At 71.0% G+C, this 112,875-nt stretch carries 103 protein-coding genes, 1 tRNA gene, 2 pseudogenes and 1 riboswitch (2 of these 107 cut by a window edge); of the genes and pseudogenes, 61 read left to right on the top strand and 45 right to left on the bottom strand.

The annotated features are described in order from the left end of the window. From AC068B_RS17105 to AC068B_RS17095, 3 genes are all read left to right on the top strand, one after another. On the top strand, positions 1-197 hold the end of the coding sequence (locus AC068B_RS17105; RefSeq protein ID WP_478672328.1) for a CU044_5270 family protein. The gene continues 799 nt to the left of window position 1, outside the view; only the last 197 of its 996 coding nucleotides appear in the window; its start codon lies beyond the left edge, outside the window; it ends in the stop codon at positions 195-197. 133 nt (positions 198-330) lie between these two features. Next, positions 331-792 carry a hypothetical protein gene (locus tag AC068B_RS17100; RefSeq protein ID WP_478672326.1) on the top strand — a complete coding sequence of 154 codons (462 nt, stop codon included), beginning with the start codon at positions 331-333 and terminating at the stop codon, positions 790-792. A 17-nt stretch (positions 793-809) separates the two neighbouring features. Beyond that, positions 810-2,021, top strand: coding sequence for a HAMP domain-containing protein (locus AC068B_RS17095; RefSeq protein WP_478672325.1), 1,212 nt, complete (start codon positions 810-812; stop codon positions 2,019-2,021). 80 nt (positions 2,022-2,101) lie between these two features. Here AC068B_RS17095 and AC068B_RS17090 read toward each other — a convergent pair whose 3' ends face one another. Then, entirely contained in the window at positions 2,102-2,644 is a 543-nt protein-coding gene (locus tag AC068B_RS17090) for a GNAT family N-acetyltransferase (RefSeq protein WP_478672324.1), read from the bottom strand. Positions 2,645-2,736: 92 nt separating this feature from the next. Between AC068B_RS17090 and AC068B_RS17085 the strand changes: the two genes are divergently transcribed. Together AC068B_RS17085 and AC068B_RS17080 are read left to right on the top strand one after the other, a co-directional pair. Further along, complete coding sequence (locus AC068B_RS17085; RefSeq protein WP_478672322.1) at positions 2,737-3,528, top strand: exodeoxyribonuclease III; 792 nt, start codon at positions 2,737-2,739, stop codon at positions 3,526-3,528. Positions 3,529-3,702: 174 nt separating this feature from the next. Continuing rightward, positions 3,703-4,740 carry a DUF6528 family protein gene (locus tag AC068B_RS17080; RefSeq protein WP_478672321.1) on the top strand — a complete coding sequence of 346 codons (1,038 nt, stop codon included), beginning with the start codon at positions 3,703-3,705 and terminating at the stop codon, positions 4,738-4,740. Between the two features lie 18 nt (positions 4,741-4,758). On the opposite strand, the gene AC068B_RS17075 is transcribed toward AC068B_RS17080, so the two are convergent. Further along, positions 4,759-5,385, bottom strand: a complete 627-nt coding sequence (locus AC068B_RS17075; RefSeq protein WP_468564249.1) for a MerR family transcriptional regulator — start codon at positions 5,383-5,385, stop codon at positions 4,759-4,761. A gap of 231 nt (positions 5,386-5,616) precedes the next feature. Here AC068B_RS17075 and AC068B_RS17070 point away from each other — a divergent pair, with 231 nt between their 5' ends. From AC068B_RS17070 to AC068B_RS17060, 3 genes are read left to right on the top strand one after another with little or no spacing between them, the layout of a single operon-like run. Next, positions 5,617-7,143 (top strand): flavin-containing monooxygenase, encoded by a 1,527-nt coding sequence (locus AC068B_RS17070; RefSeq protein ID WP_478672319.1) that lies wholly within the window; start codon positions 5,617-5,619, stop codon positions 7,141-7,143. Then, on the top strand, positions 7,140-8,069 hold the full coding sequence (locus AC068B_RS17065) for an alpha/beta fold hydrolase (RefSeq protein ID WP_478672318.1): 930 nt from the start codon (positions 7,140-7,142) through the stop codon (positions 8,067-8,069). The genes AC068B_RS17070 and AC068B_RS17065 overlap by 4 nt, the downstream gene beginning before the upstream one ends. Then, entirely contained in the window at positions 8,066-8,944 is an 879-nt protein-coding gene (locus AC068B_RS17060) for an SDR family oxidoreductase (protein WP_306333234.1), read from the top strand. Before AC068B_RS17065 ends, AC068B_RS17060 begins: the two co-directional genes overlap by 4 nt. Positions 8,945-9,016: 72 nt before the next feature. Here the strand turns inward: AC068B_RS17060 and AC068B_RS17055 are convergent, their stop codons facing one another. After that, positions 9,017-9,223: a hypothetical protein gene (locus tag AC068B_RS17055; protein ID WP_478672317.1), complete on the bottom strand. Its 207-nt coding sequence runs from the start codon at positions 9,221-9,223 to the stop codon at positions 9,017-9,019. A gap of 104 nt (positions 9,224-9,327) precedes the next feature. After that, a complete protein-coding gene (locus AC068B_RS17050; RefSeq protein WP_478672315.1) occupies positions 9,328-12,615 on the bottom strand; it encodes a S41 family peptidase in 3,288 nt (1,095 codons plus the stop codon). A gap of 202 nt (positions 12,616-12,817) precedes the next feature. On the opposite strand from AC068B_RS17050, the gene AC068B_RS17045 reads away from it, so the two are divergent. Beyond that, a complete protein-coding gene (locus AC068B_RS17045) occupies positions 12,818-13,408 on the top strand; it encodes a TetR/AcrR family transcriptional regulator (protein WP_478672314.1) in 591 nt (196 codons plus the stop codon). A gap of 98 nt (positions 13,409-13,506) precedes the next feature. Next, on the top strand, positions 13,507-15,744 hold the full coding sequence (locus tag AC068B_RS17040; protein WP_478672313.1) for an MMPL family transporter: 2,238 nt from the start codon (positions 13,507-13,509) through the stop codon (positions 15,742-15,744). Positions 15,745-15,781: 37 nt separating this feature from the next. Here the strand turns inward: AC068B_RS17040 and AC068B_RS17035 are convergent, their stop codons facing one another. Continuing rightward, a complete protein-coding gene (locus AC068B_RS17035; protein ID WP_356263206.1) occupies positions 15,782-16,126 on the bottom strand; it encodes an SsgA family sporulation/cell division regulator in 345 nt (114 codons plus the stop codon). 197 nt (positions 16,127-16,323) lie between these two features. Between AC068B_RS17035 and AC068B_RS17030 the strand changes: the two genes are divergently transcribed. Genes AC068B_RS17030 through AC068B_RS17015 form a run of 4 tightly spaced genes read left to right on the top strand, consistent with a single transcriptional unit; the run spans position 16,324 to position 20,156 of the window. Further along, on the top strand, positions 16,324-17,379 hold the full coding sequence (locus AC068B_RS17030) for an energy-coupling factor ABC transporter permease (protein ID WP_478672312.1): 1,056 nt from the start codon (positions 16,324-16,326) through the stop codon (positions 17,377-17,379). Position 17,380: 1 nt separating this feature from the next. Next, positions 17,381-18,142, top strand: coding sequence for a cobalt ECF transporter T component CbiQ (gene cbiQ / locus AC068B_RS17025; protein WP_478672310.1), 762 nt, complete (start codon positions 17,381-17,383; stop codon positions 18,140-18,142). Beyond that, the gene (locus AC068B_RS17020) at positions 18,118-18,912 is read left to right on the top strand and encodes an energy-coupling factor ABC transporter ATP-binding protein (protein WP_478672309.1); all 795 of its coding nucleotides are present in this window, start codon (positions 18,118-18,120) and stop codon (positions 18,910-18,912) included. Before cbiQ ends, AC068B_RS17020 begins: the two co-directional genes overlap by 25 nt. 47 nt (positions 18,913-18,959) lie before the next feature. Next, positions 18,960-20,156, top strand: a complete 1,197-nt coding sequence (locus tag AC068B_RS17015; RefSeq protein WP_478672308.1) for a serine hydrolase domain-containing protein — start codon at positions 18,960-18,962, stop codon at positions 20,154-20,156. A gap of 450 nt (positions 20,157-20,606) precedes the next feature. On the opposite strand, the gene AC068B_RS17010 is transcribed toward AC068B_RS17015, so the two are convergent. Next, positions 20,607-20,873, bottom strand: a complete 267-nt coding sequence (locus AC068B_RS17010) for a DUF3817 domain-containing protein (protein ID WP_478672719.1) — start codon at positions 20,871-20,873, stop codon at positions 20,607-20,609. A 5-nt stretch (positions 20,874-20,878) separates the two neighbouring features. Then, the gene (locus AC068B_RS17005; RefSeq protein WP_478672307.1) at positions 20,879-21,427 is read right to left on the bottom strand and encodes a hypothetical protein; all 549 of its coding nucleotides are present in this window, start codon (positions 21,425-21,427) and stop codon (positions 20,879-20,881) included. Between the two features lie 109 nt (positions 21,428-21,536). Between AC068B_RS17005 and AC068B_RS17000 the strand changes: the two genes are divergently transcribed. Together AC068B_RS17000 and AC068B_RS16995 are read left to right on the top strand one after the other, a co-directional pair. Next, entirely contained in the window at positions 21,537-21,881 is a 345-nt protein-coding gene (locus tag AC068B_RS17000; protein WP_478672306.1) for a PadR family transcriptional regulator, read from the top strand. Beyond that, the gene (locus tag AC068B_RS16995) at positions 21,878-22,516 is read left to right on the top strand and encodes a permease prefix domain 1-containing protein (protein ID WP_478672304.1); all 639 of its coding nucleotides are present in this window, start codon (positions 21,878-21,880) and stop codon (positions 22,514-22,516) included. Before AC068B_RS17000 ends, AC068B_RS16995 begins: the two co-directional genes overlap by 4 nt. Positions 22,517-22,605: 89 nt before the next feature. Here the strand turns inward: AC068B_RS16995 and AC068B_RS16990 are convergent, their stop codons facing one another. Next, positions 22,606-23,625: a helix-turn-helix transcriptional regulator gene (locus AC068B_RS16990; RefSeq protein ID WP_478672303.1), complete on the bottom strand. Its 1,020-nt coding sequence runs from the start codon at positions 23,623-23,625 to the stop codon at positions 22,606-22,608. A 41-nt stretch (positions 23,626-23,666) separates the two neighbouring features. On the opposite strand from AC068B_RS16990, the gene AC068B_RS16985 reads away from it, so the two are divergent. Continuing rightward, entirely contained in the window at positions 23,667-24,032 is a 366-nt protein-coding gene (locus tag AC068B_RS16985) for a VOC family protein (protein ID WP_055548848.1), read from the top strand. Between the two features lie 91 nt (positions 24,033-24,123). Continuing rightward, positions 24,124-25,031, top strand: a pseudogene (locus AC068B_RS16980) (IS481 family transposase). A 114-nt stretch (positions 25,032-25,145) separates the two neighbouring features. Here the strand turns inward: AC068B_RS16980 and AC068B_RS16975 are convergent. Further along, on the bottom strand, positions 25,146-25,358 hold the full coding sequence (locus AC068B_RS16975; RefSeq protein ID WP_478672302.1) for a DUF397 domain-containing protein: 213 nt from the start codon (positions 25,356-25,358) through the stop codon (positions 25,146-25,148). A 25-nt stretch (positions 25,359-25,383) separates the two neighbouring features. Then, complete coding sequence (locus AC068B_RS16970) at positions 25,384-26,235, bottom strand: helix-turn-helix domain-containing protein (protein WP_478672301.1); 852 nt, start codon at positions 26,233-26,235, stop codon at positions 25,384-25,386. 243 nt (positions 26,236-26,478) lie between these two features. On the opposite strand from AC068B_RS16970, the gene AC068B_RS16965 reads away from it, so the two are divergent. Beyond that, positions 26,479-26,760: a hypothetical protein gene (locus AC068B_RS16965; protein WP_478672300.1), complete on the top strand. Its 282-nt coding sequence runs from the start codon at positions 26,479-26,481 to the stop codon at positions 26,758-26,760. After that, a complete protein-coding gene (locus tag AC068B_RS16960) occupies positions 26,760-27,206 on the top strand; it encodes an ATP-binding protein (RefSeq protein ID WP_478672299.1) in 447 nt (148 codons plus the stop codon). Before AC068B_RS16965 ends, AC068B_RS16960 begins: the two co-directional genes overlap by 1 nt. Before the next feature lie 101 nt (positions 27,207-27,307). Here the strand turns inward: AC068B_RS16960 and AC068B_RS16955 are convergent, their stop codons facing one another. The 7 genes from AC068B_RS16955 to AC068B_RS16925 form a co-directional block, all read right to left on the bottom strand. Beyond that, the gene (locus AC068B_RS16955; RefSeq protein ID WP_478672297.1) at positions 27,308-27,811 is read right to left on the bottom strand and encodes a hypothetical protein; all 504 of its coding nucleotides are present in this window, start codon (positions 27,809-27,811) and stop codon (positions 27,308-27,310) included. A gap of 105 nt (positions 27,812-27,916) precedes the next feature. Continuing rightward, on the bottom strand, positions 27,917-29,056 hold the full coding sequence (locus AC068B_RS16950) for an NUDIX hydrolase (RefSeq protein WP_478672296.1): 1,140 nt from the start codon (positions 29,054-29,056) through the stop codon (positions 27,917-27,919). 200 nt (positions 29,057-29,256) lie between these two features. Next, positions 29,257-30,108 (bottom strand): DMT family transporter, encoded by an 852-nt coding sequence (locus AC068B_RS16945; protein ID WP_478672295.1) that lies wholly within the window; start codon positions 30,106-30,108, stop codon positions 29,257-29,259. After that, positions 30,105-30,683 carry a YbaK/EbsC family protein gene (locus tag AC068B_RS16940; protein WP_478672294.1) on the bottom strand — a complete coding sequence of 193 codons (579 nt, stop codon included), beginning with the start codon at positions 30,681-30,683 and terminating at the stop codon, positions 30,105-30,107. Before AC068B_RS16940 ends, AC068B_RS16945 begins: the two co-directional genes overlap by 4 nt. 137 nt (positions 30,684-30,820) lie before the next feature. Then, the gene (locus AC068B_RS16935) at positions 30,821-32,572 is read right to left on the bottom strand and encodes a penicillin-binding transpeptidase domain-containing protein (RefSeq protein ID WP_478672293.1); all 1,752 of its coding nucleotides are present in this window, start codon (positions 32,570-32,572) and stop codon (positions 30,821-30,823) included. Between the two features lie 117 nt (positions 32,573-32,689). Further along, positions 32,690-34,321 carry a penicillin-binding transpeptidase domain-containing protein gene (locus AC068B_RS16930; protein WP_478672292.1) on the bottom strand — a complete coding sequence of 544 codons (1,632 nt, stop codon included), beginning with the start codon at positions 34,319-34,321 and terminating at the stop codon, positions 32,690-32,692. A 171-nt stretch (positions 34,322-34,492) separates the two neighbouring features. Continuing rightward, entirely contained in the window at positions 34,493-36,232 is a 1,740-nt protein-coding gene (locus tag AC068B_RS16925) for a dolichyl-phosphate-mannose--protein mannosyltransferase (RefSeq protein ID WP_478672291.1), read from the bottom strand. A gap of 95 nt (positions 36,233-36,327) precedes the next feature. Between AC068B_RS16925 and rsmI the strand changes: the two genes are divergently transcribed. The 10 genes from rsmI to AC068B_RS16875 all read left to right on the top strand — a co-directional run bounded on the left by rsmI (position 36,328) and on the right by AC068B_RS16875 (position 48,902). After that, positions 36,328-37,191, top strand: a complete 864-nt coding sequence (gene rsmI / locus AC068B_RS16920; RefSeq protein WP_478672290.1) for a 16S rRNA (cytidine(1402)-2'-O)-methyltransferase — start codon at positions 36,328-36,330, stop codon at positions 37,189-37,191. 209 nt (positions 37,192-37,400) lie between these two features. Beyond that, positions 37,401-37,832 carry a hypothetical protein gene (locus tag AC068B_RS16915; RefSeq protein WP_468563507.1) on the top strand — a complete coding sequence of 144 codons (432 nt, stop codon included), beginning with the start codon at positions 37,401-37,403 and terminating at the stop codon, positions 37,830-37,832. Between the two features lie 53 nt (positions 37,833-37,885). Continuing rightward, a complete protein-coding gene (locus tag AC068B_RS16910) occupies positions 37,886-38,761 on the top strand; it encodes a TatD family hydrolase (protein WP_478672289.1) in 876 nt (291 codons plus the stop codon). Positions 38,762-38,894: 133 nt separating this feature from the next. Beyond that, positions 38,895-40,274 (top strand): ubiquitin-like domain-containing protein, encoded by a 1,380-nt coding sequence (locus AC068B_RS16905; protein WP_478672288.1) that lies wholly within the window; start codon positions 38,895-38,897, stop codon positions 40,272-40,274. A gap of 68 nt (positions 40,275-40,342) precedes the next feature. Continuing rightward, a complete protein-coding gene (gene rsmA / locus AC068B_RS16900; RefSeq protein WP_478672286.1) occupies positions 40,343-41,209 on the top strand; it encodes a 16S rRNA (adenine(1518)-N(6)/adenine(1519)-N(6))-dimethyltransferase RsmA in 867 nt (288 codons plus the stop codon). Then, positions 41,206-42,093, top strand: a complete 888-nt coding sequence (locus AC068B_RS16895; RefSeq protein ID WP_478672285.1) for a 4-(cytidine 5'-diphospho)-2-C-methyl-D-erythritol kinase — start codon at positions 41,206-41,208, stop codon at positions 42,091-42,093. The genes rsmA and AC068B_RS16895 overlap by 4 nt, the downstream gene beginning before the upstream one ends. A gap of 96 nt (positions 42,094-42,189) precedes the next feature. Beyond that, positions 42,190-44,004: an ABC-F family ATP-binding cassette domain-containing protein gene (locus AC068B_RS16890; RefSeq protein WP_356263156.1), complete on the top strand. Its 1,815-nt coding sequence runs from the start codon at positions 42,190-42,192 to the stop codon at positions 44,002-44,004. A 159-nt stretch (positions 44,005-44,163) separates the two neighbouring features. After that, positions 44,164-45,969, top strand: a complete 1,806-nt coding sequence (locus tag AC068B_RS16885) for an outer membrane protein assembly factor BamB family protein (protein ID WP_478672283.1) — start codon at positions 44,164-44,166, stop codon at positions 45,967-45,969. A 57-nt stretch (positions 45,970-46,026) separates the two neighbouring features. Next, a complete protein-coding gene (locus AC068B_RS16880; RefSeq protein WP_478672282.1) occupies positions 46,027-47,928 on the top strand; it encodes an outer membrane protein assembly factor BamB family protein in 1,902 nt (633 codons plus the stop codon). A gap of 233 nt (positions 47,929-48,161) precedes the next feature. Then, a complete protein-coding gene (locus AC068B_RS16875; protein ID WP_478672280.1) occupies positions 48,162-48,902 on the top strand; it encodes a helix-turn-helix transcriptional regulator in 741 nt (246 codons plus the stop codon). A gap of 30 nt (positions 48,903-48,932) precedes the next feature. Here AC068B_RS16875 and AC068B_RS16870 read toward each other — a convergent pair whose 3' ends face one another. Both AC068B_RS16870 and AC068B_RS16865 read right to left on the bottom strand, forming a co-directional pair. Continuing rightward, the gene (locus tag AC068B_RS16870; protein ID WP_478672279.1) at positions 48,933-49,229 is read right to left on the bottom strand and encodes a hypothetical protein; all 297 of its coding nucleotides are present in this window, start codon (positions 49,227-49,229) and stop codon (positions 48,933-48,935) included. A 21-nt stretch (positions 49,230-49,250) separates the two neighbouring features. After that, on the bottom strand, positions 49,251-50,936 hold the full coding sequence (locus AC068B_RS16865; protein WP_468563491.1) for a sodium:solute symporter family protein: 1,686 nt from the start codon (positions 50,934-50,936) through the stop codon (positions 49,251-49,253). Between the two features lie 223 nt (positions 50,937-51,159). On the opposite strand from AC068B_RS16865, the gene galT reads away from it, so the two are divergent. The 4 genes from galT to AC068B_RS16845 all read left to right on the top strand — a co-directional run bounded on the left by galT (position 51,160) and on the right by AC068B_RS16845 (position 54,822). After that, on the top strand, positions 51,160-52,233 hold the full coding sequence (galT, locus tag AC068B_RS16860; protein ID WP_478672278.1) for a galactose-1-phosphate uridylyltransferase: 1,074 nt from the start codon (positions 51,160-51,162) through the stop codon (positions 52,231-52,233). Then, on the top strand, positions 52,230-53,183 hold the full coding sequence (gene galE, locus AC068B_RS16855) for a UDP-glucose 4-epimerase GalE (protein WP_478672276.1): 954 nt from the start codon (positions 52,230-52,232) through the stop codon (positions 53,181-53,183). Before galT ends, galE begins: the two co-directional genes overlap by 4 nt. Positions 53,184-53,203: 20 nt before the next feature. Continuing rightward, complete coding sequence (galK, locus tag AC068B_RS16850; RefSeq protein ID WP_478672275.1) at positions 53,204-54,358, top strand: galactokinase; 1,155 nt, start codon at positions 53,204-53,206, stop codon at positions 54,356-54,358. Positions 54,359-54,474: 116 nt separating this feature from the next. Then, entirely contained in the window at positions 54,475-54,822 is a 348-nt protein-coding gene (locus AC068B_RS16845) for a DoxX family protein (protein WP_478672274.1), read from the top strand. A 22-nt stretch (positions 54,823-54,844) separates the two neighbouring features. Here AC068B_RS16845 and AC068B_RS16840 read toward each other — a convergent pair whose 3' ends face one another. After that, the gene (locus tag AC068B_RS16840) at positions 54,845-55,300 is read right to left on the bottom strand and encodes a GNAT family N-acetyltransferase (RefSeq protein WP_478672273.1); all 456 of its coding nucleotides are present in this window, start codon (positions 55,298-55,300) and stop codon (positions 54,845-54,847) included. Between the two features lie 262 nt (positions 55,301-55,562). On the opposite strand from AC068B_RS16840, the gene AC068B_RS16835 reads away from it, so the two are divergent. After that, positions 55,563-56,378, top strand: a complete 816-nt coding sequence (locus AC068B_RS16835) for a LuxR C-terminal-related transcriptional regulator (RefSeq protein WP_478672271.1) — start codon at positions 55,563-55,565, stop codon at positions 56,376-56,378. On the opposite strand, the gene tamR is transcribed toward AC068B_RS16835, so the two are convergent. Continuing rightward, entirely contained in the window at positions 56,337-56,834 is a 498-nt protein-coding gene (gene tamR, locus AC068B_RS16830; RefSeq protein WP_356263126.1) for a MarR family transcriptional regulator TamR, read from the bottom strand. The genes AC068B_RS16835 and tamR overlap by 42 nt on opposite strands. Before the next feature lie 99 nt (positions 56,835-56,933). On the opposite strand from tamR, the gene AC068B_RS16825 reads away from it, so the two are divergent. Further along, on the top strand, positions 56,934-57,767 hold the full coding sequence (locus tag AC068B_RS16825) for a trans-aconitate 2-methyltransferase (protein ID WP_478672270.1): 834 nt from the start codon (positions 56,934-56,936) through the stop codon (positions 57,765-57,767). Then, the gene (locus AC068B_RS16820) at positions 57,761-58,150 is read left to right on the top strand and encodes a VOC family protein (protein WP_478672269.1); all 390 of its coding nucleotides are present in this window, start codon (positions 57,761-57,763) and stop codon (positions 58,148-58,150) included. The genes AC068B_RS16825 and AC068B_RS16820 overlap by 7 nt, the downstream gene beginning before the upstream one ends. Here the strand turns inward: AC068B_RS16820 and AC068B_RS16815 are convergent. The 4 genes from AC068B_RS16815 to AC068B_RS16800 all read right to left on the bottom strand — a co-directional run bounded on the left by AC068B_RS16815 (position 58,125) and on the right by AC068B_RS16800 (position 60,404). Beyond that, complete coding sequence (locus tag AC068B_RS16815; protein ID WP_478672267.1) at positions 58,125-58,373, bottom strand: type II toxin-antitoxin system RelE family toxin; 249 nt, start codon at positions 58,371-58,373, stop codon at positions 58,125-58,127. The two genes, AC068B_RS16820 and AC068B_RS16815, sit on opposite strands and share 26 nt — an antisense overlap. Next, positions 58,370-58,621 (bottom strand): type II toxin-antitoxin system Phd/YefM family antitoxin, encoded by a 252-nt coding sequence (locus tag AC068B_RS16810; protein ID WP_478672266.1) that lies wholly within the window; start codon positions 58,619-58,621, stop codon positions 58,370-58,372. The genes AC068B_RS16815 and AC068B_RS16810 overlap by 4 nt, the downstream gene beginning before the upstream one ends. Positions 58,622-58,683: 62 nt before the next feature. Further along, a complete protein-coding gene (locus tag AC068B_RS16805; RefSeq protein ID WP_356263119.1) occupies positions 58,684-59,370 on the bottom strand; it encodes a TetR/AcrR family transcriptional regulator in 687 nt (228 codons plus the stop codon). Further along, a complete protein-coding gene (locus AC068B_RS16800; protein WP_478672265.1) occupies positions 59,367-60,404 on the bottom strand; it encodes an acyl-CoA desaturase in 1,038 nt (345 codons plus the stop codon). Before AC068B_RS16800 ends, AC068B_RS16805 begins: the two co-directional genes overlap by 4 nt. Positions 60,405-60,694: 290 nt before the next feature. On the opposite strand from AC068B_RS16800, the gene ppc reads away from it, so the two are divergent. Together ppc and AC068B_RS16790 are read left to right on the top strand one after the other, a co-directional pair. Then, entirely contained in the window at positions 60,695-63,439 is a 2,745-nt protein-coding gene (ppc, locus tag AC068B_RS16795; RefSeq protein WP_478672264.1) for a phosphoenolpyruvate carboxylase, read from the top strand. A 192-nt stretch (positions 63,440-63,631) separates the two neighbouring features. Next, positions 63,632-66,547 carry a hypothetical protein gene (locus AC068B_RS16790; protein WP_478672263.1) on the top strand — a complete coding sequence of 972 codons (2,916 nt, stop codon included), beginning with the start codon at positions 63,632-63,634 and terminating at the stop codon, positions 66,545-66,547. 87 nt (positions 66,548-66,634) lie between these two features. On the opposite strand, the gene AC068B_RS16785 is transcribed toward AC068B_RS16790, so the two are convergent. The 6 genes from AC068B_RS16785 to AC068B_RS16760 all read right to left on the bottom strand — a co-directional run bounded on the left by AC068B_RS16785 (position 66,635) and on the right by AC068B_RS16760 (position 71,411). Continuing rightward, positions 66,635-67,096: a hypothetical protein gene (locus AC068B_RS16785; RefSeq protein ID WP_478672262.1), complete on the bottom strand. Its 462-nt coding sequence runs from the start codon at positions 67,094-67,096 to the stop codon at positions 66,635-66,637. A gap of 79 nt (positions 67,097-67,175) precedes the next feature. Further along, a complete protein-coding gene (pth, locus tag AC068B_RS16780) occupies positions 67,176-67,778 on the bottom strand; it encodes an aminoacyl-tRNA hydrolase (RefSeq protein ID WP_478672260.1) in 603 nt (200 codons plus the stop codon). A gap of 100 nt (positions 67,779-67,878) precedes the next feature. Then, the gene (locus AC068B_RS16775; protein ID WP_478672258.1) at positions 67,879-68,472 is read right to left on the bottom strand and encodes a 50S ribosomal protein L25/general stress protein Ctc; all 594 of its coding nucleotides are present in this window, start codon (positions 68,470-68,472) and stop codon (positions 67,879-67,881) included. A 193-nt stretch (positions 68,473-68,665) separates the two neighbouring features. Beyond that, a complete protein-coding gene (locus AC068B_RS16770) occupies positions 68,666-69,640 on the bottom strand; it encodes a ribose-phosphate diphosphokinase (RefSeq protein ID WP_356263099.1) in 975 nt (324 codons plus the stop codon). Between the two features lie 116 nt (positions 69,641-69,756). Next, positions 69,757-71,205 (bottom strand): bifunctional UDP-N-acetylglucosamine diphosphorylase/glucosamine-1-phosphate N-acetyltransferase GlmU, encoded by a 1,449-nt coding sequence (glmU, locus tag AC068B_RS16765; protein WP_478672256.1) that lies wholly within the window; start codon positions 71,203-71,205, stop codon positions 69,757-69,759. Between the two features lie 133 nt (positions 71,206-71,338). Next, positions 71,339-71,411: transfer RNA gene (locus AC068B_RS16760), tRNA-Gln, on the bottom strand. A 257-nt stretch (positions 71,412-71,668) separates the two neighbouring features. Between AC068B_RS16760 and AC068B_RS16755 the strand changes: the two genes are divergently transcribed. Then, positions 71,669-72,997, top strand: a complete 1,329-nt coding sequence (locus AC068B_RS16755) for a sensor histidine kinase (RefSeq protein WP_478672255.1) — start codon at positions 71,669-71,671, stop codon at positions 72,995-72,997. Positions 72,998-73,029: 32 nt separating this feature from the next. Here the strand turns inward: AC068B_RS16755 and AC068B_RS16750 are convergent, their stop codons facing one another. Beyond that, positions 73,030-73,560, bottom strand: coding sequence for an SUKH-3 domain-containing protein (locus AC068B_RS16750; protein ID WP_478672254.1), 531 nt, complete (start codon positions 73,558-73,560; stop codon positions 73,030-73,032). Between the two features lie 62 nt (positions 73,561-73,622). Further along, positions 73,623-74,210, bottom strand: coding sequence for a YwqJ-related putative deaminase (locus AC068B_RS16745; RefSeq protein WP_478672253.1), 588 nt, complete (start codon positions 74,208-74,210; stop codon positions 73,623-73,625). 287 nt (positions 74,211-74,497) lie between these two features. Between AC068B_RS16745 and AC068B_RS16740 the strand changes: the two genes are divergently transcribed. The 3 genes from AC068B_RS16740 (at position 74,498) to AC068B_RS16730 (ending at position 79,453) form a co-directional block, all read left to right on the top strand. Beyond that, positions 74,498-75,493: an SMI1/KNR4 family protein gene (locus tag AC068B_RS16740; protein WP_356263085.1), complete on the top strand. Its 996-nt coding sequence runs from the start codon at positions 74,498-74,500 to the stop codon at positions 75,491-75,493. A 7-nt stretch (positions 75,494-75,500) separates the two neighbouring features. Beyond that, complete coding sequence (locus tag AC068B_RS16735) at positions 75,501-78,314, top strand: SUKH-4 family immunity protein (RefSeq protein WP_478672251.1); 2,814 nt, start codon at positions 75,501-75,503, stop codon at positions 78,312-78,314. Positions 78,315-78,550: 236 nt separating this feature from the next. Beyond that, the gene (locus tag AC068B_RS16730) at positions 78,551-79,453 is read left to right on the top strand and encodes a cellulose-binding protein (RefSeq protein WP_478672250.1); all 903 of its coding nucleotides are present in this window, start codon (positions 78,551-78,553) and stop codon (positions 79,451-79,453) included. Between the two features lie 65 nt (positions 79,454-79,518). Here the strand turns inward: AC068B_RS16730 and AC068B_RS16725 are convergent, their stop codons facing one another. From AC068B_RS16725 to AC068B_RS16705, 5 genes are all read right to left on the bottom strand, one after another. Beyond that, the gene (locus AC068B_RS16725; RefSeq protein WP_478672249.1) at positions 79,519-79,872 is read right to left on the bottom strand and encodes a hypothetical protein; all 354 of its coding nucleotides are present in this window, start codon (positions 79,870-79,872) and stop codon (positions 79,519-79,521) included. Continuing rightward, positions 79,862-81,793 carry a pre-toxin TG domain-containing protein gene (locus AC068B_RS16720; protein WP_478672248.1) on the bottom strand — a complete coding sequence of 644 codons (1,932 nt, stop codon included), beginning with the start codon at positions 81,791-81,793 and terminating at the stop codon, positions 79,862-79,864. The genes AC068B_RS16725 and AC068B_RS16720 overlap by 11 nt, the downstream gene beginning before the upstream one ends. A gap of 146 nt (positions 81,794-81,939) precedes the next feature. After that, entirely contained in the window at positions 81,940-83,541 is a 1,602-nt protein-coding gene (locus AC068B_RS16715) for a sodium/solute symporter (protein WP_478672247.1), read from the bottom strand. Further along, on the bottom strand, positions 83,538-84,032 hold the full coding sequence (locus AC068B_RS16710) for a DUF485 domain-containing protein (RefSeq protein WP_478672245.1): 495 nt from the start codon (positions 84,030-84,032) through the stop codon (positions 83,538-83,540). Before AC068B_RS16710 ends, AC068B_RS16715 begins: the two co-directional genes overlap by 4 nt. A 110-nt stretch (positions 84,033-84,142) precedes the next feature. Continuing rightward, positions 84,143-85,687: an MFS transporter gene (locus AC068B_RS16705; protein ID WP_478672244.1), complete on the bottom strand. Its 1,545-nt coding sequence runs from the start codon at positions 85,685-85,687 to the stop codon at positions 84,143-84,145. A gap of 387 nt (positions 85,688-86,074) precedes the next feature. Here AC068B_RS16705 and AC068B_RS16700 point away from each other — a divergent pair, with 387 nt between their 5' ends. Together AC068B_RS16700 and AC068B_RS16695 are read left to right on the top strand one after the other, a co-directional pair. Beyond that, a complete protein-coding gene (locus tag AC068B_RS16700; RefSeq protein WP_468563438.1) occupies positions 86,075-86,863 on the top strand; it encodes an ABC transporter ATP-binding protein in 789 nt (262 codons plus the stop codon). Next, positions 86,860-89,448 carry an ABC transporter permease gene (locus tag AC068B_RS16695; protein ID WP_478672242.1) on the top strand — a complete coding sequence of 863 codons (2,589 nt, stop codon included), beginning with the start codon at positions 86,860-86,862 and terminating at the stop codon, positions 89,446-89,448. Before AC068B_RS16700 ends, AC068B_RS16695 begins: the two co-directional genes overlap by 4 nt. Positions 89,449-89,544: 96 nt before the next feature. Here AC068B_RS16695 and AC068B_RS16690 read toward each other — a convergent pair whose 3' ends face one another. The 3 genes from AC068B_RS16690 to AC068B_RS16680 all read right to left on the bottom strand — a co-directional run bounded on the left by AC068B_RS16690 (position 89,545) and on the right by AC068B_RS16680 (position 91,967). Then, positions 89,545-90,999: a DUF2079 domain-containing protein gene (locus AC068B_RS16690; RefSeq protein WP_478672241.1), complete on the bottom strand. Its 1,455-nt coding sequence runs from the start codon at positions 90,997-90,999 to the stop codon at positions 89,545-89,547. A 106-nt stretch (positions 91,000-91,105) separates the two neighbouring features. Beyond that, positions 91,106-91,471 carry a hypothetical protein gene (locus AC068B_RS16685; protein WP_478672240.1) on the bottom strand — a complete coding sequence of 122 codons (366 nt, stop codon included), beginning with the start codon at positions 91,469-91,471 and terminating at the stop codon, positions 91,106-91,108. Next, a complete protein-coding gene (locus AC068B_RS16680; RefSeq protein ID WP_478672238.1) occupies positions 91,464-91,967 on the bottom strand; it encodes a SigE family RNA polymerase sigma factor in 504 nt (167 codons plus the stop codon). Before AC068B_RS16680 ends, AC068B_RS16685 begins: the two co-directional genes overlap by 8 nt. A 328-nt stretch (positions 91,968-92,295) precedes the next feature. Between AC068B_RS16680 and mfd the strand changes: the two genes are divergently transcribed. Beyond that, the gene (mfd, locus tag AC068B_RS16675) at positions 92,296-95,826 is read left to right on the top strand and encodes a transcription-repair coupling factor (RefSeq protein WP_478672237.1); all 3,531 of its coding nucleotides are present in this window, start codon (positions 92,296-92,298) and stop codon (positions 95,824-95,826) included. A gap of 14 nt (positions 95,827-95,840) precedes the next feature. Here mfd and AC068B_RS16670 read toward each other — a convergent pair whose 3' ends face one another. Together AC068B_RS16670 and AC068B_RS16665 are read right to left on the bottom strand one after the other, a co-directional pair. After that, positions 95,841-96,260: a nuclear transport factor 2 family protein gene (locus AC068B_RS16670; RefSeq protein WP_478672236.1), complete on the bottom strand. Its 420-nt coding sequence runs from the start codon at positions 96,258-96,260 to the stop codon at positions 95,841-95,843. Positions 96,261-96,345: 85 nt separating this feature from the next. Continuing rightward, complete coding sequence (locus tag AC068B_RS16665; RefSeq protein WP_478672235.1) at positions 96,346-96,768, bottom strand: hypothetical protein; 423 nt, start codon at positions 96,766-96,768, stop codon at positions 96,346-96,348. 130 nt (positions 96,769-96,898) lie between these two features. On the opposite strand from AC068B_RS16665, the gene AC068B_RS16660 reads away from it, so the two are divergent. The 13 genes and pseudogenes from AC068B_RS16660 (at position 96,899) to AC068B_RS16600 (ending at position 108,959) form a co-directional block, all read left to right on the top strand. Further along, on the top strand, positions 96,899-97,603 hold the full coding sequence (locus tag AC068B_RS16660; RefSeq protein WP_478672233.1) for an MOSC domain-containing protein: 705 nt from the start codon (positions 96,899-96,901) through the stop codon (positions 97,601-97,603). Positions 97,604-97,635: 32 nt separating this feature from the next. Further along, positions 97,636-98,361 carry an HNH endonuclease family protein gene (locus AC068B_RS16655; protein ID WP_478672231.1) on the top strand — a complete coding sequence of 242 codons (726 nt, stop codon included), beginning with the start codon at positions 97,636-97,638 and terminating at the stop codon, positions 98,359-98,361. A 162-nt stretch (positions 98,362-98,523) separates the two neighbouring features. After that, complete coding sequence (locus AC068B_RS16650) at positions 98,524-99,273, top strand: N-acetyltransferase (RefSeq protein ID WP_478672229.1); 750 nt, start codon at positions 98,524-98,526, stop codon at positions 99,271-99,273. A 136-nt stretch (positions 99,274-99,409) separates the two neighbouring features. Then, a pseudogene (locus tag AC068B_RS16645) lies at positions 99,410-99,580 on the top strand (serine/threonine protein kinase); the annotation flags it as partial. Between the two features lie 203 nt (positions 99,581-99,783). Then, positions 99,784-100,458 (top strand): SurA N-terminal domain-containing protein, encoded by a 675-nt coding sequence (locus AC068B_RS16640; protein ID WP_478672228.1) that lies wholly within the window; start codon positions 99,784-99,786, stop codon positions 100,456-100,458. Between the two features lie 70 nt (positions 100,459-100,528). Continuing rightward, on the top strand, positions 100,529-101,557 hold the full coding sequence (locus AC068B_RS16635; protein ID WP_478672227.1) for a nucleoside triphosphate pyrophosphohydrolase: 1,029 nt from the start codon (positions 100,529-100,531) through the stop codon (positions 101,555-101,557). 122 nt (positions 101,558-101,679) lie between these two features. Then, the gene (locus AC068B_RS16630; protein ID WP_478672225.1) at positions 101,680-102,972 is read left to right on the top strand and encodes a cytochrome P450 family protein; all 1,293 of its coding nucleotides are present in this window, start codon (positions 101,680-101,682) and stop codon (positions 102,970-102,972) included. A 138-nt stretch (positions 102,973-103,110) separates the two neighbouring features. After that, the gene (locus AC068B_RS16625) at positions 103,111-104,193 is read left to right on the top strand and encodes a LysM peptidoglycan-binding domain-containing protein (protein WP_478672224.1); all 1,083 of its coding nucleotides are present in this window, start codon (positions 103,111-103,113) and stop codon (positions 104,191-104,193) included. A 194-nt stretch (positions 104,194-104,387) separates the two neighbouring features. Further along, positions 104,388-104,534, top strand: a riboswitch (cyclic di-AMP (ydaO/yuaA leader). A 4-nt stretch (positions 104,535-104,538) separates the two neighbouring features. After that, the gene (locus tag AC068B_RS16620; protein ID WP_478672223.1) at positions 104,539-105,246 is read left to right on the top strand and encodes a transglycosylase family protein; all 708 of its coding nucleotides are present in this window, start codon (positions 104,539-104,541) and stop codon (positions 105,244-105,246) included. A gap of 317 nt (positions 105,247-105,563) precedes the next feature. Beyond that, complete coding sequence (eno, locus tag AC068B_RS16615; protein ID WP_478672221.1) at positions 105,564-106,850, top strand: phosphopyruvate hydratase; 1,287 nt, start codon at positions 105,564-105,566, stop codon at positions 106,848-106,850. 124 nt (positions 106,851-106,974) lie between these two features. Continuing rightward, a complete protein-coding gene (locus AC068B_RS16610; protein ID WP_356263016.1) occupies positions 106,975-107,454 on the top strand; it encodes an FtsB family cell division protein in 480 nt (159 codons plus the stop codon). A 21-nt stretch (positions 107,455-107,475) separates the two neighbouring features. Then, the gene (locus AC068B_RS16605; RefSeq protein WP_468563397.1) at positions 107,476-108,009 is read left to right on the top strand and encodes a DUF501 domain-containing protein; all 534 of its coding nucleotides are present in this window, start codon (positions 107,476-107,478) and stop codon (positions 108,007-108,009) included. After that, the gene (locus AC068B_RS16600; protein WP_478672220.1) at positions 108,006-108,959 is read left to right on the top strand and encodes a Ppx/GppA phosphatase family protein; all 954 of its coding nucleotides are present in this window, start codon (positions 108,006-108,008) and stop codon (positions 108,957-108,959) included. Before AC068B_RS16605 ends, AC068B_RS16600 begins: the two co-directional genes overlap by 4 nt. Positions 108,960-108,971: 12 nt before the next feature. Here AC068B_RS16600 and AC068B_RS16595 read toward each other — a convergent pair whose 3' ends face one another. Continuing rightward, a complete protein-coding gene (locus tag AC068B_RS16595; RefSeq protein ID WP_169138979.1) occupies positions 108,972-109,241 on the bottom strand; it encodes a type II toxin-antitoxin system RelE/ParE family toxin in 270 nt (89 codons plus the stop codon). After that, a complete protein-coding gene (locus tag AC068B_RS16590; RefSeq protein WP_478672219.1) occupies positions 109,238-109,510 on the bottom strand; it encodes a type II toxin-antitoxin system Phd/YefM family antitoxin in 273 nt (90 codons plus the stop codon). Before AC068B_RS16590 ends, AC068B_RS16595 begins: the two co-directional genes overlap by 4 nt. A 490-nt stretch (positions 109,511-110,000) precedes the next feature. Here AC068B_RS16590 and AC068B_RS16585 point away from each other — a divergent pair, with 490 nt between their 5' ends. Together AC068B_RS16585 and AC068B_RS16580 are read left to right on the top strand one after the other, a co-directional pair. Then, positions 110,001-111,401 carry an NAD(P)/FAD-dependent oxidoreductase gene (locus AC068B_RS16585; RefSeq protein WP_359346320.1) on the top strand — a complete coding sequence of 467 codons (1,401 nt, stop codon included), beginning with the start codon at positions 110,001-110,003 and terminating at the stop codon, positions 111,399-111,401. A 224-nt stretch (positions 111,402-111,625) separates the two neighbouring features. After that, a protein-coding gene (locus AC068B_RS16580; protein WP_478672218.1) for a class I SAM-dependent methyltransferase crosses the window boundary here: on the top strand, positions 111,626-112,875 show its 5' portion. The gene runs 58 nt beyond the window's last position; only the first 1,250 of its 1,308 coding nucleotides appear in the window; its start codon is at positions 111,626-111,628; its stop codon lies beyond the right edge, outside the window.

The raw sequence follows: 112,875 nt of genomic DNA, 5'->3' as shown, positions 1-112,875 counted from the left end.
TGGACGCCGATACCTGGCGTCGGCGACTGGTCATCGACACCGGGACGTTCCATGTGCTGGAGTCCGTGGACACGGCGCGGAACGACGGCCTGTCCTGGGGAACGCAGAAGCTCCGGGCCGGGGACCTCATCCAGCGCACCACCTATCTCTCCGTCGGGCCCGCCTGGGAGGCACCGAAGCCGTCCAAGCGGACCTAGCCCCCACCGCCCTGTGGGTCCAGTTCACTGAACCCACAGGGCGGGATCTTTGCTGTGCCCGCGCCCGCACGGCGTTCGCCCCGCGTGGTTGCTCTCCACGCGTGATGTGCGCCGCTCTGTATACATTTGATCCATGCCATCCCCTTTGAGGGCTGCCGTGTGCTGCGGCGTCGCGCTGGCCACCGTGCTGGCGGGCGGGTGCGCCGCCGGGCCACGGGGGCTGCGGGTGGAGGGGCCCGCGCTGCGGCCTTCGCGGGCGGCCGGGCCCGTCTACCTCGCGGACGCGGCCGGGCTTCCGCTGCAGCAGCCGACGTCGGCGCAGCTCACCGAGGACGTCGTGCTCTCGGAGTTGAGCTGGCGGGACTGGGGCGGGCCGACCGCGCGGGCCACCGGGAAGCTCGGCGGCCCGTGGTGCCGCCCCAAGTGCTCCGGCAAGCCCTACGACGCCACGCTGACGCTCAGCGGCCTGGAGCAGCAGGAGCGCATGGCGTACTACCGGCGGGCCACCGTCGAGCCGAAGAAGGCGGAGGAGCTCCCCGCGGCGGCGGTGAACGTGCAGTTCCAGGGGATCCGGCTGTCGATCCCGGATCTCTGAGGGCGCGGGGGAGCGGCATGGGACTGCGTACCAAGATCGGTATCGCCATCGCGGGCACCGCGGCCCTGGTGTCCGTGGTGATGGGGCTGCTCGTCCACCACCGCACCGTCGAAGCGCAGTACGCGGGTGCGCGCAGCCAGATCGGGGACCGGCTGCGGACCGCCGTGCAGGACCACGCGGCCGGGCTCGACGGCGACCGCACCCTCATCGACCCCGTCGACCTGCCGGGGCCGCTCGCCGGGGCCGTGGCGAACGGGCGGTGGGGCGTCTATCTGGACCGGGGCGGGCGCGTTCCGCAGCTGTGGGCGGCCAGCAAGTACGGCGAGGAGGTCGTCGCGCTGAAGCGGCCGTACGACAGGGAGGCGGAGACCGTACGGGATCTGGACCGGGTGCTGTGGATCTCGGGCGGCTTCGGGACGGCGCTCGCCTGTGTGGCGGGGCTGCTCGTCGCCACCCGGCTCGGGCGGCGGCTCAAGAGGAAGGCCGGGGCGGCGCAGCGGATCGCGGACGGGGACCTGACAGCGCGGCTGCCGCTGCACGGCAAGGACGAGATCACCCAGCTCGCGGCCGCCGTGAACACTATGGCCGACGCGCTCGCCGCCCGGCTGCAGGCCGAGCGCGAGGTGACGGCGAACATCGCGCACGAGCTGCGCACCCCGGTGGCCGGGATGGTGACGGCGGCCGGGCTGCTGCCGCCGGGGCGCCCCTCCGAACTGGTGCAGGAGTCCGCGGGACGGCTGCGGGAGCTCGTCGACGACGTCATCGAGGTGGCGCGGCTCGACGGGGCCGGGGAGCAGGCCGTGGCCGAGGCGTGCGAGCTGGGGGCGCTGGTGCGCAGGTCGGCCGCCGCGGGGGCCGCGGGCGCGGGCGGTGTGACGGTCGACGTGGTGCGGGACGTGGCGGTGGTGACGGATCCGCGGCGGGTGGAGCGGGTGGTCGCCAACCTCGTCAGCAACGCGCTGCGGCACGGGGCGGCGCCGGTGACGGTCGTGGTCGACGGCGGGGTGGTGCGGGTGCGGGACTCCGGGGACGGTTTTCCGGAGTCCCTGGTGTCCGGCGGGCCGCAGCGGTTCCGGAGCGGGGCCGGGGAGAAGGGGGTGGGTCTCGGGCTCGGGCTGACGATCGCGCAGGGGCAGGCGCAGGTCCTGGGGGCCGGGCTGCGGTTCGGCAATCCGGCCGGGGGCGGGGCGGAGGCCGAGTTCGACCTGCGGTCGGCGGTGCGGGGGTAGGCCCCTTTGCCGGGGGCCGGGGGCCGGGGGCCGGGGGCCGGGGGCCGGGGGCCGGGGCGCCGCGGAGTCGGGGCGTAGGCCTACAGGAACTTCTCGTAGCAGCGGCTCAGGTCGTCGAAGCGGTAGTGGCCGAACTTCTCCTCGGCGAGGGTGTAGCCGCTGGAGATGTAGAGGGCTATCGCCTCCGGCTGCTTCGTGCCCGTCTCCAGGACCATGCGGACCCGGCCCGCCGCCTTCGCGTCGTCCTCCAGGGCCGCGAGTATCCGGCGGGCGAGGCCCAGGCCGCGGGCCTCCGGGGTGACGTACATCCGCTTCAGCTCGGCGTCGCCGTCCCGGTAGTTCTCGTCGTTCCCGGTGTTCCCGGTGTTCCCGGTGTTCCTGTCCATGCTGCGCCAGCCGCCCGTCGCCAGTGCGGTGCCGTGTTCGTCGTACGCGATGAAGTAGCGGCCGCGTGGCGGCTCGAACATGGTGGCGTCGAGATACGTGACGTCACCCTCGTCGCCGTAGCGCTCCGCGTATTCGAGCTGGACGCGGTCGCTGAGCCGGACCGCGTCGGGGTGCGCGAAGGTGACGGTGCGCAGGTGTATCCCGGCGGCGGTGGTGGCGGCATTTTGGATAGTCATGCGCTCCATCGTACTTCTATGCGTGACCAGTGGTGGGTGTGAGGACCGTGGTGCCGGACCAGTGTGCCGGTAAGGGCCGGTATCGTGCCGGGATGCTCACTGTGACCAGCGTGAATGTGAACGGGCTGCGCGCCGCCGCCAAGAAGGGCTTCGTGGAGTGGCTCGGCGAGACCTCGGCCGATGTGGTGTGCCTCCAGGAGGTGCGCGCCGAGGAGCACCAGCTGCCGGACGAGGTGCGGGCCCCCGAGGGCTGGCACGTCGTGCACGCGCCCGCCGCCGCCAAGGGGCGCGCCGGTGTCTCGCTGTACACGCGCCGTGAGCCGGACCGGGTGCGGGTCGGCTTCGGGTCGCAGGAGTTCGACGGCAGCGGCAGGTACGTCGAGGCGGATCTGCCCGGCGTGACCGTGGCCAGCCTGTATCTGCCCTCCGGCGAGGTCGGCACCGAGCGTCAGGACGAGAAGATCCGCTTCATGGGGGAGTTCCTCGCCTACCTGAAGGAGCTCAAGGTGCGGGCCGCCGCCGAGGGGCGCAACGTCGTCGTCTGCGGCGACTGGAACATCGCCCACCAGGAGGCCGACCTCAAGAACTGGAAGGGCAACAAGAAGAACTCCGGGTTCCTGCCCGAGGAGCGCGCCTGGCTGGACGAGGTCTTCGCGGAGTACGAGGACGTCGTGCGGGCGCAGCACCCGAACGTCGAGGGCCCCTACTCGTGGTGGTCCTACCGCGGGCGCGCCTTCGACAACGACACGGGCTGGCGCATCGACTACCACGTCGCGACGGCGGGGCTCGCCGAGCGCGCGCTGAAGGCGTACGTGGAGCGGGCCGCGAGCCACGCGGAGCGGTGGAGCGACCACGCGCCCGTCACGGTGGTCTACGACCTGTAGGCCCCCTCGCCCCCTCGCCTTGAGTCCCCCGTCGGGGTGGTCCCCGGCGGGACACGGGCGCAAAGTCCGGTAGAAGGCTGTCCCGGGGCCGGGCGGCATGGCAGATTTCGGTCGCGTACATGACCACGCGTACATGACCAACTGCCGAGCTGCCAGGGGGATTTCATGTCGGCCATGCCTTCGAGACGCGCCGTCGTGCTGGGCGCGGCGGGCGCCGGGATCGCGGCGACACTGCCCACCGCGCAGGCGTACGGAACCGAGGCGGCCCGCGGAACGGGCGGCGGTGGCGGGACTCCCGCCGGTACGCCGCCCGTGCTGCTGACCGAGCAGGCGAGCAGGCGCATCCTCGTGCTCGACCCGGGGTGCCGCGTCTGGGACCCGGCCGCCGACCCGTCCGTCGTGCGCTGGGAGTTCTCGCCGGTCGGCGACCCCCGCTACCGGGACCTGCTGCCGGACGTGAGCTGGGTGTACCCGTGCGAGGCGAAGGTACGGTTGCACCGGCGGCGCACGTACGTCCTGACGACGGCGTCGTTCGGCTTCGTGGCCGTCGTCGAGCACCCCACCGGCAGGCGGTACTGGGGCACGGCGATCGGCCCCGGCGACGATCTGTTCAACCCCCACAGCGCCGAGATCCTGCCCGACGGCAACGTGGCCGTCGCGTGCAGCACGGGCGCGCGGGTGCGGCTGTACGCGGCGTCGCAGGGGCCGCGCGCCACGCGGTACACCGAGGCGGAGCTCAAGGGTGCGCACGCGCTGCACTGGGACGAGGCGCGCGAGGTGCTCTGGGCCCTCGGGGACGACGAGTTGGTGACGTACGAGGTGGGCGGGACGGCCGCGCGGCCGACGCTGGAGCGGACGTACGGGATCGGGCTGCCGGTCGGCACGCCGGGGAAGACGCCCGGTGGGCACGACCTCTTCCCGGTCTGCGGGCGGCCGGGTCGGCTGTGGGTGACGACCAACGCGGCCGTCTTCCAGTACGAGAAGAAGGGCCGCGTCTTCGTGCAGGACTTCGCGGGGGCCACGGAGATCTCCCGCAAGTCGGTTAAGGCCGTCGGCAACGATCCGCGCACCGGGCAGGTCGTGACCACCGTCCCGGAGGCCGGTCTCGGGGAGACCTGGTGGACCACGACGGTGAGCGTGCACCGGCCCGAGTCGAGCTACAAGATGGTCAACGGCGGCATCTACAAGGCCCGTTGGTGGCTACCGGTCTGAGCGTGCGAACCCTGGACGTCAGGATTCCTTGAGGCGGCGGTCCAGGGCCATGGAGAGCTCCGCCTCCACCACGCTCTTGGCGACCGGGCGCAGCTGGTCGATGTCGACGTCGGCGGTGTCCGGCGTGTGGGTGCGCATGACGGTGATGAACAACTCCGCGAGTGCGTCGGCGTGTTCACGCACGCGCTGGCCCGCCTCCAGGACCGCGGCCAGCGGAACTCCCTTGCGCACCAGGGTGGATGAGGCGTCGAGCAGGCGGCGGCTGATGTGGACGAGTTCGTCGCCGTCCGTGCCGAGGTAGCCGAGGTCCAGGGCGGCGACGAGGTTCTCTGGGGTGACCTCGCCCGCGAAGTGGTCGGCGAGCTCCTCGGGGGTGAGGCGGACCGGCTGCTCCTCGGTCGGCTCGCCGAGGCCGAGGAGTTCGCCGACGTCACGGCCCTTGTCGAAGGCGTCGGAGAGCTCGGCGATGCCGTTCAGGGTGTGGCCGCGCTCCAGGAGGGCGGCGATCGTGCGGAGTCTGGCCAGGTGGTGCTCGTCGTACCAGGCGATGCGGCCCTCGCGGCGGGGCGGCGGGATCAGCCCGCGCTCGCGGTAGAAGCGCACGGTGCGCACGGTGATGCCCGCCTCCGCGGCCAGCGCCTCCATGCGGAATTCGCGTACGCCGCCGTCCGGTGCGCTCCCGCGTCCGCGTTCTCGTTCGTCTGCCACGTGGGAAGCCTATCCGGGCGGCGGTCGGCGGCAGCCTGATCGGTGGCGGGTGGTACCGCCGGTAACTTTCCCCCGCCCAACCCCTACCCATGAGTACGTGACTGGCTTACTCTCCCAATTGCGCCAGTAGTCACTGGCAGGGTTCAGGTACTTCCGGGAGGCGGCGGAATGACAGAGCACGAGCACGTACGGGTGGCGGTGATCGGATCCGGCTTCGGCGGCCTCGGTGCCGCCGTGCGGCTGCGCCGCGAGGGCATCACCGACTTCGTCGTCCTGGAGCGGGCCTCAGCCGTGGGCGGCACCTGGCGGGACAACAGCTACCCGGGCTGCGCCTGCGACGTGCCCTCGCACCTGTACTCGTTCTCCTTCGCGCCCAACCCGGACTGGCCGCGCACCTTCTCGGGACAGGAGCACATCCGGGAGTACCTGGAGCACGTCGCCGACACCTTCCGGCTGCGCCCGCACCTGCGCCTCGACACCGAGGTCAAGCTGATGACCTGGGACGCCGACCGGCTCCGCTGGGTGATCGAGACCAGCAACGGCACCTACAGCGCCGACGTCGTCGTCTCCGCGACCGGGCCGCTCTCCGACCCCAAGACCCCGGACATCCCCGGCATCGACACCTTCCCCGGCAAGGTCTTCCACTCGGCCCGCTGGGACCACGACTACGACCTGAGCGGCAAGCGCGTCGCGATGATCGGCACCGGCGCCTCCGCCATCCAGATCGTGCCCGAGATCCAGAAGAAGGTCGGCAAGCTCACCCTCTTCCAGCGCACGCCCCCCTGGGTGATGCCGCGCGCCGACCGCGCCATCACCGGCGCCGAGCGCTGGCTGCACAAGCAGCTCCCGTTCACCACCCAGGCCCGCCGCGGCCTCCTGTGGGGCATCAGGGAGCTGCAGGTCCAGGCGTTCACCAAGCGGCCCAACGAGCTCGGCATGGTCGAGCAGATCGCCAAGCGGAACATGTACCGGGCCATCAAGGACCCGGCGCTGCGGGCCAAGCTCACCCCGACGTACCGCATCGGCTGCAAGCGCATCCTGCTCTCCAACGCGTACTACCCGGCGCTCGCCAAGCCCAATGTCGACGTCGTCGCCAGCGGTCTGACCGAGGTGCGCGGCAACACCGTCGTCGCCGCGGACGGCACCGAGACCGAGGTCGACGCGATCATCTTCGGCACCGGGTTCCACGTGACGGACATGCCGATCGCCGACCGCGTCGTGGGTGACGAGGGGCTCACGCTCATGGAGACCTGGAAGGACGGCATGAACGCGCTGCGCGGCGCGACCGCGGCCGGGTTCCCCAACTGGATGACGATCATCGGCCCGAACACCGGGCTCGGGAACTCCTCCATGATCCTGATGATCGAGTCGCAGCTGAACTACATGGCCGACTACCTGCGGCAGCTGGACGTCCTCGGCGGCAGCGCCGCCCTCGCCGTCCGGCCCGACTCCGTCAGCGCCTGGAACCGCCGGGTGCAGGAGCGGATGAAGCGCACCGTGTGGAACACCGGCGGCTGCAACAGCTGGTACCTCGACGAGAACGGCGTCAACACGACGGTCTGGCCCGGCACGACCACCGAGTTCAGGGCGGCGACACGGCGGGTCGACCTCTCCGAGTACGAGGTGCTGCGGCCCCCGAAGGCGCAGGCCGCGGCTCCCACCTCCCGCAAGAAGAAGGTCGAGGCCGGGGCATGAGCCGACTGACCCATGTGACGAGCGGCCCCTACGCGCCACCGGTCGCCGCACGCGAAGTGACCGCGGTCTCCGCCGACGGGGCGCGCCTCCACGTCGAGGCGCACGGCCCCGAGGGAGCGCCCGCCGTGGTGCTCGCACACGGCTGGACCTGCTCGACGGCCTTCTGGGCCGCGCAGATACGCGACCTCTGTACCGACCACCGCGTCATCGCGTACGACCAGCGGGGGCACGGGCGCAGCGAAGCGCCCGCGGCCGCCGACGGGTACAGCACGCGGGCGCTCGCCGACGACCTCGAAGCGGTGCTCGCGGCGACGCTCGCGCCGGGCGAGAAGGCCGTGCTCGTGGGGCACTCCATGGGCGGCATGACGATCATGGCCGCGGGTGGCCGGGCCGGGGTGCGGGAGCGTGCCGGTGCCGTCCTGCTGTGCAGCACGGGGAGTTCGGACCTGGTCGCCGAGTCACTGGTCGTGCCGCTGCTGCGGGCCGGGCGGGCGCGGACCAGGATCACGCGGTCGGTGCTCGGCTCGCGCGCCCCGCTCGGTCCCGTCACGCCGCTGGCCAGACGCGTCCTCAAGTACGCCACGATGGGCCCCGGTTCGGCGCCCGAGCGGGTCGAGGCCTGCGCGCGGATCGTGCACGCCTGCCCCAGGGGCGTCCGCCACGGCTGGTCGCACGTCCTCGACGGCCTCCAACTGGACGCGGAACTGGGCGGGTTGAAGGTGCCCACGGCCATCATCGCCGGGACGGCCGACCGGCTCACGCCCGTCGTGCACGCACGGCGGATCGCGGCCGCCCTGCCTGAGTGCCTGGGGCTCACCGAGCTCGCCGGGATCGGACACATGACACCCATCGAGGCGCCGGAGGCCGTCACCGGACGGATCAGGGCGCTCGCCGGAACGTACGTACAGGTCAAGGAGGGCGCATGAGCAGGGTCAGCCTGGAGGGGCAGGTCGCCGTCGTCACGGGCGCGGCGCGCGGAGTCGGTGAGCTGCTCGCGCGCAAGCTGTCGGCGCGCGGCGCGAAGATCGCGCTCGTCGGCCTGGAGCCGGACGAGCTGAAGAAGGTCTCGGAGCGGCTGCACACGGAGTCCGCGCACTGGCACGCGGACGTCACCGACCACGTGGCGCTCGCGCAGGTCGCGCAGGAGGTCAAGCAGCACTTCGGCAAGGTCGACATCGTCGTCGCCAACGCGGGTGTGGCCAGCGGCGGACCGTTCCTGGAGTCCGACCCGGACGCGTGGCGCCGCGTCATCGAGGTCAACCTCATAGGCAGCGCGGTGACGGGCCGGGCCTTCCTGCCCGTGCTCATGGAGAGCCGCGGCTATCTGCTGCAGATAGCGTCGCTCGCCGCGATCACACCGGCGCCGATGATGACGGCGTACTGCGCGTCGAAGTCGGGCGTCGAGGCGTACGCGCACGCGCTGCGCGCCGAGGTCGGCTACAAGGGCGTCAAGGTCGGCGTCGGCTATCTGTCGTGGACCGACACGGACATGGTGCGGGGCGCCGACCAGGACGACGTGATGCGGGAGCTGCGCCAGCGGCTGCCCTGGCCGTCCAACAAGACGTACCCGCTGGGTCCCGCGGTGGACCGGATCGTGGCGGGCATCGAGCGCCGATCGAGCCATGTGTACGCGCAGTGGTGGCTGCGGGGCATGCAGGGCATCCGCGGCTATCTGCCCTCGGTCATCGGGGCGGTCGGCCAGCGGGAGATGAAGCGCTTCGAGCCGCGGCTCGGCACCGTCTCGACGGGTCTGGTCGGGGCGGGCGGCTCCGCGGACGAGCAGGCGCGCGCGGTGAGTTGACCGGCCGCGGGACCAGCTTGGGCATGACAGAGGCCCCCGGCGTCCCGGGGGCCTCTTCGCACGAGCTACACGTCAGGCGTCGTAGTCCCGGTCGAACTTGTCCTGCTGCTCCTGCGCGGCCTCCCGGGCCTGGTCCGGAGCCTGCGAGGACCGCTCACTCGCCTCGTCCCGGGCCTGCGAGGCGCGTTCGCTCGCCTCGTCCTTGGCGCTGCCCATGGAGTCCTTGGCCTTGTTGGCGAGGTCCTGAGCCTTGTCCTGGAACTGGTCCTTGATGCCCATGCGATTCACTCCCGGTTTTGGGTGAGGGGATTGGGCCTCGACCAGATTTACATGCTCGGACATTCCGCGCATTTCGATCATGCGGGGGTCCTGCCACAGGGGTTTCACGGGCGGGGTGGCAGCGGCGGCCTGCTGCGGTCCGGCACGTCCGAGTGGTCCGGCGGCTCGGACGCCGGTTTCCGGGCCAGCAGGTCGAGCGCGAGCCGCACCGCGTCGTCGAGCTGGGCGTGCCTGCCCTCCGCCCAGTCCAGCGGGGTGCGCAGGATGTCGAGGTCGGGGCTGACGCCGTGGTTCTCCACGCCCCAGCCGTACGCGTCGAACCAGGCCGCGTTCATCGGCACCGTGATCACCGTGCCGTCGCCCAGCGCGTGCCGCCCGGTCATGCCGACCACGCCGCCCCAGGTGCGCTGCCCCACGACGGGACCGAGCCCGAGCAGCTTGAAGGCCGCCGTGATCATGTCGCCGTCGGAGGAGGTCGCCTCGTCGGCGAGCGCCACCACGGGGCCCCGGGGCGCGTTCGACGCGTACGACACCGGCTGGGCGTTCCGCGTCAGGTCCCAGCCGAGGATCGTGCGCGTCAGCTTCTCGATGACCAGCTCGCTGATGTGCCCGCCCGCGTTGCCGCGCACGTCCACGATCAGGGCGGGCCGCGACACCTCCAGGCGCAGGTCCCGGTTGAACTGGGCCCACCCCGAACCGCCCATGTCCGGGATGTGCAGGTAGCCGCACTTGCCGCCGCTCAACTCCCGTACGACGCCCCGGCGTTTGGCCACCCAGTCCTGGTAGCGCAGGGGGCGTTCGTTGACGAGGGGGACGATCGCGACCCGGCGGGCCCGGCCCTCGCCCTCGGGCTCGAAGGTCAGCTCGACCGTCGTGCCGCCTGCCGCCGAGAGCAGCGGATAGGGGCCGGTCACCGGGTCGACCGGGCGGCCGTCGATGTGTGTGAGGACGGCGCCCTCCCGGATGCCCGCACCGGCCAGCGGTGAGCGCGCCTTCGAGTCGGAGGAGTCGCCGGGCAGGATCCGCTTGACCATCCAGCCGTCGTCCCTGCGCACGAGGTTGGCGCCGAGCAGGCCCATGGCGCGCTGGTAGTGCGGGGGGCCTTCGTTGCGGCGGGCGGGGGAGACGTACGCGTGGGAGGTGCCCAGTTCGCCGAGGACCTCGCGGAGCAGGTCCGCGAACTCATCTGGGGAGGCGACCCGTTCGACCAGCGGCCGGTACTGCGCGAGCACCCCGTCCCAGTCGATGCCGGACATCCCCGGGTCCCAGAAGTAGGCGCGGATGATCCGGCCCGCCTCTTCGTAGGCCTGGCGCCACTCGGCGGCCGGTTCGACCTCGTGCAGGATGCGGCGCAGGTCGATCCAGACGGTCGTGTCGCCGTCGCCCTGCTCGGTGGAGGGCACGGCGCTCAGGTCGCCCTCGTCGACGACCACGAGCCGTGAGCCGTCGCCGCTGAGCGCGAACCAGTCGAGGTGGTCGACGAGCTGGGACTTCTTGGCCTTGGTGATGTTGAAGTATTCGAGGGTGGGGCGGCCCGACATGTCGGCGGGGTTCACGAAGGTCTCGCCGAGCGCGCCCGAGATGGGCCAGCGCAGCCAGACCAGGCCGCCGCCGCTGACGGGGTGCAGCGCCGAGTACTTCGACGCGGCGACGGGGAAGGGCGTGACCCGTGCCTCCAGGCCCTCGATCTCCACGATGGTGGTGCCGTCGCCCCCGCCGCCGTCGGCCGGGTCGAGGCCGCCCGCCGCGGGCCGCCCGTCGGGCAGCAGGGCGAACGGGGACGGGGTCGCCGACGACAGCGGTACGAGGTAGGGGCGGCAGCCGAGGGGGAAGGACAGGTCGCCGGTGTGCACGTCGTAGACCGGGTCGAAGCCGCGCCAGGAGAGGAAGGCGAGATAGCGGCCGTCGCGGGTGAAGACGGGGTTCTCGTCCTCGAAGCGGCCGTTGGTGACGTCGGCGATCGCGCGCATGCCGGGTCCCGCGATGCGGGCCAGCTTGATCTGGCGCAGGGAGCGGCCGATGCCCGGGTGCGACCAGGTCAGCCAGCAGCCGTCGGGCGAGAAGGCCAGGTCGCGGACGGGCCCGTTGAGGGAGCGGATCAGCTCGGTGACCTCGCCGTCGGAGTCCTCCGTGACGTCGATGAGCAGGAGGCGGCCGTCGTTGGAGGCGATGGCGAGGCGCTCGCCGTCGCGGTCGGCCACCAGTTCCTGGACGCGGCCGAGCTGCCCGCTCGCCAGTCTGCGGGGCGTGCGGGCGCCGCTGGCCCGCGGCAGATAGGCGATCTCGACGGCGTCTTCGCCGTCGGCGTCGGTGACGTAGGCGACCTGCCCGCCGGTGCCGAGCATCTCGGGCAGCCGGACGCGCACGCCGGGGGTGTCGGTGATGGTGCGGGCGGGGCCGTCCCGGTGGGTGAGCCAGTAGAGGGAGCCGCGGACGACGACGGCGCTGGCCCGGCCCGTCGTGTCCACGGAGAGCGAGTCGATGTGCTGGGCGGCGGGCACCTGGTAGATCCGCCGCCCGGCGCGCGGCCCGCCGAGCCGCACGTCGAGCCTGCGGGGCACGGAGTCCGGCGCGAGACTGTCGACCAGCCAGACGTCGCCCGCGCACTGGTAGACGACACGGGTGCCGTCGCTGGACGCGTGGCGGGCGTAGAAGGTGTCGTGGTCGGTGTGGCGCCGCAGGTCGGAGCCGTCGGGCAGGCAGGAGTAGAGGTTGCCGACGCCCTCGTGGTCGGAGAGGAACGCGATGCGTCCCGCGACGAACATGGGGGAGTCGAGGTGCCCGTCGAGGTCGGCGAGGATCTGCTCGCCGTGCACCCACAGGCGGCCCGTCGCGCCGCCCCGGTACCGCTTCCAGGCGGCGGGCTCGTGCGGCGGCTTGCCCGTCAGGAGGAGGGTCTTGCGGTCGCTTTCGCCGTCGGCGATGGAGTCGGTGATCGCGATGTCCCAGACCGGGCCCCAGGGCAGCTTGCCGCCGGGGGAGCCGTCGGTGGGCACGCTGTACGCCCAGCAGAAGTAGGAGAACGGCTGGCCGTGCGAGGACACGGCGAGGATGTCGCCGTCGGGGGACCAGCCGCAGACCCGGGTGTCGGTGGAGCCCCAGTAGGTCAGGCGGCGTCCGGGTCCGCCGTCCACCGGTGCCAGGTGGATCTCCGGGTCGAGGCTGCGCCAGGTCGTGTACGCGATGTGGCGGCCGTCGGGCGAGAAGCGGGGGTGGCTCACCTTGGTCCGGTCGACGGTGAGCCGCCACGCCCGGTCGGCGGGGGAGCCCTCCGGGGTGAGGGGGGCCACCCAGAGATCGTCCTCGGCGGCGAAGCAGAGGCGGTCGCCGCTGAGGTGCGGGAACCGCAGGTAGGCGTGGTCGTCCGGGAGGTCTTCGCGCTCGTCGGTCACCTCACCATGCTTTTCCGCTCAGCAGGCGGCGGCAACTCGTGCCGGGGGTGAATGGCGGGGCGAATGGCGGGGGTGACACGCGGGGTGACGCGCGGGGTGACGCAGCACACGTACGAAACGGTTTCGTTTCGCTCGCCGAGGGGCGTACAGTCTCGGTGTACGAAACCGTTTCGTTCCGAGTGGCGAGCAGGAGGTGGCGATCGTGGCGGAGAGCGTGACAACGCGGCGCACCAGGATTACCCCCGAGCGCGAGGCCGAGCTGTACGAGGCCGTGCTCGACCTGCTCCGCGAGGTCGGTTACGACGCCCTCACCATGGACGCCGTCGCCGCCCGCACCCGGTCCAGCAAGGCCACCCTCTACCGCCAGTGGGGGAGCAAGCCGGAGCTGATCGCCAAGGCACTGCGGCACAACAAGCCCGTGTCCCTCGCGGACATCGACACCGGCTCCCTGCGCGGCGACCTGAACGAGATGGTGGCCCGCTCGGACGACTGTCAGATGGAGAAGGACGCCGCGCTGATGCGGGGCCTCTTCCATGCCATCCACGACAACCCCGAACTCCACCAGGCGCTGCGCAACCTGCTCATCGAGCCGGAGCTCACCGGCCTGAACGACCTGTTGCGCCGGGCGGTGGAGCGCGGCGAAGTCGCCGCGGACAATCCGGCGCTCGAGTACGTCGTCCACATGATGGTCGGCGGTTTCGTCGCCCGGGACCTCATCGAGGACCGTCCGGTCGACCGCGCGTTCCTCGCCTCGTACATCGATGCCGTGATCCTCCCCGCACTCGGCATCTGACCCGCCCGCCCCCTGTTCCTGACGCGCACCGCTCACGTCGTCGGGCTGATCTCCCCTGCCCATTCCGGACCACACGACCTGACCGGGAGTACGCCCCCGTGGCCACTTTCCTCTACAAACTCGGCAAACTCGCCTTCAGGCGACGCCATTTCGTCGCCCTCATATGGGTGGCGCTCCTGACGCTCGCCGGGGTCGGCGCCGCGTCCGCGCCCACCGCCGCCTCCAGCAGCTTCTCCATTCCCGGCACGGAGGCGCAGAAGGCCTTCGATCTCCTGGAGAAGCGGGCCCCCGAAGCCAGCGCCGACGGGGCGAGCGCCCGCGTCGTCTTCAAGGCACCGGACGGCGAGAAGGTCACCGACAAGGCCAACAAGGCCGAGATCGAGAAGACCGTCGCCGCCGTCAAGTCGGGCTCGGACCAGGTGGCCCGCGCGGACAGCCCGTTCGCGACCAAGACGGTCAGCAAGGACGGCTCCACGGCGTACGCCTCCGTCTCGTACAAGGTCACCTCGATGGAGCTGACCGACGACGACCGCGACGCGCTGGAGAAGACCACCGACAAGGCGCGCGATTCGGGGCTCACGGTCGAGGTCGGCGGCGACGCGCTGCAGGCCATGCCGGAGACCGGCTCCACCGAGATCATCGGCATCGCGATCGCGGCGGTCGTCCTCGTCATCACCTTCGGCTCGCTGATCGCGGCCGGACTGCCGCTGATCACCGCGCTGATCGGCGTGGGCATCGGCGTCTCGTCGATCACCGCGCTCGCCAACGCGCTGGACCTCGGCACCACCACGTCGACGCTGGCCATGATGATCGGCCTCGCGGTCGGCATCGACTACGCGCTCTTCATCGTCTCGCGCTACCGCGGCGAACTCGCCGAGGGCCGCGACCGCGAGGAGGCGGCCGGACGGGCCGTCGGCACCGCGGGCTCCGCGGTCGTCTTCGCCGGACTCACCGTGGTCATCGCGCTGGTCGGCCTCGCCGTGGTCAACATCCCGATGCTCACCAAGATGGGCTTCGCCGCGGCAGGCACGGTCGTCATCGCCGTCCTCATCGCGCTCACCCTCATCCCGGCGCTGCTCGGGTACGCGGGCAAGCGGGTGCTGCCCGCGGGCGAGAAGAGCAGGCTGTTCGGAGGCGGCAAGAAGAAGGCCGCCGACGCTGCTGTCGGGTCGGCCGGTGAGCCGAAGCAGAACATGGGCACCCGCTGGGCCCGCTTCGTGGTCCGCCGCCCCATCGCCGTGCTGCTCGTCGGCATCGTGGGCCTCGGCGCCGCGGCCATCCCGGTCTCGCAGCTGGAGCTCGGCCTGCCGGACGACGGCGCGCAGCCGACGTCCACGACCCAGCGCAAGGCGTACGACCTGGTCTCGGAGGGCTTCGGCCCCGGCTTCAACGGTCCGCTGATGGTGGTCGGCGACCTCAAGGGCGCCGACGACCCGAAGGCCGCGGCCGGTGAGATCACCAAGACGATCTCCAAGCTCGACGACGTCCTGACCGTCGCCCCGCCGATGCTCAACAAGGACAAGGACACCGCGATCATCAGCGTCGTCCCGTCCTCCAAGCCCAGCGGCATCGAGACCGAGGACCTGGTCCACTCGATCCGCGACACCGGGGCGCAGATCAAGTCCGACTCGGGCGCCGACATCATGGTCACCGGCACCACGGCCATGAACATCGACGTCTCGCAGAAGCTCAACGACGCCCTGCTGCCCTATCTGGCACTGGTCGTGGGCCTCGCGTTCCTGCTCCTGATCATCGTCTTCCGCTCGATCCTGGTCCCGCTCAAGGCGGCCCTCGGCTTCCTGCTCTCGGTCCTCGCGGCCCTCGGCGCGGTCGTCGCGGTCTTCCAGTGGGGCTGGCTCGGCTCGCTCTTCGGCGTCGAGCAGACCGGCCCGATCATGTCGATGATGCCGATCTTCATGGTGGGCGTCGTCTTCGGCCTCGCGATGGACTACGAGGTCTTCCTCGTGACCCGGATGCGGGAGGCGTACGTCCACGGGGAGCGGCCAGGGCAGGCGATCGTGACCGGCTTCCGGCACGGGGCCCGGGTGGTGTCGGCGGCGGCCGTCATCATGATCGCGGTCTTCGCGGGCTTCATCGGCTCGTCCGAGCAGATGGTGAAGATGATCGGCTTCGGCCTGGCCATCGCGGTCTTCTTCGACGCGTTCGTGGTCCGCATGGCGCTGGTGCCCGCGGTCCTCGCGCTGCTCGGCAAGAAGGCGTGGTGGCTGCCGAAGTGGCTGGACCGCGCGCTGCCGAACGTGGACGTCGAGGGAGAGGGCCTGCGCACGGCGGAGGAGAAGAAGGCAGGCCCCGACCGGGAGCTGGCGGGCGTCTGATACCCACTAGGGCCCGATTCCGTACCGGACTCGGGCCCTAGTGGGTGATCGGGGTGGCGGTCGTATGGGTGCGGCGCAGGAAGCGGATCAGGGCCGACGCGTCGAACTGCACGACCGTCACCCCGTCCGGTTCGTGGAACTCCACGACGGTCTGGACCCGTCCGCACGGCCATACGTGCACGTTGCCCGAGGTGACGGGCGCCCGCAGCCCCCGCTCCAGGAGCTGCCGGTCGAAGACCCGATGAGGAGCTCCGGGGAGGCCGATCCGCACCGCGTGCGGGTCGGCCTCCGCGTCGTAGTGGAGGATGACGGGGACGGCGCGGTGGCCCTCGGAGGAGTCCGTGACGAGGTGGGCGCGGGCGTACTGCTCGACTGCGGACATCGCTGGGCTCCTCATCCTTACGGGCACTTCCTCACTAATGTCCCATATGTACGGTGCTTCGCCGCGGCCGGTCGTGGCGGTCGGCGTAGTTGAATCGGGACCGACGCGCTCTTGCAAGCCGTTTGCAACAGAGCACTATCATTGAACGGTTCACGAGCCGTCCGCCCTGCCCAGGGCCCCTGCCCAGGAGCGCGCGCATGCATGTCCCCGACGGGTTCATCAACGTCCCGGTCTCCGCCGCCGCCGGGGTCGTCGCCGTCGGCGCCGTCGCCGTCAGCCTCAAGGGCGCCCGGCGCGAACTGGACGAGCGGACCGCCCCGCTCGCCGGTCTCGTCGCCGCCTTCATCTTCGCCGTGCAGATGCTGAACTTCCCCGTCGCGGCGGGCACCAGCGGGCACCTCCTCGGCGGCGCACTCGCGGCGATCCTCGTCGGGCCCTACACCGGGATCCTCTGCGTCTCCGTCGTCCTGCTCATGCAGGGCGTGCTCTTCGCGGACGGCGGCCTGACCGCGCTCGGCGTGAACATATCGGACATGGCGCTCGTCACGACCGTCGTCGCCTACCTCGTCTTCCGCGGCCTGGTGAAGGTGCTGCCCCGCGGCCGCCGCTCGATCACGGTGGCCTCCTTCGCCGCCGCCCTCCTCTCCGTGCCCGCCGCCGCGGTCGCCTTCACCTTCATCTACGCCCTCGGCGGCACCACCGACGTCTCCATCGGCAAGGTCGCCACCGCGATGGTCGGCGTCCACGTCCTCATCGGCGTCGGCGAGGCCGCCATCACCGCGCTCACCGTCGGCGCGGTCGTCGCCGTACGACCGGACCTGGTGTACGGGGCCCGGGGCCTGACCCAGCCGCTCAAGCTGCGCGTCGCCGGGGAACTGGTGGACGCGCCCGCCGCCGAACCCGTGCCCGTCGCCGCCCGGTCCACCCGCAAGGTGTGGATCGCGGGCATCGTCGCCTCCCTCGTCCTCGCGGGCTTCGTCAGCTTCTACGCCTCGGCCGACCCCGACGGCCTGGAGAAGGTCGCCCACGACAAGGGCATCGACAAGAAGGCCGAGGAGCACGCCTCCGCGGACTCCCCGCTCGCGGACTACGGCGTCAAGGACATCACCGACGCCCGCATCTCCGGCGGCCTCGCGGGCGTGATCGGCGTCGGCGTCACGGTCGTCGCGGGGTCCGCGGTCTTCTGGGGGCTGCGCCGCCGCCGTACGAGCGACTCCTCCCCGACCGCCGTGCCTGAATCGGAACAGGTCTGACATGGGCGCGGGTCACGCCCACCGGCTCTACCGGCACGGCCACTCGCCGGTGCACACCCTGCCCCCGCACACCAAGCTCGCCGCGGTCCTCTGCTTCGTCATCGTCGTGGTCTCCACGCCGCGCGAGGCGATGTGGGCCTTCGGGCTGTACGCGCTGCTGCTCGGCGTGGTCGCGTGCGCCGCCCGCGTCCCGGCCGGATTCGTGCTGAAGCGGCTGCTGATCGAGATCCCGTTCGTGACGTTCGCCGTGCTGCTGCCGTTCGTCGCCCAGGGCGAGCGCGTCGACGTGCTCGGGCTCTCCCTCAGCGTCAACGGACTCTGGGGCGCCTGGAACGTCCTGGCCAAGGGGACGCTGGGCGTCGCCGCTTCGGTGCTGCTCGCCGCCACGACGGAGCTGCGCGAGCTCCTGCTCGGACTCCAGCGGCTCAAGCTGCCGCCGCTGCTCGTCCAGATCGCCTCCTTCATGATCCGGTACGGCGACGTGATCACCGACGAGATGCGCCGCATGAAGATCGCCAGGGAGTCGCGCGGCTTCCGGGCGCGGGGCGTGCGGCAGTGGGGCGTCCTCGCCAAGTCCGCGGGGGCGCTCTTCATCCGCTCGTACGAGAGGGGGGAGCGGGTGCACCTGGCGATGGTCAGCCGGGGGTACGCGGGGTCGATGCCGGTCATCGACGACATCACGGCTTCCCGCGCCCAGTGGACGTACGCGCTGACTCTCCCCTTGACCGCTCTCGTCGTATGCCTGTTGGGATGGACCCTGTGACTGATGTGCCTGCTGTGACCGCCGCCGCGTCTCTTGAGGTCTCGGGGCTCGCCTTCGCCTACCCGGACGGTCACCAGGCCCTCTTCGGCGTCGACTTCACCGTCGGGCGCGGCGAACGCGTCGCCCTGCTCGGGCCGAACGGCGCGGGCAAGACGACGCTCGTCCTGCACCTGAACGGCATCCTGACCGGCGGCGCGGGCAGCGTGCGGGTCGCCGGTCTGCCCGTCGGCAAGACGCACATGGCGGAGATCAGGCGCCGGGTCGGCATCGTCTTCCAGGACCCGGACGACCAGCTGTTCATGCCGACCGTGCGCGAGGACGTGGCCTTCGGGCCCGCGGCGGCCGGGATGCGCGGGCCCGAGCTTGAGGCGCGGGTGCACAAGGCGCTGGGGCAGGTGGGCATGGCGGAGTTCGCGGGCCGCCCGCCGCACCACCTCTCCTTCGGGCAGCGGCGCAGGGTGGCGGTCGCGACGGTGCTCGCGATGGAGCCGGAGATCCTCGTCCTGGACGAGCCGTCCTCCAACCTCGACCCGGCCTCGCGCCGCGAACTCGCGGACATCCTGCGGTCGCTGGACGTGACGGTCCTGATGGTCACGCACGACCTGCCGTACGCGCTGGAGCTGTGTCCCCGCGCGCTGATCCTCAGCGAGGGAGTCATCGCGGCGGACGGTGCCACGGGGGAGCTGCTCTCCGACGAGGAGCTGATGGGGGCACACCGCTTGGAACTCCCCTTTGGCTTCGATCCGAAGTCGGTGAGGGTCGGGGGGTAGGGAATCGACGGCGAGAAGTCGCTGTTGGCCTTGTCATGGACGACGTTATGGGTGTCACGGGTGTCATAGGTGGGGTGCACGGCACGGTGGCCGCCGGGTACGAGCCGGTGCGGGACGCCTTCGTGCGCAACTTCGGCGAGCGCGGGGAGCGGGGCGCGGCGGTGACCGTGTACCGCGACGGGCGTCGGGTCGTGGATCTGTGGGGCGGTACGAAGGACGTCGACGGGGACCTCGCTTCCGCCGGGGACGCCCCTTGGGAGCGGGGCACCGCGCAGATCGTCCGCTCGGCGACCAAGGGCGTCGCGGCGGCCGCGCTGCTCCTGCTGCACCAGCGGGGCGAACTGGACCTGGACGCGCCGGTCGGCTCCTACTGGCCGGAGTTCAAGGCGCGCGGCAAGGAGCGTGTTCTCGTACGTCATGTCCTCGCGCACCGCGCCGGTGTCCCCGCCCTGGACCGTCCGCTGACGCCCGCCGAGGCGCTCGACCCGGACCTCGCGGCCGCGGTGGTCGCGGCGCAGGCCCCCTTCTGGGAGCCCGGCGAGGACCACGGCTACCACGCACAGACGTACAGCTGGCTCACCGGCGAACTGGTGCGGCGCGTGACGGGCAGGCCCGTCGGGGAGTGGATCGCGGCCGAGATCGCGCGGCCGCTCGGGCTCGACCTGTGGCTGGGGCTGCCGGAAGCGGAGGCGGGCCGGGCGGGTCGGCTGGGCCGCATCGAGGCTCCGGTGGGGCCGGGCGGGCTCCGGATGCGGCCCAAGCGGAACGTGGCGGAGGCGTACGCGGACGAGGCGTCGCTGACGAGTCGGGCGTTCGGGGCGATCGATCCCTCGCCGGACGAGAACGACCCGGCGTACCGGGCGGCGGCGCTGCCCGCGTCCAACGGTGTCGCTACGGCGGACGGGCTGGCCCGCTTCTACGCGGGGCTGATCGGTGACGTGGAGGGCGGTCCGGGCCTGTTCACCCCCGCCACGGTCGAGCTCGCGCGGGCGGAGGCGTCCGCGGGGCCGGACCGCGTCCTGGTCGTCGGCACGCGCTTCGGCCTCGGCTACATGCTCCACGGGGCGGCGTCCCCGCTCCTCGGCCCCGGCTCCTTCGGCCACCCCGGCCGTGGCGGCGCCCTCGGCTTCGCCGACCCGGAGTCGGGCCTGGCCTTCGGCTACGTCACGAACGGCATGAACAAGGGCGTGACGGCGGACCCCCGGGCCCAGTCCCTGGTCCGGGCCCTACGGGAGTCCCTGTAACGGGGGAGGGCTACCGCCCTCTGCCCGCCGACCTTCGCGAAGCCGTGCGCGGGGCCCCAGTCACCCCACTGCCCCCGTCGTCCCCTGGGCTCCACCTGCCCCTGAGGCCCCGCCTCCCTCGCGCGTTCCCGCCAGCCCCCCACCCACCCGCCCCACCGCGCCGGGCCCCCGTCCCGTCGGCCCGGCGCCCCGCACCGGACCGCACCCCATCCCTCGGCACCGCCGCCCAGCCGCCTCCTCCCGCCCACCACCCCCGCCACCGGCTGCCGACCGGAGCCACAGCGCCTGGCCCCCCGGTCCCGTCGCCCGGCGATCCCGTATCGGGCCGCACCCCATCCCTCGGCACCGCCGCCCAGCCGCCTCCTCCCGCCCACCACGGGCTGCCGGCCGGAGCCACCAGGCAAGCCCTCTCCTCCCCCCCCGGCCCGGCCGGAGCCCGGCCCGCCCCGCTCAGCCAGTCCTCTCCGCCCTCTCGACCCTCTCGACCCCGCGCAGGACCAACAGCCCCCCGACGCCCGGGACGACAGCGCGCCAACGCGTGCCCGGTGACGCCGTGGACGGCAGCATCCACGTGGCCGCGATGACCACCAAGTACGCCGTGCCGTGCAGCGGGCCGAGCAGTCCCGAGAGCGGTCGCGCGTGGACGGTGAGCAGGTTGGCGAAGAGGAGGACCAGGGACACGGCCTCGACGACCGCCGCGATGCGGAGCGTGCGCATGGCGCTCACGCCCCCGTCGTGGAGCCGGGGCGGACGATCATCAGGACGGTGACCGTCGCCCAGAGGACGTTGAAGATGCCGGTGAGCATGGTGAGTCGGGCCGCCGTCGGGCGCGCGGTGTCCGGCGCGGGCTGCCCGCCGTCGGCCAGGTCGGCCAGGGCGGCCAGGTCGGCAGGGTCGCCCGGCTCCGCCGGATCCGGCACGTCCGCCATGTCCAGCAGGCTTCGCTGGCCCGGCAGGATGGCCAGCGCGAGCAGCGCCGCGGCGATCGTCGTCAGGAGCAGCGACGCGATCAGCCAGGCATCGGTGAGGACGCCGAGCTGGGCGGCGGTGGCGATGCCGAACACGGGTACGGCGAGGCCTGCGACGGCGTAGGCGCGGCAGACGCGGTGCAGGAGCGCGGCGATTCCGGGTGCCCGGTCGCCGTCGCCCGGCTCCCCGTCGACCCCCAGCGCCCGCAGGGCATAGCGCGGAAACATCGACGCGGCGACGGTGATCGACCCGACGGCGAGGATCGCGGCGAGGACGTGCACGGACAGCAGGAACTTGGTCATGGCGGGACCCCAAGGCTCGGAGCGGAGCATATGTATTGGCAGCCAACGCAATTACGTTGGCTGCCAATACATACACTGCCAACGCACCCTTTGTGTAGGCTGCCTACTCATGAAGGCGGATGCGGTGCGAGGGCACCTCGACGGACTGCTGCTGGCCGTGCTGGAGCCGGGCCCGCTGCACGGGTACGCGATCATCACCGCGGTGCAGCGGCGCAGCGGCGGCGCGCTGGAGTTGCGTACGGGCACGATCTACCCGGCCCTGAACCGCCTGGAGCGGCTCGGCCTGCTGAGCAGCAGCTGGGAGTCGGCGGCGGGCGAGCGCCGCCGCAGGGCGTACGAGTTGACCGACGCGGGACGGGCCACCCTGGCCGGTGAGCGGGCGGCCTGGACGGAGTTCACCGCGGCGATCGGCGCCGTCCTGAACCCCGGCGCACAGCCCGGACTCGCCACATGAGCCCCATCGACGACCACGTCGCCGCACTGACAGCGGCCCTGCGCGGCCCGGAGCGCGCCAAGTCCCGCCTCATCGAGGAGATGCACGACGGTCTCATGGACACGGCGGCCGCCCACGCCGACGCGGGGGCGGACGAGGAGGAGGCGGCGCGCCTGGCGGTAAGGGAGTTCGGGACAGTGGAGGACCTCGCCCCCGCCTGCCAAAGCGAACTGACGATCACCCAGGCGAGGCACACGGCACGGACCATCGCGCTCACCGCCCCGTTCCTGATGGCCTGCTGGTACCTGGCGCGGGGCGACCTGCTCTGGCAGCAACTGGCGGCGCACCTGGCCCTGATCGCCACGCTGGCGGCCCTGTTGGCGGCGGCAACGCTGGCGGCAACGGGCGCCCTGGCCCGCCGCCTGCCCACCCCACATCGCCTGCCGCTGACGGTCGCCTGGGTCGGCACGACGGCCAGCGCGGCCATGGCGGTGGCGGCCCTCTCCCTGACCGTCGCGGCGGTCCTCGCCACGAACTGGCTTCTGCTGACAGCGGCGGGCGTCCTGGCGGCGGCGTCCCACGCGGTGGTGGCGACATCGGTGAGGGCGTGCCGCCGCTGTGTGGGTCTGAGCCCGGCACAACCGGCGGCGGGCTGACCCGGGGGTTACCCGCCGCGTATGGCGCGACCCCCGCTAGCTGTACTGACCGGAGACGTTGGTTGAGAGCAGGGCGTTCCGCTCGGCAGTCACGAGGCCGGGGTTGAGTGTCTTTCAACCAGGTCTCTGGCGAGCTGACTGATGCGTTCGCGGGCTGTCTCTGGGGTGAGTATCTCGATGTGGTCGCCGAACTGGAGGAGCTGACGCACTGACTCGATGTCGGGGTAGCGGACGACGACGGTGCACCAGCCGTTTTCCGCGTCGGAGACGTCGTGGATGCGGTTGCCGAGGATGCGCCGTGCCAGGTCGAGTCCGTTTTCCGGCAGGCGGACGGTCACGCTCACGCGACCTTGCCCCTCGGTGCGTTCCTTCAACGCGGCCCATCTGGTGCGGAGGGTTTCGCCTGGTCGGAGAGCAGCTGGCGCGTCGAGTTGTTCGTAGGACGAGAGTCGTTCCAGAGCGAACAGCCGACCGTTCCCCTGGTCATCGGCGATGAGATACCAGCGACCGGATTTCGCGACGATCCCGTACGGGTCGACCACCCGCGTTGAGGCCTGACCCTCGGCGCTGCGCCGGTATTGGATTCGCAGCCGGCGGCGGTGTCGCAGTGCCGAGGCCAGATCCGATACGTCGACCGCTGCCTCTGAGTCAGCAAACCACGCGGTGCTGTCTACCAGCACCAGGTCCGCCAGTTGCAGCAGGCTCGGCGCCCCAGGTGCTGCAGCCTGCCGAGCGGCGATCTTGCGCGCGGCCGACTCCCACACCGCAGACAGGCCCATACGCTCAAGTTGCGCGCTGTCCAAACCGGCTACGGAGAGTGCCTCCAGCTCTGATGGTTCCAGATGCGATGCGTTGAGCCGTGCACTGGGGAGCAAGACGATCCCGCCGTTCCGCCCGCGTTCGGCATAGACAGGCACACCTGCTGTCGAGAGCGCCTCGACATCCCGCAGCACGGTCCGCCGAGACACTTCCAGACGCCCGGCGAGCTCGGTGGTGGTGATGCGCTGACGGGTCTGCAGGAGCAGCAAGAGATGCAACAGCCTCGAAGCCTTCATACTGACCAGCCTTTGCGGAAAAGGTGACAGGTTCTGTCGCGATGCGGCGGTCAACTGGAGCAGTACCGAGAATTCAACGATGTGAGGAGCGCACTGTGCCCGCACCCAACCTGTTCCTGATCGGCGTCCGCGACGCCGAGACCGCTACTGCCTTCTACAGCGACCTGTTCGAGATCGAACCGACCTTCATCAGTCCCCACTACGTAGCTTTCGAGGTTGCCCCCGGCGTTCTGTTCGCGCTGTGGACGGGCTACAGCGAGCATGCGGTCCCGAGCACCCCTCGAACGAGCGAAGTCGGACTGATGGTCCCAGGAGGAGCGACCGCGATTGACGAGATCTTCACGAGCTGGGTCTCGAAGGGAGTCCATGTCGCGGAGGAGCCACACGACGCTGTCTTCGGTCGCACGTTCGTCATCACGGACCCCGACGGCAACCTCATCCGGGTCTCCCCGGTGGACTGATCTTCACGCCCCCTGCCCACACTTCTAGTAGTTGTCGAAGGGCCGGCCCGCACACGATGGTCGGCCCTTCAGGCTGTCCAGGAGCTCAAACATGCCACATCCGAACGCCGTCCTCACCTCGCGCCACCGTCTGAAAGTCGCTCGACTCGTCGTTGACGACGGCTGGCCGATCAGCGAAGTCGCGGCCCGATTCCAGGTGTCCTGGCCAACCGTAAAGCGCTGGGTCGATCGCTACCTTGTAGACGAGTCCATGCAGGACCGATCCTCATGAACCCGGAGATCACCCACCAAAACACCTAAGAACATGACGAAGAGCACCGGATCCTGCGATCGATCCGACTGAACCGACTCGCCTACGTCGATCGAGCGACAGGTGAACCCGTCCGCCGGTACGAGCATGACCACCCGGGATTGCTCGTGCACGTGGACGTGAAGAAGCTCGGGAACATCCCCGATGGAGGCGGTTGGCGGTACGTCGGTCGCCGCCAAGGTGAGAAGCACCGCGTCGCGACACCGGGCAAGTCACGCAACGCCTACGGCGGCCCGAAGCTCGGATACGCGTTCGTGCACACCGTCATCGACGACCACTCCCGCGTCGCCTACACCGAGGTCCACGATGGCGAGACGGCCGTGACCGCAGTCGGCGTGCTGCATCGCGTGGTGGAGTGGTTCGCCGAGCGCGGCGTCACCATCGAGAGGATTCTCTCCGACAACGGCGGCGCCTACCGGTCCTACCTGTGGCGCGACACGTGCGACACCCTCTCGATCACACCGAAGTACAGGCGACCTTACCGTCCGCAGACCAACGGCAAGGTCGAACGCTTCCACCGCACCATGGCCGACGGCTGGGCCTACGCCCGCTGCTACACCAGCGAGCAACAACGCCGAGACGCTCTGGCACCGTGGCTGCACCAGTACAACCAGCACCGTCCGCACAGCGCTTGCGGCAACCAGCCCCCGTTCTCACGGTTGATCAACCTCCCCGACCAGTACAGCTAGCGGTGTGCGCCATCTCCAGACAGTCGCCCTGCTGGTCCGAGTGAGATGACTTGAGGAACTCGGTGACGACGATGTCGGAGTTCACAGGTTCCGCCTTCTCGCGGTGGTCTCGGGCTACCTGCCCTGAGACGACGACTTGACCCGTGAGACGAATCCGCTCCACGCGGTGGACGAGAAGGAGAGCGCGGGTCCGCACGGATTCTTACTGTCACGGACGGCTGTGCGGTGCGGGAGGTCGGCGACCTCTATGCAATCGCCGCCGGAGGATCCGCCACCGCTGTAGCTGCTCTTGCGCCATATGGCGTTGCCGAGTTCGGGGGCAAGCATGTTACGCACCTCGTCTTCCCGATAGTTACAGCTCGTGCCGGACTTGCTGGATCAGATCGAGGCTGGCCGCAGGGCTCAACGCCGCCGAACGCAACGAATCGAAGGCGAGCGTATAACGCTTGGTCTCCTCCTCGGTCTCCATGTGCAGACTGCCCGTGACGTGCTCGACGCAGACCACGTCGGAGAAGGCCGGTGTCGGGAATCCGAAGACGACAAAGGCGCTCACCAGGCCCGCGTGAGCGCCCGAGTTGAGCGGAAGTACCTGTACCTCGATGTTGTGGCGGCCTGCCAGCGTGCACAGTTGGTCCAACTGCGGCTTCATGATGGCTGCGCCCCCGACTTGGGTGCGCAGTGCCGCCTCACCTTGGATGACGGCAAGTCTGGGGGCGTCGCTCTTCTCCAGGATCTCCTGGCGCTGCATGCGCGTGTTGACGAGGTCATTCACCTGGGAGCTGCTCATCATCTCGGGGTTGTTCCGGTACAGCTCGCGGGCGTAGTCCGCTGTTTGAGCGAGTCCGGCGATCAAGAGGGGCTGGTACGAGCGGATGTAGTCGGATGTCTGCTCGTAGTCGATGTGGTCGACGTACGAGGAGAAGGTCGCTCCCAGGTGGCGTGTCCACCCTCGCTCTCCGCTCCGCCGAGCCAGACCCACCAGCTCCTCGACGTACGCGGCGTCATCGATCCCGTAGAACGTGAGCAGATCTCGCAACTCGCCCAGTGAGATGCCGAGTCGGGCGTTCTCTATGCGGCTGATCTTCGTCTTGTGGCAACCGATCCGCTCTGCGGCCTCGTCCATTGACTTCCCTGCTGCCTCACGCAGTTCGATGAGGAGCGAGGCGAGTCGGCGACGACGGACAGTGGGTCGCGGCTGCGACATGTGAGCCCCCTTGCGCGGTGTGTTGCCGGGTCAAGGTTAAGGTCCCGCCCGAAGCTTGGAAATGTTTCCAAGAGGTTCGGTTGCGGTTCGAATTCATTCCGATGCAAGCTGATGCCAGTCGCTTGCTGTGACACTCCCGTCACGCGGCGGTGCTCAGGCGACCCTGTGTCGCAGCGAATCAGGTAACCCCCGCGACCGTTGCAGCGGTCCGGGGGCGTGGCCAACGCTTGGAGGAGCGCTGACATGACTGACTTTATCGCCCGGCTCTTCGAACTGCTGTTGCGGTTCCTGCTGCCGGCGACGGGGCGCCATCGAGGAAGGCTGCCCCATCTGCCCGCCGACCTCGTTCAACTACCGCTTTACGTCGAACTGGGCGTACTCCGCGGTGAGGACAACGCGCTCGTACGTCCCTATCTCGTGGCCGACGAACTGCGGTTGCAACGTCAGCGGAGGCGAGCACTGTGGTTGGCCGTGCACGGCGTCGACGCCGTGCCCCGGACCATCCATGGGCTGAAGGTGGCCTGATGGAGGACGAGGTATGTGACGGAGAGGCGGGAGGCGGCCCCGGCATCATCGTGCTGAGATGGCCCCGACACCCCCGGTCGGTGGGGCGGGCCAGGCAGGACCTGCGAAAGGCCCTGGCCGCTTGGGACTTGAGCTGCGCCGAGGACGCCGCGCTGATCGTCCTCTCGGAGCTGTTCACCAACGCCGTCGTCCATGGAACGGTGCCCAGAGGCCGAGAGGTCGAGACCCGCTACTCGCGCATGGCCGGGGGCGTGCGCATCGAAGTGCACGACACCGCCAGGGAGCTTCCAGTGCCGCAGCCCTTGCCGGACGGCGAGGCGAGTGGTGGGCGCGGCCTGTTCCTCGTCGCGGCCTTCGCCGACCGGTGGGACGTCGCCGAGCGGGCCGGGTCCGGGAAGGCGGTGTGGGCGGAGGTCTCGGCACCGAAGACTGTCGACGGGACCTAGGAGCGAGCGGTGGCAGCGCGTCACGGGCGGCGGCCTGGGGCGTTCTGTCTGCCTCGTATGCGAAGCAACATGCCTCTCATCGGGAGAGGCGACGGCGCACTCTAGTTACGTGTCCGCTTCTCGATCTTCCGCTGTACGCGGATGATCGCGATGCGTGCGGCTTCGAGCTGGATGCCCTGTCTGCGGGCGAGAGCGAGGTGGTCGTTCAGCAGGCTCTCGTCAGTGGTGAGCCTGTCCGCGTGGTCCTGCGGCAGTAGGTTCGCCCGGTAGCCCTCCAACTGCGCGACGATCACGCCGAACGGAAGGTCCGGGGAGCGACGTTCGGCGATCCTGAGCTTGCTGACCACGTCGACCAACTCGCGCAACTCGGTTGTGACGCCGTTGACGGCCGTCGTGAGTGCCAGGCGGTTCAGCACGAGGAGCGCATCTCTGGCCGTGTCGTAGTCGGGTTGGTGCCACTGGATGGTCCGGTCGCGGCGGCGGTGGTTGACGACGAGCCACGTACTGACGAGCAGGGTGACGAGGGCGATCAATGCCCCCCAGGTCCAGGAGGTGGAGAAAACACCGGCGCCGGAGGGAGAGTGGGAAGAAGCAAGAGGCAGCATGGTGTCTTCCTCAGGGTCTGATGAACGTCGTTGTTCGCCACACCGGTGCTTGGTGTGGCCCTGCTGCGGCCTCGGGCTCTCGCACTTCCCCGGAGCTGCGGTGTCCTAAGGGGCCCTTCGGCCGCGCACCATCGGCGGGTGCAGCAGATCCGCCGTGCCCCGGCGGAACAGGGCGGGCGGTTTCCCGGGCCCTGACCGGCGCACCTTGCCTGTCCTGACGACGAAGCCCGCGGTTTCCTCCACGACCTTGCGGTGGAAGTTCCCCGCGTTTAGTTCGTAGCCCCACACGGCCTCGTAGACCTTGCGCAGGTCAGTGATGGTGAAAAGGTCCTCGCAGAAGGCGGTGGCGGCGGTGGTGTGCTCCAGGTGGGTCCGGGTGCGTTCGAGTCCGTGCCGCAGGATCTCGCCGTGGTCGAAGGCGAGGCTGCTGTTGCGGCCCCACAGTGAGTCCTCGACCTCGACCCAGTCGGCCGCGCGGGCGTCACTTGCGCCGGTCACCTCCGGCGGATTCGGCATGACCGCCAAAAAGGCGGTCGAGATGATGCGACCCCGGGGATCGCGCTTGGGGCGCGAGTACGTGTGCAGTTGTTCCAGTCGAATCAGGGAGCCGCTCAGCCCGGTCTCCTCCCGGAGCTCTCGTTTCGCCGTGTCCTCCAGGGACTCTCCCGGCCGGACGAATCCGCCGGGCAGAGCGAGCATTCCGCGATACGGCTTCTTGCCGCGCCGGACGAGTAGGACGCGAAGTTGTTCCGAGCGGATCGTGAAGACCACGATGTCAGCCGTTGGCTGTGCCGCGACCCGTGGTCGCCTGACCGGACCGGGTCCCGGGTCACTCCCGGAGATGATTTCCACCAAGCGGCTAGGACTGACAATTGTTCCCTCCGGGATGGCGATGGGCAGATCCTCCGGCGGCTCCGCGTAGTAGACGGCCATGCCGCGCTCGTGTATGCGCCCCAGTTCGTAGGCGGTGGTGCGGCCGATGTAGCCGTTGGGATTTACGACGTACACCAGGTCTGAGGCGAAGATCTTCTCCAGGGTTGCCGCCTGGAGGTCCTGATCCGAAGCTTCCGGAGGATCAGATTCGAAGCGTACGAAGTCGCGCTCGCGGTCGACGATCCGGCAGATCGGCGGGCTTCCCACGGTCAGCCCGGCCTCCGTAAAAATCCGGGCGGCCGCCAGGACCTCGGGGTAGTGCTGCCGGAAGCTCCCGATGAGAGCGACGGAGCCCTTGGTGGGGGTACGCATAACGGGACTGTGCCAGTCGGACGCCGCCGAGCTGAACTCTCGATAGTGCCTTTCTGACAAGAACTAGGGCGTCGTTCGAGGTGGGAGCCGTTTTGTCGACAACGTGTCAGAACGAAAAGAACGGGGGTCGGTTGACGCGGCCTGAAACGACACTGAGCCGCTTCTGTCGGCTCTTGGAGAGTGGTTCGGTCAGAAACGATCTACCCCGCATGCAACATCAACCCGATCCCCGCCACCATCAACCCCGCCGCCACCAACCGAGGCGCCCCGAACCGTTCCTTGAAGAAGATCGCGCCGATCGCCGCGCCGACGATGATCGAGGACTCCCGCAGCGCGGAGATCGGGGCCAGGTCCGCTCTCGTCTGGGCCCACAGGACCAGGCCGTACGCGGAGACCGAGAGGGCCGCGCCGGAGAGGCCGACCAGGGCGAACGGGCGGAGGCGGGGGATCAGTTCGCCGCGCCAGCGGTACGCCGCGTATACCGGGACCGCGATGCCCTCCATGATCATCAGCCACGCGATGTAGCCCATGGAGGAGCCGGAGGCCCGTACTCCGAGGCCGTCCACCACCGTGTACGCCGCGATGGACACGCCCGTCGCGAGCGCCGCGCCGATCGCCGCCCAGTCGGGGCGGCGGCCTGAGCCCCGGATGCCCCACAGGGCGAGGCCCGTCAGGCCCGCGCACGAGACGGCGACGCCCGCCGCCTGCCAGCCGTCCGGGACCTCGCCCGCGAAGAGCGCCGCGAGGACGGTGACGACCAGGGGCGCCGTGCCGCGCGCGATGGGGTAGGCCTGGCCGAAGTCGCCGAGCTTGAACGACCGCATGAGCAGGGCGTAGTAGCCGACGTGGAGGATCGCCGAGAGGATCAGGTAGGGCCAGGCCGCCGCGTCCGGGATCGGGACGAAGGGGGCCAGGAGCAGGCCGATCAGCGTGCCGCCGCCGGATATGAGGGTGAAGCCGACCAGCTTGTCGGTGATGTGGTGGGCTATCGCGTTCCAGCACGCGTGCGTGACCGCGGCGAGCAGGACCGCCGCCGCTACCAGGGGGGTCACTTCGCGGTCTCGCGCACGTCCACCAGCGTGCCGCCCGCGTGGGCGATCAGCGTCTTGGGGGCCATCGGGAAGACCGCGTAGGGCGTGCCCGCCGCCGCCCACACCACGTCGTGGTCCAGGAGCGAGCGGTCGGCGAGGACGCGGGTCCTCGTGGCGTGGCCGAAGGGCGGCACGCCGCCGATCGCGTACCCGGTGGTCTCGCGGACGAGGTCCGCCCTGGCCCGGGTCACCTTCTCCGCACCCAGTTCCTCTCGTACGAGGTCCAGGTCCACCCGCGACGAACCGTCCATCAGCACCAGGACCGGGACTCCGTCCGCCGCGAAGATCAGCGACTTGCAGATCTCGCTGAGCTCGCAGCCGATCGCCGCTGCCGCCTCCGCCGCGGTGCGCGTCTGTTCCGGGAAGCGGCGGACCCGGGGAAGCAGATCGCCGAGGCCCAGTTCCAGCAGGGCCTCGGCGAATCGGGGGTGGGCGTCGGAGGGGGACGGGGACGCGGATGGGGACGGTGACGATGACGGTTCGGGTGCGGCGGGTACGGCGGGTGCGTCGGGCGCACCAGGTGCTTCAGCGCTCATGCCCGGCACGCTAGCGGTCCGTGTACGGGACACGCGACCATGTATCCGCATAGCGGACAGCGGCGTCCACCGAGTGACCGTCCACCGAGTGATCGTCCGCCGAGTGAGCTCAGCCCCCGGCCCCGCGACGGGACGACTCAGCCCCCCGCCCGCAACATCGCCCGCACCACAGGCCCCGCCGAGTCCCCGCCGTGGCCGCCCTCCTGGACGACCGCCGCCGACGCCAGGTCGCCCCGGTACGCCGTGAACCAGCCGTTGGGCTTCTTCTGGCCGTCGACCTCCGCCGAGCCGGTCTTCGCGCCCATGTCGGAGCCGAGGCCCGACATCGGCTCGACCGCCGTGCCCGCGACCGCCGTGTAGTGCATCAGGTCCCGCAGCGCCGACGCCGTCGAGCCCGACATCTTGCGCGACGCGGTCGCCAGCTTGCGGTCGTCGACGTCCGGCGAGACCAGATAGGGCTGCCTGAACGTGCCCGACTTCACCGTCGCCGCGACCGACGCCATGTTGAGGGGGTTCATGCGCACCCCGCCCTGCCCGATGAGCGAGGCCGCCATCTGGGCGTCGCTCTGCACCGGCACCGCGCCGTCGAAGGACGAGACGCCGATCGACCAGTTGTCGCGGCCGAGGCCGAAGACCTCCTGGGCCTGCTTGGTGAGGGAGTCGTTCTCCAGCTTCTTGGCCTGGCTGATGAAAGCCGTGTTGCAAGACCGCGCGAAGCTCGCCCGGAACGTGCCGTTCTTGATCTGGAACTTGTCGTCGTTCTGGAACTTCCAGCCGCCGTACGTCTCGTACTTGGGGCACGGGTGCTTCTTGTCGACCCCGGCGAGCTTCTTCTCCAGGAGCATCGACGAGCTGATGACCTTCATCGTGGAGCCGGGCGCGATGGACCCCTGGAACGCCGTGTTGAAGCCGCCGGGTCTGGAGTTGGCGGCGGCCAGGATCTCGCCCGTGCTGGGCTTCACGACGACCACGGACGCCCGCTGCCGCTTGGTGGTCTCACGCTCGGCGGCCGACTGGAGCGAACCGCTGAACGTCGTCTTCAGCGTTCCCGGCGTGCCGGGCGAGAGCGTGAGTAGCGTCTTGTCGGGCGTCGACTTCGCGTCGTCCTTGCCGCCCTTGCCGCCCTTGTCGTCCTTCTTCTTCGCCTCGGCGGTACCGGACTTCTCCTCGCTGTCCGCGCGGACCACCCGCAGCTCGACGCCTGCCTTGCCGCCCGCCTTCTTGCCGTACTTCTCGCGCAGCCCGTCGAGGACCGTGCCCAGCGACGGGTACTTCGCCGCCGTCAGCTCCGCCCCGTCCCGGTCCACCGCCTTGATCGGCGGGTCGCCCGCCTCGCCGGTGACCAGTCGGTCGCCCTGCTTCAGCTCCGGGTGCAGCACCGAGGGCTGCCAGCCCACCAGTGTCTTGCCGTCGCTCTTCCTGCGTACGACGGTGAGTTCGGACTCGTACGAGAGGGGCTTGCTCTTTCCCTCGTACGAGACCGTGGCCGCCGCCTTGAAGGGCATGTCGGCGCCCGCGCGCTTGCCCGGCGTCAGGACGGGCTTCGTGAGGTGGGCGTCCTTGCGGTAGGACGTCAGGGCCTGCTTCGCCGCCGTGGGGTCGTCCGTGAGCGCGGCCGCCCGCGCCACGTCGCCCTCGGCCCACGCGGTCAGGAACGCCCGCGCGGTGGAGCGGACTTCGGCGGGCTTCGGCGGGCCCGAGGCCACCGGCTTCTCGTCGACGCTCGAACCGTCCCCGGAACCCGAGCCGCCGGACAGCGCGAACGCGGCGGCCCCCACGCCGCACACGACCACGGCAGCCGCCCCGCCGAGCACACCGGGGTGCACCTTCATGTTCCCGACGCCGACGCCGACACTCTTGCGCTCCGTGGCGCGCCTTCGCTTGCCCACAAACCCTCCGCAGTTCCCCAAGAACCCCCGGCTCCTCACCGGAAGGCCACCTTAGAGGCGTACGGAGAAGCCCTTGACCACTTCGTCGCCCGGCCGGGCGACGCACACTCGGACCGATTACCCTGCGCCCAGCACCGCCGCCACGATCGGCCCTGCCGAGTCGCCGCCGTGCCCGCCCCGCTGCGCCATCGCGGCCGCGGCGACGTCGCCCCGGTATCCCGTGAACCAGCTGTCCGACTTCTCCTGGCCGTCGACCTCGGCCGACCCGGTCTTCGCGCCGACGTCGCTGCCGAGCCCGGCCATGACGCGTGCGCCGGTGCCGCTGACCGCCGTGCGGTTCATCATCTGGCGCAGCTGCTGGACGGTGGAGGCGCGCAGGCCCTGCGCGGTGGCCAGGTCGCGGTCGTCGAGGGACGCGGGCACGATCACCGGCTGCCGGAAGGTGCCCGTCATCGCCGTCGCCGTGACCGACGCCATGTTCAGCGGGCTCATCTGGACCTGGCCCTGGCCGATGGCGTTCGCCGCGCGGTCGGGGCCAGCGGACTCCGGGACGGAGCCGTCGAAGGAGGGCACGCCGACCTGCCAGTCGTCCTGGCCCAGGCCGAAGTTGTCCCGTGCCTCCTCGGTGAGGGACGCGTCCGAGATGCCGTCCTCGTCGATGAGCTTCACGAACGCGGTGTTGCAGGAGCGCGCGAAGTCCTCCGAGAACGTCGCGGACTCGTTCGGCGTCATGCCCTTGAGGTTGTTGAAGGTCTGGCTCTGCCAGGTCGCGGAGGCGGGGCAGGGGGCGGGGCCGCTCGCCTTGGTCACGCCCTTGTCGATGAGCATCGCCGCCGAGAGGATCTTCATCGTCGAGCCGGGCGCCACCTTGCCGAGGAACGCCGCGTTGAAGGCGTCCTTGCGGTTGTTGGCGACCGCGAGGATCTCGCCGGTGCTCGGCTTCACCGCGACCACGGAGGACTCGTCGCTCCGCAGGACCGCCTGCTCCGCGGCCTTCTGCGTGCCCGCGCTGAGCGTCGTGCGCAGCTTGCCGGGCCTGCCCTTCGCGAGGGTGAGCAGCGTGCGGGTGCCCGCGTCCTCGTTCGCGCGCTCGACGTACAGCTCCACGCCCGGCCTGCCGCCCGCGCTGTCGCCGTACTTCTCGCGCAGTGCGTCCAGGAGAGGCGCGAGCGAGGGGTAGTCCTTCTTGCGCAGGACGGTGTCCGCGCGGTCCACGGCCTGGATGGGCGGGGTGGCCGCCTCGCCCGTGACGAGGGTGTCGCCCTTCTCCAGGGTGGGATGGACGACGGCCGGTGACCAGTCGACGAGCGCGCGCCCGGTGGTCTTGCCGCGGACGACGGTGAGCTGGGAGTCGTACGCGAAGGGCTTGCTCTTCCCCTTGTACGACACCGTCGCCGACACGGAGAACGGCACGCGGGCGCCCGACGCCTTCTTCGGCGCGAGCTTCGCCTTCGTCAGGTGTGCGTCCTCGCGGAACCCGGTCAGCGCGGCCGCGGCCGCCGTGGAGTTGTTCGTGTACGCCGCGGCCTGCCGGGCGTCGCCGTCGGCCCAGGCCGCGAGGAACTTCGCGGCCGTCTCCTTGACCTCGTCGTCCGTGGGCGGCCCCGTCTTCACCTCGGCGGACTCGGACCCCGGCGAACCGCTGTCCTCGGTCACGTCGCTCACCAGGCTGTACGCGCCGTACCCGGCGCCCCCCACCATGACGGTGAAGACCCCGCCGACCAGCGCTGCCTTTACTCCTTTGCGCACGATGCGCCCCCTCCCCAGGAGCCCTCCCGAACGTATTCGGGAAGGTCGTTCGCCCTGAACCCTAAAGGGCCCGGGGGGACGAGGGTGATGTACGGGGCTGTCGTTATCCGAAGGTGTCCAAGATGTGTATTACACCGGGTGCATTGCGCCGGGTGTTTTGCGCTACGTGGATTACACCCACGTATCCAGCCACATGCGGGAGCGCCAGGAATCGATGGGGATCGCGGTGCCCGTGTAGATCGGCCAGAAATAGATAAAATTCCACATGATCAGGAGCACCAGCACGCCCGACGCGGCCGCGCCCACGACCCGGCGCCGCTCGCTCGATCCCGGCGGCCCGAGCATCGCACCGATCGTCATCGCGACCGCGAGACACAGGAACGGCACGAAGACGACCGCGTAGAAGTAGAAGATCGTCCGCTCCTGGTAGAAGAACCAGGGCAGATAGCCCGCCAGGACGCCGCACAGGATCGCGCCCGCCCGCCAGTCGCGGCGGAACACCCACCGCCACAGGACGTACAGCAGCGCGAAGCCCGCCGCCCACCACAGCATCGGCGTGCCGAGCGCGAGGACCTCGCGGGCGCACTTCTCCGTGGTGTCCGAGGGGCAGCCGTCCCTGCCGGGCAGCGGCGACTCGTAGAAGTACGAGACGGGCCGGCCGTCGACGATCCAGCTCCACGGGTTGGACTGGTAGGTGTGCGGCGAGGAGAGGCCCACGTGGAACTCGTACACCGCGTGCTCGTAGTGCCACAGGCTGCGCACCCAGTCCGGCAGCCAGGTCCAGCCGCCGCCCTTGCCCGCCGTCGCCGCCCAGTCGCGGTAGTAGCCGCCGCTGCCGTCCGCGGGCGAGAGGATCCAGCCGAGCCAGGACACCACGTACGTGGCCAGGGCCACCGGCACCGTCGACACGAACGCCGGGAGCACGTCCCGCCGCAGCACCGCGCGGTAGGGCCGCACCGCTCCGGCCACCCGGCGCGCGCCCACGTCCCAGAAGACGGTCATCAGACAGAGGAAGACCATGACGTACAGGCCGTTCCACTTCGTGCCGAAGGCGAGCCCCAGGCAGAGCCCGGCCGCCCACCGCCACGGCCGCCACCCCAGGCGCAGCGTCTGTGCGATGTCCGCGTCGGGGCGCACGCGCCCGTTCTCGTCGACGGGCAGGGCGGCCGCGAGCCGCGCCCGCGCCTTGTCCCTGTCGATCAGGAAGCACCCGAACGCGGCGAGCACGAAGAACATCAGGACCTGGTCGAGCAGCGCCGTGCGGCTCATCACGAAGTGCAGGCCGTCCACCGCGAGCAGCGCGCCCGCCAGACACCCGAGGAACGTGGAGCGGAAGAGCCGCCGCCCGATCCGGCAGAGCATCAGCACCGACAGCGTGCCGAGCACCGCCGTCATGAACCGCCAGCCGAACGGGTCGAAGCCGAACATCCATTCGCCGACGCCGATCACGTACTTGCCGACCGGCGGATGCACCACGTACGACGCGTCGTGCGGGATCGCGATGTCGCCGCCCTGCTTCAGGACGTCGCCGTTGATCTTCTCCGGCCAGTTGACCTCGTAGCCGCGGTGGATGAGCGCCCAGGCGTCCTTCGCGTAGTACGTCTCGTCGAATATCACGGCCTTCGGATTGCCGAGGTTCCAGAAGCGGGTCACCCCGGCGACGAGCGTGATCAGCAGCGGACCGACCCAGCCGGACAGCCGGACCACCTGGTCCGCGGCCCGCTTCGACAGACCGAGCGTCATCCACAGGCGGGGGCTGGGCCGTGTGTAGGCGGGCACGAGGCGCGCCCCGACGTCTTCTCTCGGCCGCTCCACATGGCCGAATCGGCGCAGCCGCCGCTGCCACGGGGGCTGCTGCTCCTCGGCTGCCTGGCCCTCACGGGTGTCCGGGGAAGACGCGGTACTGGTCACCGCGCCATCGTAGGGAACCTGACTGTGCGAGTCCCGCCCGTGGGCCCTGCGAGGATGGATCCGTGACAGGAAGCGCTGATTCCCCCGGAACCCTTGTGTTGGCAGGCACCCCCATCGGCGATGTCGCCGACGCGCCGCCGCGGCTCGCCGCCGAGCTGGCGTCGGCCGACGTCGTCGCCGCCGAGGACACGCGGCGGCTGCGCAGGCTCACCCAGGCGCTCGGCGTGCAGGTGGGCGGGCGCGTCGTCTCGTACTTCGAGGGCAACGAGACCGCCCGCACGCCCGAACTGGTCGAGGCGCTGGTGGGTGGCGCGCGCGTGCTGCTGGTGACGGACGCGGGGATGCCGTCCGTCTCCGACCCCGGCTACCGCCTGGTCGCGGCCGCCGTGGAGCGGGACGTGCGGGTGACGGCCGTGCCCGGCCCGTCCGCCGTGCTGACCGCCCTCGCCCTGTCGGGGCTGCCCGTGGACCGCTTCTGCTTCGAGGGCTTCCTGCCGCGCAAGGCGGGCGAGCGGCTGTCGCGCTTGAAGGAGGTCGCGGAGGACCGCAGGACGCTCGTCTACTTCGAGGCGCCGCACCGCATCGACGACACGCTCGTCGCCATGGCCGAGGCGTTCGGCGAGGAGCGCAGGGCCGCGGTCTGCCGCGAGCTGACCAAGACGTACGAGGAGGTCAAGCGCGGTTCGCTGAAGGAGCTCGCCGAGTGGGCGGCCGACGGCGTACGTGGCGAGATCACCGTCGTCGTGGAGGGCGCGCCCGAGAAGAGCGCCGGGGATCTCGGCCCCGAGGAGCTGGTGCGCAGGGTGCGGGTGCGCGAGGAGGCGGGCGAGCGACGCAAGGAGGCGATCGCCGCGGTGGCCGCTGAAGCGGGCCTTCCCAAACGCGACGTCTTCGATGCCGTCGTGGCGGCAAAGAATGCGGATCGAGGCGCCCCATCGGCAGGCAAAGGACTATCGTGAAAAGCAAAGCGCGGGCCGCGCACCAGGCTCTTTTCAGGCCTCTTTCCTAAGGAAAGGCCAAAACGGCTCCAATGCTCGACAGGTCTGATGCGCTCGCTCCGGGAAAGGCGTCCACTGGTTGAAGGGACGCACCCGTCCCCACGCTTCCGGTCCGGGATCCTTCCCGGACTCCGGCAGTGCTTGTCCCTCGGGCAAGAGGAGCAGCTGGCATGAGTGAGATCGCAGACACCGGCCACCCCACCACGGCGACAAACGTCGTTCACGAGTCGTACGCCTTCGCCTGTATGCGGTGTGGGCACGGCTGGGAACAGTCCTACGAGATAGAGCACCACGTGGACGTCAAGGGCCAGGAATTCGTGATGTATCTGGCGGACGGCGCGCACGTGCCGTCGCCGCTGACCCGGCCCACGTGTCTGAACTGCGGTGGCCACGTCGTGCGGATCATGCGGGCCGGGCAGGTGTCGTCGGTGCTGGACATGATGCGGCGGCAGCACGCGGGCAGTGGCGTGGGCAAGGGCGTGGGGAAGCAGGGCGGACCCGTGGACGCGGTCGAGCCGGGCGGTGACGGCGACGGCCCGGAGCGTCACCACTGGCACCTGTCCGACCTGCTGCACCCCTTCCAGCACCGCAGGGAGCACTGAGGGCGGCAGGGGGTTTCGGGGGCGGTCCGCGGGCTCCTTCGTAGGATCGGGGTATGCCTTCGAAGAACGCCGACGCGCCGCCGCCCCTGCCCGCACCGCTCCGGGTGGCGGTCGCCGACTCCCACACCCACCTCGACATGCAGTCGGGCACGGTGGAGGAGGGCCTCGCCAAGGCCGCGTCGGTCGGCGTGACGACGGTCGTCCAGGTGGGGTGCGACGTCCGCGGATCACGGTGGGCGGCCGAGACCGCCGCCGCGCACGACAGCGTGCACGCCACCGTCGCCCTCCACCCCAACGAGGCGCCCCGCATCGTCCTGGGCGACCCCGACGGCTGGTCCCGGCAGGGCGAGCGTGCGCCCGGCGGCGACGCCGCCCTCGACGAGGCGCTCGCCGAGATCGACCGGCTCGCCGCCCTGCCGCACGTCCTCGGCGTCGGCGAGACCGGCCTCGACTACTTCCGCACCGGGCCCGAGGGCATGGCGGCCCAGGAGCGGTCGTTCCGCGCGCACATCGAGATCGCCAAGCGGCACGGCAAGGCCCTCGTCATCCACGATCGCGAGGCCCACGACGATGTGCTGCGCGTCCTGAAGGAGGAGGGCGCCCCCGAGCGCACCGTCTTCCACTGCTACTCCGGCGACGCCGCCATGGCCCAGATCTGCGCCGAGCACGGCTATTTCATGTCGTTCGCGGGCAACGTCACCTTCAAGAACGCGCAGGGACTGCGCGACGCGCTGGCCGTCGCCCCCCTCGAACTGGTCCTCGTGGAGACCGACGCGCCGTTCCTCACGCCCGCCCCGTACCGCGGACGGCCCAACGCCCCGTATCTCATTCCGGTCACGGTGCGCGCCATGGCCGAAATTCGCGGCATCGACGAGGACGCCATGGCCACGGCCGTCTCCGCGAACACCGCGCGCGCCTTTGCTTACTGACCGATAACGCCACGAGCCCCGCACGGGGGCAGCTCAGGTCAACGCGGCGACACAGCGTAGCCGTTCCGCTTTGGAGAGTGACGAGAGCTCCGCTAGGTTCTGTCCGCCCGGTACGGACCCCTGGAGCGTCATCGTGAGCAACTCGCAGTACGAGACGTACGAGACGGCGTACGAAACGACGTACGCCCCGGCGTACGAGCCGCGGTACAGTCCCCCGTCGTACGAGCCCCCGTACGAGCCCTCGTACGACGCGTGGCAGGACGTGCCGTACACCTACGAGGCACCGGATCCGGGGCCGGACCCGGCTCCAGAACTTGAACCCGAACCCGAACCGGACCGCGTGCAGATTCCCGCCCCCGGGCGGGCCGGGGCGCGGCGCGGCGGGCGCGGCAGGAAGTCCTCGCGCGGGGCCGCGGCCCCCGAACGGCACGACGCGATGCGGCGCCTGGTGCCGCAGGCCCTCGTCGTGGCGTTCCTCGCCGGTGGCACGTCCGCGTTCGTCGCCAACGACAAGGCCGTGCAGCTCATCGTCGACGGCAAGCCGCGCACCCTGCACACCTTCGCGGACGACGTCGGCGAACTCCTCGCCGACGAGGGCGTGGCCGTCGGCGACCACGACATCGTCGCGCCCACCTCCAGTACCGCCCTGGCCAGCGGCGACGAGATCGCCGTCCGCTACGGCAGGCCCGTCCACCTCACCCTCGACGGGGAGCGCCGCCGGGTGTGGACCACGGCGCGCACGGTGGACGGGGCGCTGCAGCAGCTCGGGGTGCGCGCGGAGGGCGCACACCTGTCGGCGTCGCGCAGCAGCCGCATCGGGCGGGACGGGCTCGCGCTCGACGTCCGCACGGAACGCACCGTCACGATCATGGCAGACGGCCGGGAGCGGACCATCCGCACGAACGCGGCGACCGTGCAGGAGGCGGTCGCCGAGTCCGGGGTGACGCTGCGCGGGCAGGACACGACGTCGGTCGCCCCCGAGAGCTTCCCGCGCGACGGCCAGACGGTGACCGTCATGCGGGTCACCGGCACCAAAGAGGTGCGGGAGGAGCAGATCCCGTTCGAGGTGGAGAAGACCGAGGACCCGTCGCTCTTCCGCGGCACGGAGGTGGTGGCGCAGGCCGGGCAGGCGGGCGTCAGACGGGTCACGTACACGGTGCGGACGGTGAACGGCGTCAAGCAGAAGCCGAGACGCGTCGGGGCCGAGGTGGTGCGGGAGCCGCAGAAGCGGGTGGTGAAGGTCGGCACGAAGCAGATGCCCATGTCGGTGGCCGGGGCGGACGACCTCAACTGGGGTTCGCTCGCGCACTGCGAGTCGGGCGGGCGGGCCGGGGCGGTGGATCCGTCGGGGACGTACGGCGGCCTCTACCAGTTCGACACGAGGACGTGGCAGGCGCTCGGCGGCTCGGGCAGCCCGCAGAACGCACCGGCGGCGGAACAGACGTTCCGGGCGAAGAAGCTGTACGTGCAACGCGGCGCGAGCCCGTGGCCGCACTGCGGCGGCCGCCTGTAGTCCCTGCCCCCGCCCCGCGGGAGCCGCACCCGGCAGGGCCAGCAGGCCGGGCCCCGTAACCTGGTGCGGTGAGCACTGAGCACGGCGCCCTCCTCGGCCCCGCCGACATCCGCGAGCTGGCCGCTGCCCTGGGCGTACGCCCGACCAAGCAGCGCGGCCAGAACTTCGTCATCGACGCCAACACCGTACGGCGCATCGTCCGCACCGCGGAGGTCCGCCCGGACGACGTCGTCGTCGAGGTCGGCCCGGGCCTCGGGTCCCTCACCCTGGCCCTGCTGGAGACCGCGGCCCACGTCACCGCCGTCGAGATCGACGACGTGCTCGCCGGGGCGCTGCCCGCGACCGTGCAGGCCCGCCTCCCGCAGAAGACGGGATCCTTCGGGCTCGTGCACAGCGACGCCATGCTCGTGGGCGAGCTGCCAGGCCCCGCGCCCACCGCGCTGGTCGCGAACCTCCCGTACAACGTGGCCGTGCCCGTGCTGCTGCACATGCTCGACACCTTCCCGACCATCGAGCGCACCCTGGTGATGGTGCAGGCCGAGGTCGCCGACCGGCTCGCCGCGGGACCGGGCTCGCGGGTGTACGGGGTGCCGTCCGTGAAGGCCAACTGGTACGCGGACGTGAAGCGCGCCGGGTCCATCGGGCGCAACGTCTTCTGGCCCGCGCCCAACGTCGACTCCGGGCTCGTCTCCCTGGTGCGGCGCGCCGAGCCGGTCAGGACCAGCGCCTCCAAGCGCGAGGTCTTCGCCGTCGTCGACGCCGCCTTCGCGCAGCGCAGGAAGACGCTGCGGGCCGCCCTCGCCGGATGGGCCGGGTCCGCCGCCGCCGCGGAGGCCGCGCTGGTCGCCGCGGGGGTCTCGCCGCAGGCGCGCGGCGAGGCGCTCACCGTGGAGGAGTTCGCGCGGATCGCGGAGCACAAGGAGGCCGGGGCGTGAGCGTGACGGTACGGGTCCCCGCGAAGGTCAACGTCCAGCTCGCGGTGGGCGCCGCGCGCCCCGACGGCTTCCACGACCTCGCCAACGTCTTCCTCGCCGTCGGGCTCTACGACGAGGTCACCGTCACGGCCGCCGACGAGCTGCGGGTGACCTGCGAGGGGCCCGGCGCCGACCAAGTGCCCCTGGACCGGACGAACCTGGCCGCCAGGGCCGCGGAGCTGCTGGCCGCCCGGCACGGGATCGCCCCCGACGTGCACCTGCACATCGCCAAGGACATTCCCGTCGCCGGTGGCATGGCGGGCGGCAGCGCGGACGCCGCGGGCGCGCTCGTGGCGTGCGACGCGCTGTGGGGGACCGGGGCCAGTTACGGGGAACTGAACGACATCTGCGCCGAGCTGGGCAGTGACGTGCCGTTCAGCCTGCTGGGAGGCGCCGCGCTCGGCACCGGGCGCGGAGAGAAGCTGGAGGTGCTGGAGGTCGGAGGCGCCTTCTTCTGGGTGTTCGCCGTCGCCGACGGCGGCCTCTCCACGCCCGCCGTGTACCGCGAGTTCGACCGGCTCACCCCGGCCGCGCCCACCCCCGAGGCCTCGCCCGCCCTGATCGCCGCCCTGCGCGACGGCGACGTCGACGCCCTCGCCGCCACGGTCGGCAACGACCTGCAGCCCGCGGCCCTCTCCCTCTTCCCCTCCCTGCGCGACACCCTCGCGGCGGGCACGGCGGCGGGCGCCCTCGCCGCGCTGGTCTCCGGATCGGGCCCGACCACGGCGTTCCTCGCCCGGGACCTCGACTCCGCGGAGCGGGTGGCGGACGCGCTGCGGACGTCCGGCACCTGCCGCACGGCACGCGTCGCCCAGTCGCCCGCGCCTGGCGCGATGCTGCTCTAGGCCCTGTCCGCCGGACAGGCCCTGGACACCGGCACCGGTACCTGCGGCGGTCGCGGCTACGCTGGAAAGTCGATCGTCCCCCCTGTCAGGAGTGAAATGGCCGTCAATCTGGTCAATGTCGAGGCAGTCAGCAAGGTGTACGGGACCCGTGCCCTGCTCGACGGTGTCTCGCTCGGTGTGTCCGAGGGGGACCGGATCGGCGTCGTGGGGCGCAACGGCGACGGGAAGACGACCCTGATCCGGATGCTCGCCAAGCTGGAGGACGCGGACACCGGCCGCGTCACGCACAACGGCGGGCTGCGGCTCGGCGTGCTGACGCAGCACGACTCCCTCGACCCGGCCGCCACCGTCCGGCACGAGGTCATCGGCGACATGGCCGACCACGAGTGGGCGGGCAGCGCCAAGATCAGGGACGTGCTGACCGGGCTCTTCGGCGGGCTCGACATGCCGGGCTTCCCGCAGGGGCTCGACACCGTCATCGGCCCGCTCTCCGGCGGCGAGCGGCGGCGCATCGCGCTCGCGAAGCTGCTCATCGCAGAGCCGGACCTGATCGTGCTCGACGAGCCGACCAACCACCTCGACGTCGAGGGCATCTCGTGGCTGGCCGAGCACCTGCGGACGCGGCGCTCGGCGCTCGTCTGCGTGACGCACGACCGCTGGTTCCTCGACCAGGTCTGCACCCGCATGTGGGACGTGCAGCGGGGTTCCGTCTTCGAGTACGAGGGCGGGTACTCCGACTACGTCTTCGCGCGCGCGGAGCGTGAGCGCATCGCCGCCACCGAGGAGACCAAGCGGCAGAACCTGATGCGCAAGGAGCTGGCCTGGCTGCGCCGCGGCGCCCCGGCCCGCACCAGCAAGCCGAAGTTCCGCATCGAGGCGGCGAACGAACTGATCGCGGACGTGCCGCCGCCGCGGGACACCAGCGAGCTGATGAAGTTCGCGACGACGCGGCTCGGCAAGACCGTGTTCGACCTGGAGGACGTCACCGTCCAGGCCGGGCCCAAGCTGCTCCTGAAGCACCTGACCTGGCAGCTCGGCCCCGGCGACCGCATCGGCCTGGTCGGCGTGAACGGCGCGGGCAAGACCTCGCTCCTGCGCGCCATGGCGGAGGCCGCCCGCAGCGAGGGCGACGTGCAGCCCGCGGACGGCAAGGTCGTCGTCGGCAAGACGGTGAAGCTGGCCTACCTCTCGCAGGAGGTCGCCGAGCTGCGGCCGACGCTGCGGGTCCTCGAAGCCGTGCAGCAGATCCGCGAGCGCGTCGACCTGGGCAAGGGCAGGGAGATGACGGCGGGGCAGCTCTGCGAGACGTTCGGGTTCAACAAGGAGAAGCAGTGGACGCCGGTCGGCGACCTCTCCGGCGGCGAGCGGCGCAGGCTGCAGCTGCTTCGCCTCCTGATGGACGAGCCGAACGTCCTCTTCCTCGACGAGCCCACCAACGACCTCGACATCGAGACCCTGACGCAGCTGGAGGACGTGCTCGACGGGTGGCCGGGCTCCATGGTCGTGATCTCCCACGACCGGTTCTTCGTCGAGCGGACGACGGACAAGGTGTTCGCGCTTCTGGGTGACGCCACGATGCGGATGCTGCCGCGCGGCATCGACGAGTACCTGGAGCGCAGGAAGCGGATGGCGGCGGCCGCGGCCCCGTCGGCTCCCGCGGCCGCCCCCGCGCAGTCCGCGGCGGCGAAGACGGTCTCCTCCGCGGACGCCCGCGCGGCCAAAAAGGAACTGCAGAAGATCGAGCGGCAGCTGGACAAGGTCTCTGAAAAGGAGACCAAGCTCCACGCACAAATCGCCGACAACGCCACGGACTTCGCGAAGGTCGCCAAACTGGACGCCGAGCTCCGTGAACTGATCGGCGAGCGCGACGAGTTGGAAATGCGCTGGTTGGAGCTGGCGGAGGACGCGTAGAGCTCCCGTGGAGCTCGCGTAACGGACGCATCACGGGCCGGTCCTCCCTTGGGCACAGGGGCAGGACCGGCCCCGTGTGGTACGGGTGCAAGGTGATAGAAAGGCTGACCTGAAAGCACCCTTTGGCGTGCCGAAAAATCAGTGAAGGGGGGAGCGCTGATGACTCAGCCGCCCAACCAGCCGTCGTCCGGCGGTTTCGGAGCACCGCAGGATCCAGGCCAGGCAGGTGCGCAGCAGCCACCCGGTCAGCCACCACAGCCACCGGGCCAGCCGCCGCAGCAGCCCCAGCCGGGATACGGCTACCCGCAGCAGCCCCAGCCGGGTTACGGCTATCCCCAGCAGCCGGGCCCGTACGGCCAGCCGACGCAGCAGGGCCCCTACGGCCAGCCGCAGCAGCCGGGCCCCTACGGCCAGCCCCAGCAGCCCGGCCCCTACGACCAGCCGACGCAGCCCGGTCCGTACGGCAACCAGCCGCAGTACGGATATCCGCAGGCGCCGACGCAGCCGCAGTTCCCCGGCCCCGGCACCCCGCCCGGCGGCGGCAACGGCAAGCGCAACAAGCTCGTGGTGATCGTCGCCGCGGCCGTGGCCGCGCTGCTCGTCGCGGGCGGTGTCACGTATGCCGTCGTCAGCGGTGACGACGGCGGCGAGAAGAAGCCCGAGGCGAAGAACAAGGACCCGAAGCCCACCGCCTCCGCCCCGGTCAACCCGGGCAACGGCAGCGGCGACGGCCACGAGGGCAAGGAGAACCTCAACGCGGGCCGCAAGGCCGGTGAGGCGAAGGTCCTCTGGTACAAGGAAGCGCCCAAGGTGCCCGGCTCCGGCGGCGACGCCCCGGGCATGTGGATCCAGGGCGACATCGTGGTCAAGGCCGCGTACAAGCAGCTCCTCGCCTACAACGTGCAGACCGGCAGGACCGCTTGGAAGGCCATCGAGTTCCCGGAGAAGATCTGCGCCGCGACCGAGACGGCCACCGATGACGGCAAGATCGTCGTCGCGTACAAGAGCGGCTCGCAGAGCGGCGCCGAGTGCAACCAGATGCAGGTCGTCGACCTGAAGACCGGTGACAAGGGCTGGGGCAAGCCGGTCAAGAACGAGGGGCTGTTCGACTCCTCCCTCTCCTCCAACCTGGAGCTCGTCGGCGACGTGCTGATGGTCGGCCGCGACCAGTCCGGCACGGCGCTGCGGATGAGCGACGGCAAGAAGCTCTACGTCGCGAAGAAGAAGGAAGAGGGCACCTGCTTCCCCAACGGCTTCGCCGGTGGCAAGAAGCTGATCATGGCCCTGTCCTGCGGCGCGAGCACGCCCACCGAGCACGACGAGCTCCAGCAGCTCGACCCGAAGACCGGGCGCGCCCTGTGGACCAAGAAGTTCCCCAAGGGCTGGCGGGTCGAGAAGGTCTACTCGGTCAGTCCCACGGTCGTCTACCTCACCAATGAGAGCAAGAAGAAGTGGAACGTCTCGGTGCTGAAGGAGAACAGCGACGAGACCCGTTCCGAGGTCATCACCGACGAGAACTACGCGCCGGAGTGCGACTCCGCGATCCTCGGCCGTGAGCTGGCGGGCTGCCTGGGCGTGACGACGGACGCCCAGTACCTCTACCTGCCGACCGACAAGAAGAGCGGCGCCAACGAGATCGTCGCGTTCAGTCTGGCCACCGGCAAGGAGGCCTGGCGGGTCAAGTCGCCGATGGACGAAACGATGCTTCCGCTGAAGCTTGAGGACGGCTCGCTGATCGCGTACGTCAAGCCGTCGTACGACTCCGGCGGCCGCGTGGTCTCCATCGCGACGTCCGGTTCGCACCAGCCCAAGACCCTTCTGCAGCACCCCAAGGGCACGTCGCGGATCGAGAGCGGCTTCTACTCGAAGGACGTCGACTACGTGGACGGTCGCTTCTACATCTCGACCACCAACATCATGCGCACGACCACGCAGGCGAAGCTGATGCTCGCCTACGGCAAGTGACGCGCCCCCACCCAGTCATTCGCTCGACCGCTCTCGTCCCAAGGAATTGACGACGTCATGACCCAGCCTCCCCAGCCACCCCAGCAGCCACCGAACGAGCCCCCGCAGGGCGGATTCGGCGCCCCGCAGGACCCTCCGCCCGTCGGCTTTGGCAAGGCCCCCGACCCGTCGTACGGCTACCCGCAGACGCCGCCGCCCGCGGCGCCCCCCGCGGCCCCGCCGACGCCCCCCGGCCAGCCCCCGCAGACCCCGCCCCCCGCGGCACCTCCGGCGCCCCCGGCCGGTCAGCCCAACTACGGCTACCCGCAGACGCCCCCGGCACCCCAGGCGCCGCAGGCCCCGCAGAGCTACGGCTACCCGACCCAGCCCGCCCAGCCGCAGTACCAGCAGGGCTACCAGCAGCAGGGGTACCCGCAGCAGTACCAGCAGCAGGGCTACCAGCAGCCGCCCACCATGCCGATGCAGCCGCAGCCCGGTGACTCCGGCTCCGGCGGTGGCGGCAAGAAGATCAGCAGCCAGACGACGATCATCATCGCGGCGGTCGCCGCGATCGCGCTGATCGTCGGCGGCGGTGTCTTCTACGCCTCGACGAAGGACGACGACTCCAAGAACACCGCGCAGGAGTCCGGCGGCAAGAACGGCAAGGGCGGCAAGGGCGAGAAGGGCAAGGAGGGCGGCAACGCCCTGCCCGAGCAGGGCCCGGCCAAGGAGAAGGCCCCCGCCGACGCCTCGGCCAAGGTGCTCATGCAGCTCCCGCAGCCCAAGGTCCCCAAGGACCAGATCTGGAACGCCACCGGATCCGCGCTCACCGATGACGTCTACGCCAAGGCGGGCGTCAACGAGCTGAACGGCTACGACCCGGACACCGGCAAGAAGAAGTGGACGATCCCGCTCTCCGGCATGGCCTGCGCGATGTCGCCCGAGGTCACCGATGACGGCATCGTCGCGATCGTCACCGAAGAGGCCAAGCGGAACAAGAAGGGCGACTACGAGGACTGCAGCAACGTCTCCGCGGTCGACCTGAAGTCCGGCAAGAAGCTGTGGACCGAGAGTGCCGAGACCAACGGCATGAAGGCGACGTTCAAGGAAGTCACCATCTCGGGCACCACGATCGCCGCGGGCGCGGGCACCTCCAGCGGCGGCGCCGCCTGGGACGTCACGGGCAAGTCCCTATGGGCGCCGAAGGTCGGCAAGTGCAAGGACGTCGGCTACGCCGGTGGCGACCAGCTGGTCGCGGTCCGCAAGTGCGGCACGTACGGCGACGAGACGCTGAAGGTCCAGCTCCTCGACCCGAAGACCGGCGACGACAAGTGGACGTACCCGATCGCCCCCGGCATCGACAACGCGAAGATCATCTCGACGAACCCGGTCGTCTTCGGCCAGGACACCACGAAGATCACGGCCTCCGGCGTAACGGACGTCTTCTCGCTGGGCAGCAACGGCAAGCTGCGCGCGAAGATCTCCCTGGAGGACGGGAAGTACGACCATGACTGCGGCGTGAACATGGTCAACGCCTGCAAGGCGATCGCGGTCGGCAACGACCGGCTCTACGTCCCGACGCGTCCGCACGACGGCAGCGGCGACAGCTACAACCGCACCAACGAGATCGTGTCCTTCTCGCTGGCCACCGGCAAGCCCACCAGCGACCGCGCGGACGCCGGTGAGAACGGCGAGATCTTCCCGATCCGCATGGACGGCGGCAACGTCCTCGCGTACAAGGCGCACAGCTACAAGCAGGGCGCCCAGGTCGTCTCGCTCGACGGCAAGACGATGAAGGAGACCAAGCTCCTGGAGACCCCGGGGACCGAGTCGGTCACCGAGGCGATCAGCGGCATGGTCCCCAAGTCGAACGAACTCCTCTACGGCAACGGGCACTTGTTCCTGGGCAAGAAGCTGCTCAGCAAGCCCTTCACGGAGGACGACAAGGAGTACGTGGCGATCGGCTTCCTGGCGAAGTAGCGCCGGAACCGTGTGCTCCGCGGCGCCATGAACGGCGGCGGGCGCCCCCTCGCGCAACGGGGGGCGGCCGCCGCCGTTCGCGTACCACCCGACCGTTCCCAACGCCCCCTGAATGGCTCGGATTTCGGCATTCCGTGCCGCTTCTGACCGGGAGGGGGCGCGTAACCTCGAACAAGCGTGTAGCTTCCGGGGGATGAAGGGTCGGGGGGCCCGCGGGGAACTGGGGGGTTGCTATGGGTGTGCGGCTCATGGTGGTCGACGATCACCGACTGCTCGCCGAGGCACTCGCCTCGGCACTGAAACTGCGCGGGCACCGGGTGCTCGCCGCCGCCGCGCCCGCCGCGGGCGCGGCGGAACTGGTCATCAGCAGGGCTCCGGAGGTCTGCCTCCTGGGGACGGCCACACCGGCCGAACCTGGCATGTTCGACCCGGTGGTGAAGATCAAGCGGGAGCGTCCGCAGGTGGCGGTCGTGGTGCTCGGCCCGGTGCCGAGCCCGCGCGGGATCGCCGCGGCCTTCGCCTCCGGCGCCTCCGGTTACGTACGCCATGACGAGCGCATAGAAGGAGTGGAGCGCGCCATCATGAAGGCGCGGGCCGGGGAGGCCGCCGTCGCGCCCCAGCTGCTGCAGGGTGCCTTCAGTGAACTGCTCAATCCGGCCGCGCAGCCCGACGACGAGGGCCAGCGGCTGCTGCAGATGCTCACGCCGCGCGAGGTCGAGGTGCTCGTGCGGGTCGCCGACGGCGAGGACACCCGGCTGATCGCCGCGGGGATGGGGATAGCCCCGAGCACCGCGCGCACGCATGTGCAGCGGGTGCTGATGAAGCTGGGCGTCGGGTCACGTCTTGAGGCGGCCGCCCTCGCCGCGCGCACGGGTCTCCTGGAGCGTGCCGAGCGGCCCGCGTCGGCCTATGCGCACCATGCGAACGCCGCAGGGGGCGCGGACATGACGACGGGGCCCGAGCCACCGCAGTGAGCCCGGACCCCGTCGCCGTTCGTCCGCGGGTCAGTCGTCCGCCGGTTCCTCGGCGGGCGTCACCGCCGGGCGCAGCCAGAGCCAGCCCAGGAAGAAGAGCCCGAGGGCGAGCATCGCGAGGCCCGTCCACAGGTTGATGTTGATGTCCTCGGCCTTCTTCAGGTCGGCGTCGGACGCGGTGATCCCGGCGATCGTCACGATGATTCCGTAGACGACGAACAGGCCGCCGATGATGCGCCGGATGTCGAAGAGGCGCGCGGCCGTCGCGGACTTGCGCTCCAGCTCGGAGACTTCGTTGTGCAGGTCGGAGTTGTGCTGGTCGGACATGTCTTCGGTCCTCCGATCGGTCTAGAGCGAGTACGGCAGGTAGCAGGCCGCGGCGAGCACGATGGCACCCCAGCCGAGCAGGGCGGGCTTGCGGTACCAGGCGTCGTCGCCCTCTTCCGCCCCGTCGTCCTCCAGGCCCGGCGAGGCCGTCCCGTAGACCAGTCCGGCCAGTTCGGCCTCGGGCTTGGGCGCGGTGAAGAGCGTGACGACGACCATCACGACGGCACCGGCGACGAAGCCGACGATCGCCGAGACGAAGTTGGCGCCCTGGTCGGTCGGGATGTCGATGACGCCCTGCTTGTAGATCCAGAAGTAGTTGACCATCGCGGCGGAGGTGCCCGCGAGCAGGCCCCACACGCCGGACTTCATCGAGGCCCGCTTCCAGAACATGCCGATGATGAAGACCACGAACATCGGGACGTTGAAGAAGGAGAAGAGGGTCTGCAGGTACCCCATGATGTTCGAGAACGAGGAGGCGATGAACGCCGTGCCGACCGAGGCGAGCACGCCGATCGCGGTGATCAGCCGTCCGAAGTTCAGGTAGTAGCCGTCCTCGCGGTCCTTGACCACGTACCGCGCCCAGATGTCGTACGTGAACACGGTGTTGAAGGACGAGACGTTCGCCGCCATGCCCGCCATGAAGGCGGCGAGCAGACCGGTGACCGCGATGCCGAGCACACCGTTGGGCAGCAACTCCTGCATCAGATACGGGATCGCGTCGTTGTACGTCAGATCGGAGCCCGCCGTGCCGATCTTCGGGACGAGGACGGCGGCGACCAGACCCGGGATCATCACCAGGAAGACGATGAAGATCTTCGGGAAGGCGGCGATCAGCGGGGTGCGCTGGGCGGCCGAGAGGTTCTTCGCGGAGAGCGCGCGCTGGACCTCGGCGAAGTTCGTCGTCCAGTAGCCGAAGGAGAGCACGAAGCCCAGGCCGAGGATGATCGTCAGCCAGTTGGCGCCGAGCGGGTTGGCGTCACCGATGCCGGTGCCGCCCCAGGCGGTCATGAAGTTCTCGCCGTGCTGCTTCTCGATCGAGCCGGTGAGCCCGTCCCAGCCGCCGACCTTCTTCAGGCCGATGACGCAGATCGGGATCAGCGCCGCGAGGATCACGAAGAACTGCAGGACCTCGTTGTAGATCGCCGAGGACAGGCCGCCGATCGTGATGTACGCGAGCACGAAGAGTCCGGCGACGACGATCGCCACCCACTGCGGCCAGCCGAGCAGCGCCTCGACGACGATCGAGAGGGCGTAGAGGTTCACGCCCGCGATGAGGATCGCCGCGAAGGCGAAGAGCGCCGAGCTGAGCACGTGCGCCGACTTGTCGAAGCGCTGGAGCAGGAACTCGGGGACGGAACGGACCTTGCTGCGGTAGTAGAACGGCATCATGACCAGGCCGAGGAAGACCATGGCCGGGATGGCGCCGATCCAGTACCAGTGGACGACCGCGACGCCGTACTGCGCGCCGGTCGCGGCCATGCCCAGGATCTCGGTGGCGCCCAGGTTCGCGGCGACGAAGGCGAGACCGGTGACCCAGGCGGGCAGCGAGCGGCCCGAGAGGAAGAAGTCGAGGCTCGTCTTCACGGAGCGCCGGGCGGCGAAGCCGATGCCGAGGACCACGGCGAAGTAGATCGCCAGGATCGCGTAGTCGAGGCCGTTGGTGGGCAGCCGAAGCCCCTCGGCCAGGGTTGTAGTGGGGGACTGCATGTGAACTCGCTTCGTTGCGCGAACGGATCAGACGGGAACCTACGCCCCTCGCTTCAATAACTGAACAGTTCTGTTGGTGTTCTTTGTTTGATTGTGATCGAGCTCTCCGGTGGAGACCGGGTGGAGACCAGAGCTCGCGGCACGCTCGCGGGCATTGACGGAGCTGTTGGCTTGTGGTTTGTTATGTTTGGTTCTGTTGGATGGGTGGTGAGGAGCCCCGGACGTGAAGAAGACCTCGACCCGTCTCGCCGACGGTCGTGAGCTCATCTACTACGACGTGCGCGACGACACCGTGCGCGACGCCGTCGACCGGCGCCCGCTCGGGCCCGTCTCGACGACGTCGGAAGTCCGCAAGGACCCCCTCCTGGGTGACTCCGTGGCCATCGCCTCGCACCGCCAGGGACGCACCTACCACCCGCCGGCCGACGAGTGCCCCCTGTGCCCCTCGGCCGGTGACCGGCTCAGCGAGATCCCCGACTCCTCGTACGACGTCGTGGTCTTCGAGAACCGCTTCCCCTCGCTCGCGGGCGACGCGGGCCGCTGCGAGGTCGTCTGCTTCACCTCCGACCACGCCGCGTCCTTCGCGGACCTCACCCCCGAGCGGGCCGCGCTCGTCCTGGAGGCCTGGACCGACCGGACCGCCGAGCTCTCCCACCTGCCCTCCGTGGCGCAGGTGTTCTGCTTCGAGAACCGCGGCGCCGAGATCGGCGTGACCCTCGGCCACCCGCACGGGCAGATCTACGCGTACCCCTTCGTCACCCCGCGCACGAACCTGATGCTCCGCTCGCTCGCCGAGTTCAAGGAGGCGTCGGGCGGCCAGAACCTGTTCGACGACGTCGTCGCCCGGGAGAGCGAGGGGGAGCGGGTCGTCCTTGAGGGCGAGCACTGGATCGCCTTCGTGCCGTACGCCGCGCACTGGCCCTACGAGGTGCACCTCTACCCCAAGCGCCGGGTGCCCGACCTGCTCGCGCTCGACGAGGCGGCACGCACGGAGTTTCCGCGGATCTATCTGGAACTCTTGAGGCGCTTCGACCGGATCTTCGGCGAATCGGCGGAGTCCGCATCGCAGGGCACCCCCTACATCGCCGCATGGCACCAGGCGCCCTTCGGGCCGCTGGAGGGACATGACGGGATCAACCGCGACGAATTCGCCCTCCATCTCGAACTTTTCACGATTCGCCGCACTTCGGGCAAGCTGAAGTTCCTCGCGGGTTCCGAATCCGGTATGAGCGTGTTCATCAACGACGTGCCGCCGGAAGCCGCGGCCCAGCGACTGCGAGAGGTAGCGAGTTCATGAGCGGTAAGTACCTGGTCACCGGTGGTGCGGGCTACGTCGGAAGTGTGGTGGCCCAGCATCTGCTCGAGGCCGGACACGAGGTGACGGTCCTCGACAACCTCTCGACCGGCTTCCGCGAAGGCGTCCCCGCGGGCGCCTCGTTCATCGAGGGCGACATCCGCGATGCCGCCAAGTGGCTGGACTCCTCCTTCGACGCCGTGCTGCACTTCGCCGCGTTCTCGCAGGTCGGCGAGTCCGTCGTGAAGCCCGAGAAGTACTGGGACAACAACGTCGGCGGCACCATGGCGCTGCTCGCCGCCATGCGCGACGCCGAGGTGCGCAGGCTCGTCTTCTCCTCGACGGCCGCGACGTACGGCGAGCCCGTGAACACCCCCATCACGGAGACCGACCCCACCGCGCCCACCTCGCCCTACGGCGCCTCCAAGCTCGCCGTCGACCACATGATCACCGGCGAGGCGGCCGCGCACGGCCTGGCCGCCGTCTCGCTGCGCTACTTCAACGTCGCGGGCGCGTACGGCGACTGCGGCGAGCGCCACGACCCCGAGTCGCACCTCATCCCGCTCGTCCTCCAGGTCGCGCAGGGCAGGCGCGAGGCGATCAGCGTCTTCGGCGACGACTACCCGACCCCCGACGGGACCTGCGTCCGCGACTACATCCACGTCGCCGACCTCGCGGAGGCGCACCTCCTCGCCGTCGCGGCCGCCACCCCCGGTGAGCACCTCATCTGCAACCTCGGCAACGGCAACGGCTTCTCCGTGCGCGAGGTCATCGAGACCGTCCGCCAGGTCACCGGGCACCCGATCCCCGAGGTCATGGCCCCGCGACGCGGCGGCGACCCGGCGGTCCTCGTCGCGTCCGCGGCCACCGCACGGGACCGGCTCGGCTGGAATCCGTCCCGCGCGGACCTCGCGGGCATCGTCGCCGACGCATGGGCGTTCGCCCAGCGCTGACCGGGATCAAGGGGTAACTGATGGACGTAGCGGGGAAGTTCGCCGAGCTGTACGGGTACGCGGCGGACGGGGTCTGGTCGGCCCCGGGCCGGGTCAACCTGATCGGCGAGTACACGGACTTCAACGAGGGCTTCGTGCTGCCGCTCGCGCTGCCGCACACCGCGGTGGCGGCGGTGGCGCGCCGCACCGACGGCGTCCTGCGGCTCCACTCGGCGGACATCGACGCGCCCGTCGCCGAACTGCGCGTCGACGAGCTGACGCCCCTTTCGAAGTACGGGCAGGGCGGCTGGGCCGCCTACCCCGCCGGTGTGGTGTGGGCGCTCAGGGACGCGGGCCACGACGTCTCCGGGGGCGCCGACATCCATCTCGCCTCCACCGTGCCGACCGGGGCGGGCCTGTCCTCGTCGGCGGCCCTTGAGGTCGTCACGGCACTCGCCATGAACGACCTGTACGGACTCGGCCTCGACCTGCCGCGCCTCGCGGTCCTGGCCCAGCGCGCCGAGAACGCCTTCGTCGGCGTGCCGTGCGGCGTGATGGACCAGATGGCCTCCGCGTGCGCCACGGAGGGCCACGCCCTGCACCTGGACTGCCGGGACCTGGCGATACGGCAGGTCCCCTTCGACCTCGCCGCCCACGGCCTGCGGCTGCTCGTCGTCGACACCCGGGTCAAGCACGAGCTGGGCGACGGGGCGTACGCGGAGCGGCGGGCCGGGTGCGAGGAGGGCGCGCGCATCCTGGGCGTCTCCCATCTGCGGGACGTGGCGTACGACCAACTCCCCGCGGCGCTCGACCGGCTGACGGACGAGAAGATCCGCCGGTACGTGCGCCACATCGTGTCGGACGACCACCGCGTCGAGCAGGTCATCGCCCTCCTGGACGCGGGTGACGTCCGCGCGACGGGACCCGTCCTCACCGAGGGCCACGCCTCGCTCCGCGACGACCTGCGCATCTCCTGCCCGGAGCTGGACCTGGTGGTGGGCTCAGCCAACGCGGCGGGCGCGCTCGGCGCCCGGATGACCGGCGGCGGCTTCGGCGGCTCGGCGGTCGTCCTGGTGGAGTCGGCGGACGAGGACACGGTGACGAAGTCGGTGCTCGAAGCCTTCGCCGCGGCGGGCTTCACGACGCCGCGGGTGTTTCCTGCGGAGGCGTCGGCGGGGGCGCGCCGGGAGGCCTGAGCGAGGCCTGTGGGCCGGGGAAAGTTTCTCGGAAAAGGTGCCGTGGACCGGTCACACTCCCGTGGCCGGTTCCGTCAGGGCAGTGAAAAGCCGCCGCCCGATGAGGAGCACCCGCCATGTCCACAACCTGTGCAGTCGTCACGCTGATCGCCGCCGCGATGGTGGGCTTCTCCGCCGTCTCCGTCTTCCTGCGCGCCGAGTGGGTGGTGCGGCCCATCGCCGACTACGGCATCCCGATGGCGTGGCTGCCCTGGCTCGGCGCCGCCAAGGCCGCGGGCGCCGCGGGTCTGGTCGCGGGCCTGTTCGTGCCGGTCGTCGGGGGCGTGGCGGGCGTCGCCCTGGTGGTGTACTTCGCCGGGGCCGTCGTCACCGTGGTGCGGGCGCGCTGGTACGCGCACATCCCGTTCCCGCTGATGTACGCGGCGCCGGTGGTCGGCGCGCTGGCCCTGGGGCTCGCCGCCTGAGACCCCGAAGGTCCTGGCAGCCTCAGCCCAGCCGCTTGGTGAGCGTGAACTCCTTGACGCCCTCGGGATAGTCGGGGATCACGCTCACCAGCTCGTACCCCTGGTTCCGGTAGAAGCCGGGAGCCTGGAAGTCCCACGTCTCCACACGGGAGTTGAGGCACCCCCGGTCCTCGCGGGCCACCCGCTCCGCCTCGGCCAGGAGGCGGGAGCCGAGGCCCGCGCCGCGGTGCCGGTCATCGACCCAGAGATGGTTCACGTGGAGCCAGCGGGCCCAGGTGTGCGCGGCGAGGCCCGCCGCGAGGCCGCCTCGCCCGTCCAACGCCCAGAGCGCCAGCGGTACTTCCTGGTCCTCGCGCGTCCCGCGCAGGGCGCTGAGCTCAGGTGACGCCGCCGTGTTCGTCTCGCTCAGCCGCGAGCGAAGCAGAGCGAGCCGCTCTTTGTCGACTCCCGTCTCAATGCGAAACATATGGCTCACCATAAACGCGCTGGCCAACCAGTTCTGCAAATCAGCTTCCGCTCCTGGCGTCCGGCCCTACTCTGAAGGGCAGTGCCGGTGGGGGCCGGTACTGATCAGGGGGCGAGACAGTCGGGTACGGCGCCCGGCATGGGGGTGGCGGCACAGCACGGCGGCGGCCGTGCGACCGCGTCGGCTCCCGCTCCGTGCGCCGTACCCGCACCAGCCGTTCTCCGATGATGGGGTATCCCCCGCTCCTTGAGGGAGCGTGGGGAAGGGGGTTTCTGTGGTTCGCATTCGAGTCCTGGTCGTCGACGACCATCGCATCTTCGCCGAGTCGCTGGCCGCCGCGCTCGCGGCCGAGCCGGACGTCGACGTGTCCGCGGCCGGCAGCGGTCCCGCCGCGCTGCGCTGCCTGGAGCGGGCGGTCAACGAAGGCCGCAGATACGACGTGCTGCTGGTCGACGCCGACCTCGGCAGTACCGCCAGCGCGATGCAGGGCACCCGCCCCCAAGCTCTCGGCTTCGCTCGACCAGGGGGGACCCCCATCGCAGCCCCCGTCCAGGAGGGGAACGCCGACGGGCTCGTCGACGGCATCTCCCTGGTGGCGGGCGTGCGTTCGGGGCAGCCCGCCGTGCGCACCGTCGTGCTCGCCGAGAAGGACGACCCGCGCCGCGCGGCCCTCGCGCTGCAGGCGGGCGCCTCCGGCTGGGTCGCCAAGGACTGCTCGCTCTCCCGTCTCCTGACGGTCATACGCGGCGTGCTCCGGGACGAGACCCACCTGCCGCCCGCCCTGCTCACCGGCGTCCTGCGCGAGCTGACCGCGGCCCGCAAGCACCGCACCGAGTCCGAGCGGCTCGTGGAGTCGCTGACCCCGCGCGAGCGGGAGGTGCTGCGCTGCATGGTGGCGGGCCTGGGCCGCAAGGCGGTCGCCGAGCGCCTCTTCCTCTCCCCGCACACGGTGCGTACGCACATGCAGAACGTGCTGGGAAAGCTGGGCGTCCACTCCACCCTCGCCGCCGTGGCGCTCGCCCGGCGCGCGGGCGTCGGCCCGGCCGACCTAGCCGGGGATGTTGTCGAACGGGGCGGTCAACTGGCGTAGCAGCCCGGCCAGTTCGCCGCGCTGCGCCCGGGAGAGCTCCGCGAGGATCGCCCGCTCCTGTTCGAGCAGTCCGGCGAGGGCCTGGTCCGCGCGGTCCCGGCCCTCGGGGGTGAGGCGCACGAGGACGCCGCGGCGGTCGCTCGGGTCCGGCAGGCGCTCGACGAGGCCCTTCTTCGCGAGGCGGTCGATGCGGTTCGTCATCGTGCCGGACGTCACGAGGGTCTGGGTCAGGAGCTGGCCGGGGGAGAGCTGGTAGGGCGCGCCCGCGCGGCGCAGCGACGTCAGGACGTCGAACTCCCACGGCTCCAGGTTGTGCTCGGAGAAGGCGAGCCTGCGGGCCCGGTCCAGATGCCGCGCGAGCCTGCTCACGCGGCTGAGCACCTCGAGTGGTTCCACGTCGAGGTCAGGGCGCTCCCGGCGCCACGCTGCGACCAGCCGATCGACCTCGTCCTCCATGGCGATCAGTGTAGGGGGTCTGTCGACATGAAGTCTCTTGACGTCAAGATACCTCGGGTTCAGGATGAGGTCAGATGCCCGTCACCCGAGGAGCTCCACATGCCGCAGGCCGCTGCCACCTGGGATCCCCACCAGTACCTTCGCCACGCCGACCACCGCTCCCGCCCCTTCGTCGACCTGCTCGCCCGCGTCCCCGAACTCCCCGCCGAGGGCCGCCCGCCCCGCATCGCCGACCTCGGCTGCGGGCCCGGAAACGTCACGCGGCTGCTCGCGGACCGCTGGCCCACCGCGCACGTCACCGGCTTCGACAACTCCCCGGCGATGCTGGCCAGGGCGGACGAGCTGGCGGGCCCCACGGCAGGTGGCGGCCGCCTGGACTTCGCCCCTGCGGACGCCACGGACTGGACACCGCCCCCGGGTACGTACGACCTGATCCTCTCCAACGCCACCCTCCAATGGGTGCCGGGCCACCCCGACTCGTTCCCGGCGTGGATCGAGGCACTGGCCCCCGGCGGCACGTTCGCCTTCCAGGTACCGGGCAACTTCGACGCCCCCAGCCACGTCCTCATGCGGGAGCTGGCCGCGACCGAACGCTGGCGCGCCCGCCTCGGCGACGTCCTGCGCCACGCGGACGCGGTGCTCTCGCCCGGGGCGTACCTGGACCGGCTCGCGGACCTCGGCTGCGAGGTCGACGCCTGGGAAACGACGTACCAACACCTGCTCGTGGGCGAGGACCCGGTCCTGGACTGGGTGAAGGGCACGGGCCTGCGCCCGGTCCTGACGGCCCTGGCGGACGACTCCGCGGCGACGGAGGCCTTCCTCGCCGAGTACCGGCACCTGCTGCGCGAGGCGTATCCGGCGACGGGGCACGGCACGGTGTTCCCGTTCCGCAGGGTGTTCGCGGTGGCCCGCAGGACGGACGCGCCATGCTGACGTCCCTCGACCACGTCCAGCTGGCGGCCCCGCCGGGCAGCGAGCCTGCGCTGCGCGCGTACTACGTCGACGTGCTCGGCATGACGGAGGTCCCGAAGCCGTCGGCGCTCGCGGCACGCGGCGGCTGCTGGTTCGAGGCGGGGGCCGTCCGGCTGCACCTGGGCGTCGATGCGGACTTCAGGCCTGCGGGGAAGGCTCACCCCGGGCTCCTCGTACGGGACATCGGGGCGTACGCGGGCCGTCTCGTCGCGCACGACGCCGAGGTCGTCTGGGACGAGGGCATGCCGGGACACCGCCGCTTCTACTCGCGGGACCCGGTGGGGAACCGGCTCGAATTCCTCGAACCAGTGGCGGTGGCTACGGCGTGCGGCCCAGGTGCGTGACGAGAATGCGGATGACGTCGTCGTCGATCAGGTAGAGGGCGCGGTGATCGCCGACTCGTAGGCGCCGCACTGTGGGGCCGTACGCCGTGGAGTTGGTCGGGCGGGGGCGCTCGGAGAGCGAGTCGACGGCTTCGTAGAGGGCGGCAAGGCCTACGGGGTCGTCCTTGAGGTACCGGACGGCCGCGTTCGTGGCGCCCGGTTCCCAGATGATCTGGTGGGTCACGGGCGCAGCCCCAGCAGCCGCCCGACTTCCTCGTGCGGGATGCCCTCTTCGAGGGTGCCCTCCGCCTTGCGGCGCTGGAAGTCGGCGAGTGCCAGGGCGTCTTCGAGATCCTCTATGACTTGCGGCGAAACGAGGAGAGCGGCCACGTGCCCGTGGTCGGTGAGGGCGATGGTCTCGCGGCCGTGGGCGGCTCGGCGCACCAGGTCGCCCAGCTGGGCGCGAGCGGCGCTGATCGCAATCTCGGTCATATGACGAGAGTGCACAACATTAATCTTGTGGTCAATGTGTGGCCAGGGCTTGCCTGGCCCCCTCAGCTCTTGCGGTGGCCTATCAGGCGGGGCTTCGGTTCCAGGCCGTCCAGGCCGTGCCAGGCCAGGTTGACCAGGTGTGCGGCCACCTCCGCCTTCTTCGGCTTGCGGGCGTCCAGCCACCACTGGCCCGTCAGCGCGACCATGCCGACCAGCGCCTGCGCGTACAGGGGGGCCAGCTTCTGGTCGAAGCCGCGGCCCTTGAACTCCTGGCCGAGGATGTCCTCGACCTGCGTCGCGATGTCGGAGATCAGGGATGCGAAGGTGCCGGTGGACTGGGCCACCGGGGAGTCGCGGACCAGGATGCGGAAGCCGTCCGTGTACGTCTCGATGTAGTCGAGCAGGGCGAACGCCGCCTGTTCGAGGAGCTCCCGGGGATGCCCGGCGGTGAGCGCGCTCGTCACCATGTCCAGGAGCTGCCGCATCTCGCGGTCCACCACGACCGCGTACAGCCCCTCCTTCCCGCCGAAGTGCTCGTACACCACCGGCTTGGAGACCCCCGCCTTCGCGGCGATCTCCTCCACCGACGTGCCCTCGAAGCCCTTCGCGGCGAACAGGGTGCGGCCGATGTCCAGCAGCTGTTCCCGGCGCTCGGCACCCGTCATCCGGGTCCGCCGGGCACGCCGGGGCTGCTTCTCTTTGCTGGAGGGGCTTGAATTGCTGGAGTCGGTCGCCACGTCGTCAATCATGCCGCCTCGGAGGCGGTAACCCCGCGGCGGGACTCCGCCTCGCCCTCCGGCTTGCGGCGCGCGTCGATGCGCGACTGCGACGGCCACCGCACGTCGTACGCCAGACCCAGCTGCTCGCACCAGCGGATGATCCGCGCCGACGAGTCGACCTGGCCCTTCATCACCCCGTGCCGCGCCGACGTCGGGTCGGCGTGGTGCAGGTTGTGCCAGGACTCGCCGCAGGACAGCACCGCGAGCCACCACACGTTGCCCGAGCGGTCACGGGACTTGAAGGGGCGCTTGCCCACCGCGTGGCAGATCGAGTTGATCGACCACGTGACGTGGTGCAGCAGCGCGACGCGGACCAGCGACCCCCAGAAGAAGGCCGTGCACGCACCCCACCACGACATCGTCACCAGACCGCCGACCACCGGCGGGATCGCCAGCGACACGATCGTCCAGAGCAGGAACTGCCGCGAGATCCGGCGGATCGCCGGGTCCTTGACCAGGTCCGGCGCGTACTTCTCCTGTGACGTCTGCTCCTCGTCGAACATCCATCCGATGTGCGCCCACCACAGGCCCTTCATCAGGGCGGGGACCGTCTCACCGAAGCGCCAGGGGGAGTGCGGGTCGCCCTCCGCGTCCGAGAACTTGTGGTGCTTGCGGTGGTCGGCCACCCAGCGGACCAGAGGCCCCTCGACCGCCATGCTGCCCGCGACCGCCAGCGCGATCCGCAGCGGCCGCTTCGCCTTGAAGGAGCCGTGCGTGAAATAGCGGTGGAAGCCGATGGTGATGCCGTGGCACCCCAGGTAGTACATGAAGACGAGCAGGCCCAGGTCCAGCCAGCTCACGCCCCAGCCCCAGGCCAGCGGCACCGCGGCGACCAGGGCGAGGAAGGGGACGGTGATGAACAGCAGCAGGGCGACCTGTTCGAGCGAGCGTTTCTGCTCGCCGCCCAGCGTCGCCATGGGCGCCTGGGCGGCGGAGCTCGCGCCCGCCGGTGAAGCGTCTTCGATCACATCGGAGTCGGAGTACGCATCGGAGGTTGTCGTCATGGGCACGTCCCCTGTGGGGTCGAGGGTTGAGGTGGGAGCAGTGCACGGGCACGGTTCCCGCAATGGCTGCAACGGCTGTTGTGCCGCGTTTCCTACGGTTCCGTAACCTACGGCGACGTAAGTATGGCAGTGCGGAGCCCCGCGGCAAGAGGCCGCGAGCTCCGTGCCCGATGTGACACCTATCCTTGGAGACGGTCGGACAGCGCGGTCCGCTCTGTATCTCCCCCGGTATCCCCACCGGGGACCCCTCCCAGTCTTGAAGCGCTTCAACACTGCAAGGAGCCGCACCTGTGAGCAGTGCCGACGACCAGAGCCAGCAGGCCACCAGCACCGCCAGCACCGAGCTGCGCGCCGACATCCGCCGCCTCGGCGACCTGCTCGGCGAGACCCTCGTACGCCAGGAGGGCCCCGAGCTCCTCGAACTGGTCGAAAAGGTCCGCCGCCTGACGCGCGAGGACGGCGAGGCAGCAGCCAACCTCCTCGGCGGTACGGAACTGGAGACCGCGGCCAAGCTGGTCCGCGCCTTCTCCACCTACTTCCACCTGGCCAACGTGACCGAGCAGGTCCACCGCGGCCGCGAGCTGCGCGCCCGGCGCGCCGCCGAGGGCGGCCTGCTCTCGCGCACCGCCGACCGGCTCAAGGACGCCGACCCGGAGCACCTGCGCCAGACCGTGCAGCACCTCAACGTGCGCCCCGTCTTCACCGCGCACCCCACCGAGGCGGCCCGCCGCTCCGTGCTCAACAAGCTCCGCCGCGTCGCCGAGCTCCTGGAGACGCCGGTCATCGAGTCGGACCGGCGCCGCCACGACATCCGCCTGGCCGAGAACATCGACCTGGTGTGGCAGACCGACGAGCTCCGCGTGGTGCGCCCCGAGCCCGCCGACGAGGCCCGCAACGCCATCTACTACCTCGACGAGCTGCACGCGGGCGCCGTCGGCGACGTCCTGGAGGACCTCACCGCGGAGCTGGAGCGCGTCGGCGTCGAGCTGCCCGAGGGCACCCGCCCGCTCAGCTTCGGCACCTGGATCGGCGGCGACCGCGACGGCAACCCCAACGTGACCCCGCAGGTCACCTGGGACGTCCTGATCCTCCAGCACGAGCACGGCATCAACGACGCGCTCGACATGATCGACGAGCTGCGCGGCTTCCTCTCGAACTCGATCCGCTACACCGGAGCCACCGAGGAGCTGAAGGCCTCCCTCCAGTGCGACCTGGAGCGGCTGCCCGAGATCAGCCCCCGCTACAAGCGCCTCAACTCCGAGGAGCCCTACCGCCTCAAGGCCACCTGCATCCGGCAGAAGCTGGAGAACACCAAGGAGCGCCTGGCCAAGGGCGTCCCGCACGAGGAAGGCCGTGACTACCTCGGCACCGCCGAGCTCCTGCACGACCTCACGCTCATCCAGACCTCGCTGCGCGAGCACAAGGGCGCCCTCTTCGCCGACGGCCGGATGAACCGCACCATCCGCACCCTCGCCGCGTTCGGCCTCCAGCTGGCCACCATGGACGTACGCGAGCACGCGGACGCCCACCACCACGCGCTCGGCCAGCTCTTCGACCGTCTCGGCGAGGAGTCCTGGCGGTACACGGACATGCCCCGCGACTACCGCCAGAAGCTCCTCGCCAAGGAGCTCAGGTCCCGGCGCCCGCTCGCGCCGTCCCCGGCGCCGCTGGACGCCGCGGGCGAGAAGACCCTCGGCGTCTTCCTCACCGTGAAGAAGGCCCTTCAGGTCTTCGGGCCCGAGGTCATCGAGTCGTACATCATCTCGATGTGCCAGGGCGCGGACGACGTGTTCGCCGCGGCGGTCCTCGCGCGCGAGGCGGGCCTCATCGACCTGCACGCGGGCTGGGCGAAGATCGGCATCGTGCCGCTCCTGGAGACCACCGACGAGCTGCGCGCCGCCGACGTCATCCTCGACGAGATGCTCGCCGACCCGTCGTACCGCCGTCTCGTGGCCCTGCGCGGCGACGTGCAGGAGGTCATGCTCGGCTACTCGGACTCCTCCAAGTTCGGCGGCATCACCACCTCCCAGTGGGAGATCCACCGCGCCCAGCGCAGGCTCCGTGACGTCGCGCACCGCTACGGCGTGCGCCTGCGCCTCTTCCACGGCCGCGGCGGCACCGTCGGCCGCGGCGGCGGCCCCTCGCACGACGCGATCCTCGCGCAGCCGTGGGGCACGCTGGAGGGCGAGATCAAGGTGACCGAGCAGGGCGAGGTCATCTCCGACAAGTACCTCGTGCCTTCGCTGGCCCGCGAGAACCTGGAACTGACCGTCGCGGCGACGCTGCAGGCCTCCGCCCTGCACACCGCCCCGCGCCAGTCCGACGAGGCCCTCGCCCGCTGGGACGCCGCGATGGACGTCGTCTCGGACGCCGCGCACTCCGCGTACCGCAAGCTGGTCGAGGACCCGGACCTGCCGACGTACTTCCTCGCGTCGACCCCGGTCGACCAGCTCGCCGACCTGCACCTCGGCTCCCGGCCCTCCCGCCGCCCCGGCTCGGGCGTGTCGCTGGACGGCCTGCGCGCCATCCCGTGGGTGTTCGGCTGGACCCAGTCGCGGCAGATCGTGCCGGGCTGGTTCGGCGTCGGCTCGGGCCTGAAGGCGCTGCGCGAGGCGGGCCTGGACACCGTCCTCGACGAGATGCACGAGCACTGGCACTTCTTCCAGAACTTCGTCTCCAACGTCGAGATGACGCTCGCGAAGACGGACCTGCGGATCGCCAGGCACTACGTGGACACCCTCGTGCCCGACGAGCTCAAGCACGTCTTCACCATGATCGAGGAAGAGCACGAGCTGACCGTCCGCGAGGTCCTGCGCATCACCGGCGGGGAAGAGCTCCTCGGCTCTTCTCCGGCCCTGCAGCAGACCTTCGCGATCCGCGACGCCTACCTGGACCCGATCTCGTACCTCCAGGTCGCCCTCCTCAAGCGCCAGCGCGACGAGGCGGCCGCGGGCACCGAGCCCGACCCGCTGCTCGGACGGGCCCTGCTGCTCACCGTCAACGGTGTCGCGGCGGGACTGCGCAACACCGGCTGACCCGGCAGGCACTCCGCGAAGGGCCCCGCACCGCTCCGGCGGCGCGGGGCCCTTCGCCGTCCGGTCCCGCCCCGGGTTCAGCCTCTGATCAGGTGAAACGGCGGTCGTACGGAGTGGTCATACGGCATTTCGCGGCACATCGGGGAGCACAGTGAACGGGTCCTGAAGTTCCCCACGCCGCTCGGGAGCACCGTGACCCCCGTCAGCCCCGTTCATGAACGGCACCGCCGCCACCTCGCTCCGGCGCTCGCCGTCCTGTTCGCGCTCCTCGCGGCGCTCACCCTCGTCCCGTACGGAACCGCCCACGCCGACGCCCGCATGGCCGTCCGCCTGGACCCGGCGACCTCGCCCGTCCCCTCCGGCGACCACGTCACGTACAACGCGAACATCCAGTGCTCGATCCCCGGCGACTGCCAATCGGTGACCGTCACCTTCACACCGCCGCCGGGTGCCTCCGGGCCCGGCCAGGTCTCCCGGCCCTACCCGCCGGGCGTCACGGCCGTCACGCCGAACGCCGACGGCACCGTGACCGTCACCTACGACGAGATCCCCAGCGGCCAGAGCTCCCAGCTCACCGTCAGCTGGCCCACCACGGACTACTGGACGGCCCCCGGCGGACAGACCGCCTCGATGTCCGCCACCGCGGCCAACGGCGACGGCACGCCGAGCACCGACACGGCCTCGGTCGACGTCACCGCCGAACCCAACCCGGCGATCACCAAGGAGGGCCCGAAGGCGGCCCGCCCCGGCGACACCGTCACCTACAAGGTCACGGCCACCAACGACCCGCGCAACGCCAACCGGCCGCGCGGCAACCTCGCCCTGGAGAACACGGTCCTGACCGACGTGCTGCCCAAGGGCGTGGACCTCGTCGACGCCACCCCCGCCGGGTACACCTACGACCCCGCGACCCGCACCATCAGCTGGCCCGTGGACACCGAACCCGGCCGCCCCGGCGACCAGCTGGCGCAGGTCAAGGAGTATCCGTACGGCGTCGTCCACGAGATCAGGGTCAAGGTGCGCGACGACGTCGCCGACGACACCGTGCTCACCGACACCGCCACCATCATGGGCGATCCGTACGGCCCCGGCACCGGCAAGATCTCCAAGGACGCCACCGCCGACACCACCGTCGGCACCGGTTCGGGCACGGTCTCCGGCACCCTCGACAAATCCGTCGACGCCCCCCTCGCGGGCAACGGCCAGCGCCTTTCGTACGTGCTTCGTTTCAGCAACACCGGCACCGCCCCCGCCGACGTCCGCCTCACCGACGCCCTGCCCAAGGGCTTCGACGCCACCACCCTGCGCGTGTCCACCCCCGCGGGCGGCACCTACAGCGGTGCCTGGACCGCCGTGGTGACCCGGCGCGACGGCAGCACCGACACGCTGACGCCCAGCGGGCAGCAGGTCGACCTCGGCGACGACCCCGTCTCCGTGCGCATCGACGTGCCGGGCCTCGCCGCGGGAGCCGGACTCGTCGCCCAGTTCGTGGGCCGCGCCGACGCCACCGAGGTCCCCGGCGGCAGCGGCGACGTACGCAACTGCGCGCAGCTCGAACTCACCGGCCGCGGCGGCGGCACCGCAGAGGAGGAGGACTGTGCCACCTTCCGCATCGAGCCCGAGGTCGCCCAGCCCGAACTCAGCAAGTCCACCGACCCGGCGCCCGTCGGCCCCGGCGGCACCCACACCTGGCGCGTGACGATGCGCAACGACCGCTACCGCACGGACTCCTCGCCGCTGCGCCCCCGCTTCGTCGACCTGGTGCCACGCCAGCTCACCTACGAGCCCGGGTCCTGGGCCCTCGCGGACGGCCAGCCCGCGTACTGCCCCGCCGCGGACCGCTACACCGAGAAGGTCAGCGCGGGACCCGACGGCCGCACCCGCGTCGAGCTCACCGCCGACCGCGGCGCGGAGATCCCGGCGAACGACTCCACGTGCGTGTACGAGTTCCGCACCACGGTCAGGCCCGGCGTGGCCAGCGGCACCTACAGCGGAACGCCGGGCGACGCCGACTACCGCGGCAACCGCGGCGGGCTCTACGACGCGCAGCGCCCCATCAACACCCGCGAGACCGACACCCACGACATCAACGGCAACGGCGACTCCACCGAGAAGGTCGCCGAGGCCACCGACGACTTCGCCATCGCCCAGTCCGCGTCGCTCTTCGTCACCAAGGAGGTCAAGGGCGACAAGGACAGCACGTTCCAGGGCTCGGCCGAAGTGCCGGGCAAGGAGGACGAGGTCGGCCGGGCCACCGCGGGCGGCACCGTCGAGTACCGCACGGTTCTCGGCAACATGGGCAACACCGACCTCACCAATGTCGTCGCGTACGACCTGCTGCCCGCGCCCGGCACGACCGGCACGACCAGTGGGCGCTACGGCGACGACGTGACCAGCGAGTGGCGTCCCGTCCTCACCGGCCCCATCGACGCGGGTTCCGCGCCGGTGACGATCACGTACTCGGTGAAGGCCGACCCGTGTCGGCCCGAGATGGACAACACCCCCGACAACAGCGCGCCGTTCCAGTGTGGCGGCAAGCCCGACCCGACGTTCGTGTCCGCCTCGGCCGTGACCGACTGGAGCAAGGTCCGGTCCGTCCGCTTCGACTTCGACGGGCATGTGTTCGGTGCGGGGGAGCGCTACACCCTGCGGTGGCGCATGAAGGTGCCCGAGCGGGCCGCGGGCGGCACGCCGTTCGGTGGCGGGGAGCGCACCTGGAACAAGATCGCCATTGCGGGTGACCGGCGGGAGCCGGACGGCACGATTCGGTCGTTGCTTGCGACGGAGGCGCCGTGGGTGGTGGCGGAGGTCGGGGTGTCTCCGACGGTTCCTCCGACGGAGCCGCCCACCGATCCGCCTACGGAGCCGCCGACGGAGCCGCCGACCGAGCCGCCCACGGAGCCCCCTACGACTCCTCCCACGGAGCCGCCCACCGTGCCGCCGACGGTTCCTCCGACCGTGCCGCCCACCGTGCCTCCCACGGAGCCGCCGACGCTTCCGGAGACCGGGTCCTCGCTCATTCCGCTTGCGGCGGGGCTCGCTACGGCGCTGACCGCCGCGGGCGGGGTGTTCTTCGCCGCTACGCGGCGGAGGGGGCGGCACTCCTAGTCGCCCGGGTGCGGGCGGGCTGTGGCTGATCGCGCAGTTCCCCGCGCCCCTAAAAACATCTCCGCACCCCGTCAGCCCCGCCCGTGCTCAGAACGCCAGCGTCGCGAAGGATGCCGTCAGTAGGGCCGTGCCCGAGAGGGCCAGGCCCCAGGCCGTGCGGCGTAGGCGGAGGCCGCCTGCTACCACCACTGAGGAGAGGAGGAGCGCGCCCCCGAAGGGGAGCCAGGCGTGGAGGAAGCCCGGGCCGCCCGTGCGGACCGCGTCGTGCGTGCCCGGCTTGAGGGCGACCGGGATCCGTTCGCCCTTCTTCTCCGCGATGGAGCGCTCGATCACGACCCGTCGGCGGGGGCCCGTGCCGTGGGACGAGGAGGCGTACCAGCCGACGCACGCGTCGGAGTCGCAGCGGGTCACCGTCATCACGCCGCGCTCACGGCCCTCCGTCAGCATCACGTGCCGCGCGGTGCCCCAGGACGCCCACACGCCCGCGACGAGCAGCAGCACGGCGAGCGCGCCCATGGCCGTGCGGCGGCCGAGGAGCAGCAGATTCATGGCCGGGATCCTTGGCCACTTGACTCCGCTCAGTCAACAGTGGGCAGAACGGACCCCGGGCGGGATCCCGGGGCGAACCTCAGGAGTTGTACATGCTCTGCGCGCGCTCCAGACCCTCCGTGACCAGCGCCTCGACCGCGTCGGCCGCCCGGTCCACGAAATAGTCGAGCTCCTTGCGCTCCGTCGAGGAGAAGTCCTTCAGGACGAAGTCCGCGACCTGCATGCGGCCCGGCGGACGGCCGATCCCGAAGCGCACCCGGTGGTAGTCCGGGCCCATCGCCTTCGTCATCGACTTCAGACCGTTGTGGCCGTTGTCGCCGCCGCCCAGCTTCAGCCGCAGCGTGCCGTGGTCGATGTCCAGCTCGTCGTGGACCGCGACGATGTTCGCCGTCGGGACCTTGTAGAAGTCGCGGAGCGCCGTGACCGGACCGCCCGAGACGTTCATGTACGACATGGGCTTGACCAGGATGACGCGGCGGCTCGCCGGGCCGGGCGCCCCGATGCGGCCCTCGACCACCTGTGCCTGCGCCTTGCCCGCCCGCTTGAACTTGCCGCCCATGCGCTGCGCGAGCAGGTCGGCCACCATGAAGCCCACGTTGTGCCGGTTCATGGCGTAGTCGGGGCCCGGATTGCCGAGGCCCGCGATCAGCCAGGGGGCGCTGGCGTCGGTCGTCACGTGCATGTCTCCTTCATACGCGCATTACTGGCTCATGGGCTCATACGCGGCAGCCGCCGCCCCCAGCGGGAGCGGCGGCTGCCGTGCTGTACGTGCGTCGCGAGGCTCAGGCCTCGGCGGCGGCGTCGCCCGCGGCGTCGTCGGCCGGGGCCTCCTCGGCCTGCGCGGACAGGACCTGGAGGACGACGGTGTCTTCCTCGACGGCCAGCGTGCTGCCGGCGGGGAGCGGGATGTCCTTGGCGAGGACGGAGGAACCGGCGTCCAGGCCCGCGACGGAGACGGTGACCGACTCCGGGATGTGGGTGGCCTCGGCCTCGACCGGGAGGGTGTTCAGGACGTGCTCGAGCAGGTTGTTGCCCGGCGCCAGGTCGCCCTCGGTGTGGACGGGGATCTCGACGGTGACCTTCTCGCCGCGCTTCACGATGAGCAGGTCGACGTGCTCGAGGATGCCGATGCGGAGGGCGTCGCGCTGGACGGCCTTCGGGATGACGAGCTCGCTCTTGCCTTCGATGTCCAGGTTGATCAGGACGTTCGAGGACTTCAGCGCCATGAGGGTGTCGTGGTGCGGAAGGGCGATGTGGATCGGGTCCGCACCGTGGCCGTAGACAACGGCGGGCAGCTTGTCGGCGCGACGCAGACGGCGGGCGGCGCCCTTGCCGAACTCGGTACGGGTCTCGGCGGTGATCTTCACCTCGGACATGTGCACTCCTCGTACATGCAGTGACGGAAAAGAAATCGGTCACCCGGCCACGAAACGGCCTGCTACGAAGAGCGCGTCGATAACGGACAGCCGCACAAAAAGTGCGGCCTCCCTCGCCGAGCAACTTCAGCAGTCTACTCGGCGCGGGAGGCCGCACCAAAAGGATCTTCAGAGACCCCGGACGAGCCAGTTCCTACTGCTCGTCGAAGAGGCTCGTCACCGAGCCGTCCTCGAAGACCTCACGGACCGCGTTCGCGATCGTCGGCGCGATCGAGAGCACCGTGATCTTGTCGAGCTCCAGCTCGTGCGGCGTCGGCAGCGTGTCCGTGAAGACGAACTCGCTCACCTTGGAGTTCTTCAGACGGTCCGCGGCCGGGCCGGAGAGCACACCGTGCGTCGCCGTCACGATGACGTCCTCCGCGCCGTGCGCGAACAGGGCGTCGGCGGCGGCGCAGATCGTGCCACCCGTGTCGATCATGTCGTCGACCAGGACGCAGACGCGGCCCTTCACCTCACCGACGACCTCGTGCACGGTGACCTGGTTGGCGACGTCCTTGTCGCGGCGCTTGTGGACGATCGCCAGCGGGGCGCCGAGGCGGTCGCACCAGCGGTCGGCGACGCGCACGCGCCCGGCGTCGGGGGAGACCACGGTCAGCTTCGAGCGGTCGACCTTCGCGCCCACGTAGTCCGCGAGGATCGGCAGCGCGAACAGGTGGTCGACGGGGCCGTCGAAGAAGCCCTGGATCTGGTCGGTGTGCAGGTCGACGGTGAGGATGCGGTCGGCACCCGCGGTCTTCATCAGGTCGGCGATCAGGCGCGCCGAGATCGGTTCACGTCCGCGGTGCTTCTTGTCCTGCCGCGCGTAACCGTAGAACGGCACGATGACGGTGATGGAGCGGGCCGACGCGCGCTTCAGCGCGTCGATCATGATCAGCTGCTCCATGATCCACTTGTTGATCGGAGCGGTGTGGCTCTGGATCAGGAAGCAGTCGGCGCCGCGCGCCGACTCCTGGTAGCGGACGTAGATCTCGCCGTTGGCGAAATCGAAGGCCTTCGTCGGCACGATGCCGACACCCAGCTTGTGTGCGACCTCCTCGGCCAACTCGGGGTGGGCGCGGCCGGAGAAGAGCATCAACTTCTTCTCGCCGGTCGTCTTGATCCCGGTCACAGCACTGTCTCCTCAGAGAGTTCGTCCCGCTGCCGTACTCACGCGTCCCGGTGCGTCGAGTCGGCCGATTGTGTGCACCTATCACGGTACGCCGTGTCAGACGCACCTGTTTCCGGTCAGCTTGCGCTGTCCGGCTCCCGGGACGCCGCCTCCGCCGCCTTCGCGGCCGCGCTCCCCGGACGCTTACGGGCCACCCAGCCCTCGATATTCCTTTGCTGGCCCCGCGCGACGGCCAGCGAACCCGCCGGCACGTCCTTCGTGATCACGGACCCGGCGGCGGTATAGGCACCGTCCCCGACCGTGACAGGAGCCACAAACATGTTGTCCGAACCCGTGCGGCAGTGGGACCCCACCGTCGTGTGGTGCTTGGACTGGCCGTCGTAGTTCACGAAGACGCTCGCGGCACCGATGTTGGAGTGCTCACCGATCGTCGCGTCGCCCACGTACGACAGGTGCGGCACCTTCGAGCCGTCGCCGATCGTCGCGTTCTTCATCTCCACATACGTACCCGCCTTGGACTTCACTCCAAGCCGGGTGCCGGGCCGCAGATACGCGAACGGGCCGACGATGGCCTGGTCCCCGATCTCCGCGCTGTCCGCGACGCTGTTGTCCACGCGCGCACCGGCGCCCACCGAGGTGTCCTTCAGCCGCGTGTTCGGGCCGACCTCCGCGCCCTTACCCAGGTGCGTGGCGCCGTGCAGCTGGGTGCCCGGGTGGACGATCGCGTCGCGCTCGAACGTCACCGTCGAGTCCACCCACGTGGATGCGGGGTCCACGACCGTCACACCGGCGAGCATCGCGCCGGTCAGCAGCCGGTCGTTCAACGTGCGGCGGGCCTGTGCCAGTTGGACGCGGTTGTTGATGCCCGCGATCTCCTCGTGGTCGTCCGCCACGGCGGCGCCGACGCGGTGCCCGGCCTCGCGCAGGATCCCCAGGACATCGGTCAGGTACTCCTCGCCCTGGCTGTTGTCCGTGCGGACCTTGCCGAGCGCCTCCGAGAGGAGTCGGCCGTCGAAGGCGAAGACCCCGGAGTTGATCTCGCGGATCTCGTGCTGCGACTCGGTCGCGTCCTTGTGCTCGACGATCGCCGTGACGGAGCCGTCGGTGATGTCGCGCACGATGCGGCCGTAGCCGGTCGCGTCCGGCACCTCGGCGGTCAGCACGGTCACGGCGTTGCCGTCGCCGCTGTGCACGGCGGCGAGCTTCTGCAGCGTCGCGCCGGTCAGCAGGGGGGTGTCACCGCAGACCACCACGACGGTGCCCTCCACCGAGCCGCCGAGCTCATCGAGCCCGATGCGGACGGCGTGCCCCGTGCCGTTCTGCTCGGCCTGGTAGGCGGTGCGGACCTGCGGGGCGATGGCCCCCAGGTGCTCGCGGACCTGGTCGCTCTGGAAACCGACGACGGTGACGAGCTGCTCGGGCGAGAGCGCGGAGGCGGCGTGGAGCACGTGCCCGATGAGGGAACGTCCACAGATGTCGTGCAGGACCTTGGGCCGGTCCGACTTCATACGGGTGCCCTCACCCGCTGCGAGGACGACGACGGCTGCCGGGCAGGTTGCGCTCACGGGGGATGCCCTTCGGCTTCGGATGGGTTGGGGTTCCTCTGTGGGAGGACATCCGCAGGATACCGGGGCGTAGTGGCGTGGAAATGAGGGCGGGTCCCGACCTCGGCGGTCAGGACCCGGAGAAAAAGCGCAGCTCCCCCATCAGGATTCGAACCTGAACAGACGGTACCAAAAACCGCAGTGCTGCCTGATTACACCATGGGGGATCAATCTCGAACGAACCGGACATTCCGTCAGGTTGCCGAGTCGGCACGCAACACTATGCCGTACCGAGCCCCTCCGACGCGACGGTGGAGATCGGCATCCGGTCGCGGAATGCGGACGTCCGCTCCTAAACCATGAGGGGTTCAGCAGTTCGAGGGATAACGGCAGGTTTCGCTTCCGGTCGAACAGGGCGTGTGCTGGATCACCGAGCCGGAAACTCACCGGAAAACCGGGGCGGAACGCCCGTACGCTGGAAGACATGACCACGACGGGGGACGACCGCACCACGGCCATGACCGGGCCGTGGTGGTGGGAGCGGTGGCGCGGTGCCGCGCTGGATGTGGGGCTCGCCCTGCTCTCCGCGGCGGAGTGCGGGGCGGAGGGAGTGGCCTTCGCGCGGGACGCGGGGCTGCCCGTGCCGGTGGGGATCGGCTTCGGTGTGCTCGCGGGTGCCTCGCTGCTGATCCGGCGGCGCTGGCCGATCGCCGTCGTCCTGATATCGATCGCGATCACGCCCGCCCAGATGGGCGTCCTGCTGACCGTCGTGGGCCTGTACACCCTGGCCGCGTCGGAGCTGCCGCGCCGCATCACCGGCGCCCTGGCCGGAATGTCGATGGCGGGCACCCTGGTCGTCGCGCTGGTGCGGGCCAACCAGGACATGGCGGAGGGCAGCCCCTCGATCGGCAGTGAGTTCATCCCGTTCTTCGCGGTGACCGCCGCGGTCGGGGTGACCGCGCCGCCGGTGCTCCTCGGGTTGTACGTGGGAGCGCGCCGTCGCCTCGTGGAGGGCATGCGCGAGCGCGCGGACAGCCTGGAGCGCGAGCTGCAGCTCCTCGCGGAGCGCGCCGAGGAGCGCGCGGAGTGGGCGCGGAACGAGGAGCGGACGCGGATCGCCCGCGAGATGCACGACGTGGTGGCGCACCGGGTGAGCCTGATGGTGGTGCACGCGGCGGCGCTGCAGGCGGTGGCGCGGAAGGACCCGGAGAAGGCGGTCAGGAACGCCGCGCTGGTCGGCGACATGGGCCGCCAGGCGCTGACCGAGCTGCGCGAGATGCTCGGGGTGCTGCGGACCGTCGACGGCACGAAGGCGAAGACCGAGAAGTCCGCCGAGCCGCTGCCGCTGGCCGCGGTGGGCTTCGCGGCCGCCGCGGCGGCGTCGCGCGCGGTGGACGAGGACGGCCCGAGCCTCGCGGAGCTCGACGAGCTGGTGGGCCAGTCGCGGGCGGCGGGGATGGCGGTGGACCTGTCGGTGGAGGGCGACCCGCGCGACTATGCGGCCGATGTGGAACAGACGGCGTACCGGGTGGTGCAGGAGGCGCTGACCAACGTCCACAAGCACGCGGCGGGCGCCAAGACGTATGTGCGGCTCGCGCACCGCCATGCGGAGATCGCGATGCAGGTGGAGAACGAACCCCCGCCGGAGGCCGACGCCTCGGCCGACGCCCGCCTGCCGAGCGGCGGCAACGGCCTGGTGGGCATGAAGGAACGTGTCACCGGCCTCGGCGGGGTGTTCGTGTCGGGCCCGACGGACGGCGGCGGCTTCCGGGTGTCGGCGGTCCTGCCCGCGGGGGCCGTGGTGGCGGGGTAGTCGGCCCGGTGTCCCCGGGCCGTCTCCCTCAGCTATATGCCCGAGCTCGCCGACAGGCGGGTGGGCTGGGCGCCGGTGATGAGGGTGGCCAGGGCCTGGTCGATGTGGGCGCCGAGGAACCAGTCGCCGCTGTGGTCGAGGCTGTAGACACGGCCCTCGGTGTCGATGGCGAGCAGCGCCTGGGTGTCCGGCTCCTCGCCGATGGGGCAGACCTCGGTGTCCAGGGCGCGGCCCAGGTCGCCGAGCGTGCGGGCGAGGTGGAGGCCGTACATCGGGTCGAGGTGCACGGTCGCGGGCGCTATCTGGCGGCCGGGGCCCTGCGGGGTGATGTGCAGGCCGCCGAATTCGGCCCAGGCCTCGACGGCCGCGGGGAAGACGGTGTGCCGGTGCCCGGCCGGTGAGGTGTGGCGGCGCAGTGCGTCGGCCCAGATCTCGGCCTGCTTTATGTCCCAGTGGCCGGGACGCCAGCCCGCGGCGCGGAGCGCGGCGTCTACGGGGACGGGGAAGCGGGTGCTGCCGCCGGTGCCGGGTGCGGCGGCCGTGGCGGGGTGGTCCGGGTGCATGGGGTGGTGGCCCTCGTTCGGTGGTGGGGGCGGGCGGCAGGCGGGGGTCCGAGGACAGGCGCTCAGGCCTCGGTGGCCGTGGGGTCGACGACGCGGACGCCGAAGTGGGCCGTGAGGGCGGTACAGGAGCGGCAGGGCTGCGCGAAGTGGCCGTGCAGGGGGTCGCCGTCCTCGCGGATGCGGCGGGTGGTGAGTTTGGCGTGTTTGAGTGCCTTGCGGGCCTCGCCGTTGGTCATGGGTTTGCGCGAGGCGCGTTTGGAGCGGCTCGCGTCGGCCGCCGTGAGGTGGCGGGAGACGAGGATGGCCTCGGCGCAGCGGCCGGTGAAGCGCTCGCGCTGCCCGCTGGTGAGGGCGTCAAGGAAGTCCTGGACGAGCGGGTGGAGCGTGGGGGGCTCCTCGCCGCGGCCCGCGGTGCACGTGAGGGTGGTCTGTCCGCGCACGGAGAGGGCGGCGGCGACGGTGGGCAGGATGCCGTCGCGGCGTTGGCGCAGGACGGGTGCGTGGGCGGCGGTGGCGCTCCAGCCGACGCGTGGGTCCCCGGCGGCCTGTGCGGCGGTCGGGACCGTGCCCCGGGCCGCGCCGTCGTCGGTCGTGGCGCCTGCCGTCGTGGACAGCGTGTGGCCGGACATGCCGCTCTGTGCCGTCTGCATCGTTCTCTTCCCTCCCCCTGCTCGCGGTCGTCACCGCGCGTACAACGCCCCCGCGTCGCGGGGACAGCCTGCCAAATGGGGCGGGTGGTGCGGAAGCTGGGGCACTGCGACACGCCTGGCTTTCCGTCGGGTTTCGTCACACGGTGACCGTCCGGTGGCTGGTGGTCATGGAACCGGAGGCCCGGTGACCGGTGTCGTCCTTGCGCATAGGCTGTGTCGACATCGCAGGACCAGAAACCGCAGAAACCGAATCAGAATCTTCCACAGTGCCGCAGGGGGCAACCGCCATGACGACAGGTCGGCTGGGGCAGCAGTCCGCGCCGCCGAACGCGGCCTACGCCGGGCAGGTAGTGCACTTCCCGGATCCGGTCCGTGCCGCCCGCCATCCCAGAGGTGTGCGGGTGGACGAGCACGGTTACCCGGATTTCTCGGCGTACGCCCGCGCGGCCGCAGAGATCGCCGAGCCCCCGGAGGGCTTCGGTGTCGACGAACTGCGCCTGACGGACTACGTGTCGGCGAACGCGGCGCTCGCGGCGGCGGGCCACGACCTGTGGGACACGATTCCCGCGGTGGCGACCCCGCACGGCTGGACCTGGCACCACGTGCCGAACAGCCGCCGTCTCGAACTGGTCCCCGTCGAGGTGAAGGCGCTGCTGCGGCACCACGGCGGCATCGCGACGACGACGGTGGACCAGAACAAGAGGGGGACGCGTCCGCTGCAGGAGACGCGTCCGGCCCACTTCGACCTGCCGAAGGCCTCGGTCGCGGTGACGGAGCAGCAGGTGCAGGGCGTCGAGGAGGACCTCGGCTACCGGCTGCCGGGCGCCTACCGCTCGTTCCTGAAGGCCGCGGGCGGCTGTGCGCCGGTCGGCGCCGCGCTCGACGCCGAGCTGGGGCTCCTCGTGGACCAGCCGTTCTTCACGGTGCGGGACGAGGCCGCGGTCAACGACCTGGTGTACGTGAACAAGTGCCTGCGCGACCATCTCACCAAGGACTATCTGTGCGTCGGTTTCGTGCAGGGCGGTCTGCTCGCGGTGAAGGTCAAGGGCGACCGCATCGGCTCGGTGTGGTTCTGTGCGTACGACGACGCGCGTGACGTCTCGGAAGCGGCCGGGTGGCCCCCGGCCGAGCGGGTGCGGCAGCTGCTGCTGCCGTGCGGCGACGACTTCGACGCGTTCCTGTCCCGGCTCGCGGGCAATCCGCCGGAGCTGGAGACCGTGGCGAACCTGATGGTGGACGGCGGCTTCGCGCAGGCCGTCCCCGTGTCCTCGGGTGGGGAGTGACGTAACGATGGTGACCTTCGCGCAGGCGCAGGAGCGCGCCGAGGAATGGATCAACGGCGATGTGCCCGGCTACCAGCACCGTGAGGTGCGGGTCCGGGAGTTCGAACTCGGATTCGTGGTGTGGGCCGAGGACCGGGAGAACGGTCCGGTGTCCGACGGCGGCGGGCAGCGGCTCGTGATCGCCCGGGACAGCGGCGAGGCCACGCTCTGGCCGAGCCTCGCGGTGGGCGAGGTGATCCGGCGGTACGAGGAGGAGTACGGGCTGCCGGACGCGGTGCCGGAGGATGCGCCGCCGACTCCGCCTGAGCGGGTCGACCTCAATCAGACGTCGTTCCTGCTGACTCCTCCGGAGTGGCTCCAGGAGGCGGCGGACAAGCTCGGCATCCCGGACCGGCGTGCGAACGCGGGGAGTTCGGAGCCGGAGGCTCCGGCGGCGCCTGCCGCTCCTGCCGCGCCCGTGGCCCCTGCCGCGGCCGCCGCTCCTGAAGCCCCCGCCGCGCCTGCCGCTCCCGGTGGCGGTACGCCGTGGCCCGCGGCCGGTGGTTCCGTCGGGGACGACGTCCCCGCGCCCGACGACAGCCTGCCCGCGACGTCCGCGGGCGTGCCCGCAGGGGCGACCCCGTGGGCCGGTACGGACACCAACGCCGACGCGGGCGAGGACCATTCGGTGCCGCTGCCCGCGACGGTGTTCGCGCCCCAGCTGACCGATCTGGGCGACGAGACCCCGCCCCCGGCCACCGCGCCCGAGGCCAAGACGGCCCTGATGCACGGGGGCAGCCAGCTGCCTGCGACGTCGATCGCGCCCGCGCTGGGCAACAACCAGGCGCCCGCGCCGTCCGCCCCCGCGCCGTCCGCCCCCGCCGGGCCGCCGCCGAACGCGCCGCAGCCGCCCGCCGGTTCGCCGACGCCTCCGCCGCCGAGCGTCCCCGACGCCTCCGCGTACGGATATCCGCAGCCGCCCGCCGCTCCGGGGGCCGGGGACATCGCGGACGCCGCCACCAGCAAGGCGGGTGCGCCGCCGCCCTCCGGGCCCGGCGCTCCCGGCACGCCCGCCGGTGGTTACGTTCCGACGCAGCTCGTCTCCTCACTGGGCCCGGACGGCCCGCAGCCGCCCGGAGCCCCCGCCGCGCCTGCCGCCCCGGCACCGCCGACGCCGCCTGGTGCGCCCGGTGCGCCCCAGCCTCCTGGCCCGCCCGGTGCTCCCGGTGCCCCTGGTGCCCCGCAGCCTCCCGGCCTGCCCGGCGCTCCCGGTACGCCTCCGGGTGCTGTGCACCACGCGGCGACGATGCTGGCCGACCCGAGCCTGGGCGGCGGGCTGAAGCCGCCCGGTGCGCCTGGTGCTCCTGGCGCGCCTGGTGCGCCCCAGCCTCCTGGCCCGCCCGGCGCTCCGGGTGCGCCTGGTGCCCCGCAGCCTCCCGGTCCGCCCGGTGCCCCGGGTGCCCCTGGCGCGCCCCAGCCCCCCGGCCCGCCCGGCGCTCCCGGTACGCCTCCCGGTGGTGTGCACCACGCGGCGACGATGCTGGCCGACCCGAGCCTGGGCGGTGGCCTGAAGCCGCCCGGTGCGGCTGGTGCTCCCGGTGCGCCCCAGCCTCCTGGCCCGCCCGGAGCCCCCGGTGCGCCCGGCGCCCCCCAGCCCCCCGCCCCGCCCGGCGCCCCCCAGCCCCCCGGCGGCGGCGTCCACCACGCCGCGACGATGCTGGCCGGACCCGCGGTCGGCGGCCCCGGCGCCCCCGGCATGCCTCCGCCGCCCGCACCGGGCCAGCAGGTCCCCGGCGCTCCCGGCGCTCCCGGAATGCCCGGCCCCCCCGGCGGGCAGCCCTACGGCTACCCCCAGCAGCCCACCGGTCAGCCGACCGTCGGCCCCGGCTACCAGGCCGTGCTGCGCTACCGCGCGGCCGACGGTTCCGAGCAGCAGCTCATCCGCCGTTCGGCGCCCGGCACTCCGCACCCGGAGTGGCAGATCCTGCACGAGCTGCGCGGCATGAACGTGCCGCCGCAGCAGGTGCTCGAACTCCACACCGAGCTGGAGTCCTGCGAGCTGCCCGGCGCGTACTGCGCGCGCATGATCAGGGAGACCTGGCCGCAGGCGCGGATCACGTCGATCGCCCCGTACGGCAGGGACCACGCGTCCCGTCGGCAGGGCATGCAGCAGCTCCTCGCGCACCAGGGCGAGCTGCACCAGGTCGCGGACGGCCCCGCGAGGCCCGCGCCGGTGCGAGCCCCGCTGCAGCAGATGCCGCCCGCGCCCGCGATCCCGCCGGAAGGCGTCGCGCAGGAGCTGGCCGGGGCCTTCGGGCCCGGCGTCTTCCGGTTCGACCAGCGGGCCGTGTCGCGCCAGGGCGTGCCGGACATCGTGGCGCACACCCTCGTCGTGGCGGGGCTGCCCGTCGACTTCGGGCCGTTCTTCTGGGCGCAGGCGCAGCCGGGACGTCCGGTGCCGACGCTGGCGGAGCTGGCGCAGGAGCGCGGGGTGCAGCCTGCGTCCGACGCGGGGTCGTACCTGGTCATGGGCAGCGACTTCGGGCGTGCGCTGTGCGTGCAGTACGGCACGGCGAACATAGTGGCGGTGCCGGTCGAGGCCGGTCCCGGCGGTGCGCCTGTGCCGCCGCAGTTCGTGAACACGGGGCTGCCCGAGTTCGCGCGCTGCATGGCGCTGCTCGGCCGCATGTGGCGGCTGCGCTTCGGGCTCAACCAGGAGCAGGCGGGCCGCTGGACCGTCGACTTCCAGAACCAGCTGGCCGCGCTGGACCCGGCGGCGCTCGCGTCGCCGGAGAGCTGGTGGTCGGTGCTCCTCGAGCAGATGTGGGACGGGCTGCTGTAGCCCGCTGCGGTACGTGAGTGAGGAGGCGCCCGACCCGGGTACGGGGCGGGCGCCTCCCCCATTTGGGGCGTGCACGGCAGGAATGACGCCCCGATTCCGACTTCTAACCCCAATTGACGCATCCTTGACCGGGTGGGGTGGGCGGAGTGTCGCGTTATGAGCGCTTCCGCTTGATCCATCAAGATGTGCGCCAATCGCGCTGTACGCGTGCGGTACGTCGGAGAGGGGATCCAAGGATGAGCAGCAGCGGTGCATCGTCGTCGCCGTACGGCTTCGTCACCGTGCGGGGGCGCGGCTACCGCCCCGAGCAGGTCGAGGCGTACGCCGCCGGTCTTTCCGGGGCGCGGGACGGGGCGTGGGAGCGCGCGGCCCGGCTGACCGTCCTCGCCAAGGACATGGAGGCGGAGGCGGAGCACCTGCGGGACGCGGTGTCGCGGCTCGCCCCCCAGACGTACGAGACGCTCGGCGAGCGGGCCCGGCAGATCCTGACCCTCGCCGAGGCGGAGGCCGCCGCCCTGCGGGAGACCGCGGCGGCCGAGGCGCAGGCCCTGACGGAAGAGGCCGAGGCCGGGGCGCGGGAGGTGCGGGAGGCCGCGCGCGACCATGCCGAGCGGGTCGGGGCCGCGGCGGAGGAGCGGGCCGGGCAGCGCCTCCACGCGGACCGGGCGACGGCCGACGAGACCAGGATCTCGGCCCGGCAGGACGTGAAGGCGTGGCGCGGCGAGGCGCTGGCGGCGCTGCGCGAGATGCGGCAGCGGTGCGAGGGGCTGCTCGCCGAGCAGGAGAAGGAGCAGGGCGAGCGGTGGGAGGCCGCCGAGCGCGAGGCGGCCGAGCGCGAGGCGGCGTCGGACGCGCGGGACGCGGAGCGGGTGGCCGCGGCGGAGGCGAGGCTCGCCGAGGCGACGCGGGCGTTCGCGGAGGCGGAGGAGTCCGCCCGGCACCGGCAGGAGGACGCGGAGGCGCGGGGCGCGGAGATCGTCGCGGAGGCGGTCCTCAGCGAGGAACGGGTGACCCGCGAGACGGAACGGATCCTGCGCGAACACGGCGAGCAGTGGGACGAGGTGCGGGCACACATGGACCACGTACGCAGCAGCCTGGCGGCGCTGACGGGACGGGCTCCGGCGGAGGAGACGCCGTAGGGGATCTCCCCCGCTCGCCGGTGGGCGGGCGGGGGGAGTGTGGGCAGGGGCCCGCCGGACAGGCCCTAGTCGTCCAGGTCGTCCAGGTCGTCCAGTTCGGGCAGGACGCCCTCGGGGCCGCCCTCGTCCACGATCGCGCGGAACGCCGTCATCATCGCGGCGACCCCGCCCGTCGGGACCACGACCAGGTCCTGGCACTGGAAGAACGCGCCGCCCGCGGCTTCGCCCGTCTGCCGCCAACGGTCCATGACGGCGGCGATCTCGCGGAGCGTCATGAAGGTGGCGCTCCACCTCGTGCCGTCGGGCAGCCGGAGTTCGGCGTCGACGTTCTCGACGTCCTCGGCGCGGTCGTCCGCGCCCAGCATGAACAGAGCCGTGAACCGGTCGTCCTCGACCAGCAGCTGCGGGTCACTTTCCATAGAGCTGCTTCAGCCTCGCAATCACCTTGGACTCGTTGCCCTTGTCGGACTTGCCGACGATCTCGATGCCGCCTTCCACGTTCCGGAAGAACAGGCGTCCGCCGTTCCGGCCGCGGGCGTACGTGATGTCGGTGCCCGTCAGCGCCTTGCTGCCGAGACCCGGATTCATGTTTCCACGGGACAGCTGCTCGAAGAGACCGTCGAGGTCGCGCTGGACCGTCTGGTTCTTGCCCGCCTGCTGCGCGGCCTTCGACAGCTGGGAGTCCTTGCCGATGGCCGACGTCATCAGCTTGCACGGGGTCGCGTTGTGCACCAGGACGGGGGTGTCGCCCGCCAGCACGTAGTACGTGTGCGTGCCCGCCACGGTGAGGTTGCGGACCTCGGGCGTCGGAGCGGTCCACGAGGTGACCGCGTCGACCTTGGCGGGCGCGCCCGCGTCGGTCCGGAGCGTCATCCCGGGCGCGAGGTCGGCCGCGTTGGTCCACTGGTCCGTGTCGCTGGTCCAGAAGGGGTGCAGGTCGGTCGCGGTGATCGAGGCGGTGCGGTCGCCGCGGTCGTCGTCGATGTGCACGCCGACCTTGACGAGGTTCTTCTCGCCGCTGCCGACGATGAGGTCGGTGACGGGCTGCCCCTCGGTGCGTCCGGTGCCCGGGTCGGTGGCGAGGACCTGGTCGCCCTCGACCACCTGCTCGATGGGGCGGGTGGAACCGTCGGCCATGAGCACCGGCGTGCCGGGCAGGAAGCTGTTGCTCGCGCAGGTGGCGGCGGCGCCCCCGCCCTTGCGGGCCTTGCGGACGTCGTCGGCGGTCAGGGCCTTCGCTCCCACCTTCGCCCCGACCTTGAGCCAGCGCAGGACGGCGAGCGAACCGGCCGCCCGCTCCGCCCCGCTGAGCTCCTTGCCGGTGGCCAGGTCCTTGCCGGTCAGCGCCTCGACGATGCCCTTGCCGTCGCCGATGCCCGGCATCAGGTCGAGGAAGAGGGACATGCGGCGCTGCTGGGTGGCCTCGTCCAGGCCGGAGGAGCCGGAGCCCCACGAGTCGCCGACGTGGGAGAAGTCGAAGTCGATGTCGGGGAGCTCGCTGAGCCGCTCGGCGCCCTTCTTGATGCCCGGGACGTGCTTGTTCGCGGTGTTCATGCCGCGGTTGGCCTGGGCGATGCCGTCGTTCATCTCCTTCATGCCCTTGTTGGCCTTGGCGATCCCCTTGTTGGCCTTGGCCAGGCCCGTGTTGACCTCGTCGACGCCGTCGTTCATCGTCTTGAGGCCGCGGTTCATCTGGGCGAAGCCCTTGTTCATCTGGTCGAACGCCGCGTTGAGCTCCCTGAGCTCCTTGCCCCAGTCCGTGGTGTCCTTGACGGGCTTGACGTCCCTCGACGGCGGGAAGCCGTAGTCACCGACGACGACGGTGAGAATGCTGAGGGCGTAGAGCGAATCGCTCGTCGTGCCCATCATCTCGTCGGCCTTGGCGACGTTCGTCGCGAGGTTCTTCAGGTGGGGCCCCGCGGCCTTGGCGGTCTTGACCGCCTGGGTCAGGATCTTCTCCTGCTCCTTCGGGTCGGACGTCGACGAGGGGTCCTTGAGCTCGGCGAGCTTCAGCTTGCCCAGTGCGTTCAGCTCCGTGTCGAGCGTCTTGAACCGGGCGCCGTGGTCCTTCATGATCGACTGTGTCCCGTAGAGGAACAGGGCGGTGCCGACGCCCGCGATGAGCGCCTTGCGGCTGAACTCCTTCAGGCAGCCCGCCTTTTCGACGAGGCCGAGATCGTCGCAGTGCGCGTAGTGCGAGACCCGCTCGGCGATCTCCAGGAGGCTCGCGGGCTTCTTCTCGGCGGCGGCCGCCGGGCTGCCCGCCGCGACGGCCGCGGTGAACGAGAGGGAGAGGGCGGTCACCGTCGTGACCAGCCGGGTGGTGGTTCTGTGGTGCATGCGTTCCTAAGTCATGGGGGCACTACGCCCATGACGATGTGACCCCCCGGAGCTGCCTTTCTGACGGGTACCCGCCAGAAATGGTTACCAGCGAGTACGGTAACACCGCGACATCCTGGAATGTCTGACTTTCAATCATCAAATCCTCACTTCCCCCGCCGTGCCGCCCCCGCCAGGATCCAGCCCTCCACGGCCTCGTACTGCCTGCGGTGCTCCGCCGCCTCCGCGCGGCCGGTGAAGCGGGTGCCGAGCCAGCCGAGGAGGAAGCCGAGCGGGATCGAGGCGATGCCCGTCGTCGTGAACGGGAACCAGTTGAAGTCGTGGTTCGGGAAGGCGGCGCCGGGACCGCCGGAGACCAGGTTCGTGCCCGTCATCAGGATCAGCGAGCCGAGCGTGCCGCCGAGCAGCGTGCAGAGCAGGCCCGTCCGCGTGTAGCGCCGCCAGAAGAGGCTGTAGACCAGGGCGGGGGCCAGGGCCGACGCGCCCAGGCAGAAGGAGAGGGTGGCCAGGGGCTGGAGGTTGTGGTCCTTGACCAGGACGGCGAGGAGGATCGCGGGAACCCCTATGGCCAGCGCGGAGGCGCGGGCCAGCGTCATCTCGCGGCGCGGCGACGGGGTGCGGCGGCCCTGTGCGAAGACGTCGTGGGCCAGCGAGTTGGCGCAGGCTAGGATCATGCCCGCGACGGAGGCGAGCAGCGTCAGGAACAGCGCCGTGGTGACCGTCGTGAGGATCAGGGTCTCGGCGGTCGAGGTGTCGGCGCCGAACGCCGCGCGGGAGCCGAGGAGGTAGGCGGTGTTGCCCTGCGGGTCGTCCTTGGCGATCGTCACGCGGCCGAGCAGCGCGGTCGCGCCGAAGCCCACGACGGTGATGACGAGGACGAACAGGGCGACCGACGAGACCGCCCAGGACATGGAGCGCCGTATGTCGCGGGCGCTGCGGGCCGTGTACATCCGCATGGTGACGTGCGGGAGCGCGGCGCCGCCGAGGACCACCGTCAGCTCCGAACTGATCATGTCCAGGCGGGGGTTGGGGCTGTTCGCGAACTGCAGCCCGGAGCGGAGGAAGGCCGGTCCCGCGCCGCTGCGGTTCTCGGCGGCGGCCAGCAGGGCGCCCGGGTTCCAGTCGAAGCGCCGCAGTATCAGGACGGCGACCACCGCGCCGGAGCCGAGCAGCATCACGATCTTCAGGATCTGGATGAGGGCGGTGCCCTTCATCCCGCCGATCGCCGCGTAGCTGATCATCAGGAAGCCGAGCGCGACGATGCAGGCGGTCTTCAGGCCGTCGCTGGAGAAGCCGAGGATGAAGGCCAACAGGTCGCCCGCGCCCGCCAGTTGGACCAGCATCAGCGGGAGCAGGGCGGCGATGGTGGCCGTGCACGCGGCGATGCGGACGGCGCGGCCCGGCATGCGGCGCGCCATGACGTCGCCCATGGTGAACCGGCCCGCGTTGCGCAGGGGTTCGGCCAGCAGGAACATCAGGAGCGTCAGGGAGAGCGCCGTGCTCAGGGCGAGGACCACGCCGTCGTACCCGAGCAGGGCGATCACGCCCCCGGTGCCGAGGACGGTGGCCGCCGAGATGTAGTCGCCCGCGATGGCCAGGCCGTTGCGCATCGGGGAGAGCCCGCCGAAGCCGGTGTAGAACTCGTCGAGGTCGTCCCTGTCGGGCCCGGTCATGACGCACAGCAGCAGGGTGAGGGTGACCACGACGGTGAAGGCCACCAGGGACATGGTCTGCGCTTCCTCGCTCATGGGCGGCCCCCGCCGTCCCGCGCGGCGGCCGCCCCGGTCTGCCTGCGCAGCAGTTCGGAGAGCGGGTCGAGGCGGCGCCGGGCCGTGCGCTCGAACAGGACGAGGGCGAGGCAGGTGACGGGGAGCTGGCACAGGCCGAGGAGCAGCCCCGTGGTCAGGCCGCCGGAGACGGTGCCGGTCATGAAGGACGGCGCGAGGGCGGACAGGACGAGGAAGAGCGTGAAGTAGCCGAGCGCGGTGAAGGTGGCGACGCGGCGCTGGATCCGGTAGGCGCCGCGCAGTCTGCGCAGGTCGCTGTGGCGGCCCGGTGCGGGGTGGCGGGGGAGGCGGGGCGCGGGTGGCGGGGGCGCGGGGGGCGGCGGCTGCCAGGGGTAGGTGAGGTGGGGCTGCGGTTGCCAGGAGGGGTGTTGTCGTGGCGGTGGGGTCTGCGGCTGCTGCTGTGGGGGGTACGGCTCGTGCGGGACGGGGGCGTCGTACGGAGGGTGGGTCATCCCGGTTCTCCTTGCGCGGCTTCCGGCCCGGTGTGCGGGCCGCAGGGAGCGAGGGGAGCCGAGACGTTACTCGCAAGTAGTGGTGGCGTGCGGGGTTTTCGGTGAACAAGTCAGTCGGTCTGTTGTGTGGGTGACAACTGGTCCTGTTGTGCGCCCAGTTGTTTCTCCTGGAGGACCGGGAAGCGCCGGGGTGCCAGGAAGAGCAGGACGGCGAGGGCGAGGAGGGCGGCGCAGCCCGCGCCTATGTACACCGTGTCGACGGCGGAGTCGACGGCCCGCCGCAGCGGCTCGGGGTCGGCCACGGACTCCGGGTCGTCCAGGATGCGCGCCACCGAGTCGAGGGACCCGGCCCCGTCGAGCCGCGCGCTCAGCACTCCGTTGGCGACCGCGCCGAACAGGGCGGCGCCGAGCGTCTGGCCGATCTGGCGGCAGAACAGGACGGAGCCGGTGGCCGTGCCGCGCTCGGCCCAGCCGACGCTGGACTGGACGCCGACGATCAGCGGCAGCTGGAAGAGGCCGAGGGCCGCGCCGAGCAGCAGCATGAGCAGCGCGGGCTGCCAGGCGGTGCCGGGGTAGGGCAGGAACGGGAAGGCGAAGAGGATCAGCGCGGCCGCGGAGATGCCGGTGATCGCGGTGTTGCGGAAGCCGATCCTGCGGTACACGTGCTGGCTCAGGGCCGCGGAGACCGGCCAGCTGAGCGTCATCACGGAGAGCACGAACCCGGCGGCGACCGGGGCGAGTCCGAGCACGGACTGGGCGTAGGTGGGCAGGAAGACGGTGGGCGCCACCATCAGGAGGCCGAGCGCGCCCAGGGCGAGGTTCACGGCGGCGATGGTGCGCCTGCGCCAGACCCAGCCGGGGATGATCGGCTCCGCGGCCCTGCGCTCGACGATGACGACGACGGCGATGAGCGCGAGCCCGGCGCCGAACAGCGCGAACGAAGGGGCCGACACCCAGTCCCAGGCGACCCCGCCCTGCACGAGCGCGGTCAGGAGGGTGCCGCCGCAGGCGAAGACGGCGAGCGCGCCGGGCCAGTCGATGCGGCCGCGCGGGACGGCCTCGCGCCGCGGTTCGTGGAGGTGGCGCACGATCAGCCAGAGGGCGAGCGCCCCGATGGGCAGGTTGATCAGGAAGATCCAGCGCCAGTCCGCGTACGAGGTGATGGCACCGCCGAGCGCGGGTCCGGCGACGGCCGAAGTGGCCCATACGGTCGACAGCTTGGCCTGGATCTTGGGGCGTTCCTTGAGCGGGTAGAGGTCCGCGGCGAGGGTCTGCACGGTGCCCTGGACGGCGCCGCCGCCGAGGCCCTGGACGACGCGGAAGGCGATCAGCGACTCCATGTTCCAGGCGAGAGCGCAGAGCCCGGACCCGAGGAGGAACAGCACGCAGCCCGCGATCAGGACGGGCTTGCGGCCGAAGGTGTCGGAGAGCTTGCCGTAGACGGGCAGGGTGACGGTGGCCGCGAGGAGATAGCCGGAGAAGAGCCAGGAGAAGATCGAGAAGCCGCCGAGCGCGCCCACGATCTGCGGGACGGCGGTCGACACGATGGTGGAGTCGACGGCGGCCAGCGCCATGGCGAGCATGAGCGCGGCGACGACCGCGCCCCTGCCGCGTATCGCGTCCTGGGTGCCCACGGAACTTCCTTCCCCCTGCATCCGGTTGCTGCCGGGTCACCTTCTCACCCGGTGGAGGCCGTGGGCAGGGTGGACGGCGGGGTGGAGGCAACCCTGAGTCGGACTCCACCGGCGGGTGGAGATCCCCTAGGGGTACCTCCGTACAACGGACTGGGGAGCGTTCGTCCCACTGGAGGATGAGCCGGGCCGCGGCGGTCCTTAGATTTGCTTTACGAGCCGGGCACGGGGCCGGTTCGTGAAACCCACCCCGCCGGACGGGAGAACCACACCGGCGAGGGTGGGGTTTTCCCCCGGAAAAGACTGCGCTGAGCACCAGCGCGCGGGGGCCAGTCCCGACCCCAGACTGAAGCGCGAGAGCGCGCAGCGTATCCACCCGGCTCGCAGCAGGACCGACATAGGAGATTTACCGTGACAACGGCTGTAACCACACCCAGGCACGGGGGCACTGGAGGGCGTACGGCCGTGGCGGCACGAGCGCGCCAGGTCGTGAAGGCGTACGGCTCCGGGGAGACCCGCGTCGTCGCGCTCGACCACATCGACGTGGACATCGCCCGCGGGCAGTTCACCGCGATCATGGGACCCTCCGGCTCCGGCAAGTCCACCCTGATGCACTGCCTCGCGGGCCTCGACACGGTCAGCAGCGGCCAGATCTACCTGGACGAGACCGAGATCACCGGCCTCAAGGACAAGAAGCTCACACGGCTGCGCCGGGACCGGATCGGCTTCATCTTCCAGGCGTTCAACCTGCTCCCGACCCTGAACGCGATAGAGAACATCACGCTCCCGATGGACATCGCGGGCCGCAAGCCCGACCGGGCCTGGCTCGACCAGGTGGTGGAGACCGTGGGCCTCGCCGGGCGCCTCAAGCACCGCCCGACCGAGCTCTCCGGCGGCCAGCAGCAGCGCGTCGCCGTGGCCCGCGCGCTCGCGTCCCGCCCCGAGATCATCTTCGGCGACGAGCCGACCGGAAACCTCGACTCCCGTGCCGGAGCAGAGGTGTTGGGCTTCCTGCGCCGCTCGGTGACCGACCTCGGCCAGACCATCGTGATGGTCACCCACGACCCGGTCGCCGCCTCCTACGCGGACCGCGTCCTGTACCTCGCCGACGGCCGGATCGTCGACGAGATGCACCACCCGACCGCCGACCAGGTCCTCGACCGCATGAAGTCGTTCGACGCGCGGGGGCGCACGTCATGACCGTCCTCAAGACCTCGATGCGCAACTTCTTCGCGCACAAGGGCCGCATGGCCCTCTCGGCCGTGGCCGTGATCCTGTCGGTGGCGTTCGTCTGCGGCACGCTCGTCTTCTCCGACACCATGAGCACCACCTTCGACAAGCTCTTCGCGGCGACCTCCGCCGACGTCACCGTCGCCCCCAAGTCCGCCGAGGACGCGGGAGACACCCCGCGCAGCGGCAAGCCCGAGTCGATGCCCGCCTCCGTCGTGCAGCAGGCGAAGAAGGCCGAGGGCGTCAAGGCCGCCGAGGGCTCGGTCAGCAGCCAGAGCGTGACCGTCGTCAACGCGAAGAACAAGAACATGGGCCCCACCAGCGGCGGCCCGACCATCGCGGGCAACTGGACGCACAACGACCTGCGTTCGATGGACATCACCTCCGGCCACGCCCCGCGCGGCCCCACCGAGGTGATGATCGACGCCGACACCGCGGACAAGCACGACCTCAAGCTCGGTGACGAGCTGCGCACCATCGCCGCCACCGGCGACCTCACCGCGAAGATCTCCGGCATCGCCACCTTCAAGGTGACCAACCCCGGCGCCGCGATCTTCTACTTCGACACCGCGACCGCCCAGCGCCAACTGCTCGGCACCACAGGACGGTTCACGCACGTCAACCTCACCGCCGACGCGGGCGTCAGCGACACCCAGCTGAAGAAGAACGTCGCCGGGGTCTTCGACGCCAAGGCGGCCACGTACGACATCAAGACCCAGAAGGAGGCCGCGGACGACAACCGCGACTCCGTCGGCAGCTTCCTCGACGTCATGAAGTACGCGATGCTCGGCTTCGCCGGGATCGCCTTCCTCGTCGGCATCTTCCTGATCATCAACACCTTCTCGATGCTGGTCGCCCAGCGCACCCGCGAGATCGGCCTGATGCGCGCCATCGGCTCCAGCCGCAAGCAGGTCAACCGCTCCGTCCTCGTCGAGGCGCTGCTGCTCGGCGTGTTCGGCTCGGTCCTCGGCGTCGGCGCGGGCATCGGACTCGCCGTCGGCCTGATGAAGCTCATGTCCGGCATGGGCATGGAACTCTCCACCGGCGACCTCACCGTCAGCTGGACGACGCCCGTGATCGGCATGGTCCTCGGCATCGTCGTCACCGTCCTCGCCGCCTACCTCCCCGCACGACGGGCCGGCAAGGTCTCGCCGATGGCCGCGCTGCGCGACGCGGGCACCCCCGCCGACGGCAGGGCGAGCGCGCTGCGCGCCGTCATCGGACTCGTCCTCACCGGCGCGGGCGGCGCCGCCCTGTGGGCCGCCTCGCAGGCCGACAAGGCCAAGGACGGCTCGCTCCTCCTGGGCGGCGGCGTCGTCCTCTCCCTCATCGGCTTCGTCGTCATCGGCCCCGTGCTCGCCTCCGGCGTGGTCCGCGTCATCAGCGCGGTGCTGCTGCGGATGTTCGGCCCGGTCGGGCGGATGGCCGAGCGCAACGCGCTGCGCAACCCGCGCCGCACCGGCGCCACAGGGGCGGCCCTGATGATCGGCCTCGCGCTGGTCGCCTGCCTCTCCGTCGTCGGCTCCTCGATGGTCGCCTCGGCCACCGACGAGCTCGACAAGTCGGTCGGCGCGGACTTCATCGTCCAGCCCACGCAGCCCGGCATCTCCATCACGGAGAAGGCCGCGCAGGCCCTCGGCAAGGCCGACCACATCGCCCACATCACGCGCTACAAGCAGATCAACGCGGACATGACCACGCCCGACGGCAAGACCGTGGACGGCGTCGGCCTGAGCGCCGCCGACCCCACCTACGCCACGGACCTGCGCCGCGAGACCATCGCGGGCAAGCTGTCCGCCGCGTACGGCAAGAACGCCATGTCGGTCGGCGACGAGTTCGCCAAGAAGCACGGCCTGAAGGTCGGCGACGAGCTGAAGGTCGCCTTCGAGCACGGCAGGACCGCCAAGCTGAAGCTCGCCGCGATCACCTCCGACGACACCACCGTCGACCAGGAGGCGATGTACCTCAACATCACGACGATGGAGAAGTACGTCCCCGCGGACCGCATCCCGCAGAACGACATGATGTTCGCCTCGGCCGACAAGGGCCAGGAGGAGGCCGCGTACGCCTCCCTGAAGCACTCCATGGACAAGTACCCGCAGTACAAGGTGATGGACCAGACGGACTTCAAGCAGACCCTGAAGGACCAGGTCGGCCAGCTCCTGAACATGGTCTACGGCCTGCTCGGCCTCGCGATCATCGTCGCGATCCTGGGCGTCGTGAACACCCTGGCCCTCTCGGTGGTGGAGCGCACCCGCGAGATCGGCCTGATGCGGGCGATCGGCCTCTCGCGCCGTCAGCTGCGCCGCATGATCCGCATGGAGTCGGTGGTCATCGCCCTCTTCGGCGCCCTGCTCGGCCTCGGCCTGGGCATGGGCTGGGGAGCGACCGCCCAGAAGCTCCTGGCGCTCGAGGGCCTGAAGGTCCTCGAGATCCCGTGGCCGACGATCATCGCGGTCTTCGTCGGGTCGGCGTTCGTGGGCCTCTTCGCGGCCCTGGTCCCGGCCTTCCGGGCGGGCCGGATGAACGTCCTCAACGCCATCGCCACCGAATAGCCACACCGACGGGGGAACGGGGGAACGGGGGAACGGGGGAGCAGGCCCCGGCAGGCGCGCGCCACGCGCCTGCCGGGGCCTGCCGCTGTCCCGGCGTCAGTCCTTGCGCAGCAGCACGTATCCGAAGGCGGTGTCCTCGGCGACGTAACGGGCGCCGGGGTGCAGGCCGTTGGCGTACGCGACCGGGTCCTTCGTCCAGCCCGACCGGACGTCGAGCGCGAAGTAGTCGGGTACGACCGGGCGGGCCGAGCCCGTCCAGAAGACGCGGGCGCGGGAGGTCAGCCTGGTGATGGGCCCGATGTTCGCCTCGACGGTGGCGTCGTCCGGGATCCGGTCGAGCATCTTCTCCACGGCGACGACCTGCTCGCTCTTGCGGTACGTCGCCGCCTCGGTGAGGGTCCCCAGCGGCAGGGACGTCGTGAGGGCGAGCGCGGCGACGGCGGCGCAGGCGGGCACCCGGTCCGCGTACGTGCGCAGCCACGGCTTCTCGCTGCGGCGGGCCGTGTCGACGGCGTCGACGAGGGTGAGCAGGACGACCGGCATCAGGACGGCGCTGTAGTGCCAGTCCGTGCCCCAGTAGTGGTCGTCGGCGGAGAGGAAGCGCCAGCCGAGGGTGGGCAGCGCGATCAGGAGCAGCGGCGAGCGCAGGGCGAGGAGCCCGGTGGTGGGGACGAGCAGCCAGAGGAGGGTGCGCAGCTTGGTGCCGGTCCCGTCCAGGGCCCCGGCGGTGGGGCCCGCCTCGCCGACCTTGTCCCAGTAGTCGTACGACCCGACCGAGTTGAAGGCGGGTATGACCATCGTGAGCGTGACGAGGGTGGCGATCGCGCCGAACGCGGCGACGCCGAGGGCGTAGGGCAGCACCTTCGGGTCCGAGCGGCGGCACCGGATCGCCACGACCACGGCGAGGGCCGCGAGGGTCACCCCCAGGTCCTCCTTGACGAGGACGAGCGGCAGCGCCCAGAGCAGCGAGGCCCGCCATCGCTGCCGCAGCAGCGCCTCCAGGGAGAAGGCGATCAGCGGCAGGGCGAAGCAGATCTCGTGGAAGTCGAAGTCGACGGCGCGCTGGATCCCCCACGACAGCCCGTACGCGACACCGACGGCGAGCCCCGACACACGCCCCAGGAGCCGGGTCGCGGCCCGGGTGACGGGCACCACGGACACGGCGACGAGCAGCGCCTGCGCGATGAGCAGCGTGAGCGGCGACGGGAAGACCCGGTAGGCGGGCGCGAGGAGCGCGGTGACCGGGCTGAAGTGGTCACCGAGGATGTTGGCGCCGGGCCCCTTGAGGTCGGCCACCGGCGCCTGGAGGTGCGCGTAGGAGCGCACGGCCTGCTCGAAGATCCCGAGGTCCCAGGAGAGGTTCTCCAGCCGCCGGTACCGCAGGACGGACACGGTGGCGTACGCGACGAAGAGCGAGGCGGCGAGCAGGTACGGGGCGCGGTCCCAGAGCCGTCTCCACCCGCCGGTGGCGGGTGCGACGGTCCGGTCCCGCGCCGGTATGAGCTCGTCGGCACGCTCCTGGACGGGGAGGTCGGTGTTGGCTCCGGGCATGGGGTGGCTTTCTGATGGGGACGGGGTGGGGCTCGGTCGCTGAGACGTGCGGGAGGCGGGTGGCCGTTCCGGTCGGTGAGGTGTGCGGGGGAGGCCGAGGTGGATCTCAGCCCCCCGACGGGGTCGCCGTGGGTGTGGTCGGTGTCGCCGACCCGGTGGGCGGCGGTGAGGTCGAGGGCGTCGCCGCCGGGGGCGACTCCGAGAGGGAGGCGGACCTCGTCGGGCTCGGCGGCGCCGCGGGGCCCACCGGTTCACCCCCTCGGCCCAGCTGCAGCGCGGCGAACGCCGCGCCGCCGGAGACCAGGCACACGGCGAGCGCCGCGCCCACCGCGTGCGTCCGGCGTCTGCGGCGGGCCCCGCGGGCGGACACCTGGTGGGCCGGGACCGGCGAGGCGAGCCCGCCGCCCGACGCGGCGGCCCGCTTCAGCGCGACGGCGAGGCCGTCGTCGGCCGGGGCCTTGGGCTCAGTCACGGTGCTCCTCCGGGGTGGGCGCGTCGTCGAGATGCGGCGCGAGCGCCGCCCTGGCACGGGAGAGGTGGGACTTCACGGTCCCGGTCGCGATCCCGGTCTCCGCGGCGACCTGCCGCACGGACAGGTCGCACACGTAGTGCAGAACGGCCACCCGGCGCTGCCGCTCGGACAGCTGCCGCAGCGCGGCGACCAGCGCCACGGTCCCCGGCTCCGGCTCGGGCGCGGTGCCCGCCCGCTCCCCGTGGTGGCGCCGCCAGGCGTCCGCGGCCCGCCCGCGCCGCCGCCACCGGCTGACGGCGAGTCGCCAGGCGACGGTCCTGACCCACGCCTCGGGCCCGGCGTCCCGCTCCAGGCGGGCGCGGCGCGCCCAGGCGCGGACGAAGGCCTCCTGGACCACGTCCTGCGCCTCGTGGAGGTCCCCCGTCATCAGATACACCTGTCCGACCAGCGCTCTTACGGAGTGCGCGTAGAACGCCTCGAACTCCTCGTCGGTCAAGTGCTCTCCTGGTGCGTGCGCGCGTGTGCGGCAGCTGCGGTGTGTGAGGTGCGTGCGGTGTGTCTGGTGTTCTCGAAGGCACTACGCCTGGGACGCGCGTCCGGTTTACGCGACGGGGAAAGAATTTTCGGACGGGGGTTTCCGGACATTGTGCGGGAGGGCGTACGGGGCCCACGCGGCCGGGCTCGCCCCGACCGGGCCGCGCCGATCAGCACGGAGTCGTACGCTGGAGACCCCCGGCCCGTGCGACGTGCCGGGCGGTTCGCGTTGCCCACTCACTTCCGGTTAGTTGTCCACTCACTCCGGTTATCTGGACGGAAAGCCTTCAATGAGCCTGCACGGTCTGCTCGACGTCGTCGTCAAGGACTCGGCGCTCGCCGAAGCGGTCAAGGCCGCGACCGACGGCCACCGCATGCACGTCGACCTGGTCGGCCCGCCCGCGGCCCGGCCCTTCGCGGTGGCGGCACTGGCCCGCGAGTCCGGCCGCACCGTCCTGGCCGTGACGGCCACCGGCCGGGAGGCCGAGGACCTGGCCGCGGCGCTGCGGACGATCCTGCCGCCGGACGGCGTCGCGGAGTACCCGTCGTGGGAGACGCTGCCGCACGAGCGCCTCTCGCCCCGCTCCGACACGGTCGGCCGCCGCCTCGCGGTGCTGCGCCGCCTCGCCCACCCCCGCACGGACGACCCGGAGACCGGCCCGGTCTCGGTGGTCGTCGCGCCGGTCCGCTCCGTCCTCCAGCCGCAGGTCAAGGGCCTCGGCGACCTGGAGCCCGTGGCGCTGCGCACCGGACAGACCACGGACCTCAACGCGATCGTGGAGGCCCTCGCGGCAGCCGCGTACTCCCGGGTGGAGCTGGTCGAGAAGCGCGGCGAGTTCGCCGTGCGCGGCGGCATCCTCGACGTCTTCCCGCCCACCGAGGAGCACCCGCTGCGCGTGGAGTTCTGGGGCGACGACGTCGAGGAGATCCGGTACTTCAAGGTCGCCGACCAGCGCTCCCTGGAGGTCGCCGAGCACGGTCTGTGGGCGCCGCCCTGCCGTGAGCTGCTGCTCACCGACGAGGTGCGCGAGAAGGCAGCGGCCCTCGCGGAGCAGCACCCCGAGCTGGGCGAACTGCTCGGGAAGATCGCCGAGGGCATCGCGGTCGAGGGCATGGAGTCGCTCGCCCCCGTCCTCGTGGACGACATGGAACTGCTCGTCGACGTCCTGCCCAAGGGCTCCATGGCGGTGGTCTGCGACCCGGAGCGGGTGCGGACGCGCGCCGCCGACCTGGTGGCGACCTCGCAGGAGTTCCTCCAGGCCAGCTGGGCGGCGACGGCGGGCGGCGGCGAGGCGCCGATCGACGTGGGCGCGGCCTCCCTGTGGGGCATCGCGGACGTCCGGGACCACGCCCGCGAGCTCGACATGATGTGGTGGTCGGTGAGCCCCTTCGCCGCCGACGAGGAGCTCGACGAAGACACGCTCAAGCTCGGCATGCACGCCCCGGAGACGTACCGCGGCGACACCGCGAAGGCCCTCGCGGACACCAAGGGCTGGCTGGCCGACGGCTGGCGCACCGTCTACGTCACCGAGGCCCACGGCCCTGCCGCCCGCACCGTCGAGGTCCTCGGCGGCGAAGGCATCGCGGCCCGCCTCGACGGCGACCTCGGCGAGCTCACGCCCTCGCTGGTGCACGTCTCCTGCGGCTCGATCGACTACGGCTTCGTGGACCCGGCCCTCAAGCTCGCGGTCCTCACCGAGACGGACCTCTCCGGCCAGAAGGCGGCGGGCAAGGACGGCCAGCGCATGCCCGCGCGCCGTCGCAAGACGATCGACCCGCTGACGCTGGAGTCCGGCGACTACATCGTCCACGAGCAGCACGGCGTGGGCCGCTACATCGAGATGGTGCAGCGCACCGTCCAGGGCGCCACCCGCGAGTACCTCGTCGTGGAGTACGCCCCCGCCAAGCGCGGCCAGCCCGGCGACCGGCTCTACATCCCCACGGACCAGCTGGAGCAGATCACCAAGTACGTAGGTGGCGAGGCACCGACCCTCCACCGCCTGGGCGGCGCCGACTGGACGAAGACGAAGGCGCGCGCGAAGAAGGCGGTCAAGGAGATCGCCGCCGACCTCATCAAGCTCTACTCCGCGCGGATGGCGGCGCCCGGCCACTCCTTCGCCCCCGACACCCCCTGGCAGCGCGAGCTGGAGGACGCCTTCCCCTACGCGGAGACGCCCGACCAGCTCACCACGATCGCCGAGGTCAAGGAGGACATGGAGAAGACGGTCCCGATGGACCGCCTGATCTGCGGCGACGTCGGCTACGGCAAGACGGAGATCGCGGTCCGTGCCGCGTTCAAGGCGGTCCAGGACGGCAAGCAGGTCGCCGTCCTCGTCCCCACCACGCTCCTGGTCCAGCAGCACTTCGGCACGTTCTCCGAGCGGTACTCCCAGTTCCCGGTCAGCGTGAAGGCGCTCAGCCGCTTCCAGTCCGACACGGAGTCGAAGGCGACCCTGGAGGGCCTGCGCGAGGGCTCCGTGGACATCGTCATCGGCACGCACCGCCTCTTCTCCTCCGAGACCAAGTTCAAGGACCTGGGCCTGGTCATCGTCGACGAGGAGCAGCGCTTCGGCGTCGAGCACAAGGAGCAGCTGAAGAAGCTCCGCGCCAACGTCGACGTCCTGACGATGTCGGCCACCCCCATTCCCCGTACGCTCGAAATGGCCGTGACCGGCATCCGCGAGATGTCGACCATCACGACGCCCCCCGAGGAGCGCCACCCGGTCCTGACCTTCGTCGGCCCGTACGAGGAGAAGCAGATCGGCGCGGCCGTGCGCCGCGAACTCCTCCGCGAGGGCCAGGTCTTCTACATCCACAACCGCGTCGAGTCGATCGACCGCGCGGCGGCCCGCCTGCGCGACATCGTCCCCGAGGCGCGCATCGCGACGGCCCACGGCCAGATGTCCGAACAGGCCCTGGAACAGGTCGTGGTGGACTTCTGGGAGAAGAAGTTCGACGTCCTGGTCTCGACGACGATCGTCGAATCGGGCATCGACATCTCCAACGCCAACACGCTGATCGTGGAGCGCGGCGACAACTTCGGCCTCTCCCAGCTCCACCAGCTGCGCGGCCGCGTGGGCCGAGGCCGCGAGCGCGGCTACGCCTACTTCCTCTACCCCCCGGAGAAGCCCCTCACGGAAACGGCCCACGAGCGCCTCGCCACGATCGCCCAGCACACGGAGATGGGCGCGGGCATGTACGTGGCGATGAAGGACCTGGAGATCCGCGGCGCCGGAAACCTCCTGGGCGGCGAGCAGTCGGGCCACATCGCGGGGGTCGGCTTCGACCTCTACGTCCGCATGGTCGGCGAGGCCGTGGCCGACTACCGCGCGTCCCTGGAGGGCGGTGTCGAGGAGGAGCCGCCCCTGGAGGTCAAGATCGAGCTCCCGGTCGACGCCCACGTCCCCCACGACTACGCCCCCGGCGAGCGCCTGCGCCTCCAGGCCTACCGCGCCATCGCCTCCGCCAACACGGAGGAGGACATCAGGTCCGTACGCGAGGAACTCACCGACCGCTACGGCAAGTTGCCGGAGCCGGTGGAGAACCTCCTCCTGGTGGCGGGCCTGCGCATGCTGGCCCGCGCGTGCGGCGTCGGCGAGATCGTCCTCCAGGGCAACAACATCCGCTTCGCCCCGGTGGACCTCCGCGAATCCCAGGAGCTGCGCCTCAAGCGGCTCTACCCCGGCACGGTCATCAAGGCGGCCGCCAACCAGGTCCTGGTCCCCCGCCCGAAGACCGCAAAGGTCGGCGGCAAGCCGCTGGTCGGACGCGAACTGCTCGGCTGGGTCGGGGAGTTCCTCACGTCGATCCTGGGGTCGTAGGGCGCGCCCCGGCCTCAGGGGGCGGTGCAGGCCGCCGCGATCGAGAGGCTGTTTTCGTAGAGGTGGTGCCGGGTGATCCGGCCGTTCTCCACCGTGAGGCGGAGGGCGAAGGGGCCCTCGAAGGACTTGCCGGTGGCGCGCACGGTGCCCGAGAGGTGGCCGAACAGGACGGCGTCCGTGCCGTCGACGAGGAAGGTGTCGAGGGAGGCGCTGGAGTCCTCGGGGACGGTGTGTTCGGCCAGCTCCGCGGACTGGGCGGCGCACTCGGCGCCGGTGGAGCGGGGGCGGATCCACGGCACCGCGGGGTTCTCGGCGAGCAGCCAGTCCACGTCGTCGGCGAAGAGCTCCACCATCCGGTCGGTGTCTCCGGCGATCCGGGCCTTGAGGAAGTCCTGGACGACGGTGCGGGTGTCGGTGGCGGTGTCGGCGCTCATGGGGCTCTCCTGGGGTGGGATCTCGGCTGATGTGGTCGATCCTGCCGGGGGAGAGGGGGACGGTCGATTACCGCGAAGGTAATCGTCAGCGGGCGAAGAGCTGGTCGTCCTTGTCCCGGCACAGGGCGTGGGCGGCGCCCATGATGCTGGAAGTCTGCTTCTTGGTGATGCCGAGCCGACGCGTGGACTTCTTGAACTGCTCGCCGAGAGCCGCGCCCCGGACGGTGCACAGCGCATCGCCCTCGGCGACGAGCGCGTCGTCGTCGATGTGGTCGAGGTCCGGGTGGTGCTCGCGCAGCGTTTTGAGGAAGAGGCCCGCTGCCGGGCCCTTCAGGCCGCGCCCCTGGGGGGTGGGCGCCGTGCTCGCCGACGGTGAGGCGCTCGCGGACGGAGGGGAGGAAGGGCCGGGCGAGCCGGACGAGTCGGAGCCTGACGCGTCGCACGCCGTCGTGGCGAAGGCGGCGGCGGTGAGCAACAACAGGGCGAGGCGCGGCGGACGCTTGTGCATGAATCTCCTGATAAGTAAGGAACAGGAGATAATCTCATGATCTTCCGCGCCGTGAGCCGGGGGCGTCGGCAAGTCCGGGGCGCCGTACGGTGGGAGCCGCGGAAGTCCGCCCAGGGGAGGGGAGAGCGCAGTGACGTTCGAGGTCGTGGGTCTGCACCGGTTTCCGGTGAAGTCGATGCTCGGGGACGAGCACGACCGGCTGGAGTTCGACGCGAGCGGCGTCGTCGGCGACCGGCTGTGGGCCCTTCGCTACCCCGACGGCAAGCTCGCCAGCGGGAAGCACCACCAGCGTTTCCGCCGCACCCCCGGCATGCTCGAACACCGTGCGACCTACGACGGCGACGGCCAGCCCGTCGTCCTCGCACCGGACGGCGCGACGCTGCGCCCCGGCGACCCGCGGATACCCGAACGCTTCGGCGAGGGCATCGAGTTGGTCCGTGCGGGCGAGGAGTCCCACAAGGACGTCTCTGCCGTCTCCCTCGTCGGCACCGCCTCGCTGCGCGCGCTCGGTGACCTGCTCGGTGACGCCGACCCCGTCGACGTACGGCGGCTGCGCAAGAACATCGTCGTGCGGACCGACGAACCGTGGATCGAGGAGAGCTGGGTCGGCCGCGAGATCACCCTCGGCGGCGGACAGGGGTCCGGCCCGCTGCGGCTGCACGTCGTCAAGCGCGTGAAGCGGTGCGTCATGGTCACCCAGGCCCAGCCCGGACTCCCCGTGGACAACCGCGTCCTGAAGACCCTCACCGCCGCCCGCGGCATGTGCATCGGCGTCCACACGGACATGGTGGCGCCCGCCCCGCTGGCCCTCGGCGACACGCTGGTCGTCCGATGAAGCGACGTATGGACGGACGTACGGACCGATACATGAACCGACGCACCACCTCGGCGCTGCTCGCCCTCCTCGCCGTGCCCGCGCTCCTCACCGGCTGTGAGACCGGCACCAAGGACAAGGGGGAGGGCGGCGCCGCCGGGGCCGACGCGAAGGCGGGGTCCGCGCTCGCCGCCGTCGACACGCTCACCGTCAAGGGCCGCGCGCCCAAGACCGGTTACGAGCGCGGCAGGTTCGGCACCGCGTGGGCCGACACCGACTCCAACCGCTGCCCGACCCGGGACGACATCCTCAAGCGGGACCTCAAGGACGTCAGGTACCAGGGCGGCGACTGCCGGGTGGCCTCCGGGACGCTCGCGCCCGATCCGTACACGGGCAAGGAAGTGACGTTCCGGCGCGGGCGCAGCCAGGTCGACATCGACCACCTCGTGGCCCTCTCCGACGCCTGGCAGAAGGGCGCCTTCCAGTGGGAGCCCGGCAAGCGCATCGCGTTCGCCAACGACCCGCTCAACCTCCTCGCCGTCGACGCGGGCCCCAACCGCGGCAAGGGCGACGGCGACACCGCGACCTGGCTGCCGCCGAACAAGGCGTACCGCTGTACGTACGTGGCCGGGCAGGTGGCGGTGAAGAAGAAGTACGGGGTGTGGGTGACCGGCGCCGAACGGGACGCCATGAGGAAGGTGCTCACGACGTGCCCGGCAGAGAAACTCCCGACCGGCAACGCCCCGACAACGGCCCCGCCCCGCTTCCACGCCCGCTGAGCCCGGACCCCTTGAGGAGTCCCCGAGGAGCCTTCGAAGTGGCCCCGAAGGGGCCTTCAAGGGGCGCGGGGAACTGCGCGACCAGCCACGACGAGCCCGCGGAAGACCGACCCGCGGAAAAGCAATACCGCCAACCCCGCGGGACGCGTACCGTCCCGACCCATGGACCTCAAGATCACGACCCTGGCCGAGCGCCCGGAACTCGCGGACCCGCTCTGGCGCATGGCCGGGGACTGGCCGGAGTTCATCCTGCACGACCCGGTCGGCTGGTCGCTGATCGGACGGATCGTCAAGGACCTCCCGGAGTACGTCCTGGTGGCCACCGACGGCGACGCGGACGGCAAGGTCGTCGCCCGGGGATTCAGCGTGCCGGTCGCGCTGCGCGACCGCGGAACCGGTGAACTCCCCGACGGAGGCTGGGACCAGGTGCTGCTGTGGGCCTTCTCGGACCTGCGCCACGGCAAGCAGGCCGACACGGTGAGCGCCATCGAGATCACCGTCGACCCCGAGGCGCAGGGCAAGGGGATCTCCGGGCGGATGCTCGCGGCAATGCGGGACAACGCCCGTGCCCGCGGCTTCACCGAGGTCGTCGCGCCCGTGCGCCCCAACGCCAAGCACCGCGAACCGGCGGCGCAGATCGACGAGTACGCGTACCGCACGCGGGAGGACGGCCTGCCGCACGACCCGTGGCTGCGGGTGCACGTGCGGGCGGGCGGCGTCGTCGAGAAGGTCGCGCACGCCTCCATGACCGTGTCGGGCTCGACCGCGCAGTGGCGGGAGTGGACGGGGCTGCCCTTCGACGCGGAGGGGCCGGTCGAGGTGCCGGGCGCGCTGGTGCCGGTCCACTGCGAGCCCGCCCGCGGCTACGCGGTGTACGTCGAGCCGAACGTGTGGGTGCGGCACACGCTGTGACGTCCCGCCGCCCGCCCGGCTACACCATGGACGGTGGCCGTCGGGCCCCTGCGGGCACCGGGGTCGATGTCCTCGACGGTTTCGAGCAGGTCGTCGAGGACGCACAGGTCGGCGAGGGACTCGGCGTCGCTCCCTGGAGATCCGCCGCCGCATCGGCCATCTGCTCCTCGCCCTCGGCGACCGGACCGCCGCCCACGACACGCTGGCGCGGCTGCTGCACGACGCGGAGCTGCTGCACGGGCCGGGGCATCCGTTCCCCGCTGAGGTCATGCGCACGCTGCAGTGGCTCGGACAAGTGCGCGGCTGACACCCGTACGGCGCGGTGCAGGGTGCCCCAACTCCCGGGAAATCGTTGGTCGAATAGGTGTCGAATGGCTGGCCGAGAAGACGGCCACTGCCTAACATCGATCACCGCAAGACTTTGTGCGCCCGCCCGTCGCCCGACCACCACCCCAGGTGGAGGCGCTTGCGCGCCACAGTGATTTGCACAATCTCCAACGGGAGGCTCACTTGCACCGCCGTCGTCGCACAGCGCTCATCCTCTCCGCGGCCGCGATCGCCGCGGCCCCCCTCCTCACCGCCTGCGGAGGCGAGGCGCACCCAGGTGCCGCGGCCGTCGTCGGCGGCGACCGCATCACGGTCGCGCAGCTGGAGGGCCGGGTGAACGAGGTGCGGGACGCGCAGCGGTCGGCCATCCCGGACGACGCGCAGTACTCGCAGGCCATCGCCAAGTCCGGCGGCCTCACCCGCAGCACGCTCCACACGATGGTCCTTGACAAGGTCCTGCACCGCGCGGCCACCGATGCCGGGGTGGACGTCACGCGCCGCGACATCCAGACCATGCGGACCGGCCTTGAACAGCAGGCGGGCGGCAAGAAGGCCCTGGAGCAGGGCTGGCTGCAGCAGTACAACGTCGCCCCGGCCCGCCTGGAGGGCAGCCTGCGCACGGAGATCGAGGCGCAGAAGCTCTCGGCGAAGCTGGGCGCGGACATGAACTCGCCGCAGGGCCAGGCGGTCTTCTGGAAGGCCCTGTCGGCCGCGTCGAAGAAGCTCGACATCGATCTGAACCCGCGGTACGGCACGTGGGACGTCGACAAGAACAAGCGCACGGACGCCAAGACGCCGTGGGTGCGCCAGGTCACCGAGGCCGGGGCCGGGTCGGGCGCGGCGGAACAGCCGGCGTAGGAGAGCGGGGAGGGCGGCGAGGGCGGCGCAGGGACGGGGTGCTGTCAGTGGGCTGGGTTACGTTCGACAGGTGAACCAGACCGAGACCCCGCCCCCGGCCGACTCCGCAGACTCCGCCGCTTCGGCCGACGAGTCCGTCGGCCGCGTGATCCTGCTGACCACCAGCCACCGGGTCGCGCCCGGCCTCCTGTCCTGGCCCGCCTGGCAGGCGCTGCACGACGCCGACGAGGTGCTGTGCGCCGACGCCACGCATCCGCAGCTGCCGTATCTGCGGGAGGCGGGCGTGCGGGTCGAGCAGGCGGAGCCCACCGCGCAGGAGCTGATCGACGCCTGCGCGGGCGGCCGCACGGTCCTGGTCGTCGCCACCGCCGAGGGCGACCGTCAGCTCACGGACGGCCTGGCCCGGCTCGCGGGCTCGGGCCGCGTCGCCATGCCGGACCTGGAGCTCCTCCCCGCGTCGTACGACTTGCCGGGCGCGCGCCTGCTCGACCTGGTCCAGGTGATGGACCGGATCCGCGAGGAGTGCCCGTGGTCCTCCCAGCAGACCCACGAGGGCCTCGCGAAGTACGCGATCGAGGAGGCGTACGAACTCGTCGAGGCGATCGAGGACGGCGACAGGGAGGAGCTGCGCGAGGAGCTCGGCGACGTCCTGCTCCAGGTCGTCTTCCACGCGAGGATCGCGGAGGAGGCGTCCGGCGAGAGCGGTGACGAGGTGTTCTCCATCGACGACGTCGCGGGCGCCATCGTCGAGAAGCTGATCCACCGCCACCCGCACGTCTTCGGCGACGACTCGGCGCAGACCCCCGAGGACGTACGGGAACACTGGCTCCGCACGAAGGCGGAGGAGAAGCGACGCACATCCCTCACAGAGGGCATCCCCCTGGGCCAGCCCGCCCTGGCCTTGGCAGCCAAGCTCTCCTCCCGCGCCCGCACGGCGGCCCTCACGGTGCGACCCCCCACGGGGGAGGGCATCGGCTACGACCTCCTCACCCTGGCCCTGCGGGCCGACGCGGAGGGCGTGGACCCGGAGGCAGCACTGAGGGCAGCGGCGAGGACATACCGAGACGCGATCCTCGCGGCGGAGAACACGGGGGAGTAGGGGCAGCCCCTAGCGTCCCCCAGGGGCCCAGGGGCCCAGGGGCCCAGGGGCGCGGGGAACTGCGCGCCCAGCCACGACGAACCCGCACCCGACACCGCACCGACGCCGGATACCGTCACCCCATGCAAGACCAGCCGCCGCCCCCGCCCAAGGCCCAGGGGCCAGACCCCGCCCAAGGGCCAGAACTCTTCACCTGGGAGTTCGCCTCCGACCCCTACCCCGCATACGCCTGGCTCCGCACACACGAGCCCGTACGCAAGCAGCGGCTGCCCAGCGGGGTCGAGGCATGGCTGGTCACCCGGTACGCGGACGCCAAGCAGGCCCTCGCCGACCAGCGGCTCAGCAAGAACCCGGCCCACCACGACGAGCCCGCGCACGCGAAGAGCAAGACCGGGATCCCGGGCGAGCGCAGCGCCAACCTCATGACGCATCTGCTCAACATCGACCCGCCGGACCACACCCGGCTGCGCCGCCTCGTCTCCAAGGCCTTCACGCCACGCCGCGTCGCGGAATTCGCCCCCCGGGTACAGGAGCTGACGGACCAGCTCATCGACACGTTCGTGGCAGAGGGCAGTGCCGACCTCATCCACGAGTTCGCCTTCCCCCTCCCCATCTACGCCATCTGCGACCTCCTCGGCGTCCCCCGCGAGGACCAGGACGACTTCCGCGACTGGGCGGGCATGATGATCCGGCACGGCGGCGGCCCGCGCGGCGGCGTCGCCCGGTCGGTCAAGAAGATGCGCGGCTACCTCGCCGAGCTCATCCACCGCAAGCGCCTCGAACCCGGCGACGACCTCATCTCCGGTCTCATCAAGGCCTCCGACCACGGCGAGCACCTCACCGAGAACGAGGCCGCAGCCATGGCCTTCATCCTTCTCTTCGCCGGGTTCGAGACCACGGTCAACCTGATCGGCAACGGGCTGTACGCCCTCCTCACCCACCCCGAGCAGCGCGCCCGGTTCCAGAAGGCGCTGGCGGAGGGCGACACCGGGCTCCTGGAGACCGGCATCGAGGAACTGCTCCGTTACGACGGGCCCGTCGAGCTCGCCACGTGGCGGTTCGCGACGGAGGCGCTCACCATCGGCGGGCAGGATATCGCCGCCGGAGACCCCGTCCTCGTCGTGCTCGCCGCCGCGGACCGCGACCCCGCCCGGTTCGAGGATCCCGACACCCTCGACCTTTCCCGGAGTGACAACCAACACCTCGGATACGGGCACGGAATCCACTACTGCCTGGGCGCTCCGCTCGCCCGCCTGGAGGGCCTGACCGCCCTCACGACGCTGCTGCGACGCCTTCCCGACCTGCAACTCGCGGCGGAACCGGATGATTTGCGGTGGCGTGGCGGGCTGATCATGCGGGGACTGCGCACGCTGCCCGTGAAGTTCACAACCGCACAGACAACGGTGTCCGACTGACGGCCCGTCACGACTGTGATGTTCACGTGATCTCCGCTGCATCGACTTGTGACAAGCGTTCGACTGCGACTACGTTCACGACGACTTGAGCGCCCCCGGCGCCCAAGTCGTCGCTGCAGTCTCGTGAAAGGCACCCGCATGCTCTCCGGCTCTGGTCGTCACCGACGCCCCCGCCAAGCCCCGGCCATCATCGTCGCGGCAGGAGTCACCGGATCAGCCATCGCCATCCCACTGCTCGGCGCCACGAGCGCGAGCGCCGCCGACACCACGACGTGGGAGAAGCTCGCCGAGTGCGAGAGCGGCGGCGCGTGGAGCGCCAACCCCGGCAGCGGCTACTACGGAGGCCTCCAGCTCTCCCAGGAGAACTGGGAGGCGTACGGCGGCCTCGACTACGCGCCGAGCGCCGACCAGGCGAGCCGCTCGCAGCAGATCGCCGTCGCCGAGCAGATCCTCGACGACCAGGGCACCGCCGCCTGGCCGAGCTGCGCCCCGATCGCGGGCCTCACCCAGGACGGCGCCGCGGCCGACGTGGACCCGGGCGACCCGGTCACGCCGAAGCCCTCCGAGCCGTCCGGCTCGACAGGCCCCGACGGCTCCGACGACTCCAAGGGCGACAAGGACTCGGACAAGGGCTCGGACAAGGGCTCGGACGACGACTCCGGCAAGGCCTCCGGCAAGGACTCAGACAAGGGCAAGGGCAAGGGTGAGGAGGCCGGTGAGCCCTCGGACTCCGCCGACCCGTCCGACGGCCCGGAGAAGCCCTCCAGCGGCGCCGACGACTCCCGAGACAAGAATCACGACGAGTCAGGCGAAAAGGACGACAAGGGCGAAGCCGATGGCAAGGCCGACGGCAAGAAGGACGACTCCGGCAAGTCGGGCGAGGACGACGCCACTTCGCCCACGCCCGAGAAGTCGACCGACCCCGCCGACGAGGCGGACGGCTCCGACGACTCCGCGGGCCGCCACCGCGGCGACCGCGCGGACGAGAGCGAGGGCGCGGACGGCCGCTCCGGACGGCACGCCTCGCGCGGCGAGAACCGCTCCGGCGGAGTCGCCGATGGCGCCTACACGGTGCGCTCCGGAGACAGCCTCTCGGTCATCGCGGACGACCTCGGCGTCGACGGCGGATGGCACGAGCTCTACAGCGAGAACAAGAAGACCGTCGGGGGCGACCCGGACCTCATCCTCCCCGGTCAGAGCCTCGATCTGGGCGAAAAGTAACGGAAGTTGACGAAGAGTCGGGTGGGGGCTTCGCGCCGTATGTCTGGTTTGGCGCAAGTGAGAGATGGGTCTCAGAAGCCCTGATCGTCTTTGAAATTCCGGCGATCGCGTGTCTACGGTCGTCACCGCTCGCCACTGGTGGGCCCCGCCGGTCGGTACGCCGAATCCTGCCAACGGCCGGACGGGAACAGTCGTCGCTTTGAGCGCCGTAGGCAGGAGCGGGGGACCCAAGGTAAGTGCCGGAAACGGCTAGGGGTGAAGCCGCGCTCAAGGAGCGCGGCCGGGCAACCACATCGGCCCGAACCCGACAGCTCACCTCGCAGGCGTCGGTGAGGGGATCAACTCATGCTGTTTTCCAGCAAGGGCAAGCACCGCCGTCCGTCCAAGGCCACCCGTGTCGTCACGCTCGCCGGTGTCACCGGTGCCGCCGTGGCCGCCCCGCTGATGGCCGCTGGTTCGGCCTCCGCCGCCACCGGTGCCGAGTGGGACGCCGTCGCCCAGTGCGAGTCCGGCGGCAACTGGTCGATCAACACCGGCAACGGTTACCAGGGCGGCGTGCAGTTCTCGCCGTCCACCTGGGCCGCGTACGGCGGTACGAAGTACGCGCCGACCGCCGACAAGGCCTCCAAGGCCCAGCAGATCGAGATCGCCGAGAAGGTCCTCGCGGGCCAGGGCAAGGGTGCCTGGCCGAGCTGTGGCGTCGGCCTCTCGGGCGCCTCGCCCAGCAGCGGCGGCGGCTCGCAGGAGCAGGCCCCGCAGCAGCAGCAGGCCGCGCCGAAGCCGCAGCAGACGCAGCAGGCCCCGCAGCAGCAGGCCGCGCCGAAGCCGCAGCCCACGCCGCAGACCGAGACCAAGAAGACCGTCGAGACCCCGACCGGCAAGACGGTCAAGAAGGGCGACGGCGAGTACAAGGTCAAGACGGGCGACACCCTGTCCAAGATCGCCGAGGCCAAGCACGTCAAGGGCGGCTGGCACAAGGTCTACAAGCTCAACGGCGACATCATCGACAACGCCGACATGATCTACCCGGGCCAGCAGCTCCACCTGAGCTGACCCCACCCGGTAGCGGCCGTGCCTCGGCGGACGCACGGCCGTACCCCCGTCCCCACGGGCTCCCCGCCCCGGTGCGCGTATCCCCCGTACGCACCGGGGCGGGGCCATGTCTGCCCCCGCGTCCGCCCCCGCGTCGGCCCTCCGCTGTTCGCTACTAGCGAGTAGAAAACGTGGCCTTACGCCCGGTTTCCAAGGTATTTGGGCCCTCGTCCGTCCCAGGGGACGGGCGGTCGGCTGGCCGAAGGCCCGGAGCCCGTTAGGCTCAGGAGACGCAGGGCCGACGCGGCCCGCGTAAATGCGTCACATCCCAGAAGGAGATGCTCGTGCCGTCCATCGACGTCGTCGTAGCCCGGGAAATCCTGGACTCCCGAGGCAACCCCACGGTCGAGGTCGAGGTCGGCCTCGACGACGGCAGCACCGGTCGTGCCGCCGTTCCGTCCGGTGCCTCCACCGGTGCTTTCGAGGCCATCGAACTCCGTGACGGTGACCCCAACCGTTACATGGGCAAGGGTGTCGAGAAGGCCGTCCTCGCCGTCATCGAGCAGATCGGCCCGGAGCTCGTCGGCTACGACGCCACCGAGCAGCGCCTGATCGACCAGGCCATGTTCGACCTGGACGCCACCGACAACAAGGGCTCGCTCGGCGCCAACGCCATCCTCGGCGTCTCGCTCGCCGTCGCGCACGCCGCCTCCGAGGCCAGCGACCTGCCGCTGTTCCGCTACCTCGGCGGCCCGAACGCGCACCTGCTGCCCGTCCCGATGATGAACATCCTGAACGGCGGGTCGCACGCCGACTCGAATGTCGACATCCAGGAGTTCATGATCGCCCCGATCGGCGCGGAGTCCTTCTCCGAGGCCCTTCGCTGGGGCGCCGAGGTCTACCACACCCTCAAGAAGGTGCTGAAGACCAAGGGCCTGTCCACGGGCCTCGGCGACGAGGGCGGCTTCGCCCCGAACCTGGACTCCAACCGCGCCGCGCTCGACCTCATCATCGAGGCCATCAAGCAGGCCGGTTACGTCCCCGGCGAGCAGATCGGCCTCGCGCTCGACGTCGCCGCGTCCGAGTTCTACAAGGACGGCAAGTACGAGTTCGAGGGCAAGTCCCGCTCGGCCGCGGAGATGACCGAGTACTACGAGGAGCTCGTCTCCGCGTACCCGCTGGTCTCCATCGAGGACCCGCTGTACGAGGACGACTGGGCCGGCTGGAACGTCATCACCGAGCGCCTGGGCGACAAGGTCCAGATCGTCGGCGACGACCTCTTCGTCACCAACCCGGAGCGCCTGGCCCGCGGCATCGAGGAGGGCTCCGCCAACGCCCTGCTCGTCAAGGTCAACCAGATCGGTTCGCTGACCGAGACCCTGGACGCCGTCGAGATGGCCCAGCGCAACGGCTTCAAGTGCATGATGTCGCACCGCTCCGGCGAGACCGAGGACGTCACCATCGCCGACCTCGCGGTCGCCGTGAACTGCGGCCAGATCAAGACCGGTGCCCCGGCCCGCTCGGACCGCGTCGCCAAGTACAACCAGCTCCTGCGCATCGAGGAGATCCTCGACGACGCGGCGGTCTACGCCGGTCGCTCGGCCTTCCCGCGCTTCAAGGGCTGAGCTTCGGCACCTGACTGAGCAGGCAGCTCTCCCAGGCACGTAGTTACGTACGTCCCCGCATCCGGTCCCGTACCGTGTGCGGGGACGTACGCACGTATACGCGCAGCTCTGGGGAGGCGGAACCATGGCCAAGGCCGGGACCAAGGACCGGTTCTCCACCGCGACCCGCCTGCGGCTGCTCGGCGAGCAGACCGCGGAGCGCGTCTACCGCTCCCAGACCAAGCGGCAGGCGCGCCGCTCCCGGCTCACCGGCCGCGCCGCGCTCCTCGCGCTCGTGCTCTGCTCGCTGGTCGTCGCGCTCGCGTACCCGATAAGGCAGTACGTCTCGCAGCGCGCCGAGATCGACGACCTGCGCAGGCAGCAGGCCGAGCACCGCGCGGACGTCGAGAAGCTGCGCGACGAGAAGGCCCGCTGGCAGGACGACGCGTATGCGGAGCAGCGCGTCCGCGACCGCCTGCACTACGTGATGCCCGGCGAGACCGGGTTCACGGTGATCGACCCCGCGGCGGCGAAGAGCCGCCGTGCGGACCAGGGGGCGGCGACGCGCCCCTGGTACTCGAACGTCTGGGACGGCGTCGACAAGGCCGACCGACCCGACGACTGACCACTGACACGAAAGACAGGCATGGAAACGCCCCCGCCGAGCACCCCGCGCACCGAGCCCACCGACGCCGACGTCGAGGCCTTCAAGCAGCAGCTCGGCCGCCCGCCGCGCGGCCTGCGGGCCATCGCGCACCGCTGCCCCTGCGGACAGCCGGACGTCGTGGAGACGGCGCCGCGCCTCCCGGACGGGACGCCCTTCCCCACGACGTACTACCTGACGTGCCCGCGGGCCGCCTCCGCGATCGGCACGCTGGAGGCGAACGGCGTGATGAAGGAGATGTCGGAGCGGCTCACCACGGACGAGGAGCTGGCGAAGCAGTACCGTGCCGCGCACGAGGACTACATCGCGCGGCGCGACGCCATCGAGGTCCTGGAGGGCTTCCCGAGCGCGGGCGGCATGCCGGACCGCGTGAAGTGCCTGCACGTGCTGGTCGGCCACTCCCTGGCCGCGGGGCCCGGTGTGAACCCGCTGGGCGACGAGGCCATCGCGATGCTGCCGGAGTGGTGGGCGAAGGGCCCGTGCGTCACGCCGTGCGCCACTGAGGGTGCCGAGTGACCCGGGTCGCCGCCATCGACTGCGGCACGAACTCCATCAGGCTCCTGGTCGCGGACGCCGACCCGGAGACCGGCGAGCTGGTCGACCTGGACCGCCGGATGACGATCGTCCGGCTCGGCCAGGGCGTGGACAGGACGGGCCGCCTCGCTCAGGAGGCCCTGGACCGCACCTTCGCGGCCTGCCGTGAGTACGCCGCGGTCATCAAGGAGCACGGCGCCGAGCGCATCCGCTTCGTCGCCACGTCCGCGTCCCGCGACGCCGAGAACCGCGACGACTTCGTCCGGGGCGTCCTGGACATCCTGGGCGTCGAGCCGGAGGTCATCACCGGCGATCAGGAGGCGGAGTTCTCCTTCGCCGGCGCGACCAAGGAACTGGCGGGCCGCGACGACCTGGCCAAGCCCTATCTCGTCGTGGACATCGGCGGCGGCTCCACGGAGTTCGTGGTCGGCACGGACCGGGTGGAGGCCGCCCGCTCGGTCGACGTCGGCTGCGTCCGCATGACCGAGCGGCACCTCGTGCGCGACGGCGCGGTCACCGACCCCCCTGCGCCCGAGCAGCTCGACGCGATCCGCGCGGACATCGAGGCCGCCCTGGACCTCGCCGAACGCACCGTCCCGCTCAAGGAGGCCCGCACGCTGGTCGGCCTAGCGGGCTCGGTCACCACGATCGCGGCAATCGCCCTGGACCTCGACGAGTACGACTCACAGGCGATCCACCACGCCCGCATCCCGTACGACCAGGTCAACGCGATCGTGGACCGCCTGACCCACGCCACCCACGCGGAGCGCGCCGCGATCCCGGTGATGCACCCGGGCCGGGTCGACGTCATCGCGTCGGGCGCCCTCGTGCTGCTGGCGATCATGGACAGGGTCGGCGCCCGGGAAGTCGTGGTGAGCGAGCACGACATCCTGGACGGGATCGCGATCCACACGGCACTCGATGCGTGGTAGGAGGAGAGGGCGCTACAGGTTGCGGTAGACGTCCCGCCGGTCGCCCACTTTGACGACGAGGATGACGAGTTCCCCGTCGTTGATCTGGTACGCGACCCTGTAGTTGCCGACTCGGAGCCGGTAGAGCCCCGAGGGGCCGGTGAGCTTCTTGATGTCGGCGTCCTCGCGGTACGGATCGTCGCCGAGGGCGGTCAGTGCGGTCAGGATGCGCATGGCTTCGGGTCGGTCGATGGCCCGGATCTGCCGCTGTGCTGCTGTGGTGAACCGGAACGCGTACTTCACGCGGTGCCTTCACCGCGCTCGCTGAACAGGTCCGCCAGCAGCTCGGCCATCGAAATCGTGGGCTCGCCGTCGGCCAGAACTGCTTCCGCTTCACGGGCCAGCATCACGTCCGCCGCGTCTTCCAATGCTTCGAAGTCGGCGATTGGCACGACTGCGGCAACCGGCGCACCGTTGCGTGTGATGACGGTCGCGGTGCCTTCCTCGGCCTGGTTGATGTGTTTCGCGAGGTGTGCGCGTGCGTCTCTGACGGTCGCGGTGTTCTCGGTCATGGACTCAGTGTACGCGTTTGCGTGTACACGCCGCCAGGCGCAGGAGTCGCGTTCGTGAGCCATCCTCGACGGCACCGGCGGGCCATCGCCTGAGCGCGTCCTGTAGCGTCTGAGCGGTCGCCAGGGGGGTCCAAAGGCCCTCCGGCGACACTCCGTCGGGAAACTTCGTGAAGTTCTTCACAAGGAAAACGGCCCTGATGGACGAGGTTCCTCGGTGTTCGGCCACCTAAAGGGGGCATTCCGAAGGGTCGGGCCTGTAACGGGGATGCTTCGTGCGGGTGGCGGGAGTGTGACGAGGGGGCCCGGTTCGTTCGGGGCAGGGCCTCGGAGTGCAGCTCACAAGGGGTGCACAACGACTCGCGTGACACCGTGGTTCCCCACGGGCACCATGACCTGGGTCACGTGGGCGGCGAAGTGTAGCAGAGGCCCTTGGCATGCTTGTGAAGGGGCGCACGAGCGACCCCCGGCGGGCAGGTGGATACTCGATGGCATGAGCACCACGGAGCGTCCCAGGATCCTCGTAGTAGGCGGTGGGTACGTAGGCCTGTACGCAGCTCGGCGCATTCTCAAGAAGATGCGCTTCGGAGAGGCGACCGTCACGGTCGTCGACCCCCGGTCGTACATGACCTACCAGCCTTTCCTCCCCGAAGCCGCCGCCGGCAGCATCTCGCCTCGGCACGTCGTCGTACCGCTGCGACGCGTACTCCCGAGGGCCGAGGTACTCACCGGCCGGGTCACCACCATCGACCAGGACCGCAAGGTAGCCACGATCGCGCCGCTCGTCGGCGAGGCGTACGAGCTGCCTTTCGACTACCTCGTCATCGCGATGGGCGCGGTCTCCCGCACCTTCCCGATCCCCGGCCTCGCCGAGCAGGGCATCGGCATGAAGGGCATCGAGGAGGCCATCGGCCTGCGCAACCACGTCCTCGAGCAGCTCGACAAGGCTGACTCCACGACGGACGAAGAGGTCCGCCGCAAGGCTCTCACCTTCGTCTTCGTCGGCGGTGGCTTCGCGGGTGCGGAGACCATCGGTGAGGTCGAGGACATGGCCCGCGACGCGGCCAAGTACTACAACAACGTGAAGCGCGAGGACATGCGCTTCGTGCTGGTCGACGTCGCCGACAAGATCCTTCCCGAGGTGGGCCCGAAGCTGGGCGCCTACGGCAAGGAGCACCTTGAGGGCCGCGGCGTCGAGGTCTACCTGAAGACCGGCATGGACTCCTGCGTGGACGGCCACGTGGTCCTGAACAACGGCCTCGAGGTCGACTCCAACACCATCGTGTGGACCGCGGGCGTCAAGCCCAACCCGGCGCTGTCCCGCTTCGGTCTGCCGCTCGGCCCCCGTGGCCACGTCGACACCCAGACGACCCTCCAGGTCCAGGGCACCGACTACATCTGGGCCGCGGGCGACAACGCCCAGGTGCCGGACATGGTCGGCCGCAAGGCCGGCAACGAGAACGCCTGGTGCCCGCCGAACGCCCAGCACGCGCTGCGTCAGGCCAAGGTCCTCGGCGACAACGTGATCTCCGGCATGCGGGGCTTCCCGCAGAAGGAGTACAGCCACGCCAACAAGGGTGCGGTCGCCGGTCTCGGCCTGCACAAGGGCGTCGCGATGATCGTCATGGGCAAGATGAAGATCAAGCTCAAGGGCCGTCTCGCCTGGTACATGCACCGCGCGTACCACGGCATGGCGATGCCGACGTTCAACCGCAAGATCCGCGTCTTCGCGGACTGGACGCTGGGCATGTTCCTCAAGCGCGAGGTCGTCTCGCTCGGCGCCATGGAGACGCCGCGCGAGGAGTTCTACGAGGCGGCCAAGCCCGCTCCGAAGCCCGCCGCCAAGGCCGAGCCGACGGTCGCCCCCGTCGAGGAGAAGGCCAAGGCTTCCTGAGGCCCTCAGCACGAACCTGAAGGGGTCGCTCGCCATCCGTGGTGCGAGTGGCCCCTTCGGGCTTTTCTCCGTCCCGCAACCAGTCGCGCAACCAGCCGCACGACCGGCCGGATAACTAAGTGCCCTCTGCATCTTTTTTGCCTTTCCGTGACGCGGCAACGGGACTGCGCACGGCGCCCTTCGGTGTTTACGTGGTGTTGGACCCATCCACGGAGGTGTGCGCCATGCAGGACGCCGCACAGCGGCTGAAGACCCTCGCCGAGCAGCTCATGGGAACCCCACTGCCGGTACGTATCCGCGCCTGGGACGGGTCGGAGGCGGGCCCGCCGGGAGCCCCCGCCCTCGTCGTGCGCAACCGCAGGGCCCTGCGCCACATCCTGTGGAAGCCCGGCGAGCTCGGCCTGGCCCGCGCCTGGGTGGCCGGGGACCTCGACGTCGACGGGGATCTGTACGAAGCCCTGGACGCCATGGCGGAGTTGATCTGGGAGCGGGGTCCCCAGCAGGAAGAGGACTCCAAGAGCCTGCGGCAGTCCCTGCGCGACCCGCGGTTCCGCGCCGGGGTCCGCTCTCTCGTCGCCCTCTCCGCGCCCTTCCTGCCGCCCGCTCCACCCCCGGAGGAGATGCGCAGACACGGCCGCCTCCACCTGCACACCAAGGGCAGCGACCGCCGCGCCATCAGCCACCACTACGACGTCGGCAACGACTTCTACGAGCTGGTGCTCGGCCCCTCGATGGTCTACTCGTGCGCGTACTGGGAGTCGCCCGAAGGCACCCTTGAGGACGCCCAGCGCGACAAGCTCGAACTCATCTCCCGCAAGCTCGCCCTCAAGCCCGGCATGCGCCTGCTCGACGTCGGCTGCGGCTGGGGCTCCATGGCGGTGCACGCGGCGCGCGAGCACGGCGTGCGCGTCGTGGGCGTCACCCTCTCCCAGGAGCAGGCCGCCTACGCCCGAAAGCGGATCGCCGAGGAGGGCCTTACGGACCGGATCGAGATCCGCGTCCAGGACTACCGCGACGTACGCGACGGACCGTATGACGCCATCAGCTCCATCGGCATGGCCGAACACGTCGGAGCCGAACGCTATTTGGAGTACGCGAACGACCTGTACGCCCTCCTGCGCCCCGGCGGACGGCTGCTGAACCACCAGATCGCCCGGCGGCCGCAGACCGACGAGACGGCGTACTCCGTGGACGAGTTCATCGACGCCTACGTCTTCCCCGACGGGGAGCTGGCGCCCGTGGGTACCACCGTCTCGCTCCTGGAGCGGGCGGGCTTCGAGGTCCGCGACGTGGAGACCATCCGCGAGCACTACGCGCTCACGCTGCGCCGCTGGGTCGCGAACCTGGAGGCGCGCTGGCCGGAGGGCCAGCGGCTGACCTCGCCGGGCCGGGCCCGCATCTGGCGGCTCTACATGGCCGCCTCCGCGCTGGCCTTCGAACGCAACCGCATCGGCGTCAACCAGGTCCTGGCCGT

The organism is Streptomyces sp. NPDC042371, from assembly GCF_056437465.1.
This window is presented reverse-complemented; position numbering and strand designations above follow the sequence as displayed.

Bases quoted from the DNA above. Each gene is read 5' to 3' on its own strand.
- AC068B_RS17010 (WP_478672719.1), bottom strand. From the start codon at position 20,873: ATGCGCACGCTCCGCATCGCGGCGGTCGTCGAGGCCGTGTCCCTGGTC.
- AC068B_RS16785 (WP_478672262.1), bottom strand. From the start codon at position 67,096: ATGAATCTGCTGCTCCTCGGCCGCCGCACGGCCATGGGCGCGCTCGCC.
- AC068B_RS16665 (WP_478672235.1), bottom strand. From the start codon at position 96,768: ATGCACAAGCGTCCGCCGCGCCTCGCCCTGTTGTTGCTCACCGCCGCC.
- AC068B_RS16625 (WP_478672224.1), top strand. From the start codon at position 103,111: ATGCTCTCCGGCTCTGGTCGTCACCGACGCCCCCGCCAAGCCCCGGCC.
- mfd (WP_478672237.1), top strand. From the start codon at position 92,296: ATGAGCCTGCACGGTCTGCTCGACGTCGTCGTCAAGGACTCGGCGCTC.
- AC068B_RS17100 (WP_478672326.1), top strand. From the start codon at position 331: ATGCCATCCCCTTTGAGGGCTGCCGTGTGCTGCGGCGTCGCGCTGGCC.
- AC068B_RS16950 (WP_478672296.1), bottom strand. From the start codon at position 29,056: ATGCGTACCCCCACCAAGGGCTCCGTCGCTCTCATCGGGAGCTTCCGG.
- AC068B_RS16845 (WP_478672274.1), top strand. From the start codon at position 54,475: ATGTCCACAACCTGTGCAGTCGTCACGCTGATCGCCGCCGCGATGGTG.
- AC068B_RS17095 (WP_478672325.1), top strand. From the start codon at position 810: ATGGGACTGCGTACCAAGATCGGTATCGCCATCGCGGGCACCGCGGCC.
- galE (WP_478672276.1), top strand. From the start codon at position 52,230: ATGAGCGGTAAGTACCTGGTCACCGGTGGTGCGGGCTACGTCGGAAGT.
- tamR (WP_356263126.1), bottom strand. From the start codon at position 56,834: ATGGAGGACGAGGTCGATCGGCTGGTCGCAGCGTGGCGCCGGGAGCGC.
- AC068B_RS16960 (WP_478672299.1), top strand. From the start codon at position 26,760: ATGGAGGACGAGGTATGTGACGGAGAGGCGGGAGGCGGCCCCGGCATC.
- AC068B_RS16915 (WP_468563507.1), top strand. From the start codon at position 37,401: ATGAGTGAGATCGCAGACACCGGCCACCCCACCACGGCGACAAACGTC.
- AC068B_RS17015 (WP_478672308.1), top strand. From the start codon at position 18,960: ATGGGTGTCACGGGTGTCATAGGTGGGGTGCACGGCACGGTGGCCGCC.
- AC068B_RS16650 (WP_478672229.1), top strand. From the start codon at position 98,524: ATGGACCTCAAGATCACGACCCTGGCCGAGCGCCCGGAACTCGCGGAC.
- AC068B_RS16720 (WP_478672248.1), bottom strand. From the start codon at position 81,793: ATGCACCACAGAACCACCACCCGGCTGGTCACGACGGTGACCGCCCTC.
- AC068B_RS16885 (WP_478672283.1), top strand. From the start codon at position 44,164: ATGACTCAGCCGCCCAACCAGCCGTCGTCCGGCGGTTTCGGAGCACCG.
- AC068B_RS16880 (WP_478672282.1), top strand. From the start codon at position 46,027: ATGACCCAGCCTCCCCAGCCACCCCAGCAGCCACCGAACGAGCCCCCG.
- pth (WP_478672260.1), bottom strand. From the start codon at position 67,778: ATGCACGTGACGACCGACGCCAGCGCCCCCTGGCTGATCGCGGGCCTC.
- AC068B_RS16800 (WP_478672265.1), bottom strand. From the start codon at position 60,404: ATGACGACAACCTCCGATGCGTACTCCGACTCCGATGTGATCGAAGAC.
- AC068B_RS16690 (WP_478672241.1), bottom strand. From the start codon at position 90,999: ATGCCCGGAGCCAACACCGACCTCCCCGTCCAGGAGCGTGCCGACGAG.
- AC068B_RS16610 (WP_356263016.1), top strand. From the start codon at position 106,975: ATGGCCAAGGCCGGGACCAAGGACCGGTTCTCCACCGCGACCCGCCTG.
- AC068B_RS16670 (WP_478672236.1), bottom strand. From the start codon at position 96,260: ATGAGCGCCGACACCGCCACCGACACCCGCACCGTCGTCCAGGACTTC.
- AC068B_RS16775 (WP_478672258.1), bottom strand. From the start codon at position 68,472: ATGTCCGAGGTGAAGATCACCGCCGAGACCCGTACCGAGTTCGGCAAG.
- AC068B_RS16965 (WP_478672300.1), top strand. From the start codon at position 26,479: ATGACTGACTTTATCGCCCGGCTCTTCGAACTGCTGTTGCGGTTCCTG.
- AC068B_RS16825 (WP_478672270.1), top strand. From the start codon at position 56,934: ATGCCGCAGGCCGCTGCCACCTGGGATCCCCACCAGTACCTTCGCCAC.
- AC068B_RS16940 (WP_478672294.1), bottom strand. From the start codon at position 30,683: ATGAGCGCTGAAGCACCTGGTGCGCCCGACGCACCCGCCGTACCCGCC.
- AC068B_RS16740 (WP_356263085.1), top strand. From the start codon at position 74,498: ATGACGACAGGTCGGCTGGGGCAGCAGTCCGCGCCGCCGAACGCGGCC.
- AC068B_RS17065 (WP_478672318.1), top strand. From the start codon at position 7,140: ATGAGCCGACTGACCCATGTGACGAGCGGCCCCTACGCGCCACCGGTC.
- AC068B_RS16735 (WP_478672251.1), top strand. From the start codon at position 75,501: ATGGTGACCTTCGCGCAGGCGCAGGAGCGCGCCGAGGAATGGATCAAC.
- AC068B_RS16695 (WP_478672242.1), top strand. From the start codon at position 86,860: ATGACCGTCCTCAAGACCTCGATGCGCAACTTCTTCGCGCACAAGGGC.
- AC068B_RS17090 (WP_478672324.1), bottom strand. From the start codon at position 2,644: ATGACTATCCAAAATGCCGCCACCACCGCCGCCGGGATACACCTGCGC.
- AC068B_RS17075 (WP_468564249.1), bottom strand. From the start codon at position 5,385: ATGGAGGCGCTGGCCGCGGAGGCGGGCATCACCGTGCGCACCGTGCGC.
- AC068B_RS16750 (WP_478672254.1), bottom strand. From the start codon at position 73,560: ATGCACCCGGACCACCCCGCCACGGCCGCCGCACCCGGCACCGGCGGC.
- AC068B_RS16715 (WP_478672247.1), bottom strand. From the start codon at position 83,541: ATGAGCGAGGAAGCGCAGACCATGTCCCTGGTGGCCTTCACCGTCGTG.
- AC068B_RS16585 (WP_359346320.1), top strand. From the start codon at position 110,001: ATGAGCACCACGGAGCGTCCCAGGATCCTCGTAGTAGGCGGTGGGTAC.
- AC068B_RS16840 (WP_478672273.1), bottom strand. From the start codon at position 55,300: ATGGTGAGCCATATGTTTCGCATTGAGACGGGAGTCGACAAAGAGCGG.
- AC068B_RS16865 (WP_468563491.1), bottom strand. From the start codon at position 50,936: ATGCAGTCCCCCACTACAACCCTGGCCGAGGGGCTTCGGCTGCCCACC.
- AC068B_RS16745 (WP_478672253.1), bottom strand. From the start codon at position 74,210: ATGCAGACGGCACAGAGCGGCATGTCCGGCCACACGCTGTCCACGACG.
- AC068B_RS17035 (WP_356263206.1), bottom strand. From the start codon at position 16,126: ATGTCCGCAGTCGAGCAGTACGCCCGCGCCCACCTCGTCACGGACTCC.
- AC068B_RS17000 (WP_478672306.1), top strand. From the start codon at position 21,537: ATGAAGGCGGATGCGGTGCGAGGGCACCTCGACGGACTGCTGCTGGCC.
- AC068B_RS16655 (WP_478672231.1), top strand. From the start codon at position 97,636: ATGAACCGACGCACCACCTCGGCGCTGCTCGCCCTCCTCGCCGTGCCC.
- AC068B_RS16620 (WP_478672223.1), top strand. From the start codon at position 104,539: ATGCTGTTTTCCAGCAAGGGCAAGCACCGCCGTCCGTCCAAGGCCACC.
- AC068B_RS17055 (WP_478672317.1), bottom strand. From the start codon at position 9,223: ATGGGCATCAAGGACCAGTTCCAGGACAAGGCTCAGGACCTCGCCAAC.
- AC068B_RS16820 (WP_478672269.1), top strand. From the start codon at position 57,761: ATGCTGACGTCCCTCGACCACGTCCAGCTGGCGGCCCCGCCGGGCAGC.
- AC068B_RS16995 (WP_478672304.1), top strand. From the start codon at position 21,878: ATGAGCCCCATCGACGACCACGTCGCCGCACTGACAGCGGCCCTGCGC.
- AC068B_RS16970 (WP_478672301.1), bottom strand. From the start codon at position 26,235: ATGTCGCAGCCGCGACCCACTGTCCGTCGTCGCCGACTCGCCTCGCTC.
- AC068B_RS17020 (WP_478672309.1), top strand. From the start codon at position 18,118: ATGCCTGTTGGGATGGACCCTGTGACTGATGTGCCTGCTGTGACCGCC.
- galK (WP_478672275.1), top strand. From the start codon at position 53,204: ATGGACGTAGCGGGGAAGTTCGCCGAGCTGTACGGGTACGCGGCGGAC.
- AC068B_RS16725 (WP_478672249.1), bottom strand. From the start codon at position 79,872: ATGGAAAGTGACCCGCAGCTGCTGGTCGAGGACGACCGGTTCACGGCT.
- AC068B_RS16875 (WP_478672280.1), top strand. From the start codon at position 48,162: ATGGGTGTGCGGCTCATGGTGGTCGACGATCACCGACTGCTCGCCGAG.
- AC068B_RS16710 (WP_478672245.1), bottom strand. From the start codon at position 84,032: ATGACCCACCCTCCGTACGACGCCCCCGTCCCGCACGAGCCGTACCCC.
- AC068B_RS16910 (WP_478672289.1), top strand. From the start codon at position 37,886: ATGCCTTCGAAGAACGCCGACGCGCCGCCGCCCCTGCCCGCACCGCTC.
- AC068B_RS16810 (WP_478672266.1), bottom strand. From the start codon at position 58,621: ATGACCGAGATTGCGATCAGCGCCGCTCGCGCCCAGCTGGGCGACCTG.
- AC068B_RS16955 (WP_478672297.1), bottom strand. From the start codon at position 27,811: ATGCTGCCTCTTGCTTCTTCCCACTCTCCCTCCGGCGCCGGTGTTTTC.
- eno (WP_478672221.1), top strand. From the start codon at position 105,564: ATGCTCGTGCCGTCCATCGACGTCGTCGTAGCCCGGGAAATCCTGGAC.
- AC068B_RS17085 (WP_478672322.1), top strand. From the start codon at position 2,737: ATGCTCACTGTGACCAGCGTGAATGTGAACGGGCTGCGCGCCGCCGCC.
- AC068B_RS16590 (WP_478672219.1), bottom strand. From the start codon at position 109,510: ATGACCGAGAACACCGCGACCGTCAGAGACGCACGCGCACACCTCGCG.
- AC068B_RS16605 (WP_468563397.1), top strand. From the start codon at position 107,476: ATGGAAACGCCCCCGCCGAGCACCCCGCGCACCGAGCCCACCGACGCC.
- AC068B_RS16805 (WP_356263119.1), bottom strand. From the start codon at position 59,370: ATGATTGACGACGTGGCGACCGACTCCAGCAATTCAAGCCCCTCCAGC.
- AC068B_RS17030 (WP_478672312.1), top strand. From the start codon at position 16,324: ATGCATGTCCCCGACGGGTTCATCAACGTCCCGGTCTCCGCCGCCGCC.
- AC068B_RS16705 (WP_478672244.1), bottom strand. From the start codon at position 85,687: ATGCAGGGGGAAGGAAGTTCCGTGGGCACCCAGGACGCGATACGCGGC.
- AC068B_RS17060 (WP_306333234.1), top strand. From the start codon at position 8,066: ATGAGCAGGGTCAGCCTGGAGGGGCAGGTCGCCGTCGTCACGGGCGCG.
- AC068B_RS16890 (WP_356263156.1), top strand. From the start codon at position 42,190: ATGGCCGTCAATCTGGTCAATGTCGAGGCAGTCAGCAAGGTGTACGGG.
- cbiQ (WP_478672310.1), top strand. From the start codon at position 17,381: ATGGGCGCGGGTCACGCCCACCGGCTCTACCGGCACGGCCACTCGCCG.
- AC068B_RS16975 (WP_478672302.1), bottom strand. From the start codon at position 25,358: ATGCTTGCCCCCGAACTCGGCAACGCCATATGGCGCAAGAGCAGCTAC.
- AC068B_RS16730 (WP_478672250.1), top strand. From the start codon at position 78,551: ATGAGCAGCAGCGGTGCATCGTCGTCGCCGTACGGCTTCGTCACCGTG.
- AC068B_RS17005 (WP_478672307.1), bottom strand. From the start codon at position 21,427: ATGACCAAGTTCCTGCTGTCCGTGCACGTCCTCGCCGCGATCCTCGCC.
- AC068B_RS16870 (WP_478672279.1), bottom strand. From the start codon at position 49,229: ATGTCCGACCAGCACAACTCCGACCTGCACAACGAAGTCTCCGAGCTG.
- AC068B_RS16630 (WP_478672225.1), top strand. From the start codon at position 101,680: ATGCAAGACCAGCCGCCGCCCCCGCCCAAGGCCCAGGGGCCAGACCCC.
- AC068B_RS17070 (WP_478672319.1), top strand. From the start codon at position 5,617: ATGACAGAGCACGAGCACGTACGGGTGGCGGTGATCGGATCCGGCTTC.
- AC068B_RS16755 (WP_478672255.1), top strand. From the start codon at position 71,669: ATGACCACGACGGGGGACGACCGCACCACGGCCATGACCGGGCCGTGG.
- AC068B_RS17080 (WP_478672321.1), top strand. From the start codon at position 3,703: ATGCCTTCGAGACGCGCCGTCGTGCTGGGCGCGGCGGGCGCCGGGATC.